Source organism: Shewanella salipaludis, from assembly GCF_012911865.1.
Lineage (GTDB): Bacteria > Pseudomonadota > Gammaproteobacteria > Enterobacterales > Shewanellaceae > Shewanella > Shewanella salipaludis.
Genome location: NZ_JAAXYH010000002.1, coordinates 57,672 through 173,014 on the forward strand (window position 1 = coordinate 57,672; position 115,343 = coordinate 173,014).

98 protein-coding genes and 9 tRNA genes (1 of these 107 only partly in view) are annotated in these 115,343 nt (G+C 55.5%); 36 read left to right on the forward strand and 71 right to left on the reverse strand.

Going from position 1 to position 115,343, the window contains the following annotated elements:
• The 9 genes from HC757_RS03165 to HC757_RS03205 form a co-directional block, all read right to left on the reverse strand.
• Positions 1 to 1,067 carry the 5' portion of a L,D-transpeptidase family protein gene (locus HC757_RS03165; protein ID WP_169562872.1) on the reverse strand. Its footprint begins 331 nt before the window's first position, so only the first 1,067 of its 1,398 coding nucleotides appear in the window; it begins with the start codon at positions 1,065 to 1,067; its stop codon lies off the left edge, out of view.
• A 187-nt stretch (positions 1,068 to 1,254) separates the two neighbouring features.
• A tRNA-Leu gene (locus HC757_RS03170) sits at positions 1,255 to 1,341 on the reverse strand.
• A 46-nt stretch (positions 1,342 to 1,387) separates the two neighbouring features.
• A tRNA-Cys gene (locus HC757_RS03175) sits at positions 1,388 to 1,461 on the reverse strand.
• Between the two features lie 28 nt (positions 1,462 to 1,489).
• Positions 1,490 to 1,565 (reverse strand) — tRNA-Gly (locus HC757_RS03180).
• 185 nt (positions 1,566 to 1,750) lie between these two features.
• Entirely contained in the window at positions 1,751 to 2,299 is a 549-nt protein-coding gene (gene pgsA / locus HC757_RS03185; RefSeq protein WP_169562873.1) for a CDP-diacylglycerol--glycerol-3-phosphate 3-phosphatidyltransferase, read from the reverse strand.
• Positions 2,300 to 2,343: 44 nt separating this feature from the next.
• On the reverse strand, positions 2,344 to 4,176 hold the full coding sequence (gene uvrC / locus HC757_RS03190; RefSeq protein ID WP_169562874.1) for an excinuclease ABC subunit UvrC: 1,833 nt from the start codon (positions 4,174 to 4,176) through the stop codon (positions 2,344 to 2,346).
• A gap of 53 nt (positions 4,177 to 4,229) precedes the next feature.
• Complete coding sequence (gene uvrY / locus HC757_RS03195; RefSeq protein ID WP_169563320.1) at positions 4,230 to 4,874, reverse strand: UvrY/SirA/GacA family response regulator transcription factor; 645 nt, start codon at positions 4,872 to 4,874, stop codon at positions 4,230 to 4,232.
• A gap of 581 nt (positions 4,875 to 5,455) precedes the next feature.
• Positions 5,456 to 5,546, reverse strand: a tRNA-Ser gene (locus HC757_RS03200).
• 317 nt (positions 5,547 to 5,863) lie between these two features.
• Positions 5,864 to 5,954, reverse strand: a tRNA-Ser gene (locus tag HC757_RS03205).
• Positions 5,955 to 6,173: 219 nt separating this feature from the next.
• On the opposite strand from HC757_RS03205, the gene HC757_RS03210 reads away from it, so the two are divergent.
• Together HC757_RS03210 and fabA are read left to right on the forward strand one after the other, a co-directional pair.
• Positions 6,174 to 7,907 (forward strand): S16 family serine protease, encoded by a 1,734-nt coding sequence (locus HC757_RS03210; RefSeq protein ID WP_169563321.1) that lies wholly within the window; start codon positions 6,174 to 6,176, stop codon positions 7,905 to 7,907.
• A 74-nt stretch (positions 7,908 to 7,981) separates the two neighbouring features.
• Positions 7,982 to 8,497 (forward strand): bifunctional 3-hydroxydecanoyl-ACP dehydratase/trans-2-decenoyl-ACP isomerase, encoded by a 516-nt coding sequence (gene fabA, locus HC757_RS03215; protein WP_169562875.1) that lies wholly within the window; start codon positions 7,982 to 7,984, stop codon positions 8,495 to 8,497.
• Positions 8,498 to 8,578: 81 nt separating this feature from the next.
• Here the strand turns inward: fabA and rmf are convergent, their stop codons facing one another.
• The 5 genes from rmf to rlmKL all read right to left on the reverse strand — a co-directional run bounded on the left by rmf (position 8,579) and on the right by rlmKL (position 15,099).
• Positions 8,579 to 8,755, reverse strand: coding sequence for a ribosome modulation factor (rmf, locus tag HC757_RS03220; protein ID WP_169562876.1), 177 nt, complete (start codon positions 8,753 to 8,755; stop codon positions 8,579 to 8,581).
• A gap of 175 nt (positions 8,756 to 8,930) precedes the next feature.
• On the reverse strand, positions 8,931 to 10,790 hold the full coding sequence (locus HC757_RS03225) for a DUF3466 family protein (RefSeq protein WP_169562877.1): 1,860 nt from the start codon (positions 10,788 to 10,790) through the stop codon (positions 8,931 to 8,933).
• Positions 10,791 to 10,816: 26 nt separating this feature from the next.
• Entirely contained in the window at positions 10,817 to 12,736 is a 1,920-nt protein-coding gene (locus HC757_RS03230) for an ABC transporter ATP-binding protein (RefSeq protein WP_169562878.1), read from the reverse strand.
• 1 nt (position 12,737) lies between these two features.
• Positions 12,738 to 12,974: a glutaredoxin family protein gene (locus HC757_RS03235; RefSeq protein ID WP_169562879.1), complete on the reverse strand. Its 237-nt coding sequence runs from the start codon at positions 12,972 to 12,974 to the stop codon at positions 12,738 to 12,740.
• On the reverse strand, positions 12,967 to 15,099 hold the full coding sequence (rlmKL, locus tag HC757_RS03240; protein WP_169562880.1) for a bifunctional 23S rRNA (guanine(2069)-N(7))-methyltransferase RlmK/23S rRNA (guanine(2445)-N(2))-methyltransferase RlmL: 2,133 nt from the start codon (positions 15,097 to 15,099) through the stop codon (positions 12,967 to 12,969). Before rlmKL ends, HC757_RS03235 begins: the two co-directional genes overlap by 8 nt.
• A 246-nt stretch (positions 15,100 to 15,345) precedes the next feature.
• Between rlmKL and HC757_RS03245 the strand changes: the two genes are divergently transcribed.
• From HC757_RS03245 to HC757_RS03260, 4 genes are all read left to right on the forward strand, one after another.
• A tRNA-Met gene (locus HC757_RS03245) sits at positions 15,346 to 15,422 on the forward strand.
• A gap of 34 nt (positions 15,423 to 15,456) precedes the next feature.
• Positions 15,457 to 15,533 (forward strand) — tRNA-Met (locus HC757_RS03250).
• Positions 15,534 to 15,750: 217 nt separating this feature from the next.
• Positions 15,751 to 15,827, forward strand: a tRNA-Met gene (locus HC757_RS03255).
• A 61-nt stretch (positions 15,828 to 15,888) separates the two neighbouring features.
• Positions 15,889 to 15,965 (forward strand) — tRNA-Met (locus HC757_RS03260).
• A gap of 962 nt (positions 15,966 to 16,927) precedes the next feature.
• Here HC757_RS03260 and HC757_RS03265 read toward each other — a convergent pair.
• The 13 genes from HC757_RS03265 to HC757_RS03325 form a co-directional block, all read right to left on the reverse strand.
• The gene (locus HC757_RS03265; RefSeq protein WP_169562881.1) at positions 16,928 to 17,461 is read right to left on the reverse strand and encodes a cell division protein ZapC; all 534 of its coding nucleotides are present in this window, start codon (positions 17,459 to 17,461) and stop codon (positions 16,928 to 16,930) included.
• A 166-nt stretch (positions 17,462 to 17,627) separates the two neighbouring features.
• Positions 17,628 to 18,647 carry a quinone-dependent dihydroorotate dehydrogenase gene (pyrD, locus tag HC757_RS03270; protein WP_169562882.1) on the reverse strand — a complete coding sequence of 340 codons (1,020 nt, stop codon included), beginning with the start codon at positions 18,645 to 18,647 and terminating at the stop codon, positions 17,628 to 17,630.
• A 62-nt stretch (positions 18,648 to 18,709) separates the two neighbouring features.
• A complete protein-coding gene (locus HC757_RS03275) occupies positions 18,710 to 23,554 on the reverse strand; it encodes an NAD-glutamate dehydrogenase (protein ID WP_169562883.1) in 4,845 nt (1,614 codons plus the stop codon).
• Positions 23,555 to 23,815: 261 nt separating this feature from the next.
• On the reverse strand, positions 23,816 to 26,146 hold the full coding sequence (locus tag HC757_RS03280; protein WP_169562884.1) for an efflux RND transporter permease subunit: 2,331 nt from the start codon (positions 26,144 to 26,146) through the stop codon (positions 23,816 to 23,818).
• A 28-nt stretch (positions 26,147 to 26,174) separates the two neighbouring features.
• On the reverse strand, positions 26,175 to 27,197 hold the full coding sequence (locus HC757_RS03285; RefSeq protein ID WP_169562885.1) for a WD40/YVTN/BNR-like repeat-containing protein: 1,023 nt from the start codon (positions 27,195 to 27,197) through the stop codon (positions 26,175 to 26,177).
• Positions 27,198 to 27,250: 53 nt separating this feature from the next.
• A complete protein-coding gene (locus HC757_RS03290; RefSeq protein ID WP_169562886.1) occupies positions 27,251 to 28,615 on the reverse strand; it encodes a DUF1329 domain-containing protein in 1,365 nt (454 codons plus the stop codon).
• Positions 28,616 to 28,627: 12 nt separating this feature from the next.
• Entirely contained in the window at positions 28,628 to 30,670 is a 2,043-nt protein-coding gene (locus tag HC757_RS03295) for a DUF1302 domain-containing protein (protein WP_169562887.1), read from the reverse strand.
• A 330-nt stretch (positions 30,671 to 31,000) separates the two neighbouring features.
• On the reverse strand, positions 31,001 to 31,216 hold the full coding sequence (locus HC757_RS03300) for a DUF2835 domain-containing protein (RefSeq protein ID WP_169562888.1): 216 nt from the start codon (positions 31,214 to 31,216) through the stop codon (positions 31,001 to 31,003).
• A 38-nt stretch (positions 31,217 to 31,254) separates the two neighbouring features.
• Positions 31,255 to 33,816: an aminopeptidase N gene (gene pepN / locus HC757_RS03305; RefSeq protein WP_169562889.1), complete on the reverse strand. Its 2,562-nt coding sequence runs from the start codon at positions 33,814 to 33,816 to the stop codon at positions 31,255 to 31,257.
• A gap of 75 nt (positions 33,817 to 33,891) precedes the next feature.
• Positions 33,892 to 35,937: a carboxy terminal-processing peptidase gene (gene prc / locus HC757_RS03310; RefSeq protein ID WP_169562890.1), complete on the reverse strand. Its 2,046-nt coding sequence runs from the start codon at positions 35,935 to 35,937 to the stop codon at positions 33,892 to 33,894.
• Between the two features lie 28 nt (positions 35,938 to 35,965).
• Positions 35,966 to 36,592, reverse strand: coding sequence for an RNA chaperone ProQ (gene proQ, locus HC757_RS03315; protein WP_211164259.1), 627 nt, complete (start codon positions 36,590 to 36,592; stop codon positions 35,966 to 35,968).
• 282 nt (positions 36,593 to 36,874) lie between these two features.
• Positions 36,875 to 37,333, reverse strand: coding sequence for a GAF domain-containing protein (locus HC757_RS03320; protein WP_169562892.1), 459 nt, complete (start codon positions 37,331 to 37,333; stop codon positions 36,875 to 36,877).
• A 14-nt stretch (positions 37,334 to 37,347) separates the two neighbouring features.
• A complete protein-coding gene (locus HC757_RS03325) occupies positions 37,348 to 37,635 on the reverse strand; it encodes a YebG family protein (RefSeq protein ID WP_169562893.1) in 288 nt (95 codons plus the stop codon).
• A 196-nt stretch (positions 37,636 to 37,831) separates the two neighbouring features.
• On the opposite strand from HC757_RS03325, the gene HC757_RS03330 reads away from it, so the two are divergent.
• The 3 genes from HC757_RS03330 to HC757_RS03340 are packed head-to-tail and all read left to right on the forward strand — an operon-like array spanning position 37,832 to position 41,700.
• Positions 37,832 to 38,464, forward strand: coding sequence for a paraquat-inducible protein A (locus HC757_RS03330; protein ID WP_169562894.1), 633 nt, complete (start codon positions 37,832 to 37,834; stop codon positions 38,462 to 38,464).
• Positions 38,451 to 39,080 (forward strand): paraquat-inducible protein A, encoded by a 630-nt coding sequence (locus tag HC757_RS03335; RefSeq protein WP_169562895.1) that lies wholly within the window; start codon positions 38,451 to 38,453, stop codon positions 39,078 to 39,080. Before HC757_RS03330 ends, HC757_RS03335 begins: the two co-directional genes overlap by 14 nt.
• Positions 39,067 to 41,700 (forward strand): MlaD family protein, encoded by a 2,634-nt coding sequence (locus tag HC757_RS03340; protein ID WP_169562896.1) that lies wholly within the window; start codon positions 39,067 to 39,069, stop codon positions 41,698 to 41,700. Before HC757_RS03335 ends, HC757_RS03340 begins: the two co-directional genes overlap by 14 nt.
• Before the next feature lie 102 nt (positions 41,701 to 41,802).
• Here the strand turns inward: HC757_RS03340 and HC757_RS03345 are convergent, their stop codons facing one another.
• Complete coding sequence (locus HC757_RS03345) at positions 41,803 to 43,029, reverse strand: nucleoside recognition domain-containing protein (protein ID WP_169562897.1); 1,227 nt, start codon at positions 43,027 to 43,029, stop codon at positions 41,803 to 41,805.
• Between the two features lie 104 nt (positions 43,030 to 43,133).
• Between HC757_RS03345 and rsmF the strand changes: the two genes are divergently transcribed.
• Positions 43,134 to 44,558, forward strand: a complete 1,425-nt coding sequence (gene rsmF, locus HC757_RS03350) for a 16S rRNA (cytosine(1407)-C(5))-methyltransferase RsmF (protein ID WP_211164261.1) — start codon at positions 43,134 to 43,136, stop codon at positions 44,556 to 44,558.
• 242 nt (positions 44,559 to 44,800) lie between these two features.
• Here rsmF and HC757_RS03355 read toward each other — a convergent pair whose 3' ends face one another.
• The 9 genes from HC757_RS03355 to apbC are packed head-to-tail and all read right to left on the reverse strand — an operon-like array spanning position 44,801 to position 51,758.
• Complete coding sequence (locus HC757_RS03355) at positions 44,801 to 45,589, reverse strand: YchF/TatD family DNA exonuclease (RefSeq protein ID WP_169562898.1); 789 nt, start codon at positions 45,587 to 45,589, stop codon at positions 44,801 to 44,803.
• Between the two features lie 44 nt (positions 45,590 to 45,633).
• Positions 45,634 to 45,960, reverse strand: coding sequence for a PilZ domain-containing protein (locus tag HC757_RS03360; RefSeq protein ID WP_169562899.1), 327 nt, complete (start codon positions 45,958 to 45,960; stop codon positions 45,634 to 45,636).
• A 6-nt stretch (positions 45,961 to 45,966) separates the two neighbouring features.
• Positions 45,967 to 46,920 (reverse strand): DNA polymerase III subunit delta', encoded by a 954-nt coding sequence (gene holB / locus HC757_RS03365; RefSeq protein WP_169562900.1) that lies wholly within the window; start codon positions 46,918 to 46,920, stop codon positions 45,967 to 45,969.
• Positions 46,914 to 47,543 carry a dTMP kinase gene (tmk, locus tag HC757_RS03370; RefSeq protein WP_169562901.1) on the reverse strand — a complete coding sequence of 210 codons (630 nt, stop codon included), beginning with the start codon at positions 47,541 to 47,543 and terminating at the stop codon, positions 46,914 to 46,916. Before tmk ends, holB begins: the two co-directional genes overlap by 7 nt.
• The gene (gene mltG, locus HC757_RS03375) at positions 47,540 to 48,550 is read right to left on the reverse strand and encodes an endolytic transglycosylase MltG (protein WP_169562902.1); all 1,011 of its coding nucleotides are present in this window, start codon (positions 48,548 to 48,550) and stop codon (positions 47,540 to 47,542) included. The genes tmk and mltG overlap by 4 nt, the downstream gene beginning before the upstream one ends.
• Positions 48,547 to 49,362 carry an aminodeoxychorismate lyase gene (gene pabC / locus HC757_RS03380; protein WP_169562903.1) on the reverse strand — a complete coding sequence of 272 codons (816 nt, stop codon included), beginning with the start codon at positions 49,360 to 49,362 and terminating at the stop codon, positions 48,547 to 48,549. Before pabC ends, mltG begins: the two co-directional genes overlap by 4 nt.
• A complete protein-coding gene (gene dcd / locus HC757_RS03385; protein ID WP_169562904.1) occupies positions 49,362 to 49,946 on the reverse strand; it encodes a dCTP deaminase in 585 nt (194 codons plus the stop codon). Before dcd ends, pabC begins: the two co-directional genes overlap by 1 nt.
• Before the next feature lie 46 nt (positions 49,947 to 49,992).
• Positions 49,993 to 50,631 carry a uridine kinase gene (gene udk, locus HC757_RS03390; RefSeq protein ID WP_169562905.1) on the reverse strand — a complete coding sequence of 213 codons (639 nt, stop codon included), beginning with the start codon at positions 50,629 to 50,631 and terminating at the stop codon, positions 49,993 to 49,995.
• A gap of 11 nt (positions 50,632 to 50,642) precedes the next feature.
• Positions 50,643 to 51,758: an iron-sulfur cluster carrier protein ApbC gene (apbC, locus tag HC757_RS03395; RefSeq protein WP_169562906.1), complete on the reverse strand. Its 1,116-nt coding sequence runs from the start codon at positions 51,756 to 51,758 to the stop codon at positions 50,643 to 50,645.
• Between the two features lie 160 nt (positions 51,759 to 51,918).
• Here apbC and metG point away from each other — a divergent pair, with 160 nt between their 5' ends.
• Positions 51,919 to 53,943, forward strand: coding sequence for a methionine--tRNA ligase (gene metG, locus HC757_RS03400; protein WP_169562907.1), 2,025 nt, complete (start codon positions 51,919 to 51,921; stop codon positions 53,941 to 53,943).
• 92 nt (positions 53,944 to 54,035) lie between these two features.
• Here metG and HC757_RS03405 read toward each other — a convergent pair whose 3' ends face one another.
• The gene (locus HC757_RS03405) at positions 54,036 to 54,788 is read right to left on the reverse strand and encodes a Nif3-like dinuclear metal center hexameric protein (protein WP_169562908.1); all 753 of its coding nucleotides are present in this window, start codon (positions 54,786 to 54,788) and stop codon (positions 54,036 to 54,038) included.
• Between the two features lie 182 nt (positions 54,789 to 54,970).
• Here HC757_RS03405 and HC757_RS03410 point away from each other — a divergent pair, with 182 nt between their 5' ends.
• Complete coding sequence (locus tag HC757_RS03410) at positions 54,971 to 55,309, forward strand: hypothetical protein (RefSeq protein WP_169562909.1); 339 nt, start codon at positions 54,971 to 54,973, stop codon at positions 55,307 to 55,309.
• A gap of 97 nt (positions 55,310 to 55,406) precedes the next feature.
• On the opposite strand, the gene HC757_RS03415 is transcribed toward HC757_RS03410, so the two are convergent.
• A complete protein-coding gene (locus HC757_RS03415; protein ID WP_169562910.1) occupies positions 55,407 to 55,877 on the reverse strand; it encodes an outer membrane lipoprotein in 471 nt (156 codons plus the stop codon).
• 53 nt (positions 55,878 to 55,930) lie between these two features.
• On the opposite strand from HC757_RS03415, the gene aat reads away from it, so the two are divergent.
• The 3 genes from aat (at position 55,931) to infA (ending at position 57,643) form a co-directional block, all read left to right on the forward strand.
• Entirely contained in the window at positions 55,931 to 56,641 is a 711-nt protein-coding gene (gene aat / locus HC757_RS03420; RefSeq protein ID WP_169562911.1) for a leucyl/phenylalanyl-tRNA--protein transferase, read from the forward strand.
• On the forward strand, positions 56,631 to 57,341 hold the full coding sequence (locus HC757_RS03425) for an arginyltransferase (protein ID WP_169562912.1): 711 nt from the start codon (positions 56,631 to 56,633) through the stop codon (positions 57,339 to 57,341). Before aat ends, HC757_RS03425 begins: the two co-directional genes overlap by 11 nt.
• Positions 57,342 to 57,424: 83 nt before the next feature.
• A complete protein-coding gene (infA, locus tag HC757_RS03430) occupies positions 57,425 to 57,643 on the forward strand; it encodes a translation initiation factor IF-1 (protein ID WP_006081934.1) in 219 nt (72 codons plus the stop codon).
• Between the two features lie 103 nt (positions 57,644 to 57,746).
• Here the strand turns inward: infA and clpA are convergent, their stop codons facing one another.
• Both clpA and clpS read right to left on the reverse strand, forming a co-directional pair.
• Complete coding sequence (gene clpA, locus HC757_RS03435; protein WP_169562913.1) at positions 57,747 to 60,008, reverse strand: ATP-dependent Clp protease ATP-binding subunit ClpA; 2,262 nt, start codon at positions 60,006 to 60,008, stop codon at positions 57,747 to 57,749.
• Positions 60,009 to 60,050: 42 nt separating this feature from the next.
• The gene (gene clpS, locus HC757_RS03440; protein ID WP_169562914.1) at positions 60,051 to 60,359 is read right to left on the reverse strand and encodes an ATP-dependent Clp protease adapter ClpS; all 309 of its coding nucleotides are present in this window, start codon (positions 60,357 to 60,359) and stop codon (positions 60,051 to 60,053) included.
• Between the two features lie 195 nt (positions 60,360 to 60,554).
• Here clpS and cspD point away from each other — a divergent pair, with 195 nt between their 5' ends.
• Positions 60,555 to 60,761 carry a cold shock domain-containing protein CspD gene (gene cspD / locus HC757_RS03445; RefSeq protein ID WP_011072576.1) on the forward strand — a complete coding sequence of 69 codons (207 nt, stop codon included), beginning with the start codon at positions 60,555 to 60,557 and terminating at the stop codon, positions 60,759 to 60,761.
• Between the two features lie 111 nt (positions 60,762 to 60,872).
• On the opposite strand, the gene HC757_RS03450 is transcribed toward cspD, so the two are convergent.
• A complete protein-coding gene (locus HC757_RS03450) occupies positions 60,873 to 63,098 on the reverse strand; it encodes an NADP-dependent isocitrate dehydrogenase (RefSeq protein ID WP_169562915.1) in 2,226 nt (741 codons plus the stop codon).
• Between the two features lie 267 nt (positions 63,099 to 63,365).
• Between HC757_RS03450 and HC757_RS03455 the strand changes: the two genes are divergently transcribed.
• From HC757_RS03455 to HC757_RS03480, 6 genes are all read left to right on the forward strand, one after another.
• Complete coding sequence (locus HC757_RS03455) at positions 63,366 to 64,097, forward strand: pseudouridine synthase (protein WP_425313945.1); 732 nt, start codon at positions 63,366 to 63,368, stop codon at positions 64,095 to 64,097.
• Positions 64,081 to 64,557, forward strand: coding sequence for an NUDIX hydrolase (locus HC757_RS03460; protein WP_169562916.1), 477 nt, complete (start codon positions 64,081 to 64,083; stop codon positions 64,555 to 64,557). The genes HC757_RS03455 and HC757_RS03460 overlap by 17 nt, the downstream gene beginning before the upstream one ends.
• 192 nt (positions 64,558 to 64,749) lie before the next feature.
• Positions 64,750 to 65,865, forward strand: a complete 1,116-nt coding sequence (gene mnmA, locus HC757_RS03465) for a tRNA 2-thiouridine(34) synthase MnmA (protein WP_169562917.1) — start codon at positions 64,750 to 64,752, stop codon at positions 65,863 to 65,865.
• A gap of 1 nt (position 65,866) precedes the next feature.
• Entirely contained in the window at positions 65,867 to 66,502 is a 636-nt protein-coding gene (hflD, locus tag HC757_RS03470; RefSeq protein WP_342343034.1) for a high frequency lysogenization protein HflD, read from the forward strand.
• Positions 66,503 to 66,527: 25 nt separating this feature from the next.
• Positions 66,528 to 67,898 carry an adenylosuccinate lyase gene (gene purB / locus HC757_RS03475; protein WP_169562918.1) on the forward strand — a complete coding sequence of 457 codons (1,371 nt, stop codon included), beginning with the start codon at positions 66,528 to 66,530 and terminating at the stop codon, positions 67,896 to 67,898.
• A 67-nt stretch (positions 67,899 to 67,965) separates the two neighbouring features.
• Complete coding sequence (locus HC757_RS03480; RefSeq protein WP_169562919.1) at positions 67,966 to 69,108, forward strand: ribosomal protein uL16 3-hydroxylase; 1,143 nt, start codon at positions 67,966 to 67,968, stop codon at positions 69,106 to 69,108.
• Positions 69,109 to 69,278: 170 nt separating this feature from the next.
• On the opposite strand, the gene HC757_RS03485 is transcribed toward HC757_RS03480, so the two are convergent.
• Positions 69,279 to 69,707 carry a DUF4826 family protein gene (locus tag HC757_RS03485; RefSeq protein ID WP_169562920.1) on the reverse strand — a complete coding sequence of 143 codons (429 nt, stop codon included), beginning with the start codon at positions 69,705 to 69,707 and terminating at the stop codon, positions 69,279 to 69,281.
• Between the two features lie 262 nt (positions 69,708 to 69,969).
• Here HC757_RS03485 and HC757_RS03490 point away from each other — a divergent pair, with 262 nt between their 5' ends.
• Positions 69,970 to 71,004, forward strand: a complete 1,035-nt coding sequence (locus HC757_RS03490) for a Glu/Leu/Phe/Val dehydrogenase (RefSeq protein WP_169562921.1) — start codon at positions 69,970 to 69,972, stop codon at positions 71,002 to 71,004.
• Between the two features lie 180 nt (positions 71,005 to 71,184).
• On the forward strand, positions 71,185 to 71,532 hold the full coding sequence (locus tag HC757_RS03495) for a hypothetical protein (protein ID WP_169562922.1): 348 nt from the start codon (positions 71,185 to 71,187) through the stop codon (positions 71,530 to 71,532).
• Between the two features lie 25 nt (positions 71,533 to 71,557).
• Here HC757_RS03495 and HC757_RS03500 read toward each other — a convergent pair whose 3' ends face one another.
• The 4 genes from HC757_RS03500 to ppsA all read right to left on the reverse strand — a co-directional run bounded on the left by HC757_RS03500 (position 71,558) and on the right by ppsA (position 78,242).
• Positions 71,558 to 71,977, reverse strand: a complete 420-nt coding sequence (locus HC757_RS03500) for a MarR family winged helix-turn-helix transcriptional regulator (protein WP_169562923.1) — start codon at positions 71,975 to 71,977, stop codon at positions 71,558 to 71,560.
• 217 nt (positions 71,978 to 72,194) lie between these two features.
• Positions 72,195 to 72,650, reverse strand: coding sequence for a DUF1285 domain-containing protein (locus HC757_RS03505; protein ID WP_169562924.1), 456 nt, complete (start codon positions 72,648 to 72,650; stop codon positions 72,195 to 72,197).
• A gap of 80 nt (positions 72,651 to 72,730) precedes the next feature.
• Positions 72,731 to 75,778, reverse strand: coding sequence for a D-2-hydroxyglutarate dehydrogenase YdiJ (ydiJ, locus tag HC757_RS03510; protein WP_169562925.1), 3,048 nt, complete (start codon positions 75,776 to 75,778; stop codon positions 72,731 to 72,733).
• Positions 75,779 to 75,872: 94 nt separating this feature from the next.
• Positions 75,873 to 78,242: a phosphoenolpyruvate synthase gene (gene ppsA / locus HC757_RS03515; protein ID WP_169562926.1), complete on the reverse strand. Its 2,370-nt coding sequence runs from the start codon at positions 78,240 to 78,242 to the stop codon at positions 75,873 to 75,875.
• Between the two features lie 124 nt (positions 78,243 to 78,366).
• Between ppsA and ppsR the strand changes: the two genes are divergently transcribed.
• Complete coding sequence (gene ppsR, locus HC757_RS03520; RefSeq protein ID WP_169562927.1) at positions 78,367 to 79,179, forward strand: posphoenolpyruvate synthetase regulatory kinase/phosphorylase PpsR; 813 nt, start codon at positions 78,367 to 78,369, stop codon at positions 79,177 to 79,179.
• A gap of 181 nt (positions 79,180 to 79,360) precedes the next feature.
• The gene (locus HC757_RS03525) at positions 79,361 to 80,425 is read left to right on the forward strand and encodes a 3-deoxy-7-phosphoheptulonate synthase (protein ID WP_169562928.1); all 1,065 of its coding nucleotides are present in this window, start codon (positions 79,361 to 79,363) and stop codon (positions 80,423 to 80,425) included.
• 168 nt (positions 80,426 to 80,593) lie between these two features.
• Here the strand turns inward: HC757_RS03525 and HC757_RS03530 are convergent, their stop codons facing one another.
• Positions 80,594 to 83,701: a glycosyl hydrolase family 18 protein gene (locus tag HC757_RS03530; RefSeq protein ID WP_425313949.1), complete on the reverse strand. Its 3,108-nt coding sequence runs from the start codon at positions 83,699 to 83,701 to the stop codon at positions 80,594 to 80,596.
• Positions 83,702 to 84,061: 360 nt separating this feature from the next.
• Here HC757_RS03530 and HC757_RS03535 point away from each other — a divergent pair, with 360 nt between their 5' ends.
• Both HC757_RS03535 and HC757_RS03540 read left to right on the forward strand, forming a co-directional pair.
• The gene (locus HC757_RS03535; RefSeq protein ID WP_169562930.1) at positions 84,062 to 84,487 is read left to right on the forward strand and encodes an acyl-CoA thioesterase; all 426 of its coding nucleotides are present in this window, start codon (positions 84,062 to 84,064) and stop codon (positions 84,485 to 84,487) included.
• A gap of 266 nt (positions 84,488 to 84,753) precedes the next feature.
• Complete coding sequence (locus HC757_RS03540) at positions 84,754 to 85,413, forward strand: response regulator transcription factor (protein WP_169562931.1); 660 nt, start codon at positions 84,754 to 84,756, stop codon at positions 85,411 to 85,413.
• 76 nt (positions 85,414 to 85,489) lie between these two features.
• Here the strand turns inward: HC757_RS03540 and fghA are convergent, their stop codons facing one another.
• Entirely contained in the window at positions 85,490 to 86,326 is an 837-nt protein-coding gene (gene fghA, locus HC757_RS03545) for an S-formylglutathione hydrolase (RefSeq protein ID WP_169562932.1), read from the reverse strand.
• A gap of 42 nt (positions 86,327 to 86,368) precedes the next feature.
• Complete coding sequence (locus HC757_RS03550) at positions 86,369 to 87,499, reverse strand: S-(hydroxymethyl)glutathione dehydrogenase/class III alcohol dehydrogenase (RefSeq protein ID WP_169562933.1); 1,131 nt, start codon at positions 87,497 to 87,499, stop codon at positions 86,369 to 86,371.
• Between the two features lie 145 nt (positions 87,500 to 87,644).
• Here HC757_RS03550 and HC757_RS03555 point away from each other — a divergent pair, with 145 nt between their 5' ends.
• A complete protein-coding gene (locus HC757_RS03555) occupies positions 87,645 to 88,556 on the forward strand; it encodes a LysR family transcriptional regulator (RefSeq protein ID WP_169562934.1) in 912 nt (303 codons plus the stop codon).
• Positions 88,557 to 88,586: 30 nt separating this feature from the next.
• A complete protein-coding gene (locus tag HC757_RS03560; RefSeq protein ID WP_169562935.1) occupies positions 88,587 to 89,219 on the forward strand; it encodes a DUF938 domain-containing protein in 633 nt (210 codons plus the stop codon).
• A gap of 3 nt (positions 89,220 to 89,222) precedes the next feature.
• Here HC757_RS03560 and HC757_RS03565 read toward each other — a convergent pair whose 3' ends face one another.
• On the reverse strand, positions 89,223 to 90,041 hold the full coding sequence (locus HC757_RS03565; protein WP_169562936.1) for a helix-turn-helix transcriptional regulator: 819 nt from the start codon (positions 90,039 to 90,041) through the stop codon (positions 89,223 to 89,225).
• Between the two features lie 250 nt (positions 90,042 to 90,291).
• On the opposite strand from HC757_RS03565, the gene HC757_RS03570 reads away from it, so the two are divergent.
• Positions 90,292 to 91,695, forward strand: coding sequence for an aspartate ammonia-lyase (locus tag HC757_RS03570; protein WP_169562937.1), 1,404 nt, complete (start codon positions 90,292 to 90,294; stop codon positions 91,693 to 91,695).
• A gap of 139 nt (positions 91,696 to 91,834) precedes the next feature.
• Here the strand turns inward: HC757_RS03570 and HC757_RS03575 are convergent, their stop codons facing one another.
• On the reverse strand, positions 91,835 to 92,440 hold the full coding sequence (locus tag HC757_RS03575) for a DJ-1/PfpI family protein (RefSeq protein WP_169562938.1): 606 nt from the start codon (positions 92,438 to 92,440) through the stop codon (positions 91,835 to 91,837).
• A 321-nt stretch (positions 92,441 to 92,761) separates the two neighbouring features.
• Positions 92,762 to 93,232 carry a hypothetical protein gene (locus HC757_RS03580; RefSeq protein ID WP_169562939.1) on the reverse strand — a complete coding sequence of 157 codons (471 nt, stop codon included), beginning with the start codon at positions 93,230 to 93,232 and terminating at the stop codon, positions 92,762 to 92,764.
• A gap of 463 nt (positions 93,233 to 93,695) precedes the next feature.
• Between HC757_RS03580 and HC757_RS03585 the strand changes: the two genes are divergently transcribed.
• From HC757_RS03585 to HC757_RS03605, 5 genes are all read left to right on the forward strand, one after another.
• Complete coding sequence (locus HC757_RS03585) at positions 93,696 to 94,217, forward strand: phosphatase PAP2 family protein (RefSeq protein ID WP_244623087.1); 522 nt, start codon at positions 93,696 to 93,698, stop codon at positions 94,215 to 94,217.
• Positions 94,218 to 94,359: 142 nt separating this feature from the next.
• Positions 94,360 to 95,214 (forward strand): D-hexose-6-phosphate mutarotase, encoded by an 855-nt coding sequence (locus HC757_RS03590; RefSeq protein ID WP_169562940.1) that lies wholly within the window; start codon positions 94,360 to 94,362, stop codon positions 95,212 to 95,214.
• A gap of 161 nt (positions 95,215 to 95,375) precedes the next feature.
• Positions 95,376 to 98,531: an intermembrane phospholipid transport YdbH family protein gene (locus HC757_RS03595; protein ID WP_169562941.1), complete on the forward strand. Its 3,156-nt coding sequence runs from the start codon at positions 95,376 to 95,378 to the stop codon at positions 98,529 to 98,531.
• Between the two features lie 21 nt (positions 98,532 to 98,552).
• Complete coding sequence (locus HC757_RS03600) at positions 98,553 to 98,744, forward strand: YnbE family lipoprotein (protein WP_211164282.1); 192 nt, start codon at positions 98,553 to 98,555, stop codon at positions 98,742 to 98,744.
• Positions 98,745 to 98,771: 27 nt separating this feature from the next.
• Positions 98,772 to 99,092, forward strand: a complete 321-nt coding sequence (locus tag HC757_RS03605) for a YdbL family probable chaperone protein (RefSeq protein WP_169562943.1) — start codon at positions 98,772 to 98,774, stop codon at positions 99,090 to 99,092.
• Positions 99,093 to 99,178: 86 nt separating this feature from the next.
• Here the strand turns inward: HC757_RS03605 and HC757_RS03610 are convergent, their stop codons facing one another.
• The 18 genes from HC757_RS03610 to pnuC form a co-directional block, all read right to left on the reverse strand.
• Positions 99,179 to 100,183, reverse strand: coding sequence for a catalase family peroxidase (locus HC757_RS03610; protein WP_169562944.1), 1,005 nt, complete (start codon positions 100,181 to 100,183; stop codon positions 99,179 to 99,181).
• A gap of 412 nt (positions 100,184 to 100,595) precedes the next feature.
• Positions 100,596 to 100,859 (reverse strand): hypothetical protein, encoded by a 264-nt coding sequence (locus tag HC757_RS03615; protein WP_169562945.1) that lies wholly within the window; start codon positions 100,857 to 100,859, stop codon positions 100,596 to 100,598.
• Positions 100,860 to 100,946: 87 nt separating this feature from the next.
• Positions 100,947 to 101,228: a putative quinol monooxygenase gene (locus HC757_RS03620; protein WP_169562946.1), complete on the reverse strand. Its 282-nt coding sequence runs from the start codon at positions 101,226 to 101,228 to the stop codon at positions 100,947 to 100,949.
• A 338-nt stretch (positions 101,229 to 101,566) separates the two neighbouring features.
• On the reverse strand, positions 101,567 to 104,404 hold the full coding sequence (locus HC757_RS03625) for an ExeM/NucH family extracellular endonuclease (protein WP_169562947.1): 2,838 nt from the start codon (positions 104,402 to 104,404) through the stop codon (positions 101,567 to 101,569).
• A 181-nt stretch (positions 104,405 to 104,585) separates the two neighbouring features.
• Positions 104,586 to 105,101, reverse strand: a complete 516-nt coding sequence (locus HC757_RS03630) for a GDYXXLXY domain-containing protein (RefSeq protein WP_169562948.1) — start codon at positions 105,099 to 105,101, stop codon at positions 104,586 to 104,588.
• Positions 105,094 to 106,239 (reverse strand): DUF4401 domain-containing protein, encoded by a 1,146-nt coding sequence (locus tag HC757_RS03635; protein ID WP_169562949.1) that lies wholly within the window; start codon positions 106,237 to 106,239, stop codon positions 105,094 to 105,096. Before HC757_RS03635 ends, HC757_RS03630 begins: the two co-directional genes overlap by 8 nt.
• On the reverse strand, positions 106,232 to 107,290 hold the full coding sequence (locus tag HC757_RS03640; RefSeq protein ID WP_169562950.1) for a DUF2157 domain-containing protein: 1,059 nt from the start codon (positions 107,288 to 107,290) through the stop codon (positions 106,232 to 106,234). The genes HC757_RS03635 and HC757_RS03640 overlap by 8 nt, the downstream gene beginning before the upstream one ends.
• A 175-nt stretch (positions 107,291 to 107,465) precedes the next feature.
• Positions 107,466 to 107,858, reverse strand: a complete 393-nt coding sequence (locus HC757_RS03645; protein WP_169562951.1) for a hypothetical protein — start codon at positions 107,856 to 107,858, stop codon at positions 107,466 to 107,468.
• A 368-nt stretch (positions 107,859 to 108,226) separates the two neighbouring features.
• Entirely contained in the window at positions 108,227 to 108,646 is a 420-nt protein-coding gene (locus tag HC757_RS03650; protein ID WP_169562952.1) for a hypothetical protein, read from the reverse strand.
• Between the two features lie 43 nt (positions 108,647 to 108,689).
• The gene (locus HC757_RS03655) at positions 108,690 to 109,145 is read right to left on the reverse strand and encodes a GNAT family N-acetyltransferase (protein WP_169562953.1); all 456 of its coding nucleotides are present in this window, start codon (positions 109,143 to 109,145) and stop codon (positions 108,690 to 108,692) included.
• Positions 109,146 to 109,181: 36 nt separating this feature from the next.
• Complete coding sequence (locus HC757_RS03660) at positions 109,182 to 109,781, reverse strand: GNAT family N-acetyltransferase (RefSeq protein ID WP_169562954.1); 600 nt, start codon at positions 109,779 to 109,781, stop codon at positions 109,182 to 109,184.
• A gap of 212 nt (positions 109,782 to 109,993) precedes the next feature.
• Entirely contained in the window at positions 109,994 to 110,617 is a 624-nt protein-coding gene (locus tag HC757_RS03665; RefSeq protein WP_169563325.1) for a 2OG-Fe(II) oxygenase, read from the reverse strand.
• A 179-nt stretch (positions 110,618 to 110,796) separates the two neighbouring features.
• A complete protein-coding gene (locus tag HC757_RS03670; RefSeq protein WP_169562955.1) occupies positions 110,797 to 111,309 on the reverse strand; it encodes a GNAT family N-acetyltransferase in 513 nt (170 codons plus the stop codon).
• A 114-nt stretch (positions 111,310 to 111,423) separates the two neighbouring features.
• A complete protein-coding gene (locus HC757_RS03675; RefSeq protein WP_169562956.1) occupies positions 111,424 to 111,972 on the reverse strand; it encodes an NAD(P)H nitroreductase in 549 nt (182 codons plus the stop codon).
• Positions 111,973 to 112,106: 134 nt separating this feature from the next.
• Positions 112,107 to 112,703 (reverse strand): HvfX family Cu-binding RiPP maturation protein, encoded by a 597-nt coding sequence (locus HC757_RS03680; RefSeq protein WP_169562957.1) that lies wholly within the window; start codon positions 112,701 to 112,703, stop codon positions 112,107 to 112,109.
• A gap of 97 nt (positions 112,704 to 112,800) precedes the next feature.
• Entirely contained in the window at positions 112,801 to 113,646 is an 846-nt protein-coding gene (locus tag HC757_RS03685; RefSeq protein WP_169562958.1) for a DUF6279 family lipoprotein, read from the reverse strand.
• 72 nt (positions 113,647 to 113,718) lie between these two features.
• The gene (locus HC757_RS03690; RefSeq protein ID WP_169562959.1) at positions 113,719 to 114,687 is read right to left on the reverse strand and encodes a phosphotransferase; all 969 of its coding nucleotides are present in this window, start codon (positions 114,685 to 114,687) and stop codon (positions 113,719 to 113,721) included.
• A 2-nt stretch (positions 114,688 to 114,689) separates the two neighbouring features.
• Positions 114,690 to 115,343 (reverse strand): nicotinamide riboside transporter PnuC, encoded by a 654-nt coding sequence (pnuC, locus tag HC757_RS03695; RefSeq protein WP_169562960.1) that lies wholly within the window; start codon positions 115,341 to 115,343, stop codon positions 114,690 to 114,692.

Consider the following 115,343-nt stretch of genomic DNA (forward strand, 5'->3'; position numbering starts at 1 on the left):
CCGAAGCTGTTGTTGAAGTGGAACTTGTAGCGTCCCAGGGCATTCTTGGCGCCGGGCCTCTGCACCAGGTAATAGGGAAATTTGCTTGCTGCCTGTTGACGCCACTCCTCGGGTGACTTGATTATCTTGTTACCCTGATAATCGAAGACGTCGAAACGTCGCTGGGATAGATAATCGCCATCCCGGCGGATCTGGGGCAGTAGCTCCTTCGCCAAGATACTGTGCGGCACCCGCCAACTGGGATTGAGTATGATATTGGAGATCTCACTCTGCAGCTGTGGTGTCGGCTGTCTCGGCTTACCCACTATCACCTTGGATCTCAACGCCACCTGCCGTCGATCTACCAGGATAAGTTCAAATGCCGGGATGTTGATCAGGAGGTAACGCTCGCCCAGACCTGCCAGATATTGGGTCTTCTCGACAAAGTTCCTTGCCAGCAACTCGGCCCTCTGTATTGGGGTCTTGTTCAACCAGCCCAAGGTCTGAGGCCCTATCACGGCATCCGGGGTTAATCCATGCCGGGACTGAAAATGCCTCACCCCCAAGGCCAAGGCGGCGTCGTAATAGGTCTGCTCATGGGGCTCGGTATCCAAGTCACCGAGCAACCAGAGTCGATGGGCTATGGGCGCCAGCAGGCGATGACTGTCGCCGGGTTTCAGCCAGCCGCTCAGTTCGATAGGCGCCCAGGTATAATGCTCCTCGAGCCATAACAGCTGGCGAATGCTGTTACTCACCCAGAGGTAATCCGCCGCCGGGGGTTCCAGCGCCAGGGCCCGTATGTCTGCGCCTGCCTGGGGCGAAAGCGTATCGAAGGCCAGTTTGACACCACGCTCATGCCAATAGCCGGCGATATCCATTTGTATTTTATCTACATATTCAAGATACTGGGCCTCAGTCCCCTGCTCAAGCAAGCGAAAGTGATGGGCAAATTTGGCATCTGTTTCGGCGAGCTGCAACACTTGCAGCTGGTGTTTCAGGATCAGCCTGGCCGCGTCCCCTGCCCCTTGCGCGGCGCAAGTCCCCATCAGGAACAAGAATAAGCACAATGCATAAGCCCAGTGTTTCACATTCAGTTCTCCATGATACTCGGATCTATTATGGCAAAAGAATTCACTGCCAGATGGGGGAATGACTGAGATAAGCTGCGAGTCGAATGGCCGCTAGCGGCATCAGGGATCAGCCTGAAGAGGAATTGAATTTTCGCGAATGACGGCAACAAAAAAGCCCCAATGCTGGATTGGGGCTTAAATCTGATGGTACCCGAGGCCAGACTTGAACTGGCACGCTGTTACCAGCGAGGGATTTTAAATCCCTTGTGTCTACCGATTCCACCACTCGGGCAAACTCTGTATCTCAACGACGGGAATCGTGTCACTGAGATTTAATATGGAGGCGCGACCCGGAGTCGAACCGAGATCGACGGATTTGCAATCCGCAGCATAGCCATTCTGCCATCGCGCCATATATTGGAACTCAAGTAAACTAAGATTGGAGCGACATATCGGGTTCGAACCGATGACCTATACCTTGGCAAGGTATCGCTCTACCAACTGAGCTAATGTCGCAATCATCTTTTACAGCCTTGGTTCAGCAGTCAATCAAGGAGAAAGCAGCTTGATTGCTTCGCCAGGCTTGTCTACGGGAGGGCATTCTACCTATTTAACCCCCACTGTCAATCACAGTTCCGCAGATAAATCACTGCCTGCGCACTAAATAATCTCATTGAACTTTTATTGCGCTGTTTATTGCCTCATTCGGCGATGAGGTCTTTCCAAGCGGCCAAAATGTAGTTCATCATGGACCAGAACGTCAGTACCGTCGCCACATACAGCAGGGCGTAGGCGGCATATACCATGAGGTCGTTGTATTGCCAGATGAGGCCTATGATGGCGACCATTTGTGCCGCCGTCTTGTATTTGCCTATCCAAGATACGGCCACGGCGCCGCGTTTGCCTATTTCCGCCATCCATTCCCGCAGCGCCGAAATCACTATCTCACGGCCAATCATGAATAAGGCGGGAATGGTCAACCAGACACTGGCGTATTGATGCACCAGTAACACCAATGCGGTGATCACCATCAATTTATCGGCCACGGGATCCAGGAAGGCACCAAAGCGGGTGAGCTGTTTGAGTTTACGGGCCGCATAACCGTCGAGCGCATCTGTCAGTGCCGCTATCCAGAAGATAAAAGCCGCCGCAAACGGCGCCCAGGAATAAGGCATGTAAAACAACACCACAAAAATCGGCAGTAAAAATAGCCTGAAGAGCGTTAATGCAATAGGTAAATTAAACGGCATGATAAAACCAATTAGTCATAAGCAGCGCCAATCTTGCCTTAAATTTACCCCCCTCGCAATGCATCATGGATTGTTTGCGCCATTTCTATGCTGATCCCGGGCACTTTCACCAACTCGGCGACACTGGCGCCCTTAACTTCTTGTAATCCACCCAAATGTTGCAACAGTGCTTTGCGCCGTTTGGGGCCGATCCCAGGGATTGACTCCAAGGTTGACGTGTTGCGGGTCTTCTGTCTCCTATTCCTGTGACCCGTAATGGCGAATCGATGGGACTCGTCGCGGATATGCTGGATAAGGTGCAATGCCGGCGAATCGGCGGCCAGGGAAAAGGTCTGTCGGCTCTCTCCCAAAATCAGGGTTTCCAGGCCGGGTTTACGCCCTTCCCCCTTGGCGACACCGATCAACAGAGGTGCCTTGTCCTGGGCGACAAATTTTTCGTCCACCACTTCCTGAGCTATGTTGAGTTGCCCCAAACCACCGTCGATGAACAGCAGATCGGGGATCTTGCCGTTGCTGTCGAGCTTGTCGAAACGGCGGCCGATGGCTTGCCGCATGGCAGCGTAATCGTCGCCCGGGGTGATGCCTTCGATGTTGAAACGACGATAGTCCGCCTTATGCGGCCCCTCACGATTGAATACCACACAGGAGGCGACTGTGCTCTCACCCATGGTATGACTGATATCGAAACATTCCATGCGCCGGATAGGCGTGCTGAGTTCCAAGGTTTCTTCCAACAACAAGAAGCGCTGCTCGACCGTGTTCTTATGGGATAACTTGGTCGCCACCGCATTGCTGGCATTGGTCAAGGCCAGCCGCAGAAAACTGGCACGCTCGGAACGCACCTTGGTCTTGAGTTCCACTTTCTTATCCAGGGCCTGGCTGATCGCTTGCTGCAACGCCTCCATGTCGTCGAAACCATGACTCAGGACGATTTCCTTGGGTATGGTGCGCTGAATGTCGGCATTGAGATAAAACTGCAGCATGAAGGAGCGCAGCACCTCGTCCAACTCTGTCTGGGCCGGTACCTTGGGATAATAGCTGCGACTGCCAAAGATCTTGCCTTCGCGAATGAACAGCAAATGAAAACAGGCGATCCCCGAGGCGTAATGCACGCCGATAACATCCAAATCGCCGCGGCTATTGGTCACTTCCTGCTGTTCGGCCACCCGCCTCAGGGCGGTGATCTGATCCCTGTAGCTGGCCGCCAACTCATAATGCTGGCTCGTCGCCGCCTCATCCATCTTGGCCACCAGCTCGGCAATCACCAGGTTATCTTTCCCCTTGAGGAAGAGACTCGCCAGTTTCACCTGCTCGGCATAGTCGCCATCGCTGACCTTGCCGACACAAGGTGCACTGCACCTGCCCAGCTGATACTGGAGGCAGGGGCGGGAGCGCGACTTATAATAGAGGTCATCGCACTGACGTATGGGGAATAATTTCTGCAACAGGTGCAGGCTCTCGCGCACGGCGCCGCCGTTGGGATAGGGTCCGAAGTAATGGCCCTTCTCACGTTGCGGCCCGCGATGATAGGCCAACCTGGGGTGGCGGTGATCACTGAGGAAAATATAAGGGTAGGACTTATCGTCCCTGAGCAATACGTTATATTTGGGCATGTATTGCTTGATGTAATCGTTTTCAAGCAATAAGGCATCTGTTTCGCTGTGGGTCAGGGTCACATCTATGTTGGCGATGTGGGACACCAACGCCTGGGTCTTGATGTTGGGTAGGTTGCTGCGAAAATAGGAACTCAGACGTTTCTTGAGATCTTTTGCCTTGCCCACATAAATAACGTCACCGGCGCTGTCGTACATACGATAGACACCTGCCGACGAAGACACAGTGTTAAGGAAGGCTTTTGAATTGAATCCGCTCGACATACTAGTGACTACTCATGGGCTCATACCCGGACGGCTCGATGCGCTCACGGGCGTTAGAATTGGCCCGTGTCGAGCATCTTGTAACGAATGGCTAAACGTGTCAGCTCAACATCTCCATTTATACCTAATTTGGCGAATAGACGATAGCGATAACTGTTGACAGTCTTGGGGCTCAGGTTGAGCTGCTCGGAAATATCATTCACTTTTTCGCCATTGGTGATCATCATCATGATCTGCAATTCGCGCTCTGACAGGCTCTTCAGGGGATTGTCCTCCCCCGAGTTAAACTGACTCAGCGCCATCTGTTGCGCAATTTCCGGGGATAAGTATCTCTGTCCATGGGCGACTTGGCGTATGGCCTGCAGGACTTCCGGTGGTGTCGCCCCCTTGGTCAAATACCCTGAGGCGCCGGCCTGCATGACCTTAGTCGGGAATGGATCTTCTGAGTGTATGGTCAAGACGATGATCCTGGCATGGGGCTGATAGCGCAATATCTTGCGTGTCGCCTCCAGACCCCCTATGCCCGGCATATTCATGTCCATCAGGATGACATCGGCTTCATTCTGGCGTGCCCACTGCACCGCAGTTTCACCATCGGGCGCTTCGCCGACCACTTTAATACCGCGTTCATCTTCGAGAATACGCCGGATCCCGGTGCGAACCAACTCATGATCATCGACCAAATATACAGAAATCAACTTCAACCCACCCTATCCCGCTTGTTATAAATTGGCAATCCAGCAGCAAATTTATTTGTTAGGCTAATTTAGCCCATCTGATGGCATTAGCAAAGCATAAATTGGATCAAGTTAACTCAATGATATTAAAAGAGAACGTCAGACTGCAGTACGGTATAGGGTGAAAGACTAAAAATGCAACAAACAACCCACTTATTTCGAGTCATTTTTGTCGAAAAAAGTCACTTGGCGGCGCTCCCATATCGCTCCCCAGACTCGGCATAATGCATGACGCCACGCCTGCTTTAAGGCTTGCCTTGAAATCCTGCATACAAAAAAGGCTAGCATCACTGCTAGCCTTTCTCGTTGAATATGGCGGACGAGCAAGGGTTTGAACCCTGCATGAGAGTGCTATAAACCCATGCCTACTTTAAGGTCCACTTTAAGATCCAGCATACGAGAAAGGGCCACTATCTCTAGTGACCCTTCATCTTAAATATGGCGGAGGTGCAAAGATTAGAACCCTGCATAAGGGTGCTATAAACCCTAAAGTTCAATATACAAAAAAGGCCGTCATTGCTGACGGCCTTTCTCGTTGAATATGGCGGAGGAGCAGGGATTTGAACCCTGGATGGGCTATAAACCCATGCCGGTTTTCAAGACCGGTGCATTCAACCACTCTGCCACCCCTCCGAACGAGCGAGATAATAACTAGCTATGGCGTGACTGTAAACCCTAAATTATTAAATCCCACCCGTTTGCTTACTTAGCGATCAACTCGAGTATTTCTCTATGGAATCAAAAGTGACTATGGCATCAAAATTGAATATGGCGGAGGAGCAGGGGTTTGAACCCTGCATAAGGGTGCGATAAACCCATGCTGACCTTAAAGTTCAGCATACAAAAAAGGCGGAGGAGCAAAGATTAGAACCCTGCATGAGGGTGCTATAAACCCTAAAGTTCAATATACAAAAAAGGCCGTCATTGCTGACGGCCTTTCTCGTTGAATATGGCGGAGGAGCAGGGATTTGAACCCTGGATGGGCTATAAACCCATGCCGGTTTTCAAGACCGGTGCATTCAACCACTCTGCCACCCCTCCGAACGCCGCAAATACTATAAGTAAGGCGTTAACTTGTAAACCTTAAATTGCCAAACTTGAACCAAATGCTCAGCTTATGTGCAAAATGTGCTCTTTTCAGCCAACCATTCCCCTTAAACCGGGGGGATAGTGGCTTGCAAATGCAAAAACTACAATACTGTGAGCGACATGCGGACTGGTATGATAAAATCTGGTTAACTTCTCATGATATTTGCAGCCATGACTTCGATTCAGATCCCGACATCGTCACTCGCACCTCAGTTCCATTTACCTCCCCTGTCCCAACCAAACCCGGGATTGAGCTCCTTGCTGCTTGGCCAAGAGCGCATAGTGGATGCTTTTTCCTTGCTGACTCAGGTCAATGGCCAACAACTTTATATCGCAGATTTTCCCGGCATCGAACGCCAGATGACGATAGCCGCACTGGTCAAGCAGCAGGGAGTCCTGCCCGCCCAATATTTGGTTGCCGCCAAGGCCGATGACCAGGGGGTCAAGTTTATTTGGCAAACCGATACCCCTAATGAGAAGCAAGGCATCATAGCCGAGCAACGCCTGCCCTACCTGTACCTGAGTGGTCATATTCGCCGCGCCGACTTGCTTGGGCGTATCACTCGCACCGACAAGGCCAGCCAGTATCAAGCTGGGGCATTGGCCAAGTGCCATTATTTGTTTATTTGTGCCGAGTCATTATGGAAACGCGAGCCGCTCTGGGAACTGCTGTTGCAGGTGCTCGAGGAGGGCCAGTACAAGATAGGCGGCGAGCTGGCACCCATTCCGCTGAACTGCAAGCTGGTCCTGGTTGGGCCTGGCCAGCTGTACAGCCAGGCGCTGGCAGAGGACAGGTTGTTTCAGCGACATTTTCCCCTCTTGGGTGAAATGGCCGGTGAGATAGATCTGACTCAACATAAGGAAACCCAATACTGCCAATGGCTGCAAACACTGGCCGGCAGCATCGACGCCAGGCTAAGTCAATCGAGTCTCTTGCCGCTGTTGCGCCACAGTGCCAGGTTAACCGAACACCAACACAGACTCAGCCTGTCATCCGCCGACATGCTAAGGCTGTTGGCACAAGCCAAAGCCTATTCCGGCAAAGCGCAACTGGACGCCGCCGCCATAAGTCATGCATTGAAGCAAATGCATTTCCGTCACAACAGCTCGGAAGTGTTTTCCGCCCAGAGTTTTGACGATAATTTTATCAACCTGCCGACTCAGGGCGCCATCATAGGCCAAGTCAATGGCCTGACAGTGATAGATTCGGTCGACTACAGCTATGGCGAGCCGGCGCGCATCACAGTCTCAGTGCATTATGGCGACGGGGAAGTGGCCGACATAGAACGCAAGTCCGAGCTTGGCGGTAACATTCATACCAAAGGCATGATGATCCTATCCGCTTGCCTCTATCGCATCTTCGGCCGCGATGCGCCGCTGCATCTCAATGCCAACATAGTGTTCGAGCAGTCTTATCAGGAAATCGACGGCGACAGCGCCTCCTTGGCCGAATATTGCTGCCTGATGTCCGCGATTGCCGAACAGCCGATAGCCCAGTCTTTCGGTATTACCGGCGCGCTGGATCAATTCGGGAACGTTCAGGCCATAGGCGGCGTGAATGAGAAGATTGAAGGCTTTTTCAGCCTATGCCAGCGCCGCGGTTTGACCGGTGAACAAGGGGTCATCATTCCCAAGGCCAATGTGCTACAGCTCAATCTCGACCCTAACATCATTAGTGCCGTGGAAAATGGCCTGTTTCATATTCATGCCATCACTCATATGGACCAAGCGGTGGAACTCTTGATGAATATGCCGGCCGGGGTTCCGGATGAAGACAATGATTTCCACCATGAGACCCTCTACGGTCTGGTGCAAGCGAGATTGGACAAGCTGGCCGGTCATTTGGATGAAGAACCAGGCCTATTCAGTCGTCTGTTAACAAAATTGAAATTTTTCGGTGGTTAAATAGCTGATCGGAGTTGTTTAGCGTACACCTGTTCGCTAATCTTGGCGGCTCTTATTGCTGGAGTAGTAACCTAATGAATAGAGCAAACAGTTTCACCAAAGAAGAACTTATCGCCTGTGGCCAGGGCTCACTGTTCGGTAGCAACTCGCCACGTCTGCCAATAGACAATATGCTGATGATCGACAGAATTGTGACCATTAATGGCGATGGCGGTGAGTTCGGTAAGGGAGAAATTGTCGCTGAACTCGACATAGACCCCAGCCTGTGGTTCTTCGATTGCCATTTCCGCGGCGATCCCGTCATGCCGGGTTGTCTGGGATTGGATGCCATGTGGCAGCTGGTCGGCTTCTTCCTGGGATGGGAAGGCGCCGAAGGGAAAGGCCGGGCACTGGGCGTGGGTGAAGTCAAGTTCACGGGCCAGGTGCTGCCTGATGCCAAGAAAGTCACCTATAAACTAAACATCAAGCGTAAGATCCACCGTAAGCTGGTAATGGGCATTGCCGATGCTGTGATGGAAGTCGATGGCCGTGAAATCTATTCTGCGACCGATCTGAAGGTCGGGATCTTTACCGATACCTCGACTTTCTAGACCGTCAATTTCTCGCCTAAAAAAATGCCCTCTCGTTGGAGGGCATAGGCTGTATTACTTACTGACAGTTACTTAGAAAAATTACTTACTGAACATACCATTGATTCTGCCATCGACGCCTTCGCGCCAACCGCCCAACCACTGTGACCGCGAATCAAGACTCGCATAGGGACAAAGCTCCTTGGAACGCCCCCCCACTCCTGCTTGAAATCCCTTTGAAAATGCTCTGTCTAAACGATCTCGTTTTTGTCTTTTCATGCAAGCGTCCTCTGTTTCTACAGTAATAGAAGCTACGGCTTCACTGATAGAAATAAAACTTTTCGCGACCGAGATCAATCAAAAAATCGCCTATTATAATGGTTAATTATTAAACTATTGAGATCTTGATGAAAAAAAATCGAGGCATTGGCCTCGATTTTTTCAAGAGAAGATCTTAGCTAAACATTTTGCGCCGTAACCAGACAAAAGGCAGCAATAACAACCAGGCAATGCCCGCCGCTCCCGAGCGCTCGAAATTACCACCATCCTTGCTGTCATCGGCCAGATCACAGGCTGCGGCCGATGCCGCCGGCTGCAATACCACCATACGCGGCAGGTAGGCGGTAACAGGTTCGCCGTTACCATTCAGTTCAAACAGAGGCAGGCCATTATCCCCGATGATCAAATTCCCATCGGCATCGAATTGGTACTGGGGCTTACGGATGAATGCCGTCCCTACTATGGTGCCATTTTCATTGATGCTGCTGCCCTCGACGACGAGGATATCGCTGTCATAGGACAGGGTCTTGCCCGTGCCGTCCTGCACCTCAACCTTGTTGCGGCTCCAGCTGCTATCTGCTCCCTTGACATAGCCTTTCGACTCACAAGTCAACAAATCATTGATATTGTTGAACTCATCGCTGGTCTTGTCATAGAGGAAACCGGCCTTGGGTCTAGGTTTATCTTTATCACCCGTGGTCTCGATGAAGCCGACCACCTGGCCCTTGTTGTTGATATCCTTGGCCCTACTGCTGCGATCAGACAAGATGCTGAAGAAATCATTCGGCGTCACTATCTCAGTATCCGGCGTAGTGGTATCGAAATAGAAAAACTTATCCCTCAGGTAACCGTCGATGTACTTCTTATAGCTACCCACCAGAACACCGCTGTCGTTGATGTCATAGGCAATAGAGTTGCTGACTTCATCGGCCATGGGTACCCAATGGTATTGGTATTTGCCGTTGGCATCTTTAGCCCAATAGGCGGCGTCCATACGCAACTTATTGGTATCGTCGTTACGGTACACGTGTGAGCGACCGGCAACCACGCCGGCACTGTTCACGCCTAACCCCTGAGCCGTATATATGAGGCTGGAATCTGCCGCCGGCGTCAGGCCCAATGGCAATTCAGTCCCGCTCGCAGTGCCGGCTTCGACTTGCCAGACATAACCGCGTATCTGGTATTGAATGTTGGGTGACACTGTCTGGCCACGGCTATTCAGCGTTGAATATTGCTCTTGTTGCACGCAGACATCCACGGGGAGCGTATTGCTCGTACCCAGGCAGTAATCGACCCGCTCACCGCCAAACTGGCTGATCGCCGTGCTGGCATAACCCGTCACCAAGCCGTTGTTGTTGATGGCACTGGCCGTCGACCAGCCGCCGAGTTCAACTGTCTGAGCATCTTTGACATAAGTCGTATAAGGCGGCAACAGCTCGATTTCGCTATCCCCATCCTTTACCACCCCATGGGTCTCATAATCGCGCAAGTACCAGAATTCCTGTCCTTCCGTCGTCCCCGTATACGCAACTGTCCGTTGTTGGGCCGTCATGCTGCCGACCTTGACCCCCGCATCATTGATGCCGTAATAGACGGCATCGACCGAATTGACCGTACTGGCATCGTTTGCATCTGTCAGTTCCGGGGCGGTAGTGCCATTGATGCTGTCGAAGGTTGGCGTCCAGGGGGATGGGCTGCTGTTCTCCTCGGCGGTGAAAGTGAAGTTGTTGGCCACTATCGGCAGGTTGATCGAATAGACGATCTTCTCTTCGGGGGCGATGCCATCTTCTACATCTATGACCCCACCTTCAACATCGGCGCTATTGAGCTTCTTCTTGCCCTTAGACACACCGACCAGCTGCTCCTGATCGTTAACGGCAGTCGCATAACCCGTGCGGGTGCCTGCGAGTGTCCCTTTCAGATCAAAGTCTTCCAGGTTGACGATTTCGTACACGGAAGCCGCCTGGGCCGTATGCAACACACTCATGACGCCCACGGCCACCAAGGAAAGGGTCTTATCAAACGTTAACTTCATTAATTTATTTCCCATTATTATTATGGTTACTTCAGTGACTCAAGCTCTTCCCATCGCTCAAAGTAAACCTCTAAACATTGTTCTTTCTCTGCCAGCTCATTGAGGCGTTCATTCACCAGGGCGCTGTCCTGACTGTAGAAATCCGGCTCACCTATCCTCAGCTGCAGCTGTGCTATTTCTTGCTCCAAGGCTTCCATTAACCCGGGTAAGGCGTCCAATTCTTGCTGTAACTTGTAAGACAGCTTCTTGGCGACCTTAGGCGCCGGCGCAGGAGTCTTGACCACTTCGGCGACAACTGGAGGTTGGACCGCCTTTTGCGACTGAGGTTCCTCGGAATAAAATTTAGCGCCCTGAGACACGGCATCCTGGTAGCCGCCGATATATTCGCTCCAGCGGCCATTGCCGGCAAACCACCAGCTGCTGGTGACGGTATTGTCGATGAAGGCCCTGTCATGGCTCACCAGCAGCAGGGTGCCATCGTATTCGGTCAACAGCGACTCTAACAATTCCAGGGTCTCGATGTCGAGATCGTTGGTAGGTTCGTCGAGTATGATGAGGTTCGCAGGCCTCAGGAGCAGACGGGCCAACAACAGACGATTTTTTTCACCGCCGGACAAGGCCTTAACCGGCGTCCTGGCACGCATGGGGGAAAACAGGAAGTCCTGCAAATAGCTCAGGATATGCCTGTCTTTACCATTGATGGTGACTGTCTTCTTGCCCTCGCCGACGTTATCCTCGACGGTTTTTTCGGGATCCAAGGCCTCACGGTACTGGTCGAAATAAGCCACTTCCAGCTTGGTACCCACCTTGATCTCACCCGATTGCGGCTGCAACTTTTCGATCAGCAGTTTAATCAGGGTGGACTTGCCGCAACCGTTGGGTCCGATCAAGGCGATGCGATCGCCCCTGACCACAGTAGTAGTGAAGTTTTTCACCAAGTCCTTATCCGGCAAGTTGTAGTTCAGTTCTTTGACGTCGAACACCAGCTTACCCGAACGCTCGGTCTCAGACACTGCCATCTTGGCATTGCCCTGACGATTGAGGCGCTCCATCCGCTCGACCCGCAGGGCTTTGAGCGCCCGCACCCGGCCTTCGTTGCGGGTACGGCGAGCCTTGACGCCCTGGCGGATCCACACTTCTTCTTCCGCCAGGCGCTTGTCGAACTGCGCATTCTGCTCCGCCTCGACCCTGAGCCATTCTTGCTTGCCGTCGAGATAGGCCTGATAGTTGCCCGGCCATGACGTGACCACGCCGCGATCCAAGTCGACAATGCGGGTCGCCATCCGGGCGATGAAGCCCCTGTCGTGACTGATGAAGACGATGGCGCCCTGATAGCTCAGCAGGAACTGCTCCAGCCATTCTATGGTGTCTATGTCCAGGTGGTTGGTCGGTTCGTCGAGCAACAGCAGATCCGGCTCGCTCACCAGGGCACGGGCCAAGGCGACCTTACGTTGCCAGCCACCGGACAATTCGGACAGCGGCTTGTCGGGATCCAGCCCCAGCAGCTCACAATTTTGATTGATGCGTGAATCCAGTTGCCAACCGTTGAAGTGATCCAAGGTCTCCTGCAGGCGTTCCATCTCCTTGAGCATACGTTCCATCTGCTCAGGATTGGCATGGGCCACGTCGTGGGACAGCTGATGATAACGCTCCAGCGCCTCACCCACGTCCTTCAGGCCGGCCGAGATATAAGCATAGACAGTGCCCTGCTCCGCCTTGGGCGGATCTTGCTGCAGGCGGCTGACAGTCACATCGCCGGCGATGTTGAATTCCCCGTCATCGAGCAACACATCGCCAGACAAGACTTTCAACAGGCTGGATTTTCCGGCGCCGTTGCGCCCCACAATACAGACACGTTCACCGGCTTCGATGGTAAAATCGGCATTTTGCAGCAGTGGGGTATAACCATAGGCTAATGAGCCATTATTGATACGAACCAGACTCAAACTAAGCTCCTGTAAACTCTTTTAATTGCTTGGCATCGAAAGGCCAATTCAGCTCACGCCCATCTGGGGCCATGAGCACTGGGATCAGTGTGCCGTAACGCTCGGCCAAGGTGTCATCATCACAGATATCTCGGCGACTGAATGCGATAGCCGCATCCTGCACCAGGGCTTGGGCCAACTCACACAGATGACAGCCCTGGGTATGGAACAACAGATACGAGGTTGCCGACTCAGACATGGGTGATCAACCAAGTGTTGTGGATATGCGGATTACGTTTGTAATCCAACGGCAGGGTCATGGCGTCGATATTCGTCACCTGGATCATCAACTTAGCCAGCGCTTCCACGTCCATCTTGAACTTGCGTTTATTGTTGGAGAAGATCAACTCGCCCTGGGGACTGAGCAATTTGACCAAGGAGGTCAGCAACTCCACATGATCGCGTTGCACATCGAAGGAATCTTCCATCCGCTTGGAATTGGAGAAGGTCGGCGGGTCGATGAAAATCAGATCATAGGATTGCTGACAATCACGGATCCACTGCAGACAATCGGCCTGGACGAATTCATACTGCTTGCCCTGCAAACCATTGAGGGCAAAGTTGTCCTTGGCCCAGTTGATATAGGTATTGGACATGTCGACAGTGGTCACAGACTTGGCGCCGCCGAGCCCGGCGTGGACCGAGGCCGACCCAGTATAGGAGAACAGGTTCAACACCTTGCGCCCCTTGGCCTTCTCACCCACCAGCTTGCGAGTCAATCTATGATCCAGAAACAGCCCGGTATCCAGATAGCCCGTCAGGTTCAGCTTAAACTTAGCGCCGTATTCCGTGGTGATCCGCTCCAGCTTGCGCTCGTCGAGTTTCTGATACTGGTTGGCGCCTTTCTGACGTTCACGGGTCTTGAGGATGATCTTGTTCGGGTTGATGCCGATTGCCGCCGGTAAGGCCAGGAGAACATCGCTGAAACGTCGCTTGGTCACGGCCTCGGGAATGCTTGCCGGCGCGGAATACTCCTGCACTATCACATAGTCCAGGTACTTATCGACCGCGACATTGTATTCGGGAATGTCCGCATCATATAAGCGGTAACTGTCTATGCCCTCTTTCTTGGCCCATTTCTCCAGTTGCTTGGCATTCTTCTTGATCCTATTGGCGAACGCAGGCGCGATATCGGCCACATCCATACCATCTTCGGCCGGCAAAGGCGCATCCCGCCGGGTATTGGTGGCATGCAGGGTATAGAGGTTAAAGGCGCACTCGAGCGCACCGTTAAACATCTTCATCTGCTTATCTGCCTTGAGTTTAAGCGAAGAGATGAGTTCGACATCGCTGCAGAGGACGGCGACACGCCAGCCACCGAATTCCTTCTTCAGCTTATCGCCCAGTTGATAATAGAGTTGCAGCAGCTCAGATACGCTGCCCAAACGCTCACCGTAAGGCGGGTTGGTGATCAAAAAGCCTTCGGCCGCCGGGGGCTCGACAGTCAGGGCATTGGCCACCTGGAATTCGATGAGATCCAGCACACCGGCGTTTTCGGCGTTGCGCTTGGCCAGGGCCACCAGGCGTGAATCTATATCCGAACCATAGAACTTAATGGCGCAGCGCTTGGTGCCCAGAGAGGCTCTGGCCTTGGCTTCGTCGACTACCGCCTGCCATAGCTTGCTATCATGGCAGCGCCAGTGTTCGAAGCCGAATCTGCTTCTTTGCATCCCGGGGGCGATATCGGCGGCCATCATCGCCGCCTCTATGAGCACGGTACCACTGCCACAGAAAGGATCGAGCAAGGTGGTAGGTGCCGCTTGCCAGCCGCTACGGGCCAGCATGTTAGCGGCGAGATTCTCTTTCAGCGGTGCCTCACCCGTGGTCGAGCGATAGCCACGCTGGTGCAACGAAGGGCCGGAAAAATTCAGCGCTATGGTGATTATGCCATTGCGAAAATGGGCATCGATCCTGAAGTCGGCATCGACACGGGCCACATTGGGCCGCTCCACGCCATCGTCACGAAAACGATCGACGACCGCATCTTTGATCTTCAGGGCGCCGAACTGGGTATTATTGATGAAACCGCCGGTGCCATGAAAGTCTATGCTGAAGGTGTTGCGGTTGGAGAAATGCGCAGGCCAATCAACGCAATATGCCGCGTTATAAAGCTGTTCCGCCGACTCACACGCGCCCTTATAGATGACCAACACCAGGCGACTGGCAAGGCGGGTCCATAAAGTAATGCGGTAAGCCAGCTCTAACGGCGCAGAAAAGTACACCCCGGCAACGCTCTCTTTTATCTCGGTCGCGCCAAATTCCGCCAGCTCGTTAGCCAGACTATATTCGAAGCCCTTGGGGGCCGCAGCAAAAAAATTAAACATGAATAGTAAACTACGCCGTCAAAATCAAACCGCCATTATACCTGTTACCACTAATAAAAGATAAACAGTTATTGGCCCCTATGGCCTTGGCGCACGCAGTTCCCGCCCCATAACGCCACAGGTTGCCGATTTCAGTGCGAAATACCCGCATCCAGTCGCTTATTTGAGCACTCACCACTTATTTTACACTTGCGCCTTGCAATGCCAAGACGCTGTCGTTATAGTCTGCCCCGCTTTGAAGACGGACGCGGGATGGAGCAGCATGGTAGCTCGTCGGGCTCATAACCCGAAGGTCGTAGGTTCAAATCCTGCTCCCGCAACCAATTCAAGGCATGAGTACAAATGATATTATTCGGACGCGGGATGGAGCAGCATGGTAGCTCGTCGGGCTCATAACCCGAAGGTCGTAGGTTCAAATCCTGCTCCCGCAACCAATTCCTCACTGAAGGAAGCGAATAATTCAGTGTTAAGCTCAAGATGTAAAGCATAAAATCGGACGCGGGATGGAGCAGCATGGTAGCTCGTCGGGCTCAGCTCTTCATGACCAGAGTCGAAGGTCGTAGGTTCAAATCAGGCTTACGCAATCAACTTTCTTACTGATGAAAGACAAAAAATCAGTGTTAAGCTCAAGAAGTAAAGCATAAAATCGGACGCGGGATGGAGCAGCATGGTAGCTCGTCGGGCTCATAACCCGAAGGTCGTAGGTTCAAATCCTGCTCCCGCAACCACTTTCTTGCTGAGGAAAGTAAAAATTCAGTGTTAAGCTCAAGATGTAAAAATGAAATCGGACGCGGGATGGAGCAGCATGGTAGCTCGTCGGGCTCATAACCCGAAGGTCGTAGGTTCAAATCCTGCTCCCGCAACCACTTCAAATTTATTCCTCAGTTATTCTTCAATGTTTCTTTAAAACAACTCCCCTCTCTGTTCGACCAGGCTAAAACAGCATTGGTGCGTCGGGCTCAGCTCTTGATAACCCCGGGCGAAGCTCGTAGGTTCAAATCCTGCTCCCGCAACCACTTCAAATTTATTCCTCAGTTATTCTTCAATGTTTCTTTAAAACAACTCCCCTCTCTGTTCGACCAGGCTAAAACAGCATTGGTGCGTCGGGCTCGGCTCTTGATAACCCCAGGCAATAACCCCGGGCGAAGCTCGTAGGTTCAAACCCTGCTCCCGCAACCACTTCAAATGTATTCCTCAGTTATTCTTCAATTATTCCTCAGTTATTCTTCAATTTTTCTTTAAAACAACCCTCCTCTCTGTGTTCGACCAAGCTAAAACAGCATTGGCGCGTCGGGCTCGGCTCTTGATAACCTCGGGTGATAACCCAGGGCGAAGCTCGTAGGTGCAAATCCTGCTTCCGCAACCACTTCAATACTTATTCTTCAATTATTCGTTAACACAAACCACGCCAACACTGTTAAAGCAACTCTCGATGACCCCTTCTCCATTCGGCCAAGCTGATATGCAACAGGCTCCTGATAAACAGGCGAAGAGCCTGAATTCAGATAAGGCGCCGGCAGCCATTTGAATTTAGCTTTTCTGAGTCATTATTATGCAGGAATATCCATCGGCGCCGCGGCTACCATAGGCAAAATTCGGTTGCTGATCCTCTATCTTTAACCTGGGGTTAATATAGGTATTTTACCCGGGTTAATTTTCCCGGGCATGGCTATCGCGCTTCCTCTGGCTGGGCATCATTTCCTGTGCAACAGCAGAGGTAAGATTCCGGGTAAAAACCAGGCTAAATATGGCGCAGGTTAAAAAGATAGAGACAGGAATAAGGATAGGAATAGAGGTAAAGATAAAAGGAAGCGAAGTAAAATGGGTCTCAAGCAGCGACTATGTGTTTTTTCACCCGCAATGGATGCAATCTGTTATGCATTATCTTTATGGTTTCAAACTGACTCAAGATCTTGGCATCGCTCAGGGTCAATTCCTTCGACAACAACATGACCAGGGTCGCCTGCAGACTGTTTTCCACCACCAACACCAAGGCCCTCTCCCCGCGACACTTGAGTTCAAACAACTTGCCTGCTTCGCTGTAGACACAGACATCGCTGACATCGAAGAACCAGGACTTAGGCATCTGGGGTTTGAGCATAAAATGGGCTGCGGTGGCATTCAATGCCGTCTGCACTATGGCGGCGTCTGTGACAGACAATACTCTGGGCAGCCGATCGAGCAGTTCGATATAGAACCGTGCATGTTCGATACTGAACTCACTCTGAAATAATGCATCCGGAATAAGTGACTTGGCTCTATAAGGAGTAAGAAATTCCATTTCCATACCTAACGAAACGCTTAATACACCATACGTATCGTTATATCTCCACTGCCAATCCTTCTGTGGCATTAATAGCATAACCTTTACCTACAAGCTGAACTCATGCAGATAATAGTAGATATTTTACTCAATATCAAAAAGTATTTTTAAATATCCAACCAATAAACAAGATCTTAATGAGATCTAATATGGATCGTTTTGCGATCTGAATGAGAAAAAAGGATCGCTTTCGCGATCCTTTTCTTTATTTTGCCCTATATGCGGCAACAATTTCTTTTATTAACTCTGGACCATGATAAATAAACCCGGAATATATTTGTACCATGGACGCACCCGCATCGAATTTTGCCAGTGCATCGGCGGCAGAATTAATCCCGCCAACCCCCATGATGGGGATCTGTCCCTGTAAGGCCTTAGCCAGCTGTCTGATCACTTTGGTGGACAGCTCCGCCAGAGGTTTACCACTTAAGCCACCGCTTTCATTGGCATTTTCCAAACCACTGACCCCATCTCTGGTGAGTGTGGTATTGGTTGCAATCGCCCCGTCAAACTTATTCTTAAGCAAAGACTCGGCGATATTGTCAATCTCATCCGGGGTCAGATCCGGTGCGATTTTCAGTGCAACAGGCACATAGCGTCCATGCTTGGCCGCGAGTTCGGCTTGCTTCACTTTGATCGCACTCAGAAGATCATCCAACAGATCGCCATACTGCAGCGATCTTAATCCCGGTGTATTGGGCGACGAAATATTCACTGTGATGTAAGAAGCATAGGGATAGACTTTGTCCATGCAGATCAAATAATCGTCTTTTCCCGTTTCGACCGGGGTATCTTTGTTCTTGCCTATGTTCACGCCGACCAAGATACCAGATTTTTTGGCGATAAGGTTTTTAACCAGATTATCGACCCCTTTATTATTAAACCCCATCCGATTGATAATGGCCTGAGCGGGCTTGAGCCTGAATAGCCTGGGAAGCTCATTACCCGGCTGCGGCCTGGGTGTCACTGTGCCAACCTCGACATGACCGAATCCCATGGCCTGGAAGGCATCTATGGCCTCACCGTCCTTATCCAAGCCCGCAGCCAAACCCACGGGATTGGGAAATGTCAGTCCCATGAAATTCACTGGTGCTGGCGCAATCTGCTGACGATATAAACAGGCCAGCGGGCTGTTGGAGGTGGCACTTAAACTGCGAATGGCCAACTTATGCGCTCGCTCAGGGTCCATCTGGAACATGACTTTCTGTGCGATTTTGTAAAACATGCTTTCTCCTTGAGCTAAAAAAAGCCCCGGCGATCGCCAGGGCTTAAGACATTAACAACGCCTTACTTAGGACCTTCGCAATGAAGGATAAGCAGGTTCAATTCCCGCAATGCAACCGAGAACTTGGCAAATTCATGACTCTGAGATGTCTTGAAGTCGGCCAGCATGTGGAACCATCTTTCCAGCAGTCCCTGATTGCTCTCTAACCATTGGGCAATCACGGTATCGGCATCACAGGTCTCGCTGCAGGTTTTCAATACCACAGAACTGAGCGCTCTTTGTTGCCAATCCAGCTCTTCCCTGAAGGCCGCTCGGGCCAGGGCTTGCCAATGGTTAGCCACGGGCTGGGCACTGATCTGGTTCAGGAACCAATGCAGCTCGACTCTGGCACCCAACTTGAAGTAGGTCTCGGCCACCAGTGCCACAGGCTTATCCTGGAGTTGGGCTATCTGGGCAATGTCCAGTGCCGAGAACAGGGTGCTCATGTTGGCAACCTGAGTCGCCACTTCGACGGGCACCTTCTCCTCGACCAGCTGGGCTATCTCGGCGTCGATACCGGCCACTTCATCCTCGACCATGTAATTATGCACATTGGCTTCAAGCTGGCTGAATACCGGCTTATAGAAGGCAATGCTCTGCTCTATGCTGAAATTACGGTTGCGGTGACGCAGGAACCAGCGACAAACCCGGCGCATGTTGCGGCGCAGCTGATACAGCATCTCGCCTTGCACGCTGGCAGGGGCAATGCCATTGAGCGCCGAAATGGATTTGGTCAACTCATCCAAACCGAACACTTCACGGGCAATGGTATAACAGATCGCCGCCTCGGCCACCGAAGCACCGGTTTCGTCCTGCATACGCTGAACGAAATTCATCCCCATGTTGTTGACCAGTTCGTTGGCCAGAGAGGTCGCAATAATCTCACCGCGCAGTGGATGCGATGCCATCTGTTCGCTGTATTTCTCCTGCAGTTTCTGCGGGAAATATTTGATCAGCAGCTGGCTGAGTAGAGAGTTATCGGTGATTTCCGGTGTCACCAACTGCTCTTTGAGCAGCATCTTGGCGTAGGCCACCAACACAGACAGTTCAGGACGGGTCAAGGCACGGCCATTCGCCAGGCGCTCGGCCAGTTCCTCTTCCGATGGCAGGAACTCCAACGCCCGATCCAGCTTGGCATCTTTTTCCAAATACTGAATGAAACGTATCTGTTCTTTCAACTGCTCGGCACCATGTACCTGAGTCACAGAGATGGTACGGGTCTGATCTTTACAATCTTGCAGTACTATCTGACCGACTTCTTCGGTCATCTCTTCCAACAAACGGTTGCGTTGCTTCAGGGTCATCTCGCCGTCGGCCACCAAGGCGTTAAGCAAGATCTTGATGTTGACTTCGTTGTCCGAACAGTCAACCCCGCCTACGTTGTCGACGAAATCGGTATTTATCCGGCCGCCATTGGCAGCATACTCGATACGACCCAACTGAGTGCAACCTAAGTTACCCCCCTCGCCTATGATCTTGGCGCGGACTTCACGACCATTGACCCGAATCGCGTCGTTGGCACGATCTCCTACTTCGGCATGGGTCTCACGGGCAGCTTTAACATAGGTGCCGATACCGCCATTCCAGATGAGATCCACCGGCATTTTCAGCAATTCTTTCAGCAGTTCGTGCGGCGTCATGGTGGCTTTTTCTGTGCCCAACATGGCCTTCATTTCGGCCGATAGCGGGATAGATTTAGCCGAGCGCAGGAATAAACCGCCGCCCTTGGAGATCAGCTTGGCGTTATAGTCTTCCCAGCTGGAGCGCGGCAAGACGAACAGGCGCTGACGTTCGGCATAGCTGGCAGCGACGTCCGGATTCGGGTCGATGAAGATATGCATATGGTTGAATGCGGCCACCAGCTTAGTGTGCTCAGACAACAACATACCGTTACCGAATACGTCACCGGCCATGTCACCTATGCCGAGGCAAGTGAAATCTGTGCTCTGGCAATCCACGCCTTCTTCGCGGAAGTGACGTTTAACCGACTCCCAGGCACCCTTGGCGGTAATCCCCATCTTCTTGTGATCATAACCGTTGCTGCCACCCGAGGCGAATGCATCGCCGAGCCAGAAACCGTATTCGATGGCGATGGCGTTGGCTATGTCCGAGAAGGTCGCTGTCCCCTTATCCGCTGCCACCACCAGGTAAGGATCGTCTTCGTCGTGGCGTACCACGTCCACCGGCGCCACTATCTCACCGTTGATGATATTGTCGGAGATATCCAACAAACCGCGGATAAACAAGCGGTAACATTCCTGACCTTCGGTGAAGAAGGCTTCACGGCCACCTTCGGTCGGCAGTTGTTTACAAACGAAACCACCCTTGGCTCCCACAGGCACTATCACAGTGTTCTTAACCTGCTGGGCTTTGACCAAGCCGAGTACTTCGGTACGGAAGTCTTCGCGGCGATCGGACCAGCGCAGACCGCCCCTGGCGACCTTGCCACCACGCAGATGCACGCCTTCGACTCTGGGCGAGTAGACGAAAATCTCATATTTCGGCAGTGGACGCGGCATTTCAGGGATCAGTGCCGGTGAATATTTAAAGGAAATATAGCTCTTAGGCTCGCCTTCAGGGGTCACCTGGTAGAAGTTGGTTCTCAGGGTCGCATTGATCAAATCCAGATAGCGGCGAATGATGCGATCATCATCCAGGCTGGAGACTTCATCCAGACGCAGGTTGATCTGCTCCATAAACTTGCCCAGGGTACGGGTCTTCAGTTTAGGATTGAACTTGCGGATAAACATCTTCACCAGCAAGTCGGCGATCTGCGGATAGCGGCTGAAGGTTTCTTCTATGTATGCCTGACTGAAGGTCGCATCTATTTGACGCATGTACTTGGCGTAGGCACGCAGCACTGAAACTTCACGGCCGCTGAGGCCTGTGGCCAGCACCATACGGTTGAAACCATCGTCTTCCAGCTTCTTCTGCCATACCTGTGACAGCGCCGTCTGGAATCTGTCCTGGCTGTCGGTCAGGTTTTCAGTGGCCGCGCCCTTGACCGTCATCTGGAAGTCCAGAATCCAGAAGGTCGCACCGTCGGAGGTCTTGACCTCGTAGGGGCGTTCGTTGATCACCCTCAGGCCAAAGTTTTCCAACATGGGCAGCACATCGGACAGGTGGATAGGCTCATCCTTGTGGAATAACTTAAGGCGTACCTTGTTGTTATTCAGCACGGCTTCCTGGGGTTGATAGAACAACATGCCCAATTTATGGTTGTCGTCCAACGCTTCGAGGTGCTGCATGTCGACCACGGCCGAGCTGGGCAGGACATCTTCCTTATAGCTTGGCGGGAAGGCGTTGAAATAACGTTTGAGCAGGCGATTTCCCGCATCCTCTCCCAGGGCACTGTTGAGTGCACTGTTGACCTTATCTTCCCACGAACGCGCCGCTTCGATTAAGTTGTTTTCTATAGCTGACACATCTACATCCATACTATTATCATCGACTTTCACTATGTAGTGAGTCCTGGCTAGGCTCGACTCGGAAAAATAAGTCGTAAACTCTACATCTTCTGTACTGCGGAAATGCTGGGCGAGAATACGCTGGGTATCCTGGCGCAGTTTGGTGTTGTATCTGTCTTTGGACACATACACCAGACAGGAGAAGAAGCGGCCGAAGCCATCTTTGCGTACAAAGAGTTTCAACTTATCCCTGTCCTGCATCTCCAACACGCCGTGGGCCATGTTGGCCAACTCGTCGACTCTGGCCTGGATTAGCTCATCGCGGGGCAAGTTTTCGAGAATATTCAGCAGTGCCTTATAGTCGTGTGAGCGTGGCGTCAGACCCGAGCGCTCCATCACTCGCTGGACTTTCTCGGCCAGCATGGGAATTTCCCTTGGACTACGGTTATACAGGTTCGAGGCGTACAGGCCTATGAATCTATCTTCGCCTATCACATTGCCTTGCTTGTCGAAGCGCTTGATCCCTATGTAATCAACATAGGCGGGTCTATGTACCCGGCTCTTGGAACTGCTCTTGGTCAGTACCAGCAGGCTCGCATCCAGGGCTTCCTTGCGTGCCGACTCGGACAGGCTGGACAACATCAGCACTTTTTCCTGATGCGTATGACCCGGCTTATTCATCAGACCCAGGCTGCTGGGAATGTTCGGCACCAGTTCGACATCGCCCTCGATACGGCGAAGTTCGTGTTGACGATAGCCGAGCAAGGTAAAATGATGATTATTCAAGTAGGTGAGGAAATTAATCGCTTCTTCCAGCTCCTGCTTATCCCCAGGGAAAGGACGTGTAGGCAGTTCCTTGATGGTGCTGCTCAGTTTATCCGACATGGCTTGCCAGTCATTCACAGACGCAGACACATCTCCCAGCACAGATTCGATTTCTTTTTCCAGTGCCTTGATGTCCTGGTTGCTGCTTTGCCTGTCGATTTCGATAAGGAATACGGCAATGTGCTCAGCGTTTTTAGGACTGTCTTTGGCATAGGTGACCTGGGAAACACCGCCGGCATCACGGGTGATAGCCAAGGGAGTATGCAGCATCATGTGTGCTGTGATCCCCATACGATTCAAGATCATACCGACCGAGTCGACCAAGAATGGCATGTCAGGCTGAATGATTTCGATAATGGTATGGGTGGATTGCCAGCCGTGTTTGGACTGGCTTGGGTTGAACACGCGGATATGCGTGCCGTTGGTTGGGGTCTTGTTGAGTGCATTCCACAAGCTCAGGACCGCGCCATAGAGATCGCTGTCGTTACGGGCGTTAAGATCGTCCTTCGACATATGGGCGTAGAGGCAAGTCGCGAATTGGCCAACTTGTTTTGCTTGTGAACTAGGGACTTTGGAGTCAATCAATCTAACTACATTTTCAAGTAGTACTGAAGGCATTGCATCTTTCAAGGCCATGTTGCTGTTTCCTTAAGCGTCTATGGCAGCGCTTTTTTCATTATTTGGATGCTTCGGCTTAATGGCTCGCGCAAATGTTAAGGTCTGAGCCATTGCGCGAAGTCTATTACTAAATCCACCACATTTCGAGCAAAATTTTAGTGGTACAGCCTCTACAAATCCAGCAAATACGGGAAGCAAGCAAGCACGATGAAGAAACAATCGGTTCTTTAGACTAAGTATTCAAAAAGAAATGGGGAGTCATACTCCCCATTGCTTTGTTCAGCGGGCTTTACGCCAGAAAATGGCCGCCAGCGACGGCAAGATAATTATGGCTCCGAGCATGTTCACCAAAAACATGAAGGTCAGCAGTATGCCCATATCCATCTGGAACTTGAGTGCCGAGAAAAACCAGGTACTGACGCCTATCGCCAGGGTCAAGCCGGTGAAGATCACCGCACTGCCCCGCTCGACCAAGGCTTCATAGTAAGCCTGCTGCACCGCCATGCCGGCGCGTAATTTCACCGACATGGTCGACAGGATATAGATGCCATAATCCACCCCTATGCCGACCCCCAGGGCGATCACCGGCAAGGTGCTGACCGCCAGCCCTATGTCGAGCCGGGTCATCAGCGCCTGTGCCAGGGTAGAGACCACATACAGAGGCAAGATCACCGCTATGGTGGCCCGTAGGGATTTAAAGCTCATCAAACACAGCACAAACACCGCACCATAGACATAGAGCATCATGGGCAACTGTGCCGCCGCCACTGCCTCATTGGTCGCGGCCATCACCCCCACAGGACCGGAAGCCAGCTTGAACTTGAGGCTATCCGTGTCCATCTTGGCCGCCAACGCCTTGGCCTTGGCTACGACCACTTCTATGGTTTCGGCCTTGTGGTCCTTGAGAAATAAGTACACAGGCATGACGGAGCAATCACCGTTGAGCAGCCCGGAGGTAGTGGGGATCCTGCCTATCGCCTGTACCAGGCTGGCGGTATTGCGCGGCAGCACTTGCCACTTGGGATTGCCTTCGTTGAAACCGGCGTTCACCTTCTTGGCTATAGAAGCCAGACTCGCGGTCGACTCCACCCCGGGCGTGTTGCTCATCAACCATTCGTATTCATCTATCTGCGCCAACACGTCGTGATAGGTACAGGCCTCGGGCGGGGCCTCGACTATGATGGTCATCACATCTGTGGTGATGGAGAAATGATCTGTGATATAGAAGGTATCCTGGTTATAACGCGAATCCTGATGCAGCGCCGGGGCGCCGCCCTTGAGATCCCCTATCTTCATCTGGCCTGCCTGCTGAAAGCCAAAGCCGTACAAGACAGCCGTTGCCAGCAACACCATCAGCGCGTATTTCGGCGTGGCAAAACGCGACAGGGTACGCCATATCCAGTCCACACCCGTGGGTGCGCCGCACGCCTCAGCCCTTTGGGCAACGGGGGTTTTGGCCCCTTTCAAGTTGGCAAAAGACAACACCAAGGGCAGCAGAATGAGGTTGGTCAGTATGATCACCGCCACCCCGAGCGAAGCCGAAATCGCCAACTCACGTATGATGCCTATGTCGATGGACAGCAAGGTCAAGAAGCCCACAGTGTCCGACAACAAGGCGACCCCACCCGGCACCAACAAACTGCGGAACGCACTGGCGGCGGCCGCTTTGCTGGTCTGGCCGTCCAGCACCCGCCGGCGCACGGCATTGATCATCTGCACCCCGTGGCTCACGCCGATGGCAAAGACCAGGAAAGGCACCAAGATAGACATGGGATCCAAGCCGAAGCCTATCACGGTCAACAGCCCCAACTGCCAAACCACGGCGATCAGGCTGCACACCAGTGGCAGCAGGGTCAGCACCACGGACTTGGAGAACAGATACACCATGACCGCAGTGACCAAGATGGCGATCAGGAAAAACAACAGCACGCCTTTGGCACCATCGGCGACGTCGCCGGCCATTTTAGCGAAACCTATGATGTGAATTTTCACCTTGTCGGTTTCAAACTTGCCCCGCAGCTCTTTTTCAAGCTGCGCCGCGAAGGCGATGGTATCCAGTGGCTTGCCGGTTTGGGGATCGAAGTCCATCAATTGCGCCGTGAGCATGGCGGCGCTGTAATCGTTGGCAATCAGGCGGCCGACTATGCCCGCCTTCTCTATGTTGTTGCGTACCGTCTCCAGTCCGGCTTCTGAGGTAGAAAAATCCGCCGGGATCACGGGGCCACCGGCGAACCCATCTTCAACTATCTCGGTGAAACGGGTCGAAGGTGAAAATAACGACTTCACCTGTGAGCGGTCGACGCCGGGAATGAAGAACAGCTGATCGTGAACATTCTTGAGGATGTCGAAATAATTGGCATTGAAGATATTGCCACTGGTATCTTCGACCGCCACCATGATGCTATTTGCCCCACCAAACTGTTTCTGGTGCTTGAGGTAAGTCTGCATATAGCTGTGATTCAGCGGGATGTTTTTTACAAAAGCCGCATCCATCTTCAGCTGACTCGCCTGATATGCCAACACCAGTGTCATCAGTGCGAACCCGATTATGACCAGCAGGCGATGGCGAAATAAAAAAGTTTCAAATCCGTTGACCAGTTTTTCTAACATCTTTAGGCCCTGTTATTGTTTTAATAGGTTACTGCTTGAAAATGAACAACCCCTGAGAGCCTGCCAGCCAGAGATTGCCCTTGGCGTCTCTGGCCATGGCCACCAGGTTTTCCCCCTGACGGCGGGCCAGCAATGACGCCTGCCCGGAGCCGTTCACTTCGATGATCACCCCGGCATTGCCTATGAGGATCAAATCATCCTGCTCACCGGCCAAGGCCGCATTGATCGATGAGCTGGCCGGGATAGCTATCGGCTGCCACGCCTGTAAGCTGCTGTCGGACTTAAACACATGACCGCGCAGGCCCATCACATATACGGCGTCATCTAGCTCTACGGCGTTAAACATGGAACCTTCGTAGTTCAGCTCCAGACGGCTGAACTGCCTGCCCTTATCGGCTGACACCGCCAGCATGCCAAGCTCGCCGACCAGCAACAGGCGACCATCCTTGAGGGGCAGAATACGGTTGAAGTGCGCCAGCAAGGAGGCACGCTCGCTGAGATAGGCGGCTTCATCGTTGGCCTTCAGATCGGCCAGATAGGCCACATCCTCTTCGAACAGGAGTTCCTGATGGAATTCTTCCTGCCAATGTTCCCCGCCATCCAAGGTGCGATAAAACAATCCATAGGCACCTACGGCGATCCCTTCATTTGCATTGAAAAACACCACATCAAACAAGGGTTTCTCTATCTCGGGTGCCTGCATCTGCACCGTCCAGGTCTGCCCGCCGTCACGGGTATGTATTATGCTGGCATCATGGCCCACGGCCCAGCCCAGCTTGGCATCGAGGAAAAACACCTTGGTCAACAGGCTTGTCACGGGCGTTGCCACCTGGTGCCAGGCCTCATCCGCGCTTCCATGGAGCAGCACATGGCCCTTGTCTCCGACCGCAACCAGAGTGTCGCCGGCCTTGCCAATGTCGAGCACCAGAGAAGACACGGCCAATGGCTGTATTTGGGAGGTCAGAGGATCCAGGTTGGGGGTCGCGGATACGAGTGCCGACACGGACAATGCGCCCACAGCACACACTAGACGAAGCATGCGATACGGCATACAAACTTCCTTAAACTAATGAGGGGCGCGCTGCGCCCCCGTCTGCTGATGTATTAGCGGATACCTGCACGTCTGAGCGCATCCGGGGTGAAATTCGCCTCTGTCAGTTTGGCATCGAAGTCATACATGCGGCCTTCGTTATCCAAGCCGATCGCCAGATAGCGACGGGATTGCAGATCGTGGAACACTTCCAGGGTACTCCAAGGTGTCGGCACCTCGTAATAGTTGAGTCCGTGCGCCACCGCGACCCGATAGAGTTCGTCACGATTATCGTACAGATCCGCTATCGAGACCTGCCAGGAATCCTCATCCAGGTACATGTCGCGTACCTTATAGATGTGGCGCATCCCCGGCTTGAGTGTCGCCCTGACCTGCCATACCCTGTGCTTTTCCCAACGCACATACTCTGGATTGATATGTCCTGGCGTCAGAATTTGATCATACTTCAGCTTATCCGAATGCAACTTGTAGTCGTTATAAGGAATATAGATCTCTTTCTTGCCGACCAACTCCCAGTTGTAGCGACTGGGCGAGCCGTTGAACATATCGTAATCGTCGGTGGTTCTCAGGCCGTCGGACACAGTCCCCGGCGTATCGAACGCCACGTTGGGCGCCTTGCGAACCCGGCGCTGTCCTGTGTTATAGGTCCAGGCCTGACGTGGCAGCGCTTCCTGATCCAGTGTCTCTTTCACCAGGAGTGCGGTACCCGCCAGGCGCGCCGGCTGAGTGACCACCTGCTTGAACAGTGCCAGGGTATTCTCCTGCTTGAGCTTCTCGGGCGTCATATCCGGACGGGAATACTCGAAGCGCAGTTGCTCCGACAGTTCGACCAAGGTGTAGTCGCCCCCCTTGGTGGGTGCCGCCTGGTTGCGCTCTGTCTCGACGTCCACACCACGGAAACGCAATATATGGTTCCAGATGGCCTCGAGGCCATTGGCCGGAATGGGGAAAGGGATCCCGATAGCCGCGCCTGAAACCCCATTGCCATTGGCGACCAGCTCGCCGCGGGTGGCGTTGGCCTTGGTGGCATCATAGACAAATTGCGGCACAGAGGCAGTACGCCGGGTCTGATACACATTCATCTTGAAAGTGCTCGGATACAGTTCGAATAACTTCATCTGTCCCGGCGTCAGGTACGCCTTGTATTGGTCCTTATTGGCGTTGGTGATAGTCATTTCTATCTTATCGCCGGGAAAAGGATCCGGATGATGCATGCCCTTGGTATAACCCGCAACCGGCTTGGTGATGCCGTCATTCCACGCAGGAATGGAACCATCGGCATTCGCGGCTTTTTCGCCGCCGAGCGGGGTCAACTCGACACCGAGTTTGGCCGCCTCGACCTGGGAGACCTTCGCCAGTGCCGCCGGGGCACTCAGCCCGATAATGACGGCGGCCGACAATAACGTCAGTTTATTCATGCTGCTGTCCTTTTAAATCGAATACTTGATATTGAAAGAAATATAATCACGATCTGCCATCGCATTGGTCGTTCCTACACCGCCGAAGAAATTGTTGTAGGACAGATCCGCTCCCCAACGACTCTGGTAGTCGAAGTTGAGGCCGACGGCCATCGACTTGCGGCCTTCGGTAAACAGGAAGATGGGATCGGGTGTGATGCCCTTGACGTCGTGAGAGAAGATCATCCTTGGCGACATGTTGATGCCGGCAAACAGGTTATTGAAGTCGGCCTTGGCCACTATGCGATAACCCCAGGCGAAGTCGGTTGGGAAGGGATTGGTCTCGGGGCCATCCTGCAATGCCTGGATGATCCCCGGCATGTCCGGATTACCACCCGAACGTGCCGTACCCGGGCCGTTCAGGCGCAGCTCATCGAAGCCCGGCATGTCATGGATCCAGACGCCACCCACTTCGGCCAGCATGGTCAGGTTATCCGTGCCCAAGGTGGGACCAAACAGGTGGGTAAAGGTCATCTGTGTCTGGGTGGTGTCCCGGCGAATGAAGCCATCTGCATACTCGCCCGGGGCAAAGGTCTCCATCTGGGAGATACCATCCAGATCGGGACGAATGCCCGCGTTGGCCAGCTGTTGCGGCATGGCGGCGAACAGGAGTTCAACATCATCAATCTGCAGCGGCTCACCCTGACGATGGGCGATTTCACCGGCAACCGAGGTATCCCCTATCAGGGTATTGAAGCTGAAGCCATAGAGCTTGATATCTTCCGGATAGACTATCTGCGCCTTGGAGAAGCTCTTCAGGCTCAGCAACAAGTCGCGATCTATGTTATCGGCGTTTTGCCCGACCACGGCAAGATCACCGAGCAAGGCGCCACTGGTAAAGTTGGCCGTGGTGCCACTGATCAGTGGCCGGCGGCTGTGGTAATTCATGAAATAGAGGCCAAACTCGGTTTCCCCCAGCTCAGGGGCATAATAGCCGAGCTTGATGCCGTATTGACCCGAGTCACTCGGCTCCAGCTCATCCTCAATCAGGGTCACCTTGGTGGGGTATGCCAACGCCATATTACCCAATTCTGTGGCAGTGAACTGATGGCCACTGTTGAGCATGGCACCGAGACGTGAGTATTCGGCGAGCAGGAAATCCAGGTTGATGTCGGGGTTGGCGTTGAATCCCAGCTGGGCATTTTGATTGTAGCCACCGAAGCCGGCAAAATCATTGGTCGCAAAGATGGAGCCTGGGGTAGGAACCCAGATAGGCTGCCAATCGTATTGGTAGAAGGCCTCCATGGAGAGGGAGTCGGTGATCCCGAGCGATGCCCATACCATACCCTGAGGCCTGAAGGCTTCTTTCAACTCGGCGCCGGGGGCGTTGAGAATGTTCAAGTCGACGGGGTTAATCTCGGCAATACCGTGAGAAATCAAGGCACTCTCACCCCAAGATACCACTTGCTTACCCACACGGATCGACAGGGGGTTGGCGCCATTGTTAAAGTCGAAGTTGGCGTATACGAAGGCATCGAGCAGGCGCAGGTCTTTACACTGAACCTCTTCGGCGCGCTTGTCGGCACAGGGATCGAACTTTTCGCCGGTCAGCGGATCGTTGAAATCATAGTTGCCATCGTTGAGCTTACGATCGTAAAAATACATGCCACGGGCAAACAGACCAAAGTTTTCATACTTCAGAGACAGTTCGTGCAGCCCCTTGAAAATTTCCGAGGTGGTGTCGCCCTTGGAGTACAAGAGGTTACTCAAGTCGTTGTTGCTCGAGTAAGAGCCCGGCTGAGCCCAGGTGTCTTGCGAGTTGTAAATGGTATTACCGAAGGCACTGTAACCCGACCAATCAAACTGTGGTTGATTCACCTTGCCTATCTGGCCTTCCCAGTCGCGGGCACCGACACGCCAGCTGGCACCGGCTGTCCAAGTGGAGTCGAATGTCCCTTGGACATCTCCCCAATCGAATGACACTGCCTTGACGTCGGGGATCATTCCCAGACTCAGTGCCGACGCTACCCCCAAAGCAAGCGCCGACTTGTTAAAACAATTTTTAACAATATTCATTTTAGCTTCTCTCCGTAACCTGCTGGATTCTTCGTTATAGGAATTTCAACCAACATCTTGTTAGCCTACAGGTAACGTCATTGTTACAGCATTTAACAAGCGACGGCAAGGCGCAAACGCAGAAAATTTTCCAGAGAATTGAGGACTTAGCTGCGTTTTACCGCAATAAAACGAACGCTTGATTTGAATCTGCCGGCGACAGGGGCCGAATGGCCGCAAAGAAGCATGATAATCGGCTAGAGATCAACTAGATAGAATAGAAACCCGGGCCGGTATACAGAGGTATAATTCAGTCGAGCGTTTAAAGTAAATACTCTAATAAACTTTGAGTTAGCTCGACGTCAAAGACAGCAAATTGCCCCGGGGATCCAGAACCAAGACAAACTGACCTTGCACGCCCTGCTCGGTCAGGAAGGGACGAAAATGACGCCCGCTGATCTTCAGCACGCGTCCCTGGGTATCGCGAACCACAACCTTGTCGGCCAACCCTTGGTAATAAGGTAAAAAATCTTGATAGCTCAGATTAAGGGTGAAATAAACCCGCATCAGATACAGGGCGGCGTTACCGCCGCCCCCTCCATGAATTACGCCAGGGCTTTGGAGACTTTCTCGAACAGATCTTTGGATAAGTCGGGCAATGCCAGCAAACGCTGCAAGCAGGCGCGCATCGATGCCTGCCGCGCCGAGTCAAACTTACCCAGCTGGATCAACGGCGTGATGATCCGCGCCGCCACCTGGGGATTGAGGCTATTGAGCTCGACCAAACAGTCGGTAATAAACTCATAGCCCTTGGCGTCCATACGGTGGAACTGATAGGTGTTGGCCGCGGCAAAACTGCCTATCAAGGAGCGCACCCGGTTCGGATTACTGAAACTGAAACCAGGATGCTGGGTCAGCGCCTTGATCCTGTCTATGACCTCGGGGACATTCTGGGTCGCCTGCAAGGCAAACCATTTGTCCATCACCAGCGGGGTGTCGTGCCACTTGGCTTCAAAGGCTGCCATCAACTCATCACGACAGTCCAGCTCGGCCCCATTGGCCGCCTGCAATGCCCCCAACGCATCCGTCATGTTGTCGGCAGTGTTAAACTGACTCAGCACCAAGGCTTCATGAACCGGGGATACCCGGCTCAGCCAGCCGAGGCAGGCGTTTTTCAGGGCTCTGGCGGCGGCACAGTCCAAGCTGGCCTGCTCCCGATAGCGGGCCAGCAATTCGTCTTCACAGGCGACGGCCAGGGTATCCAGGACAAACTCCCTGGCCAGGGCCAAGGCATCGAGCTCGACAGACTCAGCCTGCTCAATCAGGGCCGACGCCGAAGGCAAGCTGAGGATCTCGGCCAACAGCGCAGGGTCCAGATCAGCGTCCAGAATCGCGCCCCTGAAGGCCTCTGCCACCCTGGGATCGAGCAGCATGGACCCATGACGCTGCAGCTGGGCCACATTATGCCAAATCGCTTGGCTCACCAGGCTGACTGAGGCTTCCCAACGGGCCACCTCGCTGCTGGCGAAACGCAGCAGATGGACCAATTGCTCTATGCTGAAGTCATAGTTGAGCTTCACCGGCGCCGAAAAGTCCTGCAACAAGGACGGCACGGGGGCCTGAGTCAGCCCCTCGAATTCGAAGCTCTGCTGGCTTTCTTTGACATCCAGCACCCGGTTCACTAACGACCGCCCCTGGGCATCGAGCAACTCGAGGGCGAAGGGAATATGCAGGGGCTGACCGGCATCGGCATTCACGCTGCTACTCGGCTGTTGCGTTATCTTGAGGCTGTAGCGGCCGCTTGTGGCATCGAAACTGTCGCTCACTGTCACCACCGGCGTTCCCGCCTGGCTGTACCATAACCTGAACTGGCTGAGATCGACTCCGCTGGCATCCTGCATCGCCTGGACAAAATCATCACAGGTCACAGCCTGACCATCGTGACGCTCAAAATAGCACTTCATCCCTGCCTGAAACGCAGCCTCACCCAGCAAGGTATGCAACATGCGGATCACTTCCGCGCCCTTGTTGTAGACGGTGACGGTATAGAAATTGTTCATTTCTATCACAGATTCCGGGCGTATCGGATGCGCCATGGGACCCGAATCCTCGGCGAACTGCTGATTCTTGATCACCTTGATGGCATGAATACGATTGACCGCCCGCGAGCCCAGATCTGAACTGAACTCCTGATCGCGAAACACAGTCAGGCCTTCCTTCAGACTCAGCTGGAACCAGTCACGGCAGGTGACTCTGTTGCCTGTCCAGTTATGGAAATACTCATGGCCAACCACAGACTCTATGCCATGGTAATCCTCATCCGTGGCCGTCATCTTGTCGGCCAGCACATACTTGGTATTGAAGATATTCAGGCCCTTATTCTCCATCGCTCCCATGTTGAAGAAATCCACCGCCACTATCATATAGATGTCGAGATCATACTCCAGGCCAAACCTGGACTCGTCCCAGGCCATGGATTTTTTCAGGGACGCCATGGCGTGATCCGCCTTATGCAGATTGCCTTTATCGACAAAGACCTGCAGCTTGACCGGGCGCTGGCTGCGGGTGACAAATTCGTCTTCGAGCAAATCGAAATCACCTGCGACCAGGGCAAACAGGTACGCAGGCTTGGGGAAAGGATCTTGCCAGCAGGCATAATGACGTCCCTCGGCCAAGTCGCCCGTGTCCATCAAATTGCCATTGCTCAGCAGGAAGGGGAATAACTGCTTATCTGCCTCTATCCTGACATCATACCTGGCCAACACATCGGGACGGTCGAGGAAATAGGTGATACGGCGAAAGCCTTCCGCCTCGCACTGAGTGCAATAAGCGCCATCGGACATGTACAACCCCTCGAGGCTGGAGTTCGCCGCCGGATCCAGCTGGGTCACTATCTCGAGTTCGAATTCATTCAATGCCGTGGCTATGCTCAGCTGCCCCTGGGCCTGGCTGAACTCCGCCGGCTGGCCATTGAGCCGTACCGAGATAAGGGTTAAGTCATCGCCATCCAATACCAGAGGCGCCCCGTGTTCGCCGCTGCGCAGCACGCGGCTCCTGGCGCTGACCCGGGTCGCTGCGGCCTCGAGATTAAAATTCAGCGAGATATGGGTGATATTGAAGTCTGGCGCTTGATAATCTTTAAGAAATTTAGCCATTTGCTGTGACATATAGACACTTCCCCTGTTTTATTTCATATAAGCAAAAACGCGCCTTAAGCGCGTTTTTTCCTGTTGCCACCGCGCTTACTTAGCGCTGTTTTTCGCCACTCTCTCGGCATCGACCAGATCTAGGGTGATGTAGGCGGTTTCATCGAGGAAGGCATCCGGCGCCTGGACATCATCCGTGTTCTCGTCCAACGAGGCTATGGCTTTCAATCCCTGCGCCAGACGGCGTTCGTTGATGCGATCCAATTGCTTCTTCTCGTCGGCCTCACGGGATGCCAAACGCTCACTCTCAACCAGAGAAACCGACTTCTCCTTATGATGCTTCTTGAATTCATTGATATCCTGGAAGACATAATTGAATTCAACATCCGTCTTAATCCGGTTTAAATGCTTCTGTTCCAGGCTGGCAACCAAGTCGCTGGAGATCTCTCCCAGCGTGCTGTATTGCGCCACCGGAACCCTGTCCCAAGGCAAGGCATTGGCTTCTTCCGCCTCGCCATACTCTCCGGGTTCGAGGGCACTCGGGAAGGCGATGTTAGGTGTCACCCCTTTGAGCTGGGTGCTGCCGCCATCGATGCGATAAAATTTGGCTATGGTGTATTGCACATGGCCTATCGGCTTGTCATACATATCATAGATACGCCCCAGGCTCTTATGCTGCTGCACCGTGCCCTTGCCGAAGGTGGACTCGCCGACGATCAGGGCACGGCCATAGTCCTGCAGCGCGGCGGCGAAGATTTCCGACGCAGAAGCGCTGTATCTGTCGACCATCACAGTCAGGGGGCCGCCATAGGCACTCTGGCCATCGTTGTCACGGTTCTGCGAGACGTTGCCATTGGCATCGCGAATTTGTACCACGGGTCCCATGTCGATAAACAAACCTGTCAACAGGGTCGCTTCGGTCAAGGCGCCGCCACCGTTGCCGCGCAGGTCTATGACCACACCTTCAACCTTGGCTTCGTTGAGCTTGACCAGCTCTTTGGACACGTCTTGGGAAAGATTCATGTAGAACCCAGGGATGTCTATCACCCCCACCTTACGGTGAGCGTAAGGCCCTTCCTGAGGCTCTATGACCTTGGAGGTCGCCGCCCTGTCTTCCAGGCGGATCTTGTCTCTCACTATGGTCACATTGACGGGTTTGGCATTGGCGCCGCCCTTCTTGGGGAGGATCTGCAACACCACCTTGCTGCCTTTGGGGCCCTTGATGAGTTCGACCACGTCGTCGAGACGCCAGCCGATGACATCGACTATCTCGCCATCTTCCTGACCGACACCGACAATTCTATCTTCCGGTGCCAGCTTCTCGCTGTTGGCAGCAGGGCCTCCGGCCACCAGACTCTTGATCACTGTGTAATCATCATCGAGCTGCAACACGGCACCTATGCCTTCCAGGCTGAGGTTCATTTCCATCTGGAAACGCTCGGCGTTGCGCGGCGATAAGTAGCTGGTATGCGGCTCTATGCTGCGGGCGAAGGCGTTCATGACACCCTGGAACACATCTTCGCTCTGGCTCTGGCTCAGACGCTTGATGGCGTTGTTGTAGCGCTTTTGCAAGATAGTGACTATCTCGCCCCACTTCTTGCCTGTCAGCTTGAGATTCAGGGCATCATACTTGACTCTCTGGCGCCACAGCTCATCGAGTTCTGCCGTGTCTTTGGGCCAAGCGGCATCGTCTCTGTCGAATTGATAAACATCGCTGGGGACGGTGAAATCTATTTCCTTATCCAACAGAGACAAGGCATAGGCAAAACGCTCATAACGGCGCTGCTGCGCGAGATCGAACATCTTATAGGCAGAATCCAAATCTCCGGACGTCAGCATGTCGTCAAATTGCTTCCGGTACGGCTTGAAGCTATCCACGTCCGTCTGGGTCAACACATTGCGGCGAAAATCCAGTTGCTTCAAATAACGATCGAAAACCTGTTGGGAAAAACCGTCGTCCAGATTGAATCTATGGTAATGCGAACGGGTGAATAAGCCGGTCACCCTCTTACTGGCAACCTTATGCTGAGGTTCCTGCTTAAGTGTGGGTAACTCGCTGATTTGAATCGTAGGAGACAAGGCCCACGCCGGGAAACCAACCAAAACGGTGGTGACGGACGCGGCTAAAGTGAGTTTTCGCATCAACAAGTTACTCCTTCCAATACTATGACTACAGCAGGATGTGTTCCGCTCGGACCTTAATGCTCAAGCCACTGTCCAACTGGACCAGAACATCTTCCTTGTTAATGTCGGTGATCACACCTGCAACCGGTGACTTACCCAGTTTGACATTCACACGCTGCTTTTGTTTCAAATCGCTCAGATTTGCTTGCACCAGCTTGACTTCCGGCTCGGCCTTCGCCGCAGGTTTGGCACTGCGTTCGACTTTAGGGGCCTGGGTCTTGGTTGGTTTTCTGACGGGCTTCTTCGCAGCCGGCTTAGGCGCTTGCGCTGCGCGTTTGGCCTTGGCTTTTTCCTGACTTTCTTTCAGGGTAGCCTGCGCATGCTCTATGTGTTCCTGCTCCAGCTCGCCACAGTCCACACCATCGAGATCCACACGTTGCACACCGGCTTTCACACACTTAAGGTAGCGCCAGCTGCTGGTGTAACGCCTCAGGGCGACTCTCAATTGAGTTTTACTGACCTTAGAATCATCAGCCAACCTTTCAGCCAAATCTTGGAACAACCCGATTTTTAATGGCTTGGTTTCACCTTCGGCAATAAAACACAAAGGAAATTTTTCATACAAGTACGCCAGAATTGCGTTGGTGTCGGTCAACTTTTCTGTTGATTCCATCATTACTTCCACAGTCAAAAAGGGACCAGGGTGACTGGCTGACCTTCATCAGCCTCTTCCGAGTCGTTTATCTTCGTTAAACTCTCATTGGAGCTTAACGTACAAATTAGCATCATAGCCGTGTTTGCTAAAGCAAAATTAACAGACTTTAACAATTTACCGGATCAAGACACTCGCGCCTTAAACTGAGACTTATCTCCATCAGGCCCGGTGCGTGCAGCCGCTTATTATAAGGCGGGCGCCACCGAATGCGACCATGATTTGTCCATTATCGTACGCAAATTAAGCAAATAGGCTCTTTTCAAGGCTTTTAACCAAGGTTTCCAGACCCTTTTGGTCTTCGGCATCGAAACGGTCATACTCGGGACTGTCTATATCCAGCACGGCGATAAGCTCCGAAGCGGCAAAAACCGGGATCACTATCTCAGAATTGCTGGCACTGTCGCAGGCGATGTGGCCGTCGAATTGATGCACATCGGCGATTCTCTGGGTGCTGGCCTGCGCCGCGGCTGTACCACAGACGCCCTTGCCCCACGGGATACGGCTACAGGCGACCTTCCCCTGGAAGGGGCCGAGTACCAGTTGTTCACCCCGTTTAAGGTAAAAACCGACCCAATTGATCCCGCTGAGATTGTCATTGAGTAAGGCGGAAAAATTCGCCATGGCGGCAATCTGATCATCCTCACCGGCAAGCAAGGCCTGCGCCTGGCGATTCAAAGTGGCGTAAAATGTCGACTTCATCGGCAGTTCCTAGTCTAAGAGTTGGCTGTATCTGCCTTCTTGGCAGGTTTCTTGGCTGGCGTACTTTTAACCTGAACGCCACCTTTAAGCAAGTTGGTCAGCTCGTCTTTACGCGTCGCGAAATAGAATGCCAACTTCTCCGAAGTCGCATCGTCGAGTCCAAGGTCAGCCTCTTGAATGAAAGGGATCAGGTTATCGGCGATATCGAGCATCTTGTCGTAGGCATCGGCCTCCTTCTTAGATGTGAACGTCATCTTTTCAACCCCTTCTCTGACCACGACAAATTGTGTTATAACCGCCATGAATGCTCCGCACTGTTTTTATATACAGTGCATAGAGTGGCACAGATCCAACTTGTGATGCAAGTGATCTCATTATTCTGCTACTATCGGCAGGTGATTGTTTAACGATGTAAAAACGCCTTGATTCAGACCGACGCTACCGAAACTGGATTGCTTGGCGACACAGCCCCGAATAACCGGATACCCAGATATCGCTATGGATGAACCAACAAGAGACGCCTCAGTGGTATTATGCCGCTCCTGTGATCTGGCCATCAGGAAACGGGCGCTGCCATCCAACGTCAGGGCCATCTGTCCCAGATGCCACTCAGTCCTGTACGACAGCCCCTATTGCTCCATCAATGGCATGTTGGCCCTGTGCGTGACCGCATTGATGTTTTATTTGCCCGCCAACCTCTTCCCCGTGCTGGAAATCCATTTCTTCGGCAGCATAAGAACCACGACGGTATTTCAGGGGGCGCTGGCGGTCATGGACCAAGGCTACTGGATAGTGGGCATTGCCGTGCTCGTTGCCGCGGTGCTGGCACCCGGGGTGCTGATACTGTCTATCTTCACCCAGATACTGATAGTAAAATTCGGCCTCAAGACACACCCGGGCCGCGCGCTGTTGAAGCATCTGTTACGGCATCAGGGGTTGTTGTCCGAACTGACCATGCTGGAAATCTATGTGATCAGCTTTTTGGTTTCAGCCTTCCAATTATCTGATTTCTCAGATATCTTTTTTGGTATCGGCACTTTCTGCTTCGTGATGCTATTCGTGACCACCCTCTTCCTGCAGCGGGAATATAACTTGGATCATATGTGGAGTTTTCTCGATGAAAACCACTGAAAGTTTACAGGGGCAGGCCCTCGGGCTGGTGTTGTGCCATGTCTGTCAGCAGCTGAATCAGAGCAAGGTGGGCCACTGTCGCCGCTGCGGCCAGGCCCTGCGCCAGCGGGATCACGGCAGCATACAGAAGAGCTGGGCACTGCTGATCACCGCCGCCATCTTACTGGTGCCGGCCAACATCTACCCCATTACCACTATCGTCAAGCAGGGCAAGATCATCCAGGACACGATTCTTTCCGGCATACTGCATCTGGTCCAATCGGACATGCTGCCCATTGCCATCATAGTGTTCGTCGCCAGCATACTTGTGCCTTGGCTGAAAATCATCGGTCTGGTCATCTATCTGTCCGCCATCAGTTTCAACATACCCGTCTCCAAACGCAAGTTGATGGTGGGTTTTCACATTATCGAGTGGATTGGCCGCTGGTCCATGCTGGACCTGTTTGTGATTTCCCTTACCGTCGCCCTGGTCAACATGGGGCAACTGCTGGATGCCAAGCCCGCACCGGCGGCCACCGCCTTCGCCTTGGTGGTGTTATTAACCCAACTGGCAGCCAAGGTGCTGGACACACGTTTACTCTGGGATCGATTGGAAAAACAAGATGACGCAAATTGAATCACCTAAGATCGTAAAGAAAAAGCTCTTCTCCCCTATTTGGTTGCTGCCTATTCTCGCGCTGGCACTGGGCGCCTGGCTCGGCATCAAGAGCATCAGGGAGTCGGGCATAGAAATCCAAATCCACTTTCCCAGCGCTACCGGAATAGACATAGGCAAAACCCTGGTCAGGTACCAGGGCTTGACCGTGGGTAAGGTCATAGACATAGCCATAGACGAGGACCTCAAAGGGGTCGACGTCAAGGCGCTGATCGATTACCGCTCCGAGCGCTTTCTCAACGAGGGGACCCTCTTCTGGTTAGTCACCCCCAAGGCCAGCATCACGGGCGTCGAGGGGCTGGACGCGCTCTTCTCGGGCAACTATATCGCCATGCAACCGGGCGGCGGCGGCTCCAGAACCTCATACGAGGCCCAGCGTGAGCCGCCGGCGATGCAACCCGGCAGCGAGGGGGTCATCATCGAACTCAAAGCCGATAAACTGGGATCCCTCGATGTGGGCTCCCCCGTGTTTTATCGCCAGGTACCGGTCGGCAGCATAGTCAGTTATCGGCTCGAAGGCAGCCAGCGAATACTGATAAGTGCCTTCATTCAGGAACAATTTACCCATCTGGTGAAGAAAGACTCGCATTTCTGGAACGTCTCAGGGGTGCAGATCGACGCTTCACTGGCTGGGGTCAAGGTCACCACCGAGAGCCTGGCGTCTATTTTGGCCGGCGGTATCAGCTTCGATTCCAATGAACAGGGGCTCGAGGCCGAAAACGGTGACAGTTTCCCTCTGTATGACTCGCGGGAGCAGGCCGATGGCGGCCAGATGCTGACACTCACCGCCATAGACGCCAATGGCATAAACAAAGGCACAGGCATCTTCTATCGGGGCGTCGCCATAGGGGAAGTGCGGGACATACAGCCCCAGAAGGATGGGGTCAGGCTGACAGCCAGCATGAATCCTGAGTACGGCTCGCTGCTGACCCGGGACGCCCACTTCTGGCTCGAAGGCGCAGATCTGTCGCTCAATGGCGTGAGCCATGCCGAACGCCTGCTCACAGGCAAGGTGATCAATTTTCTCCCCGGAGTAGCGGACGCCGCCATTCCGGCCAATCCCGAATACCCTCTGGCCAACGAGGCCCCCGAACTGGCCCAGGCACAGAAACGCCTCCTCAAGGTCAATGCCGATGAGAATGCCGGCATTCAGCCAGGGGCCGATGTCAGATACAAACAGATTAAGATAGGCTCAGTGCTCAGCGTGAACCTGAGCAAGGACTTTTCCGTCGTCGAATATCAGCTGGAAATCTTGCCGGAATTTGTCGGCTTAGTGCATAGCGACAGTTACCTGCTGCCGGAATCGGCACTGGCGATAGAAGCCTCACTGGATGGCGTCTCGGTCAAGAGCCGCGATCTCGCCACCCTGGTCAAGGGTGCCGTCAGCTTGCTGCCGGGCAAGAGCCACAGGCCGTTAGCCGCAGCGGCGACACTCAAGCTCTTCGCTTCGGCCGCGGAGGCGGAGCAATTTTTTGCCAATCAAACATTGACCCATCTGACTCTGGTAAGCCAGGACGGTGCCGATCTGGCGAAAGGCTCCCCCGTCTACTACAAGAAAATGCAGATTGGCCTGGTCGAGGCCGTCAATTGGCAGGCCGACAGCGACACTTTCCAGATCCGCCTGGCACTCGAGCAGGCTTTCGCGGCCCTGGTCAAACCCAATACCGTCTTCTGGCGCAACAATGCCGTCGAGATCAATGCCAGTCTGGCGGGACTGGAGGTCGCGGTTGCACCGCTCAAAGGCGCGCTCAAGGGCAGCATCAGCCTGGGGCTGCTCGCCGAAGAGGTGAAGGCCGACAGTCAACGCCTGTATGAGTCCAAGACGCTGGCACAGGCGCAGGCACAGGCCATCAGTCTCACCTTCCCGGCCTCGGCCAGGCTCGCCAGTGGCGCCGCCATTCGCTATCGGGGCCATAAGGTCGGTGAAATCCAACAGATCAAACTCAACGCAGATCTGCAGACGTTGACCGCCAACGCCTACCTCTATGGCGAATATGCCGACTATTTCAGTCGTCAGGACAGTGAATACTTCCTGGTGGACGCCCAGATCTCCCTCGCCGGCATAAAGGCGGTGGACACGCTGATCACCGGCCCCTATGTCGGCGTGACCCCGGGCAACAGTGCCAACAGCAGCCAGACATTCGCGGCCAGTATGAGCAGCACTGCCTACGCCAACCTCGACAGTTCAGCACTCACCTTCACCCTGGAAGACACCAATCTGGGCTCGATACGCATAGGCACCCCACTCTTCTTCCGTGGCATTGCCATAGGCCAGATCGATGGCTATACCCTGTCGGCCACGGGCAACAGGGTGCTGATGCTGGCCCATGTGGAGGGCAAGTACAAGCATCTGGTCAATAACAGCAGCAAGTTCTGGAATGTCTCCGGCATCAAGGTAGATGTTGGCCTATTCTCCGGCGCCCAGATAGAAACAGGATCGCTGGAGAGCATACTCGTTGGCGGCATCAGCGTCGCCACCCGAGAGCCGACCTCATCTGCCAATGCCTTGGTCCAGGGCAGCATACTGCCACTGCATGCGAGCGCTGAGAAAAGTTGGCGCGACTGGCAGACGGCCAACTGAGCACAGACATATCCATACCCCACAATAAAATAAAGGGCCCAGGGCCCTTTATTTTATTGCACGGCTTTATTTCATTGTGCGCCTCGATTCCCTGCGCCGGCGTCAGCCGTAAAACCAGTAGCAAACGAAGATCGCCGCCAAGAGGCCGGCGCCGTCGGCCGCCAAGCCACAGCCGAGGGCATGACGCGTCTGGCGTATCCCCACAGAGCCGAAATAGACCGCCAACACATAGAAGGTGGTCTCAGTGCTGCCCTGGAAGATCGCCGCCAAACGCCCGGCGAAGGAATCGACCCCATGGTGATCCATGGTCTCGAGCATCATGGCCCTGGCGCCCGAACCGCTGAAGGGTTTCATCAGCGCCGTCGGCAAGGCGTCGACGAAACGACTGTCGAGACCCAACAGGCCAACCAGCTCGCCAGTCAGCTGCAACAGATATCCAAGGGCGCCGGACGCCCTGAGCAGGCCTATGGCCAGCAGCATGGCCAACAAATAGGGGATCAGCTGTATCGCCTGGTTGAAGCCCTCCCTGGCACCTTCGATAAATTCATCATAGATGGCCACCTTCCTGACCGCCGCCGTGAGCACGAAGGCGAACACCAGCAATAACAAGACGCCGTTGCCGAGTGTCGTCGACACCGTGGCTATCGTCTGGGCGGACAGCGTCCCCAGGTAGAAGACGCTCGCCACCAAGGTCCCCAGCAACACGGCGCCGTAGCCAAGCACTATGGTATTGAGCAAGGACAGGCGCTGTACCATGGCGACCACCAGGAGCCCCACCAGGGTCGAGGCCGACGTCGCCAGTAAGATAGGCAGAAACACGTCGGCGGGGGCACTCGCCCCCTGCTGCGCCCGGTAGAGAAACACGGTCACGGGCACCAGGGTCACAGACGAGGTATTGAGTACCAGAAATAAGATCTGCGCATTGCTGGCCACAGCCTTGTTCGGATTCAGACTCTGCAGATCCTGCATCGCCTTGAGCCCCAACGGGGTCGCGGCATTGTCCAGGCCGAACACATTGGCGGTTAAGTTCATTGTGATGCTGCCGAAGGCGGCGTGCCCCCTGGGCACTTCCGGCATCAACCTGCTGAGCAGAGGTTCGAATAACCAGGCGATGGCGCCGACAACCCCGGCCTTTTCGCCGACGCGCATCAACCCCATCCACAAGGCCAACACTCCGACCAAGCCGAGGGCTATCTCGGCCGCTAACTTGGCGCTGTGGAACAATGCCTCGACCGACTGACTCAGGACATCCGTCTGCCCATCGAACAGACGGACCAGGATGGCCACAGCCGCCGTGATAAAAAACACCAACCAAACCCGATTCAGCACACTCTTTCCTCTGCAAGGCCCTATCAATTAAGCCAGAGATTAATCCCTGTCGCTGAGCGCCACTATGCTATAATCGCGCCAATTGATGAACAGTTAATTCTCTTATGGTTCAGTTAAATCAAAATTTTATCGATAGTATGGCGCAAGAGTTGCCGGCACATTTGTCCCTCGACGACTTTATCGCCTATTGTGACAAGCCGCTGCGGCGCTCCATCCGCGTCAACAGCCTGAAAATATCCGCCGCGGACTTTATCGCCCTGATGGCACCAAAGGGCTGGGTGTTTGAAGCCATTCCCTGGTGCAGCGACGGTTTCTGGATAAGTTACGATGAGGAAGAGCAGCTGGGCAATGCCGTAGAGCATCTGCAGGGGCTGTTCTATATTCAGGAAGCCAGCTCCATGCTGCCGCCCACGGCCCTGTTTGCCGGGAGCGAGCCGCAATTGGTGCTGGATCTCGCCTCGGCGCCCGGTTCCAAGACCACCCAGATGGCGGCCTTGATGCATAACTCGGGCCTGTTGGTGGCCAACGAATATTCCGCCAGCCGGGTGAAAGTATTGCATGCCAATGTGCTGCGCATGGGCGCCAGTCATTGTGCCCTCACCCACTTCGATGGGCGGGTGTTCGGCGAATACTTGTATGAACGCTTCGATGCCGTGTTGCTCGATGCCCCCTGCGGTGGCGAAGGCACGGTGCGCAAAGATCCCGATGCCCTCAAGCACTGGGACCCTCTCGATGTCCAGGCCATAGCCGAGACCCAGAAGGCGCTACTGGTATCGGCCTTCCTGGCACTCAAGCCCGGCGGTAGCCTGGTATATTCGACCTGCACCCTGAACCGCACCGAGAATCAGGGGGTGTGTGAATACCTGCGGCAAACCTATCCGGATGCGGTGCAATTCGAACCCCTGAACGACTTGTTCGAGGGCGCGGCTCGGGCCTGTACGCCGGAAGGCTTTCTGCATGTCTGGCCACAGATCTTCGACAGCGAAGGCTTCTTCGTGGCCAAGCTCACCAAGCTGGCGTCCGTGCCGCGCCTGCAAGCCGAGCCCAAGCGGCAGAAGAATTTCCCCTTCGCGCCGGCATCGGCCAAACAACTTGCCGCACTGCAGGACTATTTCAGCCAAAGCCTGGGGATCACCCTGCCCCACGACGGCCATATCATGGTCAGGGACGAAGAATATTGGCTATTCCCACAGGCGTTTGCCGACTTCATCGGCCTGATGCGCTTCCAGCGTATAGGGTTGAAGCTCGCCGACAGCATCAAGCATGGCTTTAGGGTGCGCCACGAAGCGATAATTGCCCTGGGGCAAACCAGCAGCAAGCAGGTCGCGCTGGATGAGGCCCAGGCGAAGGAATATCTCATGGGACGGGATATCCAGCTGGAGCAGGCAGGCAAAGCCAGGGGGGAAGTGATCGTCAGTTATGGCTCGAGCCCATTGGGAATGGCCAAACATCTGGGGAACAAGTTAAAAAACAGCCTTCCCAGGGACTTGGTCAAAGACAAGGTCGCCATCTTGCCCGTCATAGGCTGATGGCCACATATTTGGTTACAAACTTGCGGCTAAAAAGTGGGGGCAGATGCGCATTTTTTGCGCTATTAAACTACACTTTCGCACAGACATAAGTGCAAGCTTGTCATCTGTAGCGCAAGGCTCTCGAATGAGCCATTCCCCTAGGCCCGGAACAATCGGAATAGTTTTGGGCCTCTTTTTGTGTCCTGCTCTCGTCTCTTGCCGCCACCCGGGCGGCAAAGGCCGGCTCTAAGCCGGGCCCATTATCTGCCAACCAGCTTGGCCGCATCTTTGAACAAGTTGAAAAAGTTCTCCCCCGTATACTCGGCCAACTCCTGGTATGTCTCTCCCCGCAGCTCGGCGACAAATTCCGCCACGTCACGGACGAAGGCGGGTTGGTTTTCCTGGCCCCTGTGGGGAATAGGCGCCAAATAGGGAGAGTCGGTCTCGACCAATAGCCTATCCCTGGGTACCTTGCGGATCACGTTTCTCAACTCGCCGGCATTCTTGAAGGTCACTATGCCTGAGACAGAAATATAGAAACCCAGCTCGATCGCCGCCTTCGCCATCTCCCAGTTCTCGGTGAAACAATGCAGCACACCGCCGACCTTGTCGGCCTGACCCTGTTTCAGCAGGCGAATGGTGTCTTCCCTGGCATCTCTGGTGTGGACTATCAAAGGTTTATTGACCTCGACCGCCAAGGCTATCTGTTGCTCGAAGCACGCCTGTTGCAACGCCTTGGTATCGTCGGCATAGAAATAATCCAGCCCCGTCTCACCTATGGCGACGACCCTGGGATCCTGGGCGAAACTGGCTATCTGGGCCACATCCAGTCCGTCTTTGACGTCCAGCGGATGCACCCCTGAGGAGAGAAATACATTGTCAAACGCCGCCACCTTGTCGCGCATGGCCGCAAAGCCTTGTTGCCTGACGTTGACACAGAGTAAGTATTCGACGCCACGCTGCTTGGCGGCATCCAGTATGAGTTGCAGACTCTGATGGTCCGGGGCGGCCTTAAGCCTGTCTAAATGACAATGGGAATCGATGAGCACTGGTGGGTCCAAGCATGAATCATAATGGGGGCAAGGATACCCAGCTACATGGTACAGGTCAAATCGGCAGAACTCAGCTCGCCGGACAGGAGTTTCTCTATATGGTGTTTATGGCTGTCAGGCTCAGACAACATCTTGATGCCTATCCCCGCGGGCCGGCCACCGGACGCCCCGACAGGATTGATCCAGACCACCCTCCCCCTGAACTCATTCACGCTCGAGGTCCCGGGTAAGCGGTAGGCTATCATCAGCTCTTCACCCAGGAAATGGCTCTCGGTCGTCGCCACAAACAGGCCAGCGGGTCTGATGAAGGGCATGTAGGCCCGATAGAGTTGGTGCAAGGTATCGAAGTTAACCACAAGATCTATCATAAGATGTTATCTAGTTGTTATTTTCTTATATTCTAAGACAAAACGCTGGAAAAGGCCCAGATAATTGACATTCGGCATCGTCTGCAGGCTATGGCACTGATCCATGACCTCCGCCGCCAGGGCCGCCACCCGCTGGCGCTCGAGGGCATCGGCCTGGGTCTCGCGCAGCAAATACTGCCGCAACACCAGATACAATACCTTGAGCGCATCAAAAATCTGTCCCTCGCCAACCTCAAGCAGGCTGGCATTGAGATGGCCCGAACTCAGGCTGCCGGCCCAATCCTTGCGCAGCGCCAGCAAGGCTTGATAATGACCGCTCTGCAGGCTGGCGGCCAAGGCAAGCGGCCCACCCACGACCGGCAGACACCAGGTCACATCTTCCTGCATGCCATACAAGTTAGTCAACCAGTGGCCTATGTCTGCCCTGGATGGTGCAGTGAAGCTGATGCGCTGGCAGCGACTGCTGATAGTCGGCAGCAGGCGTCCAGGGGTGTCGGACTGGAGTAGGAGCAAGGTGTTTTGCCCCGGCTCTTCCAGTGTCTTCAGCAGCGCATTGGCCGCCGCCAAGTTCAGCCGCTCGCAATTGAAGAGCAAGGCCACTCGCCGACCACCCTGTTGCGCCGTCGAGCTCAGCTTGTGGCATAACTCGCGGATCTGATCGACCTTGATCTGATTGCCATCGGCCTCGACCCGGTAAAAATCCGGGTGACTGCCGGCCTCGAACAGCTGACACGCCTTGCAAAACCCGCAACTGCCCTGAGCCGTCGGCTGCTGGCATAGGGCCGCTTGCGCCATGGACAGGGCTAAAAGCTGCCCTCCGAGCGCGCTGTCTATGCCAATCAGCTGTGCATGGCTGAGCCTATTGCGCCTGAGTGAATCGATGAAACGCTCGGTCGCGGCGGCGAGCCAGGGCAACTTGGCCAGACTCGGCTCTTGGACGGGTGCCTGGCCTGCTACCATTGGATCCCCTGCAACACGGCCAGAATATCTTTATGCACCTGGCCTATTTCCTGGCTGGCATCTATGACCAGGATGCTGTCATCCTCGGCCGCCAGCTGCAGGTAAGTCGCACGGGCACGCTCGAAGAAATCGAGCGCCTGTTGCTCTATTCTGTCCAGTTCGCCCCTGCCGGCGGCGCGGCTCAAGCCCAATGCCGGCGGTATGTCCAGGTACAAGGTCAAATCGGGTTTAAAACCCTTGAGGGTCGCCTCGCTGACCGCATGCACCAATGGCATGAGGCCGCGGCCGCCCCCCTGATAGGCTAGAGACGACAGATTATGCCTGTCACCCAGTACCCAAAGTCCGGCGGCGAGCGCAGGTTTGATCACCCTGTGGATCAGCTGGGCTCTGGCGGCATAGATCAACAGGCACTCGGCCTCATCACACAGGGGATCGCTGGGATCGGCTATCTTAACCAAGTCGCGAATTCGCTCGGCCAAGGGGGTCCCGCCGGGTTCACGGGTACAGATAGGCTCCCGCCCCGTATGCCGGGTGATAAAATCATGCATCAGGGCGACGGCACTGGATTTGCCAGCGCCTTCCAAGCCTTCGATCACGATAAATTTAGCGTTGTTTTCGCTCATTTATTTCTTCTCTGAAATTGATTGACCGCGCGATTATGCTCAGCCAGCGTGCTGGAGAACACATGGCTGCCGTCGTTACGCGACACAAAATACAAGTAATTCACTGCCGCTGGATTGGCCGCCGCGCGTAACGCCGCCCGGCTCGGCGCCGCTATCGGGGTTGGCGGCAGGCCGGCCACCCTATAGGTGTTGTAGGGGGTCATTTCCAGCAGATCCTTGCGGCTGATATTGCCCTGGAAGCGCTCCCCCATGCCGTAGATAACAGTGGGATCTGTCTGCAGGCGCATCCCCTTCTTGAGGCGATTGCTGAACACGGCGGCAATCCATGCCCGCTCGTCGTCCCTGGCGGTTTCTTTCTCTATGATGGACGCCAAGATCAACAGCTCGTAGGGTGACTTGAGTGGCAGATCGCTGGCGCGCTGCGCCCAGGCCGCCGCCAACTCCAGCTGCATCTTCCGATAGCTCTGTGCCAATAGGCTATCCAGCGTCTGATCTGCCACATAATGATAGGTATCCGGGAAGAACTTGCCCTCCGGCAGCCCGGAATCATCGCCCTCGGCGGCCAATACCGAATCGAAGACGCCGGCAGGCACGCTCAGATGAGGCAAACCCTGCAACTGCGCCTGCCACTGGGCCAGACTCTGGCCTTCGATCAGGGTCAGACTGAAGCGCTTTTCCTTGCCCTGGGCCATTTTCTGCAACAACTGCACCAAGGTGTCTCCCGGGGTCATTTCATAGAGGCCGGCGCGGATCTGTGCCAGCTCGGGCCGTAACCTCAGCAGCAACTTGAGCTTCCACGGCTCAGAGATAACCCCCAGGTGGGCCAGCTCTCCGGCCACCTGATACACAGAGGTGCCGTGAGCCAATGGAACTTCCTGTACCCGCTTGATGTTCAGCGGCGTGTCGCCGTAGCGCACGACAGTGTGATAACCCCAAAAACCCGCCACGCTGGCTAAGGTAAGCAAGGCCATGAAAGTGGCCAACAGGCCGATAAGCATTTTTTTCATAATATCAAAGCTAGTGTTTGTCTCAATGAAGCGGTGAACTGCGCTCTGGGATAATTGACCCTGTCTATGGCCAACACATCGACTATGCCAAACAGGCTGTTGGTGACGAAGACATGGCTGGCATAATGAAGAAAATCCTCATTCAGATCCGCCACTATGACATTAAACCCCAGATCGGCCAAGGCCATGATCACCTGTGCCCGCATCACCCCGGCGACGCCGCAGGCGGTCAATGCCGGGGTAAACACCTGGTTTTCACGGACGAAGAACAGGTTCCCCATGGATGAGGAGATGAGCAGCCGATGGCTGTCCTTGACCAGCCAGTCGTCAATGCCGTCAGGCAGGACTGCAGACCGGATCAACACTTGTTCCAGGCGATTGAGGTGTTTAATCCCCGCCAGCAGGGGTTGGCGTCCGAGGCGTACCCCGGAGGTACATAGACGTATGCCCTGCCGTTGCCAATCGGCGTAATGTTCCGGGATGGGGTGCAGCGACACTATTTCTGTGGGATGACAAGGCGTTGGCGGCGCGTAACCCCGACCGCCGACGCCCCGGGTAATAACAAGCTTGATACACTGGTGTGGATGGGCGGCGCCCAGGCGATGCAGCAAGGCCGCCAGCTCGGGGCTCAAGTGCCAATCCAGGCCCAAACGCGCCGCGCCTTGCTGCAGGCGCTGCATGTGGGCATCGAAGAAGGCGATGCCCTCCGGGCCGACACGCATGGTGGCGAACAAGCCATCGCCATAGGCCAAGCCCCTGTCGAAGGGACTCACGGACGCCATGGCTTGACCATTCACCCAAACCTGAGTCATCAGCTATCCTGGCTGATGCGGCTCGCTACCGCTTCTTGCTGATCTTTATACTTGGCACTCTTACGCGTGTTGTAGGGACGTGCGACCGCATGGTTCAAGCGCTCAAAATTCAATGCCCCTATGGTCATTCGCGGCCGCAGCGCCAGGGGCAACTTGCCGCTGTTGTAGAACTCCAGCACTATCTTGCCCTGCCAACCTGGATCTATGCGGTGCGCCGTCACATGCACCATCAACCCCAGACGCGCCAGCGAGGAGCGGCCGTCGAGCCAGCCGACGATATCGGCCGGCAGAGTCACACTCTCATAGGTCACGGCCAAGGCCAGTTCCCCCGGATGGAGGAAGAAGGCCTCGCCGTCGGCGATCTCAATCTTGTCGCTCATGACCCTATCCAGGGCCGCCTGCATCTCGACACTCGGGCCGCTCAAATCGATAAAAGGCGCGGTATGATCCTTGAAGACCCGAAATTGGCTGCCAAGACGGACATCGACACTCACACCACTGATGGCTTCTATGCCCGGGCGGGGGAAGATCACTATGGTGCCATCATCGAGACATTGTTCGATCTCAATATCGGTTAAACGCATTTTGCCTTTGACTCCCTGAAATGATTGCTATTGACTGGTCCCTGGCCTATTTAGCCAGCAAGTGCTGAATTCGTGCCTTGAGAATATCTGTCGCTATGCGGTTCTTGCCACCGCGCGGCACTATGATATCGGCATATTGCTTCGACGGTTCGATGAACTGCAAAAACATCGGCCGCACCGTCTTCTTATACTGGGAAATCACCGACTCCATGGTCCGGCCACGCTCGGCCACGTCGCGGGTCAAGCGGCGCAGGAAACAGATGTCCAGCGGCGTGTCCATGAAGACACTGGCATCCATCAATTCCCTGAGTTTGGGATCGGTCAGCAGGAGTATTCCCTCGAGAATAATCACCTTTTTCGGTGTCATACTCAAGGTTTCACTGGTGCGGGTATGCTCTGTGTAGCTATAGCAGGGAATATCCACCTGCTCACCGGTTTTCAGCTGTTGCAGATGCGCGCAGAGCAACTTGTGGTCCAGCGCCTTGGGATGGTCGTAGTTGGTCAGGACCCGCTCGTCCATCGACAGATGACTCTGATCCCGATAATAAGCGTCTTCGTTGATCACCCCTATCTGATCTGTGCCTAAATCACGGCGTAGCTCCTCGAATATCGTCTTTGCAATCAAGCTCTTGCCTGATGCTGACGCGCCGGCTATTCCGATAATGACACACTGCTGAGAATTCATACCCTTAAACCTTACTCTTCATCTGTTACGCTAATTGAAATGTTTGCCTTGGGTTGTGATACCGCCAAGGCCGCGCCCACTTTACGGGCTATGTCTGAATAAATTTGTGTGACCTCACTCTCGGGCTGCGCCACCACGCAGGGGGCTCCCTTGTCCATGGCCTCGCGGATCTGCAGCTGCAGGGGTAAGGCCCCCAGGAGCGGCACCCGATAACGTTCGGCGATTTTACGGCCACCATCGGCGCCGAAGGGATGTTCCCTGTGACCACATTCGCTGCACACATGGAAGCTCATGTTCTCCACTATGCCAAGCACGGGCACATTCACCTTCTGAAACATGACTATGCCTTTCTTGGCATCGGCCAGGGCTATGTCCTGGGGGGTGGTGACTATCACAGCGCCACTGAGCGGCACCTTCTGTGACAGGGTCAGCTGTATGTCGCCCGTGCCCGGCGGCATGTCCACCACCAGATAGTCCAACTCGGGCCACTGAGTCTCATTCAGCAGCTGGGTCAAGGCCCCCGCCGCCATGGGGCCGCGCCAGACAGTGGCGTCTTCGGCGCTGATCAGGAAACCCAGCGACTGAGCGGCTATGCCATGGACCTCGGCCGCCGCTATGTGCTTGCCGTCCGGTGACATGGGCTTGAAGTCGGGGATCCCCAGCATGAGAGGAATCGAGGGGCCATAGATGTCCGCATCCAAAATGCCGACTCGGGCGCCTTCGGCCGCCAATGCCAGCGCCAGGTTGACCGCAGTGGTCGACTTACCCACCCCGCCCTTGCCCGACGCCACGGCAATCACATGCTTGACCTTGTCCAGGGCCGTACCCGAGGTGGCAGTGCGGAAATTGCCGGCCTGGAAACTGGGATGACACTCAACCGCCTCGACCCCTTCGAGCCCAAGCAGGCCGGGCGTCAACTGCGCCACCGTGGCCGCATATTGACTCTTGCAGGGGTAGGGATAAACCAGGGTCAGTTGCAGGGTTTTACCCGTCATGGCCAGTTGCGTGACGCAACCGGCACTGACAAGCCCCCGGCCCAGATAAGGATCGATAACCGCATCGAGTATGGCCAGTACCGGCCCGAGAAGATCGCCACTTAAGCGATAATCTTGCGTAGCTGAAGACAAAACGCCTACCCCAGTATAAAAATTTGCCCAAGTGTATCAGATATTGGTAAAAACATTCGCGTAGAATTACTCCAATTGCTGCAGCTTTTGGTGAAAATTCTCCATTAATCGGTTAGTATCACAGCCAATAATTCCGGGCCCAACATGATTTTGAGATAAGATGGCAACTTCACAACGTAAAATCCTCGTGACCAGCGCACTCCCTTACGCCAACGGACCTATACATTTAGGCCACATGTTGGAATACATACAGACAGACATCTGGTCACGTTATCAAAAACTTCGTGGCCATGAATGTCATTACATCTGTGCCGATGATGCCCATGGCACCCCCATCATGCTCAAGGCGCAGCAGCTTGGCATAGCGCCCGAAGAGATGATAGCGCAAGTCAATAAAGAGCATCAGCAGGACTTCGCCGACTTCAATGTGGCCTTCGATAACTATCACAGCACCCACAGTGAAGAAAACCGCGTGTTGGCGAGCGATATCTACATCAAGCTGCGCGATAACGGTTTCATCAAGAGCAAGAGCATTTCGCAGTTATTCGATCCCGAGAAGCAGATGTTCCTGCCGGACAGGTTCGTCAAAGGCACCTGCCCCAAGTGCAAGTCGGAAGATCAGTATGGCGACAACTGTGATGCCTGCGGCGCCACCTACAGCCCGACCGAACTGATCGACCCCAAGTCGGCGGTTTCGGGTGCCACCCCTGTGATGAAAGATACCGAGCACTTCTTCTTCGACTTGCCGGCATTCGAACCCATGCTCAAGCAATGGACCCGCTCCGGCGCCCTGCAGACAGAGATGGCCAACAAGCTGGATGAATGGTTCGAACAGGGCCTGCAGCAATGGGACATCACCCGCGACGCCCCCTATTTCGGCTTCGAAATCCCCGATGCCCCGGGCAAGTTCTTCTATGTCTGGCTGGATGCGCCTATCGGCTACATGGGCTCATTCAAGAACCTATGCGACAAACGCGACGACCTGAACTTCGATGAATTCTGGGCCAAGGACTCCACGGCCGAGGTGTATCACTTCATCGGCAAGGACATAGTCTATTTCCACAGCCTGTTCTGGCCTGCCATGTTGCATGGCGCCGGTTATCGCCAACCCAACAGCGTCTATGCCCATGGCTATGTGACGGTCAACGGCGCCAAGATGTCCAAGTCCAAGGGCACCTTCATCAAGGCACGCACCTATCTGGATCATCTGGATCCCGAGTACCTGCGTTACTACTATGCCGCCAAACTGAGCAGCCGCATCGACGATCTGGATCTCAACCTGGAAGACTTCGCTCAAAGGGTGAACTCTGACCTGGTCGGCAAGCTGGTCAACCTGGCGTCACGCACAGCCGGGTTCATCACCAAACGTTTCGACGGCAAGCTGACCAAGGTGGCCGATGAGAGCCTGATCCAGACCTTCCTCGGCAAGCAGGAGCAGATCGCCGAGTTCTACGAGACCCGTGAATACGGCAAGGCGATGCGCGAAATCATGGCACTGGCGGATATCGCCAACGCCTATGTGGCCGATGCGGCGCCATGGCAGCTGGTCAAGCAGGAAGACCAACAGGAACAGGCCCACCAGGTGTGCAGCAATGCCCTGAATCTATTCCGTATCCTGGTAACCTATCTCAAGCCTGTGCTGCCGCGTTTGGCCCAGGACGTGGAAGCCTTCTTCCAGATGCCACTGACCTGGGAAGGCCTGGGGCAGGAGATGGAAAATCATGCCATTGCCCCCTTCAAGGCCATGATGCAGCGGGTCGATTTGGATAAGGTCAACGCCATGGTCGATGACTCCAAGGACAATCTGCAGGCGACCGGCGAGGTCAAGACGGGTCCCCTGGTGGACGATCCTATCTCCGACACCATCAACTTCGATGACTTTGCCAAGCTGGATCTGCGCATCGCCCGCATCGTCAAGGCGGAGCATGTGCCAGAGGCGGACAAGCTGCTGAAGCTGCAGCTGGATATCGGCGGCGAAACCCGCCAGGTGTTTGCCGGCATAAAATCCGCCTATGCCCCGGAAGCGCTCGAAGGCAAGCTGACTGTCATGGTCGCCAACCTGGCGCCGCGCAAGATGCGTTTCGGCATGTCCGAGGGCATGGTGCTGGCAGCCGGTCCCGGCGGCAGCGAGCTGTGGATCCTCGAGCCCCATGAAGGCGCCGAACCCGGCATGCGGGTAAAATAACCCGAGGCGATAGCCTAGACCCAGGCCCAAAACGCCTGGGTCAGAGAGCGAAAAGGCCGCAGTTGCGGCCTTTTTCATGCTTTAATCCCGGCTTACACCGGGTTGTCGATATCCACGAAATGGTGTTCCAGGCCAAATTCCCTGGCCAAATGTCGTCCCAACGCCTGAATCCCGAAGCGCTCGGTCGCATGATGACCGGCGGCGAAATAATGTATCCCTTGTTCGACTGCGCTGTGATAGGTGCGCTCCGAGACTTCACCACTGATGAAGGCATCCACCCCCAAGGCGGCCGCGGCATCGATATAATCCTGAGCCCCGCCTGTGCACCAGGCCAGGCTATATATCTGTGCTTCGGGATCCCCTATGTGCAGCGGCGCCCTGTTGAGGGCCTGGCAGAGCTTTTGGCTAACGTCTGCGGCCCGCATAGGCTGATCCAGATTGCCGCGCCACAATAGCCCCTGAGCCACCTCTTCGACCACTTCGGCATTCACCAGCTCCAGCACCCTGGCCAATTGGGCATTATTGCCCAGCACAGGGTGGGCATCCAGTGGCAGATGGTAGCCGAACAGGTTGATGTCATGGGCCAGCAAGGCCTTGATCCGTCGCTGTTTCATGCCGGTGATGACTTCCGGCTCACTCTTCCAGAAGAAACCATGATGTACCAGAATGGCATCGGCGTTCAGTCTTATCGCCTCATCGATCAGCGCCTGGCTGGCGGTGACCCCGGTCACCAGGGTATGGATCTGGGCTTTACCTTCGACCTGCAGCCCATTGGGGGCATAATCCTTAAAATTGGAGACCTGTAAAAACGTTTGTAGATAGTGACTCAATTCCGACCTTGTCATGGCTTAATCCCTCCGAATACACGGGTCCAAGTTTACCCTATCCCATGGAAGCGACACAATTTTATGCCCTGGGCTCCAAGCCTAACCGGGCTAATCCCCCCTGAAATTGGACTTTTACCCGCCATGACCTATAAAATTACCAGGCACTTCAAAGTCAATATTAAAATTAATAGGTTATTACTATGTCAAAACTGACCAAAGAAGAAGTCGTCAACGCCCTGGAAAACGCGCTGTCGAGTCAACAAAACAAACGCGTCAGCATTGAGCAAAAAGGCAGCTGGTACAAGATAGATGGCGGCAAGTCGCTGAGGTTCAGCGAACTCGAGGCCATGCTGGCCGAACTCACGCCGCAAGCAAGCCCCAAGGCGAAAACGTCAGCGGGCAAAGCCGCGGCCCCAAAAGCCGCCGCCAAGCCAGCCGCTGTCAAGCAGGCAGGCGCCAAGGGCAAGACGCCCAAGGAGTTATGGCGGGAAAAACTGGCGGCATTGGCCGGGCACCAGCAACTGCCACGGGGATTTTGATGCCCAAATTGAGGCCATGATGAGCTAAGGCTCGGACGCTGAAGACAACAAAAAAGGAGCCCATGGCTCCTTTTTGTTGTCTTGTCGGTTGGCGTGACTACATGGCCAGATCGACCCTGACGCCACCCTGCAGATACACGACCCTGACCTCATCACCGGCGTTGAATACCATGCCGGGATCCAGGTCCTGGATCACCATCACCCGCGTGCCATCCTCCAGATCGATCAAGAGTTCGACCAGCTGCAATTGACGGTAGTATTGCCCTTCGCCATAACGGCTGCCCATGCCGGCGCCAAGCAAGGCCCCGAGCACTGTGGCCACATCCCGCCCCGTGCCGCTGCCGAACTGATGGCCAACCACGCCACCCAACAAGGCGCCACCGAAGGTTCTCCAGCCATTGTGGCTGTCTTCGACCAATTGGCTCTCGGTCAGCTGCCTGACAGAGTCCAGGGTGCCATAGACGACTTTCTCCACAGGCACGGCTCGGTTGCGTTCATAATCAGCGTGGACGGGTGAGAGTAAGGTTAAAAAAATCATCACAAAGCTAACCAGGGCAGGTTTCAACATATCCGAATTTCCGCTAACTTATAAGAAGGCCCATTCCTAAATCATACGTAATTGTGAACTCACTGTCTTATCTGAATCACGAATTAGCCGCATTTCCATCACCGGAGCATGCACTGACAGACCCCAATGGTCTCCTGGCCATAGGGGGCGATCTGCAGCCGAGTCGACTGCTGGCCGCCTACTATGAAGGCATTTTTCCTTGGTTCAATGTCAACGACCCTATCCTCTGGTGGTCACCGGATCCCAGGGCAATCTTCATACCCGGCAAGATTAAGATTAGCACCAGCCTGAGAAAGTTCCTCAGGAAACAAAGCTGGCGCATCACGGTAAACCACGCCTTTACCGATGTGATGGCAGGCTGTGCCCAGCCCAGAAAGCAGCAGGACGGCACCTGGATCACCCAGGAGATCCAACTGGCTTATCGGGAATTGCATATGCTGGGACACGCGCATTCCATCGAGGTATGGGATAACCACAGGCTCATAGGCGGCCTGTACGGCTTGGCCATAGGACAGGTATTTTGCGGTGAATCCATGTTTCACCGCCAGACCAACGCCTCCAAGGCCGCCATGCTTGCCCTGCAGCAACATTTGCGGCGCGGCGGCTTTAGGCTGATCGATGCCCAGGTGATGAATCCCCACCTGGAAAGCTTGGGTGCCGAATCGCTCAAGCGAGACGACTTTCTCGTATTGTTGAAACGTTTTCGCGACGCCGAGCCTCACGCAGGCGTATGGGCACAAACCGAGGTGGTACTTGAACTCTAATACAGGCCCGATAACTGTAGGCATCAGCCAAGCCTTCCCTTGCAGTTATCTTCAAGGACAACAGGAGCAGTTGCTGGTCATACAGGAAGATATCCTGGACTTGCAGCTGTTTGAACGCTTGCTCTCGCTCGGTTTCCGGCGCAGCGGCAATGCCATCTACAAGCCAAGGTGCCCACATTGCAGTGCCTGCCTGCCTATCCGCATTCCCGTGAAGCGCTTCATGCCATCGAAACGACAGAAGCGCACCCTGGCCCATAATCGCGATCTCAGCTGGCGAGTCACCTCCTCTGTGGGGGAGGAACACTATGCCCTGTATAAACGCTATATCAACCTCAGGCACAGTGACGGCCCCATGTATCCGCCCACCAGGGAGCAATATGAGCACTTCCTCCATTGCCACTGGTTGCCGCCACAGTTTATCGAAGTCTATCGCGGCAAAAACCTGCTGGCGGTGGCAGTCACAGATGTGCTGCCAAACAGCCTGTCGGCCATCTACAGCTATTTCGAGCCCCAGGAGGCACGCAGATCACTCGGCGCGCTGCTGATTTTGCTCCAGTGCCGTCTGGCCAGCTTGATGGGCAAGGAGTTCCTTTATCTCGGCTATCAAATAGATGAGAACCGTAAGATGAGTTACAAGCGCCTGTATCACCCTTATCAAATTTTAACCGAACAGGGGTGGCAAGATTACGAGGCCGATTAAGCACTTCTCCTTTACAGCAGGCTGAAATTGGGGCATGATACGCCCGTTTTTTATATTCGAAGGCTAATGGGATAATTAATTAAATGGCGAAAGAAGACAACATTGAAATGCAAGGCACTATCCTTGAAACCTTGCCAAACACAATGTTTCGTGTAGAGCTTGAAAATGGTCATGTGGTGATAGCCCACATTTCAGGCAAAATGCGCAAAAACTACATCAGGATCCTCACTGGCGATAAAGTTACCGTCCAGCTGACTCCTTACGATCTGACCAAAGGTCGCATTGTCTTCCGCGCACGCTGATATAGTCTCTTGGATATAAAAACCCGGCCATGCCGGGTTTTTTTGTTGGCGGAAATACAAAAATGGCTGCAATTGCAGCCATTTTTATTGGGTCGGCTTCGGCCTAGTTAGTGACTTTTTCCGGGCTCTCTGCGTGGATCACCAGCTGGCCGTTTTCGACATCCACATGGGCTATGCCACCGGCTTGCAGCTGGCCGAACAGGATCTCATCGGCCAGGGGCCGTTTTATCAGATCCGTGACCACCCGCGCCATGGGGCGTGCGCCCATGTTCTCGTCATAGCCTTTCTCCGCCAGCAAGGTACGGGCTTCGTCACTCACCTGCAAGCTGACTCGCTTATCATCCAGTTGCGCCTGCAGTTCGACCAAGAACTTGTCCACCACCTTGGCTATGATGGTCATGTCCAGATGATTGAACCAGATGATGGAGTCCAGACGGTTGCGGAACTCGGGCGAAAACACCCGGTTGATCTCCGACAAGGCATCCTGGCTATGGTCTTGTTGCTTGAAGCCGATGGACTTGCGCACCGTCTCCTGTACCCCGGCATTGGTGGTCATCACCAGGGTCACATGGCGGAAATCCGCCTTGCGGCCATTGTTGTCCGTCAGGGTGCCGTGATCCATCACCTGCAGCAAGAGGTTATAGACATCCGGATGCGCCTTCTCTATCTCATCGAGCAGCACCACACAGTGAGGATTCTTGATCACCGCATCGGTCAACAGGCCACCCTGGTCGTAACCCACATAACCTGGAGGCGCGCCGATCAGCCGAGACACGGTATGACTCTCCATGTACTCGGACATGTCGAAGCGGACCAGCTTCATCCCAAGGCAAGCGGCCAACTGGTTGGTGACCTCTGTCTTACCCACACCCGTCGGGCCGGCAAACAGGAAGCTGCCCACTGGCTTTTTCTCCGCCCCTAAGCCACTGCGCGACAAGCGAATGGCGGCGCTGAGGCTCTCAATCGCCTTATCCTGGCCAAACACCACCATCTTGAGGTTACGTTCCAGGTTCCGCAGTAAGTCCTTGTCCGAGGCAGACACGGACTTCTCCGGGATCCTGGCTATCTTGGCTATGATGGCCTCTATCTCCGCCTGGCCTATGGTGCGCTTACGCTTACTCTGGGGCAGCATGGTCATGCGGGCCCCTGCCTCGTCTATGACGTCGATCGCCTTGTCCGGCAAATGCCGGTCGTTGATATGCTTGTCCGACAGGCTGGCGGCACTGCTGAGCGCCGCCATGGTGTAACGTACTCCATGGTGCTCTTCGTATTTGGACTTGAGTCCCTGGAGTATTTTGGTGGTTTCCGCCACCGAAGGCTCGTTGATGTCCACCTTCTGGAAGCGGCGGGCCAACGCCCTGTCCTTCTCGAAGATGCTCTGGTATTCCTGAAACGTGGTCGAGCCCATGCAACGCAGGCCGCCGTTGGACAACAAGGGCTTAAGCAAGTTGGAGGCATCCATCACCCCGCCGGATGCCGCACCTGCGCCTATGATGGTATGGATCTCATCGATGAAGAGAATGGCATGTTTATCGGCCGCCAGCTCCTTGAGCAGGCTCTTGAAGCGTTTCTCGAAATCGCCGCGATACTTGGTACCGGCCAACAAGGCCCCCAAGTCCAGGGAATAGACGGTGGCGTTGCGCATCACCTCCGGCACTTGGCCCTTGACTATGCGGTAGGCCAGGCCCTCGGCAATCGCCGTCTTGCCCACGCCGGCCTCACCGACCAGCAGGGGATTATTCTTGCGGCGACGGCACAGGGTCTGGATCGCCCGCTCGATTTCCACGTCCCTGCCTATGAGGGGATCTATCACCCCCTGGCTCGCCAACTGATTCAGGTTCGCCGCAAACTGGGACAACATGCTTTGATCTTCGCTGTTGTCGGATTGATCTTCGATACGTTCCTGTTCGGCATGCTCACCCGCGTCATCGTCTTTGACGAAGCCATGGGAGATAAAGTTGACTACGTCCAGACGTGTGATATCGCAACGGCGCAACAGGTACACAGCCTGGGACTCCTGCTCGCTGAAGATAGCCACCAACACGTTGGCGCCATTGACCTCATTGCGGCCGGAAGACTGGACATGAAACACCGCCCTTTGCAGCACCCGCTGAAAACCTAAGGTAGGCTGGGTCTCGCGCTCGGCCTCCCCCTCGGCGATGAGCGGCGTGGTCTGTTGAATGAAGCTGGCCACCTCTTCCCTGAGCTTGTCTATGTTGGCGCCACAGGCAACCAAGGCCTCCTGAGCCGCAGGGTTGTCGATCAAGGCCAACAGCAAATGTTCTACCGTCATGTACTCATGACGCGAATCCCTGGCTTGCTGAAACGCCAGATTCAAGGTGACTTCAAGATCTTTATTCAGCATAAGCACCCCCTAAGGAAACAACTAACAACTTCGGCACCCACATCAGGCTTGTTCCAGAGAACACAGTAACGGATGTTGGTTTTGTCTTGCAAACTGATTTACCTGTAACACCTTGGTCTCGGCTATGCCGAAGGGAAAAACGCCACAGATGCCTTTGCCTTGATGATGAATGGTTAGCATGATTTCTGTGGCTTGCTGTTCATTTTTACGGAAAAACAGTTGCAAGACCTCAATCACAAAATCCATAGGTGTGTAGTCGTCATTGTTCAGTATTACCTTGTACATCGACGGTGGCATCAGCTCAGCGTCGACACTTTTCTCTACGTGTTCAACCTGTCCTATCTTACCCATGTTTCAATACTAGCCTCTCGTATTCGCCTCTACCAATTGAGACATAAAATTTAACCGTATGTTGCCCAAATGTTAATATTTGCTTGACATCCGCTTTTACTGCTTTCATTCTGTTCAGCGAGCGGTGAACTCAGTCCCGCTTAATATAAGTTTTACTATCTTACTGGTAAGTAGACAACAGAAGGAAGTGGAAGTATGGCAAGCGGAACTGTTAAATGGTTCAACAACGCCAAAGGATTCGGGTTTATTTGCCCAGATCAAGGTGGTGAGGACGTTTTTGCACATTATTCAACTATTGAAATGGAAGGCTACCGAACGCTGAAAGCGGGTCAACCAGTCCAATTCGAGGTAGAGCAAGGTCCCAAAGGGATGCATGCGTCAGCCATCTCGCCAACGAAATAGCTTGGTGATCGAACATAGAAAAAGGCAGGGATTTATCCCTGCCTTTTTTATTGGGCGTAGCTGACAGCATAGGGGCCGCTATCGCAGGCCCTTATCCATCAGATGCTTAACTCATGCAGTCAAGAGTCGGTTCAGGGTCGCGCTCGGGCGCATGGCCTGCTCCGCCTTCGTCTTATCCAGACGATAGTAACCGCCTAAATCCACCGCCGCGCCTTGGGCCGCATTCAACTCGGCAACAATTTGCTGCTCATTGTCGGTCAAGGTCTGCGCCAACGGAGCAAAATGCGCCTGCAGTCGAGCGTCGGCATCTTGCTTGGCCAGTTCCTGAGCCCAGTACATGGCCAGGTAGAAGTGGCTGCCGCGATTATCCAGCTCACCCACACGACGTGAAGGCGACTTGTTGTTATCCAGGAATTGGCCTATGGCCTTATCCAGGCTATCGGCCAATACTTGCGCCTGAGGATTATTGGTTGTCTGGCTCAGGTGCTCCAACGACGCTCCCAGGGCCAGGAATTCACCCAGGGAATCCCAGCGCAGGTGACCTTCCTTCTCCATCTGCTGCACATGCTTGGGGGCACTGCCGCCGGCACCCGTTTCAAACAGACCGCCGCCATTCATCAAGGGAACGATCGACAACATCTTGGCACTGGTGCCCAGCTCGAGGATGGGGAACAAATCGGTCAGGTAATCACGCAGTACGTTGCCCGTCACAGAAATGGTGTCTTGCCCTGCCTTGGTGCGAGCCAGGGTAAAGCGGGTCGCCTCTTCCGGTGACATGATGCGAATGTCCAGACCAGAGGTGTCGTGCTCAGGCAGGTATTGTTTCACCTTGGCAATGAGCTGCGCATCGTGGGCACGGTGCTCGTCCAACCAAAATATGGCCGGAGTATCGCTCAGACGGGCACGCTTGACCGCCAGTTTGACCCAATCACGGATCGGCGCGTCTTTGGCCTGGCACATTCTCCAGATATCACCGGCTGCCACCTCATGGCTCATCAGCACCTGGCCGTTGTTGTCTATCACCTTGACCACGCCGGCGGCGGGGATCTCGAAGGTCTTGTCATGGCTGCCGTACTCTTCGGCTTTTTGGGCCATAAGACCCACGTTCGGCACACTGCCCATGGTGGTAGGATCGAAGGCGCCGTTGGCCTTGCAGAAGGCGATGGTTTCCTGATACACGCCGGCGTAACAGCGATCCGGGATCAGCGCCTTGGTGTCATGCAGTTTGCCATCCGGGCCCCACATCTGACCCGATGAACGGATAGCCGCCGGCATGGAGGCATCTATGATGATGTCACTCGGCACATGCAAGTTGGTGATGCCTTTATCCGAATCGACCATGGCAAGTGCCGGACGGGCGGCATACACGGCGGCGATGTCGGCTTCGATTTCGGCGCGCTGCGCCTCCGGCAGGGAGGCGATCTTGGCATACACATCGCCGAAGCCGTTGTTGACGTCCACACCCAGCTCGTCGAACAGCACGGCATGCTTATCGAATACCGGCTTGAAGAACACCTTCACCGCATGACCGAACATGATGGGATCCGAGACCTTCATCATGGTGGCTTTCAAATGCAGTGACAGCAACACGTCTTCCGCCTTGGCCGCAGCGATTTCACGCTCGTAGAAAGCTTGCAGCGCCTGTTTGCTCAGCACGGCGGCGTCGATCACCTCGCCCGGCAGCAGCGACAGCGACTCGCGCAAGACTTTTTCCTGGCCGTCTTTCTGTGCCAGCACTATGTTCACACTGCCGGCAGCGGCCATGGTCAGAGATTTTTCACTGCCGTAGAAATCGCCTTCGCTCATGTGTGCCACATGGGACTTGGAGTCACTCGCCCACTTACCCATGGAATGGGGGTTTTTCTTGGCGTAGTTCTTCACCGAGGTCGGCGCGCGGCGATCCGAATTGCCTTCACGCAGCACAGGGTTGACCGCACTGCCTTTGATCTTGTCGTAACGGGCCTTGACCGCTTTCTCGGCCGCCGTCTTGGGCTCGTCCGGATAGTTGGGGATGTCATAGCCCTTGGCTTGCAGTTCGCTGATGCAGGCCTTCAACTGGGGAATGGAAGCGCTGATGTTGGGCAGTTTGATGATGTTGGCTTCCGGCTTGTTGGCCAGTTCACCCAATTCGCTCAGGGCATCGGCAATCTTCTGGCTCTCGCTCAGGTTGCCGGGGAAGTTGGCAAGGATACGGCCCGATAAGGAGATATCGCGGGTCTCAACATTGATGCCGGCAGCATCGGTGAAGGTTTTGATTATGGGTAAGAGTGACAGGGTGGCCAGGGCTGGCGCTTCGTCCGTTTCGGTATAAATAATTGTCGATGCGTTATCTTTCATTTCTCGTCCTACATTATTGTAAAATATTATTTTTTATAATGACTTATCACAGGGAAACCCGCCGATACACACTTGCATGGCATAGCATCCGAGTTGAATTCCTGACACCGCGCAAGAGGCGGGTCGCAAAGCATGAATGACATAAAACAGAGAGCTTATTTAGGCGGACATCATAGAGCATTCATCATAATATTCAAATTCCACTAAGGGCGAATGCCGAGTACACTGTGGCTACATCATTTTACAGCAGATTAAGTCAGGTAACGCGTGCCACGTCCGACCCAGCCTAAAACCGCACAACGCAAGACCCCGGCCAAGAGTGAAAAACGTCAGCCCATGGGCGACAGAGACAAGGTGATCGCCAGACGCAAACATGCGAACACCAGCACCCGCAAGAAACCCATCTTCGGCAGCCAGAAACCCCGTGCCGCCCACACCACAACGCCGACAGAAGCACCTGTCATCCTCTTGTTCAACAAGCCCTTCGATGTCCTTTGCCAGTTCACAGACGCCCAAGGGCGCAAGACATTGAAAGACTTCATTCCCGTGCCCGGCGTCTACGCCGCCGGCCGCCTGGACAGGGACAGCGAGGGCCTGCTGTTGCTGACCAATCAGGGAAAACTGCAGGCCAGCCTGACGGAACCCAAGCAAAAAACCTTCAAGACCTACTGGGTGGAAGTCGAAGGCATACCCACAGAAGAGGCCCTGGCGGCGCTGCGCCAAGGGGTCGAGCTCAAAGACGGCATGACACTGCCAGCCGAGGTCAAGCCGATGACGGCGCCCGATGTCTGGCCCCGCAATCCGCCGGTACGCAAGCGTCAGAACATTCCAACCCGCTGGCTGGAAATCCAGATCTGTGAGGGTCGCAATCGCCAGGTCAGACGCATGACGGCCCATGTTGGCTATCCGACCTTAAGATTAATTCGTTATAAAATAGGTCAATGGAGTCTCGATGGCCTCAAATCCGGCGAATATTCGGTCCATGAGCCAAAGATATAAGCCCAACGTCACAGTCGCCTGCATCATCCAGTGTCGGGAGCAGTTTTTGATGGTAGAGGAGCAGATTGACGGCGTCAGGCGCTACAATCAGCCCGCGGGTCATCTGGAGCCGGGAGAGAGCCTGATCGCCGCCTGTCAAAGAGAAGTCTACGAAGAAACCGGCCTGAAATTGATGCCCGACGCCCTGGTCGGCATCTACCAGTTCAGCGCCGATGCCGAACTGGCCTTCGTGCGCTTCACCTTCTGCGCCAGCCTGGACGAGCCAAACCCAACGGCGCCCAGGGACGAGGCCATCAGCGCCGCCCTCTGGCTAAGCCTGGATGAACTCATCGCCCTGGAGCAGAGCCACCGCAGTCCCCTGGTGCTGGCCTCCTTGCGGGATTATCTGCAGGGCCGGCGCTACCCGCTGGAGCTGCTCGATAGCCGGTCGCTCAACATAACGCCGGGCATCAAGCCATGATAGCCCCTGGCATCAAGCCATGATAGAATATGGCCCCGCATAAACCTGCAACAACAGCCTGCTGCAAAAGCGCCCGAAAAACGGCTCAGGCCACCGAGGCGACACAGCATTAGCGCAGGTTTGACTTGGCAAGCGCATTGCCGCGGCATGCGTTTGCTCGCTGCATGAATATACTTAACGGTTTTAGGATCTATGACGTCAATCGAACCCACTCATATTGGAAAAAAAGTCATTGTCGGCATGTCCGGCGGTGTTGATTCATCTGTATCTGCCTATCTGCTGTTGAAGCAGGGCTATCAGGTTGAAGGCCTTTTCATGAAGAACTGGGAAGAAGATGACACCGACGAATACTGCGCCGCCAATGCCGATTTGAAGGATGCCCAGGCCGTCTGCGACAAGCTCGGCATCAAGCTGCATACGGTCAACTTCGCTGCCGAATACTGGGACAATGTGTTCGAGTATTTCCTGGCCGAGTATAAGGCGGGCCGTACCCCAAACCCGGATATCATGTGCAACAAGGAAATCAAGTTTAAGGCCTTCCTGGAATTTGCCGATGAGATCCTCGACGCCGACTATATCGCCATGGGCCACTATGTGCGCCGTCGCGATGTCGCTGGCAGCACTCAGATGCTGCGCGGTGTCGATGGCAACAAAGATCAGAGCTACTTCCTCTACACCCTGAGTCACGCGCAGGTCGCCCGTGCCCTCTTCCCCGTGGGCGAGCTGGAAAAATCCGAAGTGCGTGACATAGCCCGCGAGATGGGGCTCATCACCCATGACAAGAAAGACAGTACGGGTATCTGCTTCATCGGCGAGCGCAAGTTCACCGACTTCCTGGCGACTTACCTGCCGGCGCAGCCAGGCAAGATAGAGACGGCCGAAGGCGAAGTCATAGGCACCCATCAGGGGCTGATGTACCACACCCTAGGCCAGCGCAAGGGCCTGGGCATAGGCGGGCTGAAGAACAGCAACGACGACCCCTGGTATGTGGTAGATAAAGATCTTGAGCGCAACGTGCTGGTGGTCGCCCAGGGTGGACGTCACCCACGGCTGATGTCGGTCGGCATGACAGTCAAGCAATTGCATTGGGTCGACAGACAGGGACCCGCCGATGGCGCCAGGCTCACGGTCAAGACCCGCTACCGTCAGCAAGATGTGGCCTGCAGCCTGAGCTACCTGGATGCAGACCATATCAGGGTCAGCTTCGATGAGCCGGTGGCGGCAGTGACTCCGGGGCAGTCGGCAGTATTTTACGCAGATGAGATCTGCTTGGGCGGCGGCATCATAGACGAATTGATACGAGGCTAATGTGAGCGAGCAAGCGGTAGAACGCACTTTATTCGAGCGTACAATGGCCTTTGCCGGCATCTTGCAGGCCATAGCCCAGGTACAAAAGCTCGCCAGGCAAGGCGAGAGCGAGCAGGAAGCCCTGGCCGCCAGTCTGAATACCATCTTGGTCACCAGCCCGGAAAACACCGCCGAGGTGTATCAGGATCAGGTCGCGCTGAAAACGGGTTACCGGCTGATCCAGACCCAACTGGGCGATGGCAATAAGAAAGATGTTGAGGTCACACGTTATCTGGTGGGCATATTGGCGCTGGAGCGCAAGCTCGCCAGATCGAAAAATGGCATGGGCATGGTGGCGGAGCGCATCAATCAGGTGCATAGACAACTGCATCATTTCAAGATCACCGACGAGCAAGTCATCGCCAACCTGGCCAGCATCTACAGCGACATCATCAGCAACCTGGGGCCCAAACTGCAGATCTCAGGCAATCCAGTGTGTCTGCAGCGGCCGCTGGTACAGCAAAAAATTCGGGCACTGTTACTCGCAGCCATGCGCAGTGCCGTGCTGTGGCGTCAACTGGGCGGCCGGCGCAGACACTTAGTGTTTGCCCGCAAGGCCATAGTAGACACAGCAACTAAAAGTCTTACCCTACAATAAAATACAGTTCATCAAGGAGCTTCACATGGATCTTTCCGCACTAACTGCTATCTCTCCGATAGACGGTCGTTATGGTAGTAAAACCGCTTCATTGAGAGGGATTTTCAGCGAGTTCGGTCTTACCAAGTACCGTGTTCAAGTCGAAATCAACTGGTTGAAGCTGTTGTCGAGCTGCCCCGAGATTACCGAGATCCCGCCTTTCAGCGAAACCGCACTGGCGCTGCTGGACAGCATCAAGGACAACTTCAGTGAAGCAGATGCACAGCGGGTCAAAGACATAGAAAGCACCACCAACCACGATGTGAAGGCGGTCGAGTATTTCATCAAAGAAAAAATCGCCACCAACCCCGAGCTGGTCGCCATCGACGAATTCGTGCACTTCGCCTGTACCTCTGAAGACATCAACAACCTGTCACACGGCCTGATGCTGACCGAAGCCCGCACCCAGGTGCTGGTGCCTTACTGCCAGCAACTGGTCGACGCAGTCAAGACCTTGGCGGTCGAATATCGCGCCATTCCACTGATGTCACGCACCCATGGACAACCGGCCTCACCTTCGACCCTGGGCAAGGAAATGGCCAACGTCGCGGTGCGTCTGGAACGTCAACTGAAGCAAATTCAGGCGGTCGAGATCATGGGCAAGATCAACGGCGCCGTGGGCAACTACAACGCCCACATCTCCGCCTATCCGGAAGTCAACTGGCATGAGCTGTCCGAGCGTTTCGTGACCAGCCTGGGACTGAATTGGAATCCTTACACCACCCAAATCGAGCCACACGACTATATCGCCGAGTTGTTCGACGCCATCGCCCGCTTCAATACTGTGCTGCTCGACTTCGACCGTGACATCTGGGGTTATATCGCCCTGGGCCACTTCAAGCAACGCACCATTGCCGGCGAAATAGGTTCATCGACCATGCCGCACAAGGTCAACCCTATCGATTTCGAAAATTCCGAGGGTAACCTGGGCATCGCCAACGCCCTGATGCAACATCTGGCGGCCAAGCTGCCTGTATCCCGTTGGCAGCGTGACTTGACCGACTCGACAGTGCTGCGTAACTTGGGCGTCGGCATAGCCCACGCACTGATCGCCTATCAGGCGACACTCAAAGGCATCAGCAAGCTGCAGGTCAACGAAGAACATCTGCGCAGCGAGCTGGATCAGAACTGGGAAGTCCTGGCCGAGCCGGTACAGACGGTGATGCGCCGCTACGGCATAGAGAAGCCCTACGAGAAGCTCAAAGAACTGACCCGCGGCAAGCGTATCGATGCCCAGCAGTTGGCGGTATTTATCGATGGCCTGGAATTGCCGGCCGACGTCAAGGTCGAGCTGAAGAAGTTGACTCCGGCCAACTACATCGGCCGCGCCGAAGCCTTCGTCGACGAGCTCAAGTAATTAACCCTAACCGAGAGGTTCAAGGCGGCGAGGCACCTATCAGAGGCCTGCCGCCTTTTTTGACACTATGTATAAACTCAATCTAGATATTCAGCAGTTCATCGGCCAGTACTGGCAGCAGCAACCCTTGGTCATCAAGCAGGCCTTCCCCGATTTTGTCGACCCCATAGGCGCCGACGAACTGGCCGGGCTCGCCTGTGAGGAAGAGATCGCCTCCCGGGTGGTAGTCACCAAGGACAAGGACTGGGAGCTGATCCAGGGACCGTTCGAGGACTATGACAAGTTCGGTGAGACCCACTGGCAACTGCTGGTGCAGGCGGTGAATCACTGGTATCCGGATGCCCAGCCCCTGGTAGAGGCGTTTCGCTTCCTGCCCGACTGGCGCTTCGACGATCTCATGGCCTCCTTCGCCACCCCCAAAGGCGGCGTCGGTCCGCATTTCGACAACTATGATGTGTTCATCATTCAGGGCGAAGGTCAGCGACGCTGGAAAGTGGGTAACAAGCTGGCGGACACCCGCAATGTCAAGACCCGCGGCGGCAACCCTGACTCGCCCCTGATCGACGATTTCGAGCCCATCATAGACATAGTGTTGGAAAAGGGCGACGTGCTCTACATACCGCCGGGTTTCCCCCACTGCGGCGAAACCCTGTCACTGGCCATGAGTTACTCCATCGGCTTCCGTGCCCCGAGTCAACAGGAACTGGTGAGCCAGATAGCCGATGAGCTGATCGACACCAACCAGGGACAACAGAGATTTACCTCCAACGAGGAAGGCTCGGCACCGGGTATCATCAGCGCCAGCCATCAAGCCGGCATCATGGCGCTCTTGACCCAGTTGAGCCAAGATCCAGACTGCTATCAGGCGGTACTGGGGAAACTCCTCAGTCAAAACAGGTTCGAACTGGATATCTGTGAGGGTGAAGAAGCCTACAGCACCCAGGAGTTGCTCGATGCCCTGGAGCAAGGCGCCAGCATCAGACGCATAGGCGGCCTCAAGGTATTACGCCTCGAAGACGACGCCAGCGCACGCCTGTTCATCAACGGTGAAGTCCACCCTCTGCCAGGCACGGATGAAGCCACACTGCAGCAGCTCTGCAATCACGTCATGCTGAGCCCGGATGAGGCTCTCGCCCTATGCCGGCAAGCCGAAGTGCTTGAGTTACTCTGCCAGCTCATCAACAAAGGCTATTGCTACCTGAGCGAGTGAGGCATAGCTCAAGCGTCCGCTTTAGCCATGCGCCTTAGATATGGCTCATGGGCTTAGGGCTGTTCTAAGCCTGAGTTTGCAGGCTGGAAACAAAAAAGAGGCACCTCGGGTGCCTCTTTTTTTATCGTACTGTTAACCCTGCCCTTCTGAGCTATTCCGGGCTGGCTGGCTCAGCCCCAGAGTTTCTCGTCGTTTTGGATCTGGTAGAGGCTCTCGGCGCGGGATACCAGCAAGTCGGCGAACTTGGCCTGAGTCGGGTCTTTGGTGGCACCGGATCTATGCAAATTTTCCGCCTTCATCTGCCACATCATGGAAAAATGGCGGATCGCCTCACGGGCGGTCGCCGCCACTTTGACGTCGACATAATCTGAGGGCAGATCGCCCGACATCACCCAGAAGGTCTGCTTGGTTGGCTGCTTGGATTCCATCTTCCATACCGCCAGGTAGGGGGCAAGATAACGGCTTTCGTCGGCAATCACCTTGCTGGGGATCACACCCTTTTCCGCCAAAAAGCGATTGGCTTTCTGAAAATGTTCTCTGACCCACGCCTGTCTCATGGCTTCGGCGTCTGGGTTCTGCTCGACAGTTTGTTCCGTCATACTTCCTTCCTATCTTATTGTTATATTTAGATATCTATCTAAGCTGACGATTCGCTATCGCCATGATATTCAATATTTACAGCCATCTAGTTTACGTTTACGTAAAGTGGAAAGCAAAATTGCCACACAAATCGTAAATATTCCCTCACTGTGCTTGGTTGAGGGTAGCGCTAAATGCTATCGTTCTGCAATAAATATAACAAGCAGGTCGGCAGGTTGCTTGCTCCTGCCGGCTTTTTAATCGTTCAACGGAGATCAGCACGTGGCTGTATTTAATCATGTATCTTTTGACGAACATGAACAGGTTGTATTCTGTCATGATAAAGAAAGCGGCTTAAAAGCCATTGTCGCGATTCACAACACCAACCTGGGCCCAGCGGTCGGCGGTTGTCGTATGTGGAACTACCCATCCGATGATGAGGCTCTGACCGACGTCTTACGTTTATCCCGTGGCATGACCTATAAGAATGCCCTGGCCGGTCTGAGTATGGGTGGCGGCAAGTCTGTGATTATCGCCGATCCCAAGACCCAGGACAGGGAAGCCCTGTTCCGTGCTTTCGGTCGTTTCATCGACAGCATAGGCGGTCGTTACTACTCGGCCGAAGATGTGGGCACCACCACTGCCGATATCATGATCGCCCACCAGGAAACCCCTTACATGATGGGCCTGGAAGGCCAGAGTGGCGATCCATCGCCCTTCACCGCCCTGGGAACCTATCTGGGTATCAAAGCCGCCGTCAAGCATCAGCGTGGTTTGGACAGCCTCAAGGGCCTGAAGATCTCGGTTCAAGGCGTGGGTCATGTGGGTTATTACCTGTGTAAGCATCTGCATGAAGAAGGTGCCGAGCTGATCGTTACCGACATACACCAGGCGTCACTGGACAAGGTGGCCGCCGAATTCGGTGCCATTGTGGTCGCGCCGCAGGATATCTATACACAGGACGTCGATGTTTACGCTCCCTGCGCCCTGGGTGCCACACTGAACGACACTACCCTGCCGCTGCTCAAGGCGACTATCGTTGCCGGTTGCGCCAACAACCAGCTGGCCGAAGTCCGTCACGGTGAAATGCTCAAGGACATGGGCATACTCTACGCCCCTGACTATGTGATCAACGCAGGTGGCATCATCAACGTCTCGTTCGAAAAAGACTATGACGCCGCCAAGTCGACCGCCAAGGTAGAAGAAATTTACAACACCCTGCTGAAGATCTTCACTCAGGCGGAAGCACAGAACCGCACCACGGGTGCGGTTGCCGACGAGATGGCCAAGACCATCATAGACGCCGCCAAGAAGTAACTCTGCACCATTGTAGATAAGATTAAAGGAGCAGCCCCCCGGCTGCTCCTTTTGCTGCATAGCCTGCACCCTTCTCTTCCTGCCCTCCCTGCTGAAACACAAAATTCATCTTTCTATGCTGGCGAATTCCCCCGTTGTCGACTTAAATTAGAGGCTGATTTCCGGGCAAAGGACAGCACTATGGTCAGCTTTACCTACAATCTCAACTCGGATGTGGTCGAAGTACAAGCCAGTGACTGGAATGGTTTGGAGCGGGTGTTCATCAATGGGAGTCTGGTATCACGCAAGCTGAATTTCGGCCCCAGGAGCGAGCACCTCGTAAAGCATAAGGACGGCCATAGCTATCGCTTTCAACTCCTGTTGGATCCCCAGACCCAGGAACTGACATGCCGCATCTATCGAAGGGAATTATTGGTCACCAGTCTCAAACAAGGCAAAGAACATCTGCTGAGAACCCGGCGCTACCTGCAACATAGCCTGTCTTTCGCCTGTGTAGCCATACTGTATCTCATGTGGTTGAATGTCTGAGCCTGGCAGCCGAGAAGATCCCAGACTAGTCCTCCAAGGCATTTATCTTATTCAATAACGCCATGAAGTCTTGCTGCTCCTCGCCCGTGAGATTGGCGAGAAACTTCTGGTTGACCCGTTCGGCTTCACAAATAAGATCTTGTTCCAGCGCCTTGGCCTCGTCTGTGAGGAATATTTGAAAGGTACGACGGTTATCTGCCTCCTGATGGCGGCTGATAAAGCCCAGCGACTGCAGCTGATCCAACAGCCGGGTCATGGTGTAGTTCGCCACATCACAGCGTTTGGAGAGCTCGGTCTGGCTTAGCCCCTCCTCCTGCCAGAGAGAAAACAGCACAGGCCAAAGCTTGATATCGAGATGATAACGCTTAAGTTGGCGATCCAATTCATTTTGCAGCTCAAGGTTAAGATGCGATACCAGATAACCTAAGCTTTCATAATACTTCAAACCTTACCTCCAAACCCCACTCGTCTGTTCAAGGTCCCGGACCGGCATAACGCCAGCGCCCGGGCTAGTTTTATACTATCACTTAACCTGCAGGAAACTAGTGCTTAATCCTGACAGCTATAGCACTAATGGTTATAAAGAGTGTGTGAATGTTTTCGTCAAGCTTAATACAGGCAGGTATAGCACTAATAAAGACAGGCAAAGTCAGCTTTGTATTTCAGTCCGCGGCAGATCCCTCCCCGGACAACAGAAATTCGTCGACGAAACGATAGTAACAGGCGCGCCCCAGCCGGGCCGTTAAACCGCGCTCCAACTCGACATAGATCCCCTGCTGTTGCACCTGAAACTGCCGCACATCGGCCAGAGGGTGTTCAGTGCCTATGCTGCTGCATAACACTAAGCCGCCATCCTCCCGTGGGCGGTAATCCACTATGATCAAAGGTTGCTCCCTGACGCTCACCTCGAGCCGCTCCGCGGGGGTGAGCAGGAAATGCCGTCCCTCGATGCAATGCAGGACAGAGGCAAAGAGTCTGGCGTATTTTTCCGGCAGAGGTTCGTGACGGTAAAACCAATCCCCGGCGGCATCTATGTCGAAGAGGACTTCCCGGCTGCAGTCCGTCTGTTGCAGCCAATGGATCAGGGCCTGCTCGGCACTGGCAGTATCTTGCTTCATCGCGTGTTTCCTGCAGAAATGAGAGCCAGCATTACGCTGGCTCATCCTTTAGCTCACTCCATAATACAGGCTGCTGCGACTCACACCAGTGTCAGCAGGGCTTCCAATGGGTGTTGCGGCTTTAAGCCGGCAAAGCGTTTGACCTGGCTTCGACAGGAATAACCTGAGACCAAGACGCGCTCAGCTGCTGTCTGCGCCAGGGTCGGTTGCCATGACATGGCGAACAGCTCCCGGGAGCGCTGCAAATTCTGCGTCTCATGACCATAGGTGCCGGACATGCCGCAACACCCCAGGTTCACCGTCTTCAAATCGGCCCCATAGTGGTTGAAGATACGTTGCCATTCATTACCCGTGTTGGGCCTGGCGGTCGACTCGGTGCAATGGCTGAAGAAGGTAAACTCGGGTCTCGACGCCTCGGCTGTCGATGCAGGTGCAGGCAAGGTGTCCAGCAGGGGCAGCAGCCATTCGTTGACCAGCTGCACCTCGAAGTCGCCTCGAGCTTGTCCCAAGATTTCTTTATATTCATCCCGATAGCACAGGACCAGGGCGGGATCTATGCCAACCATGGGCATGTCCAGTGCATGCAGCTGGTTGAGGAAATCGGCACTTGTCTTGGCCATCTTGGCAAACTTGTCCAGGAAGCCCTTGATATGTGCCGGTTTGCCATTGGGTTTGAAGGGCAGCAACACCGGCTTGAAGCCCAGTTTTTCAATCAGTTGAATGAAACGCAGGACAAGTCCGGCATCATAGAAGCTGTTGAAGGGATCCTGCACCACGAGCACATGGCGGCGGCGCTCCTCCGGGGACAAGCGCTGCAACGCCCCTAAGTCATAGCCGCGACAGGCATGGCCGTCCAGTCGCTGTTTCAGGGTCGGCACCGACAGGGCCGGGGTGTCGACATAGCCGAGCGTCTTCTCGAGCAACCACTGGCTGAAACGGTTCTGCGCCGCCAGGTTGACCAGTCTGGGCGCCTTGGCCATCAACGGCAAGCCGTCTTCTATGCCGGCCACCAGATAGTCCTTCGCCGGGCGCAGATAGCGCTGGTAATAGATGTTAAAAAATTGCGCCCTGAACTTGGGGACATCCACCTTCACAGGACACTGGCTGGAGCATGCCTTGCAGGCCAGGCAGCCCTGCAAGGATTCCATCACCTCATGGGAATAGTCATAGTCGCGCTTGGCATTGAGGCTATTCTGCACCCTTTGCAACCAGCCGAATGGCTTGGCCCTGGCCAGCTCATTGACATCCACCCCTTCGGCCTCCAGCAGCCTGAGCCATTCCCGCATCAAACTGCTGCGGCCCTTGGGCGAATGTATCCTGTCGCCCGTGACCTTAAAGGAGGGACACATGGGCGAGTAAGTGCTGTAGTTGAAACACAGGCCGTTGCCGTTACAGTTCATCACATCCGGGAAGGCATCGCGCACCAGCACGGGAATTTGCCTGTCGAAGCTGCCGCGCTTGGCGCTGTCAACATTGTAGCGCAAGGGGCCGCTGTCTTTGGGGGCCACCAGCTTGCCGGGATTGAGCCTGTTATCCGGGTCGAACAGGCCCTTGATGTGCTGCAGCACACTGTAGAGTTCGTCGCCGAAGACCGCCGGGCCGTATTCGCCCCGCACTCCCTTGCCATGCTCGCCCCACATCAGGCCGCCGTATTTGAGCGTCAGCGCCGCCACCTGATCCGAGATGGTTTTCAGCAGTGCCTCGTCTTCGACATCACACATGTCCAGCGCCGGACGTACATGCAACACCCCGGCATCCACATGGCCGAACATGCCATATTGCAGCTGATGGCCATCGAGCAAAGCCCTGAATTCCATGATGAAATCGGCGAGTTTCTCCGGCGGCACGGCCGTGTCTTCGGCGAAGGCTATGGGCTTGCGTCTGCCTTTGGTGGCGCCCAGGAGGCCAACGGCCTTCTTACGCATGCCGTAGATCTTTTCTATGCTGGGCTTGTCCTGGGTAGACTGATAGCCGAGCACGCCACACTCGCCGTTGGCAATTTGTGTGGTTAACACGGCCTCCAGGCTGGCGAGCTTCTGCTGTACTTCCTCGTCGTCACCGGCAAACTCGACCATGTTCAGGCCTTCTATGACCTTGCCAGGGACTTCCTGGATAAGATCTTTGACCGAATGCCAGACTATGTCTTCTCTGGCCAGATTCAATACCTTGGAATCGACGGTTTCCACCACTGTCGCCCGCGCCGCCACCAAAGCCGGGGCATGACGCAGCGCCGACTCGAAGGAGTCGTACTTGATATTGACCATGGCGCGGCGGGTCGGCAGCGGCGTCAAATTGAGCTTGGCTTCGGTGATCACCGCCAGCGTGCCTTCCGAGCCGGTCAAGATACGGGACAGATCGAACCTGCTCAGCTCATCGTTCCACACATGCTCGAGATCATAGCCGGTCAGGAAGCGATTGAGTCTGGGAAAGCGCGCCTTGACCAGCTCACGCTGCTCACGGCATACCCGGCTTATCTCGGTCAGCAGCCACTGGCCCATGGCGTTGTCGGTGAGCTGCGCCGGCGTGTGCAGTTGCCCGGCATCCACTGGATGGGTATCGAGCACACTGCCATCTATGAGGACACTGCTCAGTCCCAGCACATGATCCGAAGTCTTGCCGTACACCAAAGAGCCGGCGCCCGAGGCGTCCGTGTTGATCATGCCGCCGACTGTGGCGCGGTTCGAGGTCGATAAGTCGGGACTGAAGAAGAAGCCGTGGGGCCGCAGCGCATCGTTGAGCGCATCCTTGACCACCCCCGCCTCGACCCTGGCCCAACCTTCCTCGGCGTTGATTTCCAGCACCCGGTTCATGTAGCGCGACACATCGAGGATCAGCCCATGGGTCAGCGACTGACCGTTGGTACCTGTGCCGCCGCCACGGGCGCTGAAGGTCACCTTGTTGAACTCATCCGTTGCGGCCAGCCTGAGCGCAATTTGCACATCGGCCCGGCTCTTGGGGTAAATGACCGCCTGGGGAAGAAATTGATAGACGGAATTATCCGTCGCCTGGGCCAGACGCGCGCTGTAGCGTTTATCTATGTCGCCGGCAAACTCAGTCAGTGCCAGGGCGTCCAGATAGGCCAAGTAAATGGGTTCTAAAGTTTGTTGATGCGTTAGCAGGGGTAACATGAATGGCTTCTGTCAATTATCGTTATTGGCTCATTATAAACAAAAAAAAGCCGCTAAAAAGCGGCTTTTCTTAACAAGTTGATAAATTGGCTGCTTAAGCGTGTGCTTCGGCCAAATACAACCAAGTATCGATCACTGTATCAGGATTCAGCGACACTGTATCTATGCCCTGCTCGACCAACCAGGCGGCGAAATCCGCGTGATCCGAAGGTCCCTGACCACAGATACCCACGTAGGCACCCTTGGCCTTGGCGGCTTTGATGGCCATGGACAACAGGGCTTTCACCGCGTCGTTACGCTCATCGAACAGGTGGCTGATGATGCCTGAGTCACGGTCCAGACCCAGGGTCAGCTGAGTCAAATCGTTCGAGCCGATGGAGAAACCATCGAAGTGCTCGAGGAATTGATCCGCCAACAGGGCGTTGGATGGCAATTCACACATCATGATGACACGCAGACCGTCTTTACCCCGCTCCAGGCCTTGTTCTTTCAGCAGCTCTATCACTTGCGCGGCTTCGCTGACGGTACGCACGAAGGGGATCATCACTTCGACGTTCTTCAGGCCCATCTCGTTGCGTACCCGCTTGATGGCTTCGCATTCGAGGGCGAAACAGTCACGGAACGACTCTGAGATGTAACGGCTGGCACCACGGAAGCCCAGCATAGGGTTTTCTTCTTCCGGCTCGTACTTGTCACCGCCAACCAGGTTAGCGTATTCGTTCGACTTGAAGTCGGACATACGTACTATGACTTTCTTCGGGTGGAATGCCGAGGCTATGGTGGCGATGCCCTCGACCAGACGCGCTATGTAGAACTCGACCGGAGAGTCGTAACCGGCGATCATCTCATTGATTTCGGTCTGCAGCTCGGCAGACTGCTGGTTGAATTCCAGCAAGGCCTTGGGGTGAATGCCTATCATGCGGTTGATGATGAATTCCAGACGGGCCAGGCCGACACCTTCGTTAGGCAGGCGGGCAAAATCGAAGGCCCTGTCGGGGTTACCCACGTTCATCATGATTTTCATCGGCAATTCAGGCAGCGCATCGACGCGATTGGTTACCACGTCGAATTCTTGCTGGCCTTCGTAGATGAGGCCCGTGTCACCTTCGGCACAAGAGACGGTCACCAACTGACCATTCTTGATGCGCTCGGTCACGTCGCCACAACCTACTACCGCAGGCACGCCCAGTTCGCGGGCGATGATGGCCGCGTGACAGGTACGGCCGCCACGGTTGGTGACGATGGCGCTGGCGCGCTTCATGATGGGTTCCCAGTCAGGATCTGTCATGTCGGTGACCAACACATCACCCGGCTGGATTTGATCCATGTCGGCGATGGAGTTCAGTACCTTAGCCACGCCGCTGCCAATCTTATGGCCTATGGCGCGACCCTCGCAGATGACATCGCCACGGGTTTTCAGGTGATAGCGTTCGATCAATTGTACGTCTTCACGGCTGCGGACAGTCTCGGGACGGGCCTGGACTATGTAGAGCTTGCCGTCGTTACCGTCTTTGGCCCACTCGATATCCATGGCACGGCCATAATGCTTCTCGATGACCATGGCCTGTTTGGCCAGTTCCATCACTTCGGCATCGTTGATTGAGAACTGACGGCGCTGGGCGGCGTCAACATCTTCAATCTTGACTTGCTTACCGTGGGCGGCATCGTCTGAGTACACCATCTGGATCAGCTTGCTGCCAATATTGCGGCGCACCACGGCCTTGTGACCTGCGACCAGTGTCGGCTTATGCACGTAAAACTCGTCTGGGTTAACTGCGCCCTGCACCACCATTTCACCCAGACCGAAAGATGAAGTGATGAAGACCACGTCGTTGTTGCCAGATTCAGTGTCCATGGTGAACATCACACCGGAAGACGCCTTGTCCGAGCGCACCATGCGCTGCACACCGGCAGACAGGGCGACGCCCCTGTGGTCATAACCCTGGTGAACGCGGTAAGATATGGCGCGGTCGTTGAACAGAGAGGCGTATACGTGCTTGATAGCCACCAGCACTGATTCGAAACCTTTCACATTGAGGAAAGTTTCTTGCTGACCGGCGAAAGAGGCATCGGGCATGTCTTCGGCGGTAGCGGAGGAGCGCACAGCGAACGAGGCGTCCTGGGTTTCGGCAGCCAGTTTGTCATAAGACTCACGGATGGCCTGTTCTAATTCGGGTTGGAAAGGGGTATCTATCACCCATTGTCTGATCTGTGCACCCGCTTTGGCCAGTGCGTTGACATCGTCCACATCCAGTGAATCGAGAATGTCATGAATCTTCTGGTTTACTCCACTTTGCTCAAGAAACTCGTTGAACGCATGGGAAGTTGTCGCAAATCCGCCAGGCACTTGAACACCAGCATTGGACAGATTGCTGATCATCTCGCCAAGAGAAGCATTCTTACCGCCAACCAAGTTGACGTCACCCATGCCTAATTCCTGATACCAGAGTACGTATTGCTGCACAGTTCTATCTCCGCAAGTTTATTTCAGTGGCCCCTTCACACGAGGGCAGCGGCATTTTACACTCCAGCACAAGCAGCGTAAATCTATAATTTTATTTGTAATTTTATTACTACAAGAGGTCAGTATGGCACCAAAAGTATTCTACATCTCAGACGGCACGGCGATCACGGCCGAGGTTTTTGGACATGCGGTACTCTCTCAATTTCCGTTAGAATTTGAACAGCTTACAATCCCATTTGTCGAAACAATTTCCAAGGCAGAAGCGGTTAAACGCCAAATCAATGATAGTTTTATTACAACAGGCGAACGGCCATTGGTGTTCCATTCGATAGTCAAAGCGGAAATTCGCGACATCATCTACTCCAGCGAAGGCCTGGATTATGACTTTTTGAACACCTTCGTGGCGCCACTGGAGCAACATCTTGGGGTCTCGGCCATGCCGGTGCTGCATCGTACCCATGGCAAGGCCAATCACAGCTACGAAACCCGCATAGATGCCATCAACTTCGCCATGGAAAATGACGATGGCCAGACAATGAAGCACATGGATCACGCAGATCTTGTGCTCCTGGGCGTGTCCCGTTGCGGCAAGACCCCCTCCAGCCTCTATCTGTCGATGCAGTTCGGCATCAAGGCGGCCAATTATCCCTTTACCGAAGATGACATGGATAATCTCAAGTTGCCCGACGCCCTCAAGCGCAACAAGAGCAAACTCTTCGGTTTGACCATAGATCCCGTGCGCCTGCATGAAATTCGCCAGAGCCGCATGGAAAACAGCCGTTACTCTTCACTGCGCCAATGCCGGCTGGAAGTCAAGGAAGTGGAGATGATGTTCAAACGCGAGCGCATTCCCTATATAGACACCACCAATCACTCGGTAGAAGAAATCGCCACCAAGATCCTCGATGTCACAGGCATGGAAAGGCACATGTTCTGAGACCGAACCATGCCAATTTCCGTTTGGGATCAGCGCTCTTTCGCTGATATTTATCTAAGCTGAAGCAAATTCATTGCCCACTTGGTTAGAATTGCGACGATAGGCACTGTGCAGCGCGGCGCGATTCGTTATAATCTTACCAATCTGGCGAAAAACGCCGCACGCATGCCCGGTATTATGAATGACCATTAAAACAGACGAACTCCGTACGACCTTATTGGCGAAAGTCATCTCACCTGCCCAACTGGCATCTGAGTACCCCTTAACTCAGGATGCCGCCGATTATCTGGTGCAACAACGTCGCGAAGTCGAAGCCATCATAGCGGGTGAAGATCAGCGGCTGTTGGTGATCATAGGCCCCTGCTCCATCCACGATACCAAGGCGGCGCTGGAGTATGCCGGCCGCCTGGCCAAGCTGCACCAGGAACTCAAAGAGGATCTCTGCATCCTGATGCGGGTCTACTTCGAGAAGCCACGCACCATAGTAGGTTGGAAGGGCTTGATCTCGGATCCGGATCTCGATGGCAGCTTCAGCCCCAACAAGGGCCTGCGTCTGGCGCGCCAGCTGCTGCAGCAAATTACCGAACTTAAACTGCCGATAGCCACAGAGTTTCTCGACATGGTCAACGGTCAATATATTGCCGACTTAGTCACTTGGGGCGCCATCGGCGCCCGCACCACTGAGAGCCAAATTCACCGCGAGATGGCCTCGGCCCTCTCCTGCCCGGTCGGTTTCAAGAATGGCACCGACGGCAATATCAATATCGCCGTGGATGCCGTGCGTGCCGCCAAGGTGCCGCACATTTTCTATTCGCCGGACAAAGACGGCGCCATGGCTGTGTATCGCACCCATGGCAACCCCTTCGGCCACATCATATTGCGTGGCGGCAAGACGCCCAACTACTTTGCCGCCGACATAGAAAAAGCCAGGGTACAGCTGGAAGCCGCGGGGATCTCCCAGCGCATGGTGGTGGACTTCAGCCACGGCAACAGCGAAAAAAATCATAAGAAGCAATTGGACGTCGCCGCAGACATCATGGCGCAGATGCGCAGCGGCAGCACAGCCATCGCCGGCATCATGGCGGAAAGCTTCATTCAGGAAGGCAATCAGAAGGTGGTTGCCGGTGAGCCCCTCTGCTACGGCAAGAGCATCACAGACGCCTGCCTGCACTGGGACGACTCGGAGAAACTGCTGCGGGACCTGGCCGCGGCATCGAGAGCGCGCCGCGCCTTGCTCGCAAAATAACCTTATTGCGGCACCCTGTTGCGGCCCTGCGCCGCTGCAGCATGGCTCTTCATATATGGCCTTGTACCCCATATAAAAAAGGCTTCCTTCGGGAAGCCTTTTTTATCCTCATACGGCGAATGAATTGCGCCAGGGAAGCCGACTCATTCGCCGCTCTCTAAGGCGCCCCTAGGGCAAGTTACAGAGGAAACGCCAACTGCCGCTGCTGCCCGGACTGTCCTGAGTCCACCACAGGGCCTCGAACACGGCGCTGGCATTTTTCATCCGATCGCCCGTGGCCGCATGGCTTGGATTGCCCTGCCAGTCTTTCTGGGGAAAATCCGGATAGGCAGGGATCAGACTCGCGTCTATGCCGGCCGCCGCACAACCATCCTCGGGTGGCGGGCAGGCCGCAGGCTCGGTATCACAGTCGGCCGATGGCAATTGCGGGCCGGCCCCCTCGCTGCCGAAACCATAGGTCTCACCGTTGAAACTCACACTGAAGTTCGACGGCATGGCCACGGGCAGGTAATACTTGATGCTGCCGGCAAAACTCGCGCCGGGCGCCAGGCTCTTCCAGCTCGGCAGGGTAAACTTGACCCTGTGGAAGTCCTTTTCCAGTCCGCCTATGTTGTTGCCGGCGGCGTTCGAGCCATCGGCCACCACGGTCAGCCCCATGCCGGACTCGTCGCTTATCACCGCCGAAGTGGCGGTGGCGATGTCGAACGCTATCTCGGCGCCGCCCGGAATGGTCACATGACTGTGATTGCTTATGGTCAGTGTCGGCGTGATGGGATAGTTGCTGTCACCCTGCTTGAAGCCCGAGAGGCTGGCACTCAAGTCCAGCGCCTGCTGCGGCCTGGGTTGATTGCTCAGCCGGTTGCCGTAGGGCGTGGCGGTGGCGAAGGCGTTATAGGCGATGCTGGTCATGGTATCCCCTATGTAGAATTCGCCCTGGCCGGCGTTGCGGCTCGGGTACCAGGCGAAGTCACCGGCCAATTCCCAGAACATCACCCCGCCTATGCCCTTGTCCAGCACATACTGCACCTTGCGGCCCATGGCTTGTTCATCTTCGGTCGACAGGAATACCTTCTTGAGCGGATTCCATAACCAGGACGACTCGGCCACGGCATCGTAATGACGCTCATAGGTGCCGGTCAGCCTATCCGACGGCAAGCTGGGATCCAGACCATAGTCGGCCAGGTAACTGCCGCTGATCCCCTGCTCCAGGTTCTTGGCATGCCACATGGGATTGGATCCGGCGAACATCTCGGCGCCATGAATATCGAGATCGTGCCACAGGTTGTCTATCCCCTGGGCACCATAACCACAGTTTGCGGTGCCATCCCCGGTCCCCGTAGGGCAGGCCGTCTGATCCGGGTAGGCCGCCAGTCCCCATAAGCCGTTGGTGCCACCGCTGACATTCTGCCAACCCCGGGTGTAGTAAGGAATGCCTATGTTGATCCGCCCTGCGGGCATGGCCCCGCGGAAATAATGGTAGGCCCAGTCGGTGTTGAGATAGCCTATCCCTCCATACTGCACAGTGCTGTACACATCCCAGAAGGCCAGCTCGGCATCGCTGCCTGTGTCGAACAGGGCGGCATTATGGCCGACGAAGTCGTTCCAGGCACCGTGCAGGTCATAGCTCATGATGTTGACGTAATCCAGGTAACGCGTCATCTGGTACGCCTCCATCCCCCGCAGCAGGTAACCCGAGGCCGGCGCGGCGACCGTCAGCATGTAGTGCCTGCCGTCGGCCAAGCCTGCGGCGTCGAGCCTCTCGCGCAGTGTCTGCATCAGCGCATCGTATTGCTTGAACAGACTGGCGCGCAGGGGCTCGGACACGGCGAAATCGTCCGGATTGCCCGACTTGGCCATGGAGGTCGCATATTCATAGTCTATGTCGGCACCATCGAAGCCATAGGTGCGCAGGAAGGCAACCACAGAATCGGCGAAGGTGTCCATGCCCTGCTGGGTCTTGGTCATCTCATAGAAGCCCCCGCTGGCCACCCTGGCCCCAGTGTCATCGAAATAGCCGCCGGTTTCGGCCCAGCCACCGATGGAGATCAGTGTCTTGACGTTCGGATGCAGTTTCTTGTACTTGTTCAGCAGGTTGAAGTGGCCCTTGTAGGCGTAGGTCGGGTCCATCTCGGCGCCCGCGACCCCGTCCCAGGTCATGCCGGTGGCGGCATTGTCTGGACTGGCGGGATCGCCGACTGAGATGTGATTGCTCGCATCTATGTGGGCGAAGGCGTAGTTGATATGGGTGATCTTGTCCCAGGGTATGTCCTTGGCCAGATAGGCCGCCTGATGGTTTTTCCCTGTGCGCCAGGAGGTGAAGTAACCTATGATGCGCCGCGCATGATCCGCGCCCATCTTCTCGCGGCCGGACTCGTCATACACCAGGCAGTAACGCGAGTTGCCGAGCAGGCCTTCGGGGCGACAGGCTTCATCGTCACCCGTCTGGGTTCCGGCAAATCCCGTCAGCGCCGTCGACAGACTGCTGGCCCCCTGGCTATCCACAGCCTCGGCCTGCAGCCGCAGCGGCCCGGCGCTCGGCGCGGTGTAACTGGCGCTGTAGGGAGCACTGGCATCTTCGCCTATCAGTTCACCATTGACCCAGAAACGCACGCCGGCAAGCTCACCCTCGGGATCGCTGGCCTCGGCCGTCAATGCCAGTGGAGTGTTCAACGTCAGGACAAAGTTATCCGCCGGCGCCGTCAGGCTGACCCTCGGCGCCTGATTGCCTATGTTTGCCGTGAGCTTGATGGGTTGGGACACGCCGCTGGCCTCGTGGCTGTCATAGGCCTTGGTCTGCAACAGATACACGCCGGCGCTGGCCGCCTGCCAATTGAAGCTGAAGGGGGCACTGCTATCGGTCGCCACCAGCAGGTCGTTGACCCACAACTCGAGCTTCACCAGGGTATCGCCCGCATCCGGGTCGCTCGCCGATGCCATTATGGTCACCTCATCGCCCACTAAGACAGCGCTGTCATTTTGTGGTGAAACAATGGCAGTCACCGGCGGCAAGTTTGACCCGCTGCCGCATTCCCCCAGCGTCTGCCACACGCCCCACTGGCCGGTTTGGGCCGGATTTTCATTTGTGGTCCACCATTGGTTTCGATACAAGATGTCCAGGTAAGTCACGTCCGTCGGAACGGCATAGACTTGTGCCGCCGACCAGGGCGCGGCGTCGCTGCAGTCGACTGCGGCGGCATGGGCATTCGATCCCATGGCCAACAAGGCCAGCCCGAGGGCCGTCGCGAGCGGCGAGCGCCAGCCGGCATTGGCTTTCATATCACTCATGAGTAAATTCCTTTTTCGGTATTGAAGTTAATGTCGCCAATCCCCTGTGCCGGAGACGGGCTCCGGCAGCGACCAAGGCCAGTGATTAAGACCAGTGACGACCCTAACAACTTACGCTCATGTTTAAAATTTGTTAATAGCCAGGATATATTTTTAAGTGAATGCTTATAACAAAAGGATGAACGGGCACAATAATGGGTCTGGGGTAAACCGCTGACGCAAGCCGAGGCCGAGGCCGAAAGCCTGGCCGGCAACCCCAGATGCGGCACGCGCCGCGACATGACTATCATAATGGCGCCAAACTGCGTACAATACGCGCCCTTGTTTAGCCGCATAACCTCAGGTTGCCGTATGTCCTTCACAGAAACCCCAAGCCACTATTCCGACGCAGTGAGTCAACGCATCGAAGACTCGGAAGCCAGGGTGATCAAAGCCGTGTTTCCTTCGATCACCAACCACCACAACACCCTCTTCGGTGGCGAGGCCCTGGCCTGGATGGACGAAACCGCCTTCATCGCGGCGACACGTTTCTGCCGCAAGACCCTGGTTACCGTCAGCTCGGACAGGATAGACTTCAAGAAGCCGATCCCTGCGGGCAGCCTGGCGGAGCTGATCGCCCGGGTGATCTATGTGGGCAACACCTCACTCAAGGTCGAAGTGAATATCTTCGTCGAAGACATGTATCAAGATCACAGGGAACACGCCATCCGCGGGGTATTCACCTTCGTGGCCGTGGACGAAGACCGCAATCCTACCAAGGTGTGGACTCAGGAATAGCAGCCTTAGTCCGTATGCTCCCGGAACCGGCGACAGGCTAGGTCGCAGCACTCGCTGCGGCCGCCAAGCCCGACTCACATGAGCCGCCCTTGATATTAGCCGCCCTTGGTATAAGCCACTCTTGATATAAACCCTTCTTGATATAAGCCGTTCTTTATATAAAAAAAGAAATCGCCAAGTACATAAATAAAGCGATAGGCTCGGCAATTACTTTTCTGTTACATTGTTTCATCTTCACGCGCCACTAACCTAAATTATATAAAGCCATGAAGTTTGAAAACCTGACTATTATCATCGCAGACGACCACCCTCTGTTCAGAAATGCCCTGCGCCAGGCGCTCGGCATGGCCTTCAGCGACACCCTATGGTTCGAGGCCGACAGTGCCGAAGCCCTGCAAGCCGTGCTGGACCAAGCCGCTGCTTGCGACCTTATCCTGCTGGATCTGCAGATGCCGGGCTCCCATGGTTACTCGACCCTGATCCACCTGAGATCCCACTACCCCGACTTGCCCGTGGTGGTAATCTCGGCCCACGAAGACATCAACACCATCAGCCGCGCCATACATTATGGCGGCGCCGCTTTCATCCCCAAGTCGGCCTCGATGGACACCCTGGAAGCGGCGCTGACCGCCGTACTCAGTGGCGACATCTGGCTGCCGCCGGGGACAAACATCATCCCCATAGAAGATGACGCGGTTGATCAGATGGCGAGCAAGTTGTCGGACCTGACCCCGCAGCAATACAAGGTGCTGCAGATGTTTGCCGAAGGCCTGCTCAACAAACAAATCGCCTACGATCTCGGGGTATCCGAAGCCACCATCAAGGCCCATGCCACGGCGATATTCCGCAAACTCGGGGTACGCAACCGCACCCAGGCGGTGATCGCGCTGCAGCAATTGGGAATGGATAAGCGCGAGCTGAGCTGATATTAACCAGCCAACAGAAAAGGCAGCCATGGGCTGCCTTTTTCGATCCCCTGGCTCATGCCGGCCAGGCTCTTGGCTAGAAATACAGGCTGTGAAACGTCAGATGCTGCTCGATGAAGCTGGCGATGAAGTAGTAGCTGTGGTCGTACCCAGGCTGCAGCCTGAAATCCAGCGGATAGCCCTTGTGCCCGGCAATCTCCACCAGCTGTTGGGGCCTGAGCTGCTGCTCCAGGAAGGTGTCTGCATCGCCTTGATCTATCAGTATCGGCACCTCGCTCACCGCCAATTTCAGCAATTCGCAGGCATCGTATTGCCGCCAATGCTCACGATTCTCTCCCAAGTAAGCGGCGAAGGCCTTCTCACCCCAGGGGCAGGCCATGGGATTGGCTATGGGACTGAAGGCCGAAATTGAACTGTACCTGTGGGGATGGCTCAGGCCTATTACCAGGGCGCCGTGACCGCCCATGGAGTGGCCGCTTATCGCCCTTTGCCCTGTCACCGGGAAATGGGCCTCGATCAGCGCCGGCAACTCATCCACCACATAATCGAACATATGGTAATGACGGTTCCAGGGGGCACGGGTGGCATTGAGGTAAAATCCCGCCCCCAGGCCGAGATCGTAGGCCTTATCGGCGTCATCCGGCACCCCATCGCCACGTGGGCTGGTATCCGGGGCGACTATGGCCATGCCCAGTTCCGCGGCCATGCGCTGGGCGCCGGCCTTCTGCATGAAGTTCTCATCCGTGCAGGTCAGGCCCGACAGCCAATAGAGCACGGGCACGGGCTTCTCGGCGGCCTGGGGCGGCAGGTAGATGGCGAAGCGCATCTCACAGTCGAGCACCCTGGATTGATGCTTATACTGCTTATGCCAGCCGCCGAAGCTCTTGTTACAACTGATGTTTTCTATGGTCATCTGCTCTCCTTTCGGGCCCTTGGGCCCACGGATCTTCTCGGCTTACTTATCGAAGTGGATCACGCTGCGAATGCTCTTGCCCTGATGCATCAAGTCGAACGCCTCGTTCACCTGCTCCAAGCCCATGGTATGGGTGATGAAGTCATCCAGCTTGAACTCGCCGGCAAGATATCGCTCGACTATGTGCGGCAACTCGGAGCGGCCCTTGACGCCGCCGAAGGCCGTGCCCTTCCACACCCGCCCTGTGACCAGCTGAAAGGGCCGGGTGGAGATTTCCTGCCCGGCACCCGCGACGCCTATGATCACCGACTCGCCCCAGCCCTTGTGACAACATTCCAGCGCCGAGCGCATCACATCGACATTGCCTATGCACTCGAAGGAATAGTCGACGCCGCCGTCTGTCATGTCGACGATAACCTCCTGGATCGGCTTGTCGAAGTTTTTGGGATTGATGCAATCGGTCGCACCGAGTTTTTGCGCCAGTTCGAACTTAGACTCGTTGATGTCTATGACCAGGATGCGGCTCGCCTTGGCCATGGTCGCCCCTATCACCGCCGAGAGGCCTATGCCGCCCAGGCCGAAGATGGCCACAGTGGCGCCGGCTTCCACCTTGGCTGTGTTCATCACGGCGCCCATGCCTGTGGTCACGCCGCAGCCCAGCAGGCAAATTTCTTCCAGCGGCGCGGCCTTATTCACCTTGGCCAGGGAAATTTCCGGCAATACCGTGTATTCGGAGAAGGTCGAGCAGCCCATGTAGTGGAAGATGGGCTGGCCGTCTTTGTAGAAACGTGTGGTGCCATCCGGCATCAGCCCCTGCCCCTGAGTGGCACGGATCTTCTGGCATAGATTGGTCTTGCCCGAGAGGCAGAACTTGCACTCGCCGCATTCCGGGGTATAGAGGGGGATCACATGATCGCCCACCTGCACGCTGGTGACCCCCTCGCCTACCCGCTCCACTATGCCGCCGCCCTCGTGGCCCAGAATGGCCGGGAATACGCCTTCGGGATCGTCACCGCTCAGGGTGAAGGCATCCGTATGGCACACGCCGCTGGCCACTATGCGCACCAGGACCTCACCCGCCTTGGGCAGCATCACGTCCACTTCTTCTATCTTCAGGGGTTGACCCGGGCCCCAGGCCACAGCGGCTCTGGATTTAATAAATTGAGCTGTCATTGCGCACTCTCTCCTTGTTGAGAAATCTCTAGGGCATAGCACCGGCTGTAAGCCAGGCGGCAGAGATCCGATGCGCCTATTGTATTTACTTCCCATAGATTGATAATCTAGCCACAAGACAATTTATTTTTACTGAGTGGTAACAATGTACCTCTGGGAAGGCATAAGCGAATTTGTCGCCGTCGCCGAAAACGAGAGCTTCACCCTGGCGGCCAAACACCTGGATATCTCCACCGCCCATGTCAGTCGCCGGGTCGCGGCGCTGGAGAATCGCCTCGGCACCAAGCTCTTCTACCGCACCACCCGCAAGGTATCGCTCACAGAAGAAGGCGGCCTCTATTATCGCCATTGCCGTCAGTTACAGACGGGGCTGGAAGAGGCCGAACGCGCCATCACCAGCTTGAGCGGTACCCCCCAGGGGCTGGTCAAGTTGACGGCCCCCGTGGCCTACGGCGAGAAATACATAATGCCGCTGCTCAGCGACTTCATGGTGCGCTACCCCAGCATAGAGCTGAGCGTGGATCTGACCAACCGCACTGTCGATCTGGTGGAGGCAGGCTACGATCTGGCGATCCGCCTGGGGAAACTGGCCGATTCCAGCCTGGTCGCCAAGCCCCTGAGCGCCAGGACCCATTATGTGTGCGCCGCCCCCGCCTATCTGGCGACCTATGGCGAGCCCCATTCACTGTCCGAACTGGGCCGGCACAATTGCCTGATCGGGAATCACAATTACTGGCGCTTCATCGACGCCGGCAAGGAGCGCAACATCAAGGTGCGCGGCCGCCTCGCCTGCAACAGCGGCTATGCCCTGAGGGATGCCGCCATCAAAGCCATAGGCCTGGTGCAGCTGCCGGACTATTATGTGGATGCAGACTTACAAGCCGGCCGCCTGGTGTCCGTGCTCGACGGCTATCGCGAGGCCAAGGAAGGCATCTGGGCCCTGTATCCGCAGAACCGTCACCTGTCGCCCAAGGTACGTTTGCTGGTGGATTTTCTGGCCCAGCGACTGGCGGAACAGGATGCTGCCAGGCCGAACACGCCGCAACAGGCCCAATGAGGCCAAGACTCAAGCCAACAAGGACCAGCCATGACAGAGTTACCCTTTTCCCAAGCCTGTGAAAACAACAAGGCGCCGATTTTATCCGCCTTGACGCCCCTGCTCGCCGACAGTCGCCATGTACTGGAAATCGGCAGCGGCACGGGACAACACGCAGTGTACTTCGCCAGGCACCTGCCCGGGCTGCGTTGGCAACCGAGCGATCAACTCCAGTACCTCCAGGGGCTCAGCGCCAGATTGCGCCGGGAAGCGACCAGCAATGTCGCGCCGCCGCTGCAATTGGATGTTCTGGCTCCCTGGCCTGTCGCCGCCCTCGCCGAGCCCATAGACGCCATCTTCAGCGCCAACACCCTGCATATCATGAGTGAAACCATGGTCGAGGCCTTTTTTGCCGGCATAGGCAATTACCTGCACTCGGCCGCGCTGCAACTGCTCGTCTACGGCCCCTTCAATTACCAGGGGAAATTTACCAGCGACAGCAACGCCGACTTCGATCTCTGGTTGAAACGCAACAATCCTGAGAGTGGCATTCGGGACATAGAATGGATCACCGACCTGGCCGCGGCCCAGGGGCTGGGGTTGGTGCAAGATCTGGCCATGCCGGCCAACAACCGCCTGTTGCACTTCAGCCGAGCCCATGCCGGCGGTTTGCAGCGTTTATGACGGCTAATACCTCGCCCTGAAATGCCATTCCCCCTCGGCGACCTCATTTCTCACCGCTTGCCGGATGGAAGCGTCAATTTGCGGCGAGTCGATGTCATAGAGTCCACACAGGGCAAATGCCTTGCGCATATTGATGGAACGCCCAAGGTATTCATACACCACCCTGGCACAGATGGGCATACGCTCACCACTGCCGCTCACCCCGATTTTCAGCCCCTTGAGCTGAGATATTCTATTCTTGAAGGTCGGGAATAAGATCGTTTGCGAAATCTCATGCCCGGTCAGGGATTCGTAATCCAGCATGAAAATACGGTCGACCAGAAAGTGAGCCATGCCCAGGTAGCGACAGTGATACACCTTCTTATGGGGAAATTCGATCATCCTCTCCATGCGCTGATAGTAGATCTGCTGTGCCTGCTTTTCGAAACAGACCAAGGTTCGCAACAATTTTCCCGGGTGCGCCATGGAGAGATAATATTCAAAGTAAAACCCCAAATACCTTTCCAGCTCGCGGGTGCCGGCGGCTTGTAATCTCTGCATATGGGATAACTCAGGCAGCGGCGCGGCCTGCGGCTGCTGTTCCCGCGGTTTGACCTGCACCAATAACTTGAATTGATTGTGGGGAAGCAGGGCTTCAAATTCTTCGATACCGAAAAAATTGCAGATCCGCAGCATGGTATTGGCACCGGGTTTATGCTGGCCACTGAGGTAGCGATTGAACTGGGCCCTGTTGAGTGCCAGGCGGCGACAGACTTCGGCAATGGACTTGTGGTAGCTGCACAGCAGTTTCAGGTTGCTGGCAAAATCGGTAGTTTGAGACATAGGGCTTCCTCACGACGGGTCGCCCATATTAAGCAATTCCCCCGGGCAACTCAATCGAACGTCAGACTCGCTTTGACGCCATAACAGCGCCAAAATGCACCAGGCATTGGCAAGTTCCGCATCAGATATATGCCTGTCAGCAAATGTTGTTTCCCCAGAGGATCTGCTTCAATAGCCCATGGCACCAAGCCGGCGGCCGGCGCCTATGCCATGGTGCGGCCAGATTGCAACCTGAGATGGAAATCCAAGCATGACAACACGTATAGAACAAGACTTACTCGGCGAGATGGCGCTCGATAACAATGCCTGGTACGGCATTCAAACCCAACGCGCATTGGATAACTTTGCCATTAGCGGCACCCGGATAGGCGAGTTTCCCGACTTGGTGACTGCGCTGGCCATGGTCAAGGCGGCCGCCGCCGATGCGAACCTGAGAGTGGGCTATTTAACCAAAGACAAGGCCGATGCCATCAAAGCCGCCAGCCAAGAGATCATCGAGGGTAAGTATCACGAGCAGTTTGTGGTGGATGTCATTCAGGGCGGGGCCGGCACCTCAACCAACATGAATGCCAATGAGGTGATCGCCAACCTCGCCCTGGCCAAGCTGGGCCATGAGAAAGGCGCTTATCACCTGTTGCATCCCAACGACGACGTCAATCGTTGCCAGTCAACCAATGATGCCTATCCCACGGCGGCACGCATCGCTATCCAGCTGTCCGGCGATAAGTTGATAACGGCGATCACCGGGCTGAAGCAAGCATTCGAAGCCAAAGCCGATGCCTTCTTCGATGTGATAAAGATGGGCCGCACGCAACTGCAGGATGCGGTGCCCATGAGCCTGGGCCAGGAGTTTATGGCCTTCGCCATCAATTTGGATGACGAGATCGCCAGGATACGCCAGGCCAACACATTACTCTGCCACGTCAATCTGGGGGGCACCGCAATAGGCACGGGCATCAACAGTCACAGTGATTACGCCCAGGCCGCCATCGACAGCCTGGCCAGGCTAGCCAACAAACCCCTGGTACAGGCGCGCAACCTGATTGCTGCCACCTCGGACATGGGCGACTTCGTGTATTACTCCGGGGTCCTGAAGCGGCTGGCGGTTAAGCTGGGGAAGATAAGCAACGATCTGCGTTTGCTGTCGAGTGGCCCCAGAACCGGCTTGGGTGAAATCACCCTGCCGGCCATGCAGCCCGGGTCGAGCATAATGCCGGGCAAAATCAACCCTGTCATTCCTGAAGCCGTCAACCAGAGCGCCTATCAAGTGATAGCCAACGATCTGGCCGTCACGCTTGCCGCCGAGGCAGGACAATTGCAGCTCAACGCCATGGAACCGCTGATCATTTACAACATTTTGAATTCAATGAAAATATTGGTCTCAAGTTGCGACATGCTCGCCAGCCGTTGCGTCCGGGGGATCACGGCCAATCGCAGCCGTTGTCGGCAACTGGTCACGGACAGCATAGGCACTATTACCGCCTTGGTGCCTGAGATAGGTTATGGCAATGCCTCGGCCATCGCCAAACAGGCGATGGCCGAAAACAAGTCCGTCGTAGAACTGGTATTGCACTGCGGCTTGTTGAGCCAGGAGCGGCTCGAAGCCCTGTTGGATCCCGCCTCCATGCTCCAGGTTGCCACCTCGCCAAGATAAGCCCATGTCGGACAGGCAAAGGTATTGCCCTACCGACGGCAGCTATGCTCAGGTTTATGGGCTTTACCTTTTGTGGCTGGTATTTTCGCGAGTGTCAGCTTGGTAGCTTGGCATGGCTGCGGCTATCTGTGGTCGGCGCTTAGTTCACATGGGCGGATTTAATGGATGAACCGATAAGCTCTTCGTAAATCTCCTGCTGCCCCGCAGGGATCAGCTGCCTGAGTACCTCTTTACGCTTGGCTTCATCAAATAAGCGTTCTGCCACCCAACCTATCAGGTACACAGAAGACAGACAGCCTCCCGCCGTTGCGATATTCCCATGAACGACAAGCGGCTTATCCTGGACAGCTACGCCCATAGACACCAGCCCGGCTTTGGCGTCTGGATGTGTCGTCGCCGATATCGCCTCCAGCAATCCCAGTTTTGCCAGGATAAATGAACCGGCACAGATTGAACCTATCAGCTGGGTTTCAGGGTTCAAATGAAACGCATTGATGAACTCCTGGTCTTCGATTGCGGCCGGCACACCGAGATAACCACTGGTGAATAACACCACATCCGCACCGTTAGCCTCAGAAACATGGCCATGGGTTTTGACCTGCATGCCCAAGGTGGATACATGGTCACTCTTGGTGCCAAGCACTTTGACTCGCCAGTCGGTCTTATTCCTTCCCAAAATGTCCCACATCAAGAAAAAATCCAGGTCGGTAAACTCATCGAATATAACAATGGCGACGCTTATCATTAGAAATCCTTTTATCGGAGGGCCGGGCATGGAACGCTCGCCCGGGGAGCCGGCGCTTCAAGCCTTCCGGCTAAACGCGCATGCCCATGCTCATGCTCAGTTTCGCTGTTTCAATAACAGTTACGCTATTTCAATAACAGTTTCGCTGTTTCAATAACAGCGAAACTGGCCATCAAAGCCACGGTGGGATACCACATAAATCTGCTGACAACTGAGCGGCATTAACAGAAATATAACACTGTTATTAATGAGTTAGCCTAAAATAAACACATCAGAATGGCAAGCTGAAAGCCGCTGTCCGTATGAAACCCGGTACCGGACCTAGCGGCTATTCCCAGTCGCAGCCCTGGCGGTCAACAAGCCGTAGATAGTCAGTAGTAGTGCCAGCATTATGGTGACGCCACAGAGTTGCAGTATGCCGGTGACGAGCGGGTGATCCATCCCATGGGGCGGCGGGAATTTTTCACTCAGGGTCGGCATGAGTTTCGATGAGTAGCCTATGAAGGCGCCGACCAATCCGGCCAGACCATTGGTCCAGGTGCCCAGTTGCAGCGTGACGAACCAGAGCTTCAGGGCCATGGCGCCCAGGCCGAGCTCTTTGACCAACAGCCCCAGGACTATCATCAAGACCCCGTTCGCGGTGAACTCTATATGAGCCATGACTATGCCGCGAAACCATTGCACTGCGTCCGGCGGGATGAAACCGACCACACAGCCGAATGTCACCTGGATCACCCCCAGCACCAAGGTCCAGTGGCGGAGCTTGGATTTCAACTCTGGCATGTTGGTCATGACTCTGTTCTCCTCGACTCACCCTAAGTCCGGCTTGATGGCGACATCTGCCTGGGCGCGGGCTGCCTCTGACTAAAATGGGCCAGTCCCGGGACTGACGCTTGCGGCATGCACTCCCGCAAGACGCAGGGACAGAGCAGCCATGGAGATCCAAGTATAGCCAGCCCTGAGCCGGAGGCTGTACGAGCCGGAGCCCCATTTGGCTCGCTCACTAGCCCTGTCGCATAGCCCTGCCACCTAGCCCTCTCACATAGCCCAGTCATCAGCTCACTCACGACTGAGCGCCGGCGATAAAACCGCCAGGCCGATTGAGTGGATATTTCCTGCTTGTGCTAAACCTTTATCTTAGGAGTCCCGTCCCGGTCGGTTTTCAGCACTTGCGGCGAGTGGAGAGCGGCTCGTTGGCATACTCCCTGACACAAGGAATAAGAATATGTGCACAGCTAAGATGCTAGGAGCTTGCTTGCTGCAATCGACCATACTCGCTGCTTGTATGCCGCTGGCGGCCCAGGCCAAGAGCTCGACCGAACAACAGGGAGAGAGCTTACGACTGGCGATCCCGGCGATCGCCCTGGGCGCAACCCTCTTCTACGAGGAAGGTTACGATGGCAGCCTGCAATTCTTCGAATCCCTGGCCACCAATGAACTCACCACTTATGCGCTCAAGCAGGCAATAGATACCCGCCGACCCAATGGCGATTGCTGTAATTCCTTCCCTTCGGGTCACGCCTCGACCGCCTTCATGGGAGCGGCCTTCATCCATAGGCGCTACGGCTGGGAGTACGCGGTTCCCGCTTATCTGGGCGCCGCCTATGTCGGCTATACCAGGGTCGACGCCGACAAACACTACACCCGGGACGTCGTCGCCGGCGCTGTGATAGGCATAGCGAGCAGCTTCTATTTCACCGAGCCATATGAAGGGGTCAAGATCACTCCCTATGCCGCCGACGGCAGCTACGGCATCATGTTCAGCGGCCACTGGTGAGTCGCCGCCCATTGAGCCGCCGGCTCGGGCCGCGAGGCCATTGGGCGACGCCAATCGAAAATTTCATGCAGATGCCCCTTATCTCGGCCGGTGAAACTTTGTAAGCTAGGCGTCAGGGATCTGCCAGGCTTGAGGGCCATATATGCTTGCTATCACGAATAAAAAACACACCAACGGCTTGGATTATCTCGATATAGAGACAGATTTATGCAAGGCACGCATTTTTCTGCAAGGCGCACAAATCGACTATTTCCAGCCCAAGGGCAAGCCGCCGCTGCTCTGGGTATCGAGCGCCGATGACTACCAACCGGGCAACGGCATCCGCGGCGGCATCCCCATCTGCTGGCCCTGGTTCGGCATGCACCCGAATCCGGATTTTCCCCAGCACGGCATCGCCCGCACCCGCATCTGGACATTGGCGTCGATTGAGATGCGGGCGCAACAGCTTGAGTTGCGCTTCGAACTGGCCCTAGACGAGCAGGACAAGCGCTTCTGGCCCCATGACAGCCGCGTCTCTGTGCTCTTCAGTCTGGGAGACAGCCTCAGCGTCAGCCTGAACAATCACAACACGGGCAACCGCCCCATCAGCCTGACCCAGGCACTCCACAGTTACTTTCCCATAGGCGACATCCACCAGTTGCGCGCCAGCGGCTTCAGCGGCGCCAAATACATAGAATTTGGTGCCGGCCCCTACCCCCAGGAGGATGACACTGTGACCTTCGAGCGGGAAACCGACAGGGTCTACACGGACCTGGGCGAGGTGCAGTGGCTGCATACCCCCAATGGCACCATAGAAGTGGCCAGGGAGCATAGTCACTCGGCCGTGCTGTGGAATCCCTGGATAGCCAAGTCACAACGCCTGAGCCGCTTCAACCCGGATGACTACCTGGGCATGGTCTGCCTCGAAGCCGCCAATGTGCTCGACGACGGCCTCACCCTGGCACCCGGCGAAAGCCACAGTCTCATCACCCACATCCGCTGGTGGGAAAGCCACTAGGCTTACAGGCATGAGCCAATGATCGGCGGTATGCCCAAGGCGGCCGCCGGTGCTTTTTGTCCCGCATCCCCCCGAGTGCCCCGATAAGTTACCCTCCTCTGCATAGGCTATCCCCGGCTGGCATGATAAGCTTCAGATATCGATTCAAGGACATACACTCGATGCCTGCTGCCAAGTTCAAGTCTTTCACCATTAACATCCTGCTGCCGCTGGCCCTGCTGCTCTGTCTGTCTGTCTGGGCCCTGGTGGCCAATTATCAATGGCTGGCGCTCACGGCCGCCAATCACTTATTGGCCGACTATGATATTCACCTGGAGGAACTTGAGCTGAAGTTCGACAGCCTGGAGGAGTGGCACTTCCCCCGGCTGAAATTTAGCATCAAGGACAACCGCATCGAGCTGCAGGATCTGCGCATCGGCCTGGATACCTCCCCCCTGGCGGCACTGCCTTTTGCCTTGCCGCAGTTCGACACGAGTCGGCTCAAGCGCATCACCTCGGGTCCCATGCAGGTGTTACTGGGCCAGACACTGTTTCAGGACAGGGGCCAGGCCTTGGATGAACAGGGACCGGCATTGGCGCTGGATCTCGGCAGCTTGCCACAAATCCACCTGGGCCGGACTCGCTTCAGCCTGGCAGGCGTAGCGCCAGAGGACTTCAGCCTGGAGATGGAAAGCCTGCGCCTCAACCGGGCGCAGCAGCTGACCACGGCATTGAAGTTCGGCGACCGGCCATTGCTGCAATTGCACGCTCAGCTGGATGAGGAGTTGTGGCGGCTCGATACCCGCCTGGACACGGACACACTGTACCGGCTCGCCCTCGCCACCAACGCCCTGGCACTCAAGAGCCCCTTGACCGACAGGCTCGCCGCCGCCGTCGCAGTGCTCGAGTCCCATGACATCCGGCTCGAAGGCCAGCTGGTTTCCCGGCTGGCGCTGACACTCAAGACGGCCGAGCTGAGCAGTCACCACAGACTGATGGCCGGCGCCCTGACCCTGGGGCAATTCGACCACCTCAGGCTGGCACCCGAACCTGAGCTGGCGTTGGCCATTTCCGGGCGTTTGGGTGCACTGCAACTGACGCTCGAGCCCGTCGCCATGGCCCTGAGACCGAGTCGGGCGGGACGCAGGGCCCTGCTGGCCTTGCTGGTCCCAGAGATAGAGGGGGATAAGCTGGACTCGCTGCTGCACGCTCTCAGCAGCGGAGCCGAGGCGTCTGAGTCCGAGCCTTCTAAGGGCGACACAGGAATGTCGACTACAGCCGACCTGGGCCTCAGGGTCACACTGCCGACCCGGATGCAACTGCCACTGGCCAACATGGGAGCAGCGGCGCCACTGCTCCTGGAGCGGCTTTCCCTCGAGTTGCTCAACAGCCGCATCCAGACCAAGCTGGAGATGTCCGAACTGAGCTACTCGGTCCAGCAGGGCCTGAGCGGCCATTGGGCCTTAGGGCTGAAGCGGGCCAAGCACCTGGCGCTGACGGACTTATTCCCCTCACCGGCCGCCATGCGGCTCAGCCTTGGTGGCGGCCATCTGCAGGCCAGCGGCGAACTGGCAGTGACGGCGCAGCAAGCCAGCCTGTCGCTCACCGAGGGGCTACTGGCGCTGGAGGATATCGAGGTGCGCCGCCAAGGCGAGCGGACGGCCGCAGAGCCGCTTCCAATCGCTGGCCCTGTTCCTGACTCTGGCTCTGGCCCTCAAAATACAGCGACTCAACCAGCGCCGGCAGCGGCAACAGGCTCGACTGTGACCCAGCAGAGTCTGAACATAACCAAAGCCAGGCTGAAACTGAGCCCATCGAACTTAACCTGGACAGACAAGCGGCTGAATTTACACGCAGCGCCGCCGCGGTTGACCTTGACGGACATCGCCTTCAAGCAACAAGTCTTTGCCGCGCCCCAGGCTCAGGTTCAAGCCCAGGTTCAAACCCAGGCGCAAACCCGGGAGCATGGCCCCTGGCTGACCGACGGCATGACAGAAGGCATCACAGCCAACCTGGCCGAGGCCAGACTGGCATTGGCCCGGCCGCTCAGGCTCAGCTTGGATACCCAGGTGGCCGGCGTCGACGCCCTGCTCGCGCAACCATGGCAAAATGACCTGACACTGAGCCTGAACGAGATAACCTCGGACAAACAGCAGCAACTTAAACTCAGGCTGAAACAACAGAGGTTGTTTAGACTGGCACACCTTAGCCTGCAACAGCAGTTGCAATGGCAAGGCCAAGAGTTACGCGGCAAGGAACATTGGCAACTGGATGACCTCAAGCTCGACAGTCGCCATACCCTGACGCTGATGCCGACGGCCGATAGCGACTTCGAGCTCTCGGGCCACTGGCAAATGGACAGCAAGCTTGCCGACTTGTTGGCGCTCTACCGCCGGATTGCGCCACTGCCTGCCGAGCTGGAGTTCAGCGGCCAGAGCCGGCTCAGCGCCGATGTCCAGCTGCGCCACGGCAGTAAAGACACCCTGTTCGCCATCCAATTCCAGCCTAAGCTCCAGCAAGTCTACGGCAACCTGGGGCAGATACTGCTGCATGATGGCGACGCCGAGGCCAGCTGCGAATACCGGCTGGAAGCCAAGCATGAACGGCCAACGGCAGCCGATACCGGCAATGCCAACAGCCGCTTGGACTGTGCCGATATGAATTTGACCATAGGCAACCTGGATCTCGGCGTACCCGTCACCAACCTGGCGCTGCATGCCGGCATGTCGCTCAGCAAAGATCCAACCCAGGTCGCAGACAATTGGCTCAAGCGCCTCACAGGCCTGAGCGATGTCGACCTCAAACTCACCGCCAGCGGTGACCTGCTCGGCGGCCAATTCCTGCTGCCTACATTCAAGCTGCAGTTGAAAGAGAGATCCCACGCCTACCTTATGCTGCAGGGGCTGAGCCTGGAGGAACTGCTCACCCTCTTGCCCCAGCAAGGGGTACATGCCGACGGCATCTTCGACGGCGTCCTGCCGGTCGACCTGGTCGATGGCAGAGTCAGCGTCAGCGGCGGCCGACTGGCCGCCAGGCCACCGGGCGGCCTCATCGCCATCAAGGATAATCCCGCCATAGAGCAGATGCGCCTGTCGCAACCCTATCTGGATTTTGCCTTCTCGGCCTTGGAACACCTCAACTACAGTCAGTTGAGCGGCAGTTTCGATATGACCCCCGCCAGTGATGCGACCATCAAGGTGGAAGTGAAAGGTCGTAGCCTGGGTATTGAACGTCCCATCCACTTGAACTACTCTCAGGAAGAGAATATGTTGCAACTATTCAGAAGCCTGCAAATAGGCAACGATCTGCAGGACAGAATCGAACAATCCGTGAAGTAAAAGGAAACGTCAGTGAAGACAATGCCATTTCAACGCCTCAGTCTGGGTGCCCTGTTCGCCCTCTCGCTCCTGCCCGGCTGCACGCCTACGGTCAAACTCGAGCCACCGGACAAGCCGATAGTGATCAACCTGAACGTCAAGATTGAGCACGAGATAAAGATCAAGGTAGATAAAGAACTCGACGAGTTACTGAGCAACGAGCAACTTTTTTGATACAGGTATCGGATTGAGGAGTCACAGATGAAATCAAGATTATTATTACTCGCTGCGGGTTTGTTGCTGAGCCTGAATGCCTTCGCCATGTCACTGCAGGAAGCCAAGGCCATGGGCTATCTGGGTGAACAGCTCAACGGTTACCTCGGCCTGGTCCATGCCAACGGTGAAGCCAAGGCTGTAATGGACGAGGTCAACGCCAAACGCCGGGCCCACTACGAGATCATCGCCAAGAAGAACAAGATCTCCGTCGACGATGTCGCCAGACTGGCCGGCGAGAAAGCCATCAACGCCAGTGACAAGGGCAATTATGTCCAGGACGCCAGCGGCAAGTGGATAAAACGCTAGCATTATCATCAGGTTGAAGTAGCGAATAACACACAGGGCCCGCAATTGCGGGCCCTGTTTTTAATGCCGGATTTGTCCTGCCCGGTTCAGAGACCCGAGAGACGTTTTCCAAACGAAATGGCATAGGCCGCAGATCTGGCTCGCAGCACTGGATCTGGAGTCGCCATTATGCCATCGGCCAATACCAGGGGGTCGAAATTGATCGGTTCGCAGCTGCCGTTGGTCTGATTCGAGGCCGATGTCAACGCCAGCGTGCCTACCTGCACTTTCAACCTATCCTCGGGCCATGGCTTGCTCGCATCCACCTCAGAGTCGCCGGCCTGTCCCAGGGTGATGAACATATCCCATTTCACCGGCCCGGCCTGGGTTCGCTCGATCAGGGCATTCTCCAGGAAATCTGTCTCTCCCTTGTTCATTTCTGCGTCAGTCAATGGCCTCATGCCATCCTGGGGCTGAAACTCCCAGCGCACCAAGGTTTGCTTATCGGTCTTATCGACAAATTTAAAGGCATGCAGGCTGTAATAAGGGGCATTGGCATAATTGGCCGGCGGATTATGGCTGCCGATGAAGCTGCTCATGCCATGGAAGTCGGGATGCGACTCCCTGAAGAGCTTCATCTTCTCGGGATCCGGTTTCCCGGTTTTCTCGTCAGGCGCCAGCGCCACCAATAAATCGTAAAAAGTGCCGGGGACAGAGGCACCAAATACGGGGACGTTGAGCATGGTCATGTGCTGCAGCTCTTTTCCCAGCTTGAATTCCAACGCCATACCTCGCCCCCCCTTATCCGAGTCGCTGGCATGGGGGTTGCCGCCGCCCAAGGAGAAACGCGCCACCACAGGGATAGTGGTGCCGCTAAACAACGCCGAACGCGAGTATTGCGCCCCAGCCTTCAAACCGACGAACTCACCGCTGGCACAGGTGCCCTTGGTATGATTGCGTCTCTGCCCAGGAGTAACACCGAAAGCCTTCTCCATCGCCGCGATCATTTGATTGGGATCCACTGGGTCGGCAGCAAACGCTTGCGCCGCCATGCCTAATCCCGCCGCACTGGCGAGGACTAACAAAGACGTGAATTTCTTGTAACTGCTCATGGTTATTTCTCCTTTGGGTATCTGGTCACTGCTCGTCATTATTCATTGTTGAGGTGCAAAACGTCTTAACCTGCGCCGTTATGTATGTCGCCCCAGACGCCCGTGATGCCTCGACACAAGACCCTGGATACCCAGGTTTTGTTGCACAGTGCCGGCATAGTTAATTTTTGCCAGCAGGACTAACAGGACCTAAACACAAACATCACGACTCAGATACCTCACGGGATACGGCTATACAAAAAGGCAGCCCAGGCAATACATGCGCTCCTGGAGCAGGATTGACAGCATGAGGCCCTATACAATGGACTCTAAATAGCTATAGCAGCAGTAAGGAGGGCCTGCTGGGAATTATTCATCCCTAAAACTTACGAATGCTAAACCGCCCTAAGTTGCCTTAGGTGGGGTACGGCAATCAGCACAGGAGAGGTTCAACAGAAAATTTATTCTTCAATCTCAGCAGATTAATGGCTGGCAAGACGATGACCGCCTCCAGCGGTGTCAGGAATAAACAGGAAAGCACACTGGCCTTGACTCCCAGGGTATTCACCGCCAGGCCAGACGCCAACGCCTGCCTATGCAATTTAATATTGGCGGCCAATAACACCAGGCCCAAACCGCACAGCAAGAAGAGATAACAGGCAGAAAAAGCCCTGGTGTCCGGGCCAAAATGATACATGGCGACCACAAGTGACAGCGCCAGCCAGATACAGGTACTTCACCAACAAATAACTTTTCACTGGCTTTCCACGATGCCCGAAGCCGGTCATCCGTGGTAGAAACACCCCTTGGGTGGCGCACCGAAGAGCGGCATGGCGGCTTGCATCTGTTCCTTGGGAAAATTTGCCACTGATTGCGTGTGGGACTCGACGGAAAGCCATTTCTCGAGCACCACAAAGCGGTTTTTATCGTCGGCGCTTTGCAACACTTCACACAGTTCACAGCCCTCGGAGGAAGAGATATGAGGGATGAGGGACTTGAGAAAAGCAAAGAGTTCATCCGCTTTTCCCTCTGCGGCGACAAATTCATTGATGCGTGTAATGGCCATTATCTTTCCTTTATGATTGTGCCTATGGGCTCGCTGCCTCACCTACCCGGCCGCCATATCTCGAACTATTAGCCCGCATTGAACGGCCCGGATTGTTCGCCCTAAGCTACTGGGATTTAATGGTCTTCTCAAGCACTTCGATGAAAAATAAGGCTCGAGGCCGGATATCTGCGCGCTATGCCTGGCAGTCATGGCCAGGCAGTAAACGAGGGAGACATTGCCATGACCTCTGGATACAGGACTCCCCAACCAAACCCATGGCAGCAATGAAAAAGCCCGCATAGCGGGCTTTTTTAGTCCATGACTGTCGGACGCGGTTTAGCGCACCGACACTGGCACTAGCGGAAGCTGAGCTCTGCCGTGTCTGTCAGGCCGTCGTTATCTTTGACCATCAGCTCGACCCGGTTCAGGCCGCGCTTGGCGAAGCGCCACACGATAGCGCCGTTGGCACGGCGACCGTCGTTGAAGGTCCACTTTTGTTTCTTGAGGTAGCCATCTTCGTCATAACTGGTCGAGATGAACATGTCTACCAGCCAGAGGTTGATGTGCTGGATCTGCGCCACGGGGGCCTGCTGCTGCGGCGCGACCACCACGCTGATGCTCTGGGACACACTATGGCTCAGGCCATCGTTGTCCGTCACCGTCAGGGTCAGCTGATAGTCACCGGAGACGGCGTAGCTATGGCTCAGGGTCGGCGTCGTGGCGACTGTGCCGTCACCCAGATCCCAGAGGAAGTCGACCAGCTCGCCATCGGCGTCGCTGGAGGTCGATGCCAGAGTGACGGTTCCCCCTTCTTGCGTCAGGCTGAAGCTCGCCACGGGTGCCACTTTGGCGGGCGCCAGTGCCAGGGAGATCACCACAGGGTCGTGATCCGATGAGCGATACGCATCGGCAGCGTACAAGTCTGTCAACTGCTGCGCCGACTTGAACTCCTCGTTGTAATCTAGGATGCGTGGCTCGTCGGTGTTGATATGCCATTCGGTGACATCGACTATCTTGTCCACCAAGTCACCGCTGGCAAGGGCGTGATCCAACTGGCCCGATTCGCCGGAGAACACGTAGGAATAGGCATCGACCTTATTCAGGTGCTCGAACAGTTCGGTGAAGTCCGCCTGTTTGAAGGCGGTCAGCGGATCTTCCTTGGCGTAGGAGTTGAGATCGCCGATGATCAGCACGCCCTGCTCTGGATACTGCTCTGCCAGCCAGATCCCGGCGGCCTTGGCGGCGCGGCTACGGGTCTGATTACAATTGCCCTGACCGTCGTTGACATCAGGATCCCCGAGTGCGGCGCAGTCGCTGCCCTTGGACTTGAGGTGATTGACCGCCAGTACCAGGCTTTCCTCGGATCCGGCCACGCTGAAGGCCTGGGTCAGGGTCGGACGGTTCTTGCCGTCGTCAAACAAGGGCTTGCCGGTTTCATCCAGCGGCGAGTTGGCGCTGGAGAGGATGGCGGCGGCGCCATTGGGGGTGACTTTGTCGGCCCGGTAGATGATGCCCACGCTGATGGCATCCGTGCCTATGGCGGCAACACCCGGATCTATATAGCTGTAACGCGCTTCGCCTATGGCGGCATTGAGGCCGGCGACGAGATCGGCAATCGCCGAATTGGCGCCGAAGCCATCATTTTCGATTTCCATCAGGCCGAAGACATCGGCACCTATGCCGACCATGGCACTGACAATTTTCGCCTTCTGACGATTGAACTCACTCAGGGTATCGGCGCCGCGGTCGGTCGGGAAACCCGCTCCCTGGCCATCACCATTGAAGTAATTCAACACGTTGAAGCTGGCCACCTTGAGATCGCCCTCTGTGATGACAGGCTCTGTGGTGCGCGCATTGGCGGTGACGAAGTTGACCGTCTCGGTCGGCATCACACGATACTTGCCGAAACCATAGTGCATCACGGCGTCAAGACCTGTGATCTTGTCACCGACACGCACAGTGTTGGCGGCGCTCAGGCCAGGTGCAGGATAACCTATAGGATCCGGATTCTGGGCGGTCAGGCCATCGTCGAGCAAAATGCTGTCATTGGCGTTGGCGGCGCTGACGGCCAGGGCCGCGGCACCCGGACTGGCGACCTGAGTCCCGATGAAGTGGCGTTGGCTGCCGAGGCTGATTTCACCGTAACGCCCCAGGTTATAGACTTCGTTCACCACCAGAGGTTGGCTGAAGCTGACGCCCATGCCTTCGAAAGCCTCGAGCTCGGAGGGCGCGGCAAACGGCAGGCTAACCTGTGCCGGCGTCGGTAGCGCCTGGTTGGCGGCACATAAGCTATGCTCGGTCACAGAGGTCAGCTCGGTCAGGCCCTGGTACTCGGTGACCTTGGCCTGCAGCCGTATTCTGTCGCCCGGCTGATAGCCGGTGGCGGCGTTGCCCGTGTAGACGAATACCCCTTCCGAGGTGTGCGCGTCCGCGTCTGTCTCGGCATCGGCCATCTGCAGGAATAGCCCCTTGAGACCGGCTTCCTGGTTACTGACCACTATGGCTTCGACAATCACTGTCTGGCCATTGAGTGGGCTGAGATCCGTCGCCCCCTGGATGGCGTGGATCGGGGTCGAAGTCTCGCCGCACACCAAGGTTCCCGGCGTTGGGTCCGGATCGGTTGGATCTGTGTTGTCTGCGCTGAATTTGCCCAGATCTGAGATGTCATCCTTAAGGAAGCCCTGCCAGCTGCCGAGGGTCACTTCGTCGTCTGTCTGGGTGTCGGCCACCAAGAGTGCCGGATCCCGGCGCAGGGTGTTGTCCTGGGTAGATAGGTCGCCGGCACCCCATTCGCTGCCGGGATCTTCTCCTATGCGGCCCAGGCTGTCTATGACCTGGGTTCCGGAGCTGAGCACTATGGCATCGTCGCCGTTGAAGAAGCTGGCGTTGCTGACCATGTCGGCCACAGCCAGGATGTCGGCACTGGCATCGTTGTCGGCGATGACAAAGGTGGCCCCGGCCGCCAGTACGCCGCTGAGACTAATGCTGCTGCCGGCCTGGGTGTTGCCGTTGAAGTAGAAGCTCAACTGGTATTGGCTCAGATCTATGCTGGCCGAGGTAGGATTGTAGAGTTCGATGGCCTTGTTATTGCTGCTGCCTTCGACATATTCGGAAATGATCAGATTATCGGCCGCCTGGGCCAGGGTGGACGCGCCACCCATGGCCAAGACGAGTAGACTCGCTTTGGTTAACATAAAAACCCCTAAATAGTATCGTTATTGTATTATTTTTACTTTAACCAGAGGTACTTGCCTCTGGTTAATCACTGGTTCATCCAAAAACCAGCCGACACTATAGGGTAAAGAGGTTACAGATAGGTTTCAATTGTTAACTTAAGCATGATCCGCTAAAAGCACGCCAAGCCAAAGTACAAGATCACAGCTTGACGAAATTTTCATCCAACAGACTGATGAGTAACAGTTCGCCATTCTGTTTAAGCTTGAACTCACCGAACCTGGCAACGGCAAAATGACTGCCCTGACCCTCTTCGAAGAAGAAGGCGTTGGATGCCAGTTTTATCAGGCCATGACGCAACCTGAACTGCACCTTGAATTGAGCCGGCTGCAGCGGCTGGCCCAGGTACAAGCCGTCGAACTGGCCTACTCTGTCGGCATCGAGCCGCACCAAGAGCACACCGTCCGTCTGGCCCTCGGCCAATTGGGCAGCGACCTCGCCGGCCATGGCATAGTTGAGCGCCATATAATCGCCCTGCATCAGGGAGCGGGGATCGACCGGCGCCAGCTCGAACCTGATGTCCAGGCCTTCGGCCAGCAGCCTCTCCTTCTGGTATATGCCCCAGTTCACCGAAGCGAGGACCAGCAACGTGCTGACACACACCCATAGACTCAGGCGTTTCGCCGCGGCCGCACTCAAGGCTGCGAGTTCAATCATGGTTGCCTCCCGGCGTCTTGTGGGCCAGGCTCCACTGCATCAGGCCGCGGGCGCCGAGCAATGCCGCCCCGAAGCCGGCCAGGTAGAGGGATTTTTCCATCAAGTCGACCCGCAGCGAGTAGTAATAGCCGCCGATAAACAGCAGGCAACTGAGCACAGCCAGGCAGATGAGCCCCCTCTCCTTGAAATAGAGCCCCAGGATGAAGACACAGACGGCCGCCGCTAACCCAGCCATGGGCACAGACAGTAGCCCCACCCCGGCAACGGCCATCAGGACCAGGGCCCCTTGACGGCTGCCGAGCCCCAATCCCTGTTGCGCCAGGGCCTTGAGGCCCAGCAGCAAGATCACCCCAAGACTCAGCAGCAGGGATAAATACCACTGCCAGTCATGGTGCAGCAGCGGCGCCAACAGCGACCAATCCATGCCCTGGGCATGCTGCTCGCTTACCCCTTGGCCATTGAACAGGTAAGGCAGTTGGATGAAAAGCACCCACAGCGCCAGCCCATACCCCAGGACGCGTCCCCGACGGTACTGCAACCCCCAGTGGCTCAGGGTTAACCACACCAGGGCCAGCAAGAGGACGGTCAGCGCCGGTGCCAATGCCAGCGCGCCGTACTCTTGCAACAGACCCGTGCCGCAGGCGCAGAGGCCGAGTGCCGTGATGAACTGGTGTGGCGTGTGGGAGATGAGCATCAGATGCAGCGCCAGAACCAATGCCATGCCGCCGTACCAAGGCACAGACAAGTGCATGTCCAACAGCTCGAACAGGCCCCATCCCAAGGCGATCAGACCACTCAGGTTAATGGCGAGCGCCAGCTGAGAGGCAAATTCCCGCGCGGCGCTGACGGGCGAGCGATAGAGCCACAGGCCCAGCAGGCTATAGAAGCCTCCTATGCCGATGATGGCGCCCGTGTCTATCTCGTCCAACACCAAGAGCAGCAAGCTGGTCATGAAACCCAGCAGGAAGGAGGCCGCCATCCAGGCGGCGATCAGCTGCAATAACACCAGGTACCAGGGAGATGCCGGCGCCACCTCGGGTTCATCCCCTTTGACCCAGCCCAATTGCAGCAATTCCTGCCACAGGCGCGCCGCGCTCTCCCTGCCGCTGTAACCGGCGCCGGCTTGGGGCTCAGTCATGGTCCGTCTCCCTTAATGTCACACTGAACTCAAGTTGCAATCTTCTCAGCCATTGGGTCAGCAGGGTGCTGCCCCCTATCATCACCATGGCCAGCACCAAGCCGCCGCCAACGGGTTCCGAATCCTCGAACAAGAGGCGCATCAGCAAGGCGGTGATGACAGTGATCAGACTGAAACCGCCGAGGGCCAGAGGATACAAGTGTTTAATCTTGAAGCGATACCAGCCAAATCCCAGGCCGATGACCAAAGCATAGACTAGGATGTTGAGTTCCCGCCCCTGGGGCTCGAACAGGGCGTGGATGCATAGCCAGCTCAGCATCACCAGGGCGGCGCAGAGCGTCAGACGTTCGGTTAACGGCGCACGGCAGCGCGCTTGCCCCAGGCGGGCGCCAATGAGAAACAGCAGGTGCATGGCGCCATTCACCAGCGTCAGCGCCCACAGCAACTGCTCTTCATTCAGCACCAGGCCAAATAATCCGCCGAAGGTATGGTAATAGAGCAGCAGCGCCAGATTGCTGAGGGCCGCGATCAGCAACCACAGCAGATCCAGGCCGACGAGCCAGGCCCAGGGCAATAAACACAGGGCCCAGAGGGCGAACAATTGCCAGGGATCGGCACCCGTTTGATAGGTCTGCCCCACCAGCGCCAATAAGGCACCGACCAGTATGGCGGCGCCCAGCAGCGCCACCTTGGCGCCCTGGGTGCCTATGCTGCTCCCGGCGGGAGCGGAACGGGCAGCCTGGCTCAACCAGACAAACAAGGCCACGCACACCAGGAGCGCGGCCTCCACCAGAGCAAACTTGGCGAAGCGCCCCATGGCATGCCAGTTATAGGCGAAGAAGAACACCAGCGCGCTGCAGATGCTGAGCATCCCCAGCCACAGCAGCAGGGCCGAGATCCCCCGGCGCCAACCGGCAGAGGTTTGCGGCCGAATGCTCAGTGCCAGCACCCGGTCGATATGCTCGACCGGCAGCTTGCCCTGCTCCAGCCATTGCCATAGATGCACAGATGCACAGATGAGAGGTGAGAGATGAGAGATGAACCTGCCCATGGTTGTCGTCCTTGCTGCATGAGGGACAGAATGCCTTTCCCTGTCCAAGATTAAGCCAATTGTTGCTGTTATCAGCCCCTGATATCAGCATCCAGATATCAGGCTAGCACAGCCAATGGAGAAAGTGGACCTACAGCTGGGATGCAAACTCGCCATGCCGATAGGCTGTAAGCATTTACCTCATGAATAAACCCGCGAGACACAAGAGGCAGATCAACAGCAGGCTCATGCCTTGGTACCAGGCCAGCCAAGCGTCCCCGGCACGGTTCAGGCGCAGCAGATAAAGCTGCCAGATGACGAATATGCCGTAGATGAGTGCCAGAAACAGCACCAAGGCGAAGGAATGCATACTGGAGACCAGTGCCAGGCCGCAGGCCCACAGCACCAGTGCCGACAGGAGGAACAGAACCGAAATCCAGTGATACATGCAATGCAGCATCTGCTTGGCAGTATCATGGAGCTGAGACTGCACCAACGGCGCCAGGACACGAGATTTCATCACGGTCAACTGCAACAAGCTCAGCAGCGTCGCCAGGATGGCCGCCAAGATAAAATAGACATTGATCATTTCACTTCCTCGGTCTGCGCCTCTGGCCATCCTCAGGAGACAGACGTGGCTTATTTTTGGACTCAACAGAGCGGCTGGCAACGCCCGCGACCGGGCAACACAGCTTCCCCTCGGGCCTGCATCAGGCTCTCCCTAAGAGACAGGGCTAACGGCGCACTTGTTACACCCAGAGTCAAAAAAAGGAGCCCAGGGCTCCTCAATATCAAGCAGCTGTCTCAAATAACTACTTCAAGCAGCTATCTCAAACAGCTATTTCAAATTCAAACAACGGGTTCAAGGTACCGGCTCAAGCCCAAATACAGGCCATTCCACGGAGCGGCGCCATAGCCGGCCCCTTTCGCCGGAAGCCACAGGCACTTAAAAACCAGTCACATGGTCGCCATGCTCCAGTAGTCCAGGCGTTTTTCCGGGTTGCCAAGCACTGTCTTGCATCTGTCTTTGTATTGGCCCATGAGGCTGGCCAAGCTGCTGGACCCTGCCAGGGTTTGGATCTGTTTCGCTTTGGCATCGGCCACGGCCTGAGTCACCACGGCCGCAGGCCGGTACTGGCTCGCCAGGGCAACGGCATCGGCGGCCGAGGTTTTCAACCTCTCTCCTACCGCCTGCATCTGCGGCGCATTCATGGCGGCTATGGCTTCTGAGCTGATCTGGTAATAGGCGGCGCATTCGATCAACTCGTTGCTGAAGGCGATTTCCGCTTCGTTGGCCGCCTGTACACTCAGACTCAATAAGGCACTGATGCCCAACAGCGCCTGGGCGAGAAATGACAACTTATTGGGTATTAACATAGTGAGATGTCCTGGATTCAAATTGTCGGAAAACTTAAGCCAGTTAAGAGGCGATATCAAGCTCATAGACAAAATATTTGTCGTTGCGCGCAAACCCCAGGGCCTCATACAGGCCCTGGGCCCTCAGATTATGCTGCTCGGTTTCCAGCATGATGCCGGCGACCCCATGACGGCCGGCATAGGCGATCACCGCCTGCAGCAGCGCCCTGCCGATGCCGACACAACGGGCATGCTGAGCCACGAACAGATCGTTGAGGATCAGGATAGGTGCGAGTTTGAGGGAGGAGAAGCTGGGGTAAAGCTGGGCGAAGCCCAAACCCGAGCCCTGATTATCGGTCGCGATAAAAATGACAGAAGAGGCCTCCTGCAGCCGCATCTCAATGAACTGCCGCGCCCTCGCCGGCTCGTCCGCCTTGCCGTAGAAGATGCGGTACTCGTTGAACAGGCCAGCGATCTCTTCGCTATCCCCGGGTGTTGCCTGTGCTATATGCCATGCCATGAATCTAAGCTTCCCTCTGTCATGGAGTAAGAGACATTACTCCTTGTGTTGCAGCAATCTGAACTGCAGATTGGCTTTCACCGCCGGCCACTCCGAGTCCAGAATGGAGAAGACCACAGTGTCCCTGAGGCTGCCATCTTTGAGTATCTTATGGTTTCTCAGCACCCCATCCTGCTTGGCGCCGAGGCGGGCTATGGCGTTTCTTGAGGCCTGATTGAACCAGTGGGTACGAAACTCCACTGCGATGACGCCTAAGGTTTCAAATGCATAACCGAGCAACAGGAGTTTGGTTTCTGTATTGATGCCGCTGCGCTGGGCACTCTTGGCGTACCAGGTATAACCTATCTCCAGACGACGATTGGCTTGATCCCAGGAACAGATACGGGTCGAACCGACCACCAAGCCCGAAAGCTTGTCACGCACGGCGAAGGCCAGCGACTCGCCCAAGGATTCGGATTTCATGGCCTCCTGTATATAGGCCGCCATCTCATCCGGATGCGGCACGCTGGTATACCAGAGCTCCCACAAGGCGCCGTCTCGGGCGGCCAGACTCAGAGCCGCGGTATGCTCCAGCGTCAACGGCTCTAGCACGACCCTTTCACCCGACAAACAGGCGTGCAGATTAATCTCAGTCAAGCTATCTCTCCTCAAACAATGATGTCTGTTTGTATCAGATTAACATTAAACTTTGATTAAAAAATAACATTATTTTCATGGGATTGCGATAGGAGGTCGGTCAAATGTAACAAAGAGGAAAAAGAGGACCCTTGCCCTTGCCAGCCTGAGGCCGTGGCTCTCGGTGGCTAGCCGTGGCTCTCTATGACTCACAGGGCCATGGCCTGGATGGTTCAGAATCCATGCACGCTGTTACTGACCCTAAACCAGCCGGCAATGCTGTTACGCACCGCCAGGGTTTCCCTGACTTCGTGGGGAAATTGCTCGCTGAGGAAGATCACCAGCGTCCCCATCTTGGGCGCTATCCTCTGCAACTCTGTACCCGCCTCGTCGAACAGCACCAACTCGCCCTTATGTTCGGCTTGCCAATGGGGATTGAGGAAACATACGGTACTCAAAATACGGTTTTGGCTGCCCTTGAGCGCATCCAGATGTTTGCGGTAGAAGGCTCCTGGGCGATAGACGGCATAATGGCTTTCATAATCGAACAGGCCCATAAACAAACGCCGATTGAGGCCATCCTTGAGCTGAGCCATGAGCGCCAGATAGGCACTGTCCGGCTGCTGCGAGGCATCGAGCCAACTGATCACATCCGAACGTATCTCGGGGTTGAGCTGCTGCTCAATCCCGCGTCCTATGGCGGCCGGCCTGAATTCATTCAGTGCCGCTGTCTGCATCTTTTCCAGCAGGGCCTGGGTCACACATGTGGGAATGGCATCGGCCAGAGAGACATAGCCCTTATCGGCCAGCGCATCTGCAATCACATCCAGCACAGCTTCACTCAATTGCGAAACCATCATTGCTACATCCAAAAAGAGACTACGCTTTTGCTGTACTCAAGGGCCCGTGGGGAAGATTCCGAGCCTGATTTTCGAGGGGCGTCATTAAAGGATAAAGGTCATCTATCCCGGTAAAAAAACTGACGGAATTTTAGGGTAAAGTCCCGCCAAAGACAACTAAATTAAATCTTTGTTTATCAGGTGTTTAAACCTAATGTATAGAGTTCCACTTCGTCATCTTCCGGCGTCAGCTGCAAATAATGCTCGAAACTCAAACCCAGCTTGAGCAGAATGGTCTTCGAAGCCTGGTTATGGGGGCTGACAATCGCCAGCAGTTTGTCGATTCCCAGGGCCTTAGCATGGCTCAGGGTTGCCCTTGCCGCTTCCATGGCATAGCCCTTGCCCCAATACTGGGGCAGGAAGGCATAGCCTATGTCGACATGGGGCAACGCCGGACGCTTTATCAGGCCGCAGATGCCGATCACCTCACCACTAGTTTTCAGCTCCACCCGGTACAGACCGAAACCGAACTCGGCATAGCTGGCCATGGGTCCCTGGGCGATATAGTCGCTCGCCTGCGCCAGGGTGCGCACCCCGCGATCGCCGATATTGTCCAAAAATCCCTGGCTGTTGAGCAGCGCCAAGATGAAGTCGGCATCGCTGCACTCGAGCCGCTTAAACACCAATCTGTCTGTATCAAAAAGAGTCATCTTTTACCTCATGCCTGGATGCTGCCCGGCCAGCCTATCTGGTCGCAGCTCCTATCGTCCATATCAATTCATATAAATGACCAAGCACCAGGCAACCCTACCCAAGGCGGCCGGTTAAAGGTAGCGGGCGAATACGCTGCCATCCTTGGTCGCTTTGATGGGCGCCTTGACCGCAGGCGTGCCCAGATAGAGGAAGCCCACAATCTGATCTGCCGGGGTCAGGCCGAGTCGCTGTTTCACCAGGGGATCGAAGGCGAAGTCCCCGGTACGCCAGACGCCACCCAGTCCGAGGGCAAACGCCGCCTGTTGCATCGCCATGGTGGCACAACCGGCAGCAATCTCCTGCTCGATAACCGGCACCTTGGGGTGGACCTGAGTCTTGGCCACCACAGTGATCACCATGGGCGCGCGAAACGGCATGCCCCTGGCCTTGCGCAACAAGTCCTCATCCGCGCCCTGGGCCTGTGCCGCCTCGACATAAATGGCCGCCAGCCGTTCCAGCCCTTCGTCCCTGGCGATGATAAATTCCCAGGGCGTCAGACCGCCGTGATCCGGCACCCTGGCCGCCGCATCGAGAATGATTTTAAGCTGGCGCTCATCCGGCGCCGGTGCCGTTAGCCTGGGGGTGGATTGGCGGGTAAGCAGCAGTTCTTGTGCGTTCAACTTATTGTCCTTACAGAAATCTCATTGCGCTCGAGAATAACAAATTGCCGGCCAATAAACATAAAAATCCCACCGCCAAGGGTGGGATCATGGCTAAATAACGCCAAGGCCAAGTCGACCCAGGCATCTAAGCGCTAGCCGGCAATCCCATGACGCCTGGCGATGACATGGTCCAGGCTGGTATAACGTCCACCGCCCAGCACCAGCAGCGCCAACAGCATGATGAAATAAGTGGCGGCAAACTCTATGCCGTTGTTGAGCACCACGAAGTTGCCCGAGCCGGTCAACCACTCGTAGTTACCCTGTTGCTCCAATATTTCCCTGGCTCTGGACAAGCGCTCCACCGAGCCCATCACCCTGTCATTGGCGAGCCAGGAACCGGGATCTGCTATGGCCAACCAGCCATTGGGCCAATGCACGGTAAAGGCCGCCACCAGCATGGTGATCATCAACGGGATGCTGATGAGCCGGGTCGCCAAGCCGAGCAAGAGCAGGATGGAACCGAAAAACTCGGTTCCGGCCGCCAGGCCCGCCATGACTTCCGGCATGGGCAGGCCCAATCCCCAGTCTGGATTACCGAACCAGGCCGCAGTGTCTTCGAAATGCGTCAGTTTTTGGTAGCCGGCCTGCATCAGCACGGGTGCCAGATAGAGCCTCAGTGCCAAGGGGGCCAGGCCGTCGATGCAGCGGATCATGTTGAGAAACGTCTGATATAGGGGGGCTAGTTGCATGCTGACCTCTTCATTTGTGTGAGTTGCCGTTTGAGTTGCCGGATAAGACCCTCAAACAGGGATATATCTTTCATCCCGGCATAGATGTCCCGGGCACTCAGAAGGCTTCCTGGTTCAGTTCGGTTAGATCTTTAATCAGCTTATTCAATTTCTTATTGAAATGTTTCGCCTGCTTCGCCGAGAGGGTCTGACTGACGGCCAGCAGCATGGCCCCGAAGTTTTCGGTATTTTGCTGCAACTTGACCTTATATACCTCGGACTTGAGTTCATCCGGCCGGGTCATCAACAACGTCAGGCGCTCGGATAACAGCGCCCTGTCCTGGCGCTGTGCCAATGCCTGCTCGAATTGCCTGAGCCATTCATGGCGGTACTCCAGCCACATATCCAGTGTAGCCAATCTTTGGCTATTGTATTGATGAATAAGCGCTTGCTGCGCCTCGCTGACACTGCCGAGCCAATCGTCGAACTGCTCTGTCAGGCGCGCGTCCGAATCTGCCACCAGCTGAACCTGGGTCTTGCCGGCATATTCCTCAACCAGCTCCCGCTCGTCTTTCCTGAGGACGCCGATGATTTCCCCGACCTGCGCGTTGCTGAAGGAAGCCACCAAGGGCAAGAGATCCGGCAGGGCATATTCGAACAACCTGAACCAGTGCGCCTTGGCCTGGGCAATATGCCGGGCCCACATCTGAGGTGTCAGGGTGTGGTCATTGATGGCGGCGGTCAGGGACTCAAGTTGCACCGCATAACGGGCCAACTCTTCTTTTTGATGCCAGACGACAAACTTATCGACCAAGGCCTCGAACACCTTCTCCTGCTCGTCATTCAGGGTGACATAGTCTTCCACCTCCCACTCTATGGCCCAGTCGAGAAAGTGGTAGCTGAATTTAGTCGAACAGCCGACGAGCAGCAGGACACCGAGCAGCAAGGGGAAAAGTTTTTTCATCGACCAGGGATCCATCCAGGTATGCAATAAGACGTCGGCTAGCTTAGCCCAGCTGTGGAGCACAAAAAAACACTATTTTGTAACAAGATAGCAAAAGCTGTCGAACCAGGCCAGGTACGCCTGCCGTTGCTTGGCATCGACTTCCTGTCCCGCCAACAACAGGGCCCAGCAGGCGGCAAACACCCAATATATGTCTATGGCGCTCGCCAGGGCAGCCCCGGCAGCGGGCGTGAGATGAGGGTGCCCGGTCAAGTAATGGGCCGTCAGCCAATCGCGCTGTGCAACCGATAGTCCATGACTGGCCAGCACCCCAGCCAATTCGAACAGCGGATGGGAGGCACAGGCATATTCAAAGTCGATGCAGACCAACTGATTGTTGCGCAACAGCAGATTATGGGGATTGAGATCCCTATGACAATACTGGTGGCGCAACAGGCAAGCGTCGAGTCGCGCCAGCCAAGCATCAAGGTGCGGCGTCAGCGCCAGCAGCCGGCGGTGACGGGCCTGCCAATCCGCAGTCGGGGCAGCGACCGCCAGGCGTTGCAGCTTATGCCGGTATGCTTGCCACTGGCCCGCGACACTCATGTCGTTGGCCGGCAGCGGCAACGCTTGCAGCCGCTGCAACAAACCGAGCAGTTGCCCGGCGGCATCGGGCCGCAGCGGCTCACTGCGACCGTCTCCGCCCGCAGGCACGGCGGCCGCCAAGGCCTCCCAGGGGGGGGAGGCCTGCGCAATATATTCACTCAGGTAATACTGATGGTCGTCGCTGACCCACAGGAGCGCCGGTGCCAGGCCTCCTGACTCGGCCAGTCGCCAGTTGGCGACTTCCTCTGCCCTGTTACACAGGAAACTGGATGCCCGACTGTTGACCCTGAGCACCCAGGCCTGGGTCTGCAGTGCCTTGTTGCTCAATGCCCGGGTCTGCAGCAGGTAATTGCTGTTGCTCAGGCCCTGGCTCAGTACCTTAACCTCGCTAACCTGGCTCAGATAGCGGCGTGGCAAGGCGGCGAGCACCTCCACCGGTAAGCCGGAGACGGGCAAGCTCAGTGGCCCTGTACGGCCAGAGACTGGCTCTGACGTTGCCGCAGTGCACCGCGCCACAGGAAATAGCCCCCGACTGCCAGGCCGACATAGAAAACGAACAACAAGGAGGTCAGCATCAGGCCCTTGTTGAGGTAGAGGTAAATGGAGACGAGATCTATCACCACCCAGTAGAGCCAGTTCTCCAGTACCTTTTTCGCCACCAAATAGGTGGTCATCACGGCGAAACAGCTGGTCGCCGCATCGAGATAGGGAAAGGCCGCCTGGGTGTAGGTCGCCATCATGTGGCCCACACCCAGGGAGAGCAGCGCGGTTCCCGCAATCAGGCTCAGGTGCGTCTTCAGCGGCCAACTGCTGACCTCGACCCCGGCATGCTGCTCACCGCCCTGGCTCCAGAGCCAGTAGCCGTAGACCGCCATCAGCATGTAATAGATGTTGAGCACTGACTCCATCAGCAGGGCCACCTGCCAGAAAAGCACTGTGTAGATGGCCGTGCTGGCAAAGGCCGCTCCCCAGCACCAGACATTGGCCTTCATCGCCAGCAACAGGTAGGCCAGGGCCAATACCACGGCGAGCGCTTCCCAGGCGGTCATCAGCTGTACCTCGGCCGAAGCCGAGCTCAGGGTGTCGACCAGGCTTAACCAGAATTCTGTCAT

Excerpts from the sequence above, each read along its gene's own strand:
- pgsA (WP_169562873.1), bottom strand. The coding sequence starts at position 2,299 with ATGCCGTTTAATTTACCTATTGCATTAACGCTCTTCAGGCTATTTTTA.
- uvrC (WP_169562874.1), bottom strand. The coding sequence starts at position 4,176 with ATGTCGAGCGGATTCAATTCAAAAGCCTTCCTTAACACTGTGTCTTCG.
- HC757_RS03210 (WP_169563321.1), top strand. The coding sequence starts at position 6,174 with ATGACTTCGATTCAGATCCCGACATCGTCACTCGCACCTCAGTTCCAT.
- fabA (WP_169562875.1), top strand. The coding sequence starts at position 7,982 with ATGAATAGAGCAAACAGTTTCACCAAAGAAGAACTTATCGCCTGTGGC.
- rmf (WP_169562876.1), bottom strand. The coding sequence starts at position 8,755 with ATGAAAAGACAAAAACGAGATCGTTTAGACAGAGCATTTTCAAAGGGA.
- HC757_RS03225 (WP_169562877.1), bottom strand. The coding sequence starts at position 10,790 with ATGAAGTTAACGTTTGATAAGACCCTTTCCTTGGTGGCCGTGGGCGTC.
- HC757_RS03235 (WP_169562879.1), bottom strand. The coding sequence starts at position 12,974 with ATGTCTGAGTCGGCAACCTCGTATCTGTTGTTCCATACCCAGGGCTGT.
- rlmKL (WP_169562880.1), bottom strand. The coding sequence starts at position 15,099 with ATGTTTAATTTTTTTGCTGCGGCCCCCAAGGGCTTCGAATATAGTCTG.
- HC757_RS03265 (WP_169562881.1), bottom strand. The coding sequence starts at position 17,461 with ATGCTATTAATGCCACAGAAGGATTGGCAGTGGAGATATAACGATACG.
- pyrD (WP_169562882.1), bottom strand. The coding sequence starts at position 18,647 with ATGTTTTACAAAATCGCACAGAAAGTCATGTTCCAGATGGACCCTGAG.
- HC757_RS03275 (WP_169562883.1), bottom strand. The coding sequence starts at position 23,554 with ATGGCCTTGAAAGATGCAATGCCTTCAGTACTACTTGAAAATGTAGTT.
- HC757_RS03280 (WP_169562884.1), bottom strand. The coding sequence starts at position 26,146 with ATGTTAGAAAAACTGGTCAACGGATTTGAAACTTTTTTATTTCGCCAT.
- HC757_RS03285 (WP_169562885.1), bottom strand. The coding sequence starts at position 27,197 with ATGCCGTATCGCATGCTTCGTCTAGTGTGTGCTGTGGGCGCATTGTCC.
- HC757_RS03290 (WP_169562886.1), bottom strand. The coding sequence starts at position 28,615 with ATGAATAAACTGACGTTATTGTCGGCCGCCGTCATTATCGGGCTGAGT.
- HC757_RS03295 (WP_169562887.1), bottom strand. The coding sequence starts at position 30,670 with ATGAATATTGTTAAAAATTGTTTTAACAAGTCGGCGCTTGCTTTGGGG.
- HC757_RS03300 (WP_169562888.1), bottom strand. The coding sequence starts at position 31,216 with ATGCGGGTTTATTTCACCCTTAATCTGAGCTATCAAGATTTTTTACCT.
- pepN (WP_169562889.1), bottom strand. The coding sequence starts at position 33,816 with ATGTCACAGCAAATGGCTAAATTTCTTAAAGATTATCAAGCGCCAGAC.
- prc (WP_169562890.1), bottom strand. The coding sequence starts at position 35,937 with ATGCGAAAACTCACTTTAGCCGCGTCCGTCACCACCGTTTTGGTTGGT.
- proQ (WP_211164259.1), bottom strand. The coding sequence starts at position 36,592 with ATGGAATCAACAGAAAAGTTGACCGACACCAACGCAATTCTGGCGTAC.
- HC757_RS03320 (WP_169562892.1), bottom strand. The coding sequence starts at position 37,333 with ATGAAGTCGACATTTTACGCCACTTTGAATCGCCAGGCGCAGGCCTTG.
- HC757_RS03325 (WP_169562893.1), bottom strand. The coding sequence starts at position 37,635 with ATGGCGGTTATAACACAATTTGTCGTGGTCAGAGAAGGGGTTGAAAAG.
- HC757_RS03330 (WP_169562894.1), top strand. The coding sequence starts at position 37,832 with ATGGATGAACCAACAAGAGACGCCTCAGTGGTATTATGCCGCTCCTGT.
- HC757_RS03335 (WP_169562895.1), top strand. The coding sequence starts at position 38,451 with ATGAAAACCACTGAAAGTTTACAGGGGCAGGCCCTCGGGCTGGTGTTG.
- HC757_RS03340 (WP_169562896.1), top strand. The coding sequence starts at position 39,067 with ATGACGCAAATTGAATCACCTAAGATCGTAAAGAAAAAGCTCTTCTCC.
- rsmF (WP_211164261.1), top strand. The coding sequence starts at position 43,134 with ATGGTTCAGTTAAATCAAAATTTTATCGATAGTATGGCGCAAGAGTTG.
- HC757_RS03360 (WP_169562899.1), bottom strand. The coding sequence starts at position 45,960 with ATGATAGATCTTGTGGTTAACTTCGATACCTTGCACCAACTCTATCGG.
- holB (WP_169562900.1), bottom strand. The coding sequence starts at position 46,920 with ATGGTAGCAGGCCAGGCACCCGTCCAAGAGCCGAGTCTGGCCAAGTTG.
- tmk (WP_169562901.1), bottom strand. The coding sequence starts at position 47,543 with ATGAGCGAAAACAACGCTAAATTTATCGTGATCGAAGGCTTGGAAGGC.
- mltG (WP_169562902.1), bottom strand. The coding sequence starts at position 48,550 with ATGAAAAAAATGCTTATCGGCCTGTTGGCCACTTTCATGGCCTTGCTT.
- pabC (WP_169562903.1), bottom strand. The coding sequence starts at position 49,362 with ATGACTCAGGTTTGGGTGAATGGTCAAGCCATGGCGTCCGTGAGTCCC.
- dcd (WP_169562904.1), bottom strand. The coding sequence starts at position 49,946 with ATGCGTTTAACCGATATTGAGATCGAACAATGTCTCGATGATGGCACC.
- udk (WP_169562905.1), bottom strand. The coding sequence starts at position 50,631 with ATGAATTCTCAGCAGTGTGTCATTATCGGAATAGCCGGCGCGTCAGCA.
- metG (WP_169562907.1), top strand. The coding sequence starts at position 51,919 with ATGGCAACTTCACAACGTAAAATCCTCGTGACCAGCGCACTCCCTTAC.
- HC757_RS03405 (WP_169562908.1), bottom strand. The coding sequence starts at position 54,788 with ATGACAAGGTCGGAATTGAGTCACTATCTACAAACGTTTTTACAGGTC.
- HC757_RS03410 (WP_169562909.1), top strand. The coding sequence starts at position 54,971 with ATGTCAAAACTGACCAAAGAAGAAGTCGTCAACGCCCTGGAAAACGCG.
- HC757_RS03415 (WP_169562910.1), bottom strand. The coding sequence starts at position 55,877 with ATGTTGAAACCTGCCCTGGTTAGCTTTGTGATGATTTTTTTAACCTTA.
- infA (WP_006081934.1), top strand. The coding sequence starts at position 57,425 with ATGGCGAAAGAAGACAACATTGAAATGCAAGGCACTATCCTTGAAACC.
- clpA (WP_169562913.1), bottom strand. The coding sequence starts at position 60,008 with ATGCTGAATAAAGATCTTGAAGTCACCTTGAATCTGGCGTTTCAGCAA.
- clpS (WP_169562914.1), bottom strand. The coding sequence starts at position 60,359 with ATGGGTAAGATAGGACAGGTTGAACACGTAGAGAAAAGTGTCGACGCT.
- cspD (WP_011072576.1), top strand. The coding sequence starts at position 60,555 with ATGGCAAGCGGAACTGTTAAATGGTTCAACAACGCCAAAGGATTCGGG.
- HC757_RS03450 (WP_169562915.1), bottom strand. The coding sequence starts at position 63,098 with ATGAAAGATAACGCATCGACAATTATTTATACCGAAACGGACGAAGCG.
- HC757_RS03460 (WP_169562916.1), top strand. The coding sequence starts at position 64,081 with ATGAGCCAAAGATATAAGCCCAACGTCACAGTCGCCTGCATCATCCAG.
- mnmA (WP_169562917.1), top strand. The coding sequence starts at position 64,750 with ATGACGTCAATCGAACCCACTCATATTGGAAAAAAAGTCATTGTCGGC.
- purB (WP_169562918.1), top strand. The coding sequence starts at position 66,528 with ATGGATCTTTCCGCACTAACTGCTATCTCTCCGATAGACGGTCGTTAT.
- HC757_RS03480 (WP_169562919.1), top strand. The coding sequence starts at position 67,966 with ATGTATAAACTCAATCTAGATATTCAGCAGTTCATCGGCCAGTACTGG.
- HC757_RS03485 (WP_169562920.1), bottom strand. The coding sequence starts at position 69,707 with ATGACGGAACAAACTGTCGAGCAGAACCCAGACGCCGAAGCCATGAGA.
- HC757_RS03495 (WP_169562922.1), top strand. The coding sequence starts at position 71,185 with ATGGTCAGCTTTACCTACAATCTCAACTCGGATGTGGTCGAAGTACAA.
- HC757_RS03505 (WP_169562924.1), bottom strand. The coding sequence starts at position 72,650 with ATGAAGCAAGATACTGCCAGTGCCGAGCAGGCCCTGATCCATTGGCTG.
- ydiJ (WP_169562925.1), bottom strand. The coding sequence starts at position 75,778 with ATGTTACCCCTGCTAACGCATCAACAAACTTTAGAACCCATTTACTTG.
- ppsR (WP_169562927.1), top strand. The coding sequence starts at position 78,367 with ATGGCACCAAAAGTATTCTACATCTCAGACGGCACGGCGATCACGGCC.
- HC757_RS03525 (WP_169562928.1), top strand. The coding sequence starts at position 79,361 with ATGACCATTAAAACAGACGAACTCCGTACGACCTTATTGGCGAAAGTC.
- HC757_RS03530 (WP_425313949.1), bottom strand. The coding sequence starts at position 83,701 with ATGAAAGCCAATGCCGGCTGGCGCTCGCCGCTCGCGACGGCCCTCGGG.
- HC757_RS03535 (WP_169562930.1), top strand. The coding sequence starts at position 84,062 with ATGTCCTTCACAGAAACCCCAAGCCACTATTCCGACGCAGTGAGTCAA.
- HC757_RS03540 (WP_169562931.1), top strand. The coding sequence starts at position 84,754 with ATGAAGTTTGAAAACCTGACTATTATCATCGCAGACGACCACCCTCTG.
- fghA (WP_169562932.1), bottom strand. The coding sequence starts at position 86,326 with ATGACCATAGAAAACATCAGTTGTAACAAGAGCTTCGGCGGCTGGCAT.
- HC757_RS03550 (WP_169562933.1), bottom strand. The coding sequence starts at position 87,499 with ATGACAGCTCAATTTATTAAATCCAGAGCCGCTGTGGCCTGGGGCCCG.
- HC757_RS03555 (WP_169562934.1), top strand. The coding sequence starts at position 87,645 with ATGTACCTCTGGGAAGGCATAAGCGAATTTGTCGCCGTCGCCGAAAAC.
- HC757_RS03560 (WP_169562935.1), top strand. The coding sequence starts at position 88,587 with ATGACAGAGTTACCCTTTTCCCAAGCCTGTGAAAACAACAAGGCGCCG.
- HC757_RS03565 (WP_169562936.1), bottom strand. The coding sequence starts at position 90,041 with ATGTCTCAAACTACCGATTTTGCCAGCAACCTGAAACTGCTGTGCAGC.
- HC757_RS03570 (WP_169562937.1), top strand. The coding sequence starts at position 90,292 with ATGACAACACGTATAGAACAAGACTTACTCGGCGAGATGGCGCTCGAT.
- HC757_RS03575 (WP_169562938.1), bottom strand. The coding sequence starts at position 92,440 with ATGATAAGCGTCGCCATTGTTATATTCGATGAGTTTACCGACCTGGAT.
- HC757_RS03580 (WP_169562939.1), bottom strand. The coding sequence starts at position 93,232 with ATGACCAACATGCCAGAGTTGAAATCCAAGCTCCGCCACTGGACCTTG.
- HC757_RS03590 (WP_169562940.1), top strand. The coding sequence starts at position 94,360 with ATGCTTGCTATCACGAATAAAAAACACACCAACGGCTTGGATTATCTC.
- HC757_RS03595 (WP_169562941.1), top strand. The coding sequence starts at position 95,376 with ATGCCTGCTGCCAAGTTCAAGTCTTTCACCATTAACATCCTGCTGCCG.
- HC757_RS03600 (WP_211164282.1), top strand. The coding sequence starts at position 98,553 with ATGCCATTTCAACGCCTCAGTCTGGGTGCCCTGTTCGCCCTCTCGCTC.
- HC757_RS03605 (WP_169562943.1), top strand. The coding sequence starts at position 98,772 with ATGAAATCAAGATTATTATTACTCGCTGCGGGTTTGTTGCTGAGCCTG.
- HC757_RS03610 (WP_169562944.1), bottom strand. The coding sequence starts at position 100,183 with ATGAGCAGTTACAAGAAATTCACGTCTTTGTTAGTCCTCGCCAGTGCG.
- HC757_RS03615 (WP_169562945.1), bottom strand. The coding sequence starts at position 100,859 with ATGTATCATTTTGGCCCGGACACCAGGGCTTTTTCTGCCTGTTATCTC.
- HC757_RS03620 (WP_169562946.1), bottom strand. The coding sequence starts at position 101,228 with ATGGCCATTACACGCATCAATGAATTTGTCGCCGCAGAGGGAAAAGCG.
- HC757_RS03625 (WP_169562947.1), bottom strand. The coding sequence starts at position 104,404 with ATGTTAACCAAAGCGAGTCTACTCGTCTTGGCCATGGGTGGCGCGTCC.
- HC757_RS03630 (WP_169562948.1), bottom strand. The coding sequence starts at position 105,101 with ATGATTGAACTCGCAGCCTTGAGTGCGGCCGCGGCGAAACGCCTGAGT.
- HC757_RS03635 (WP_169562949.1), bottom strand. The coding sequence starts at position 106,239 with ATGACTGAGCCCCAAGCCGGCGCCGGTTACAGCGGCAGGGAGAGCGCG.
- HC757_RS03640 (WP_169562950.1), bottom strand. The coding sequence starts at position 107,290 with ATGGGCAGGTTCATCTCTCATCTCTCACCTCTCATCTGTGCATCTGTG.
- HC757_RS03645 (WP_169562951.1), bottom strand. The coding sequence starts at position 107,858 with ATGATCAATGTCTATTTTATCTTGGCGGCCATCCTGGCGACGCTGCTG.
- HC757_RS03650 (WP_169562952.1), bottom strand. The coding sequence starts at position 108,646 with ATGTTAATACCCAATAAGTTGTCATTTCTCGCCCAGGCGCTGTTGGGC.
- HC757_RS03655 (WP_169562953.1), bottom strand. The coding sequence starts at position 109,145 with ATGGCATGGCATATAGCACAGGCAACACCCGGGGATAGCGAAGAGATC.
- HC757_RS03665 (WP_169563325.1), bottom strand. The coding sequence starts at position 110,617 with ATGGTTTCGCAATTGAGTGAAGCTGTGCTGGATGTGATTGCAGATGCG.
- HC757_RS03670 (WP_169562955.1), bottom strand. The coding sequence starts at position 111,309 with ATGACTCTTTTTGATACAGACAGATTGGTGTTTAAGCGGCTCGAGTGC.
- HC757_RS03680 (WP_169562957.1), bottom strand. The coding sequence starts at position 112,703 with ATGCAACTAGCCCCCCTATATCAGACGTTTCTCAACATGATCCGCTGC.
- HC757_RS03685 (WP_169562958.1), bottom strand. The coding sequence starts at position 113,646 with ATGAAAAAACTTTTCCCCTTGCTGCTCGGTGTCCTGCTGCTCGTCGGC.
- pnuC (WP_169562960.1), bottom strand. The coding sequence starts at position 115,343 with ATGACAGAATTCTGGTTAAGCCTGGTCGACACCCTGAGCTCGGCTTCG.